This is a genomic window from Neptunomonas marina (genome assembly GCF_004005935.1).
Taxonomy (GTDB): domain Bacteria; phylum Pseudomonadota; class Gammaproteobacteria; order Pseudomonadales; family Balneatricaceae; genus Neptunomonas; species Neptunomonas marina.
Genome location: NZ_SACQ01000004.1, coordinates 115344 through 230281 on the forward strand (window position 1 = coordinate 115344; position 114938 = coordinate 230281).

Genomic DNA, 114938 nt, shown 5'->3' on the forward strand with positions numbered 1-114938 from the left:
GCACCGCTAAAATCATAGGTACCATCGGAGGCTTTCTTCGCACCGAACTCATCCAGCGCCCAATCGCGCTCCTCGGCATCCTTCATCATGGTGTAAGGAAAGTTGACCGCCCCGGGAATCGTTAACCGCTCGTGCCATCCGACGGTGCGCGTATCAACAACCATGACATCATCCGATTTATCAGCCTGCATCATATAATCAACAAACTCGCGTTCACCGAGCGTTTCCACCTTGTGGGGTGCAAAAGGATGCATCGGCTGTGGCATACCACGGAACGTGGTGGCATAGAGCTCTGAGATACGGTTATCTTTGCTCTGGTTTCGCATCACCTCAATCGGTTCGCCGTCGTGCTGGATCGTAAATGAGAAGAGCCCTGGAGCGATCATGGCTTTGCCGCCGCCCTCTGCGTAAACGCCTGTTGATGCCACCATCGCCCCTGTGACCACAAGAGCTGCAAGAGATCGTTTGAACATGATAATCCCACCTTAGAATATGCTTATTTTTATTAGATATAAGTAATGTTATACACCAGCGCCGATCTATACGCCACGTTCCGCGCTAAGACTTACGAATAAGCCGTCCTCGATCTTGATTCACAGCCTGTGCGCAGTAAACTACTGCCCTTTCTTTGAACAACCCCAGGTGCTTGATCCCATGTACAGTGTTAAAGAGATGTTTTATACCCTACAGGGAGAGGGAGCCCATGCGGGAAGACCAGCCGTTTTCTGCCGCTTTACAGGCTGCAATTTATGGTCAGGTCGTGAGCAAGATCGAGCCAAGGCGGTCTGCGATTTTTGCGATACTGACTTCGTTGGTACAGACGGTCAGAATGGTGGTAAGTTTGCCACCGCACAGGATCTTGCGCAGCGGATCGCGAGCTTCTGGCCCACCCCTGAAGGTATTCCATTTGTGGTCTTTACCGGCGGCGAGCCTGCACTGCAGCTAGATACCCCACTTATAGATGCAGTGCATAAAGTAGGGTTTGAAGTCGCCATCGAGACAAACGGCACCAAACCACTCCCCGAGGGTATTGATTGGATCTGCGTTAGCCCAAAGGGAAGCTCCGATGTGATCATCACGCAAGGGCACGAGCTTAAGCTTGTCTATCCACAGGCTGCCGCCATGCCTGATCGCTTTGCAGGCGCTGATTTCGAGCACTTTTATTTACAGCCCATTGATAGCGCCGCTGAGCCAAACAGCACTCAACAGGCGATCAAGTACTGTATGCAGCACCCGCGCTGGAAGCTAAGTTTGCAAACCCATAAAATTATCGGGATCGACTAACTGGGCGGCATCACCCATCGCGATTTTCCCGCTGGCAGGTTCCGATATAACACCAATAAGATTGCCGGAACTTGCATCAAAATCCCGTACATCAGCACCACGGTAGACATCGCTTGATCTTGCAATACCGTCCCGGTGATCACCAGTGCCAAACCGGCATTTTGTATCCCCGTCTCGATACCCAAAGTCAGCGCCTGCTCCCATGGCAGGCGAGCTATACGAGCGATCAGCGCACCTAAAGCCATAGCCCCTACTGAAAGCGTTAACACAGCAGGCACTGCGACACTCGACAGCTCCCATAACTGATCGCGATTCGCCACCAGCAAGCCAATCACAACGGTCAGCATAAACAGCAGCGAAGCCCACTTGATAACCGGCTGTAAACGCATCGCAATAGCGACTTTATAATGGCGCAGCCACATCCCCAGCGCCACTGGCAACAGCGAGATCACGATGAGCTTGGTGATGGTTTGCAGAATAGGCACGTTCACCTCCACCGAAAGACCCATAAAGTAGCCAACGGCAACGTAGGACATCAGCGGTAAGGAGAGTGGCGTTACAACGCTGGCTAAGGCTGTCAAACTAACGGAGAGAGCCGTATCTGCTCGACATAAATAGCTGATCATATTGGAGGTCGCACCACCGGGCGCAAACGTTAAGATCGCAATACCTACCGCATAGACCGGTGGCAAAGAAAACACGCAGATAACCAGAAAGCCAAACGCTGGTAGGCCAACTAATTGCAATGCGACACCTAACACAACAGGCTTTGGCTGCTGCGTTAAGCGCAAGAAGTCAGCCGGTGTCAACGAGAGACCAATCCCGAACATGATCAAAAACAGAGCCACCGGCAAGAGCAATTGGGAAAGATTTGCGCTATCCATCTCGTTTGTTCATCCAACTAATGTCGAAATCAGCATCCTAGACCCTTGTTACACCCGAGACAACCGTTTAGTAACCCGCGATACCAACACTGGCGGGGCTTGAGGGGGAATGTTAACAGTTACTGTGGATAACTTTGTTAGTAGCGTCACAGAAAAGTCTTACACCCCCCGAAAAAGCGTAACATAAGACGATTTGTTTATTTTTTATACATATGTTTTATATCATAAAAAACAGTAACTTATGTGCCTTTAAGTCAAGTTTTTAGACATTTTCCTATCACTTTCTTAGAGCCCACAAATGGTGCGGGTTTGCAGGGTGTCAACCCCTAAATTAGGCTTTTTCTATTAACAGGGAAAGGCAATATCGGCTCAAACTTGTTCTGTGATTTGCTAATATGAGTGGCAACATCAACTTGGAAGGACTTTTGGCATGAGCCAGCTATCGGATCGAAATAAGGCAGCGAAGCGGGTTACCCTGATAGGTGCAGCACTCGATGGTGTCTTGGGCCTCATGAAAATCGTTGCGGGTATCTTTGCCCACTCCGCAGCGTTGATTGCCGATGGTATTCACTCCCTCTCAGACCTCTTTACCGACTTCCTCGTTATCTTCGTGTTCCACATTGCCGATGAGGAGCCGGACGAATCCCACCCTTGGGGTCATGCACGCTTTGAAACGATGGCGACAGTCATCTTGGGCACGATTTTAATTGCCGTTGCGGGTGCGCTGGCACTGGAGAGCGCTCAACACTTTTTTAACGCAACCGATATACCAACGCCCACATGGCCAGCTTTACTGGTAGCTCTGATATCAGTCGCTGCAAAAGAGTGGATTTTCCGCTACACCTTAGCCGCCGGTAAAAAGCTTAAATCAGACCTGTTAATTGCAAATGCTTGGCATAGCCGCAGCGATGCACTCTCTTCCATTGTGGTTTTGGTTGGCGTCGCAGGCGCGATGCTGGGCTGGATATGGCTGGATCTACTTGCGGCGATTGCCGTTGCTCTCTTAGTCGGAAAAATTGGTTGGGACCTCACTTGGAACAGTATCAAGCAGCTCGTCGATACAGCGCTACCTGACGATCAAGTGGCTGCGCTGCGCGATACGGTTCTTGAGGTGGACGGCATTCAAGATGTGCATAGTTTCAAAACCCGCCGGATGGGCAGCAAAGTTCTTTTAGAGATGCATCTGCAGGTAAACCCTCGATGCAGCGCTTCTGAGGGCCACTGGCTTGGCGATATGGCCGTTTATCAACTCAAAAAGCGATTTGATGACCTCGGTGAAGTGATCTTCCATGTCGATACATTTGACGACGAACCGCAAAATGTTTGCCGAATCCTTCCGGCGCGTCAACAAATACTGGCAACTCTAAATAACGCGACGCCCGATCTCCTCCCTTGGCAACACAGTGAAATCCAGCTCTTCTATTCCCATGACCATGTCGATATCGAGCTGCAGCTAACCGAAGCACGTTTAGCGGCACTGAGCCACCAGCAGCTAACCTGTGAGGCCCTGCACCAACACTTTGAGCAGACGCTCTCACAACACGAATGGCTAGGAAAATTACGTATTTGGCGAGCTGCCTAACGCTCTTACTGGCAAAGAACACGCCTTGTCCTCGAAAAAAGAGACTCCGAAAAGAACCTCAATGCAGGAGGTTTACGCTAATTTAGACTAAGGTTGGATAAAGTGTTGCTAACTCCTGACTAAAATTTAAAGGAAAGCAATATTGTGCCGATAGCTATCTCAAATCGACCAACATTCGTTTTTAAACAAGCGTTTAAATCCAAACTAAACGAGGTTATATTGTTGGCAAAGTAGTTAATGTGTTTATCGTCAGACACATTAGGACCATCAATCTCCTGAGCCCTTTGCGATAGGTGTTTATGAAGTTCGCTGAAAACTCTAACCAGTCCGCCGAGTATCTTCGCCAAGCCATACCGCTGATGGTGAAATACAATATTCCACCTAATCCATTGAACTATGCGCTTTGGTATACCTATGTTTCAAACAAACTGCCATCGCTCAATACACAGATGGACCAGACGCTGGAGACCTACGGGACCTGCCCAACACTGCTAGGCGAACAGATGTTTCGTGAACACGTCATCAGCGATGAGGTAGCGGAATCAGAGCAAGCACAAAACCAGTTGATTGCACTGACACAGAACTTGCAAGAGCATGCCCATACTGCGGCTGAACACACCAGTAGCTTTGGCGTTGTATTGGAAGATAGTTTAGCTGAGCTATCAGAGCCGGTGAATAACGGTGCTGAGCTCGAATCTATTATTACCCGCTTAGCCGAAAACACCGCCTCTATCAGCCAAACCACTAATGAGTTTCAAGAGAAGATAGCCGCCGCACAAGCGGAGATTGCATCCTTAAAGGAGGAGCTGCAACGTACACGCCAAGATGCGCGTGTAGACGCTCTGACAGGCCTGTTCAACCGCCGTGTATTTGACGCAGAGCTAGAACAAATTGCCGGTTCTAAAAGCGATAAAGTGACCACACTGGTCATGATCGATATCGACCACTTCAAGCAGTTTAATGATAACTATGGCCATCTCATGGGCGATAAGGTTTTGCAGTACTTCGGTAAAGTACTCAAAGAGACTTGCAAGGAACCTGCTCTACCAGTTCGTTACGGCGGCGAAGAGTTCGCCGTGCTTATGATTGGTCAAAGCGCGAAGGAAGCGGCCGAGCTTGCTGAAGGGCTACGGAGCAAGATTCAAGCAATACGCATTAAGCAGAAAAAGTCTGGCAAAGTCATCAGCTCCATCACCGCATCGTTTGGTATCTCACAACGCACCGAGAATGAGTCAGCAGAGCAAACGATCGAGCGCGCTGATAAAGCCCTTTACCGTGCGAAAGAGAACGGACGAAACCGGGTCGAGATCGCAGATTAAGCAGCGAGCACCCCACCAGCAACGCCTCGAAAAAAGGCGTTGCTCTAAGACTAAAAAAGGCCTCATAAGAGGCCTTTTTTAGTGCACATCATCTTAGATTTTATTGTGTGCTTTGAACTTCGCCATCAACGCTGTTGGCTGTTTCTTTTTGTTCGAGCTGTTCAGTACGTAAACAACTGTTTGCTGCTGTGGGCCTGCACCAATCACTGTGTAGCGATATGGTGCTTCACCAACTTGGCGCATCGCTTTCATATCTTCTAGGCTGTCGAACACATACAAACGGCCATCTTCAGCACGAATCTCGCCATAGAAATCATCAGCCGCTTGCAGCGTGCCTTTGAACATCTCTACACCCGCAATGCCAGACAGTTTTTTCTTATCTTTGCCACGCAGACCGTGAACCAACGTTTCACCGTGTGGACCGCCACCGATAAACACTTTACGGTAAGAGGTCTCACCTACCGTCAGGAACTCTTGGTAAACGTCGAAGTCATCAAACACGTAGTAACGGCCTTCGTGAACCACTTCATAAAGATCGTCGTTGTTCAACTCAGGGGCTGCTGCCGCTGTTTTAGTTTGTGTCGCTTGGCAGCCATATAAGCTGAACAACGCACCAGAGATTAAGATACCCGCGAATAGTTTTTTCATTGTTTTGCCCCAACTAGCTCTATGCAAATTTGAGGCAAAATTTAAAGCAAAAACATGACACTAATATTGCAGCTTATAAACAGCAGCCAATACCCTGCTACTGCCCTGACTAAATCTCTGCAACGCGATAGAGCACCGAATCATGGTAGCCGGTTGTCACAGGGATTAGGCCAGCGAGTTCTCGATCTAGCTCAGGGTCACCACTGTCGACGATCAGAGAACGCCCTTCGAGCGCTTTTAACTTGCTCTTAGTGGCGATGACAATCAGGTTTTCTTTACCCACTTGGCGAATCAATGCAGGCGATAACTGCTGATTTCCACGCCCGAGGATATGCCCTTGCCCACCGATCAAAGTGATCACTACTTTTGCATCGACACCAGCGGTTAACTGCAGTAAGTCTGACGCGGTGCAGTCTTGCTTTACCAAAGCACCATCTTCGATAACATCCACACCTAATAGCGTATTCTCTAGGCCCAATTCATCCATCACTGCTTTGACGGTGGTGCCCGACCCCATCACATAACGCACACCAGGCTCTAAACGCTCCACAACATCCGCTGCGATATCAGCAACAACAAGCTCCTCAACCTCTTTCCCCCCCTCTTTCACATGCTGCATATAGCGGTGTTCTTGGGGTACTTGCAGCTCGCCGTAATACTTGGCGCGCACACGCCCTTCGCGGAACTGCGCCTCATCAATATCGCGCACCTCTTGATTCATTAAGGTGACAAGCTCACCACGCACAAGCATCGCAACGACTTCGCCAGCCGCTTTGGGGGTCACCGCATAAACACCAGAATGGATCTTCACGCCAGCAGGAATACCTAAAACCGGAAACTGCTCGGGCAATGCGTGGCAAATATTACGGGCAGTGCCATCTCCGCCAGCAAACAGGATCAAGTCAACACCCGCCTCAAATAGCGCGATAGCGGCTTTTTCAGTATCTTCAGCGGTGGTAGCACCGGTGGTAATCTGACCAAGCACTGTTGGATTGAATCCCGCCTCGCGCGCCACCTGCTCTCCCATCTCACCGGGATAGGTCAACACCTCCATGGGTAACGCTTTAAATACTTCGAGTGCGGTTAACGTGCGCTGCTGAGCTTTCGGCTCTGCGCCTAGCGCTAAGGCCTGCGCCGCTGTATCAGCACCGTCACTCCCTTTAAGTGCAACACTACCGCCAACACCCGCCAGTGGATTGACGATTAAGCCCAAACGAAACAGTTGTTGATTACTCATCTCTTAAATAACCCAATTCTGTAAGATACTGTTGATAGACAAATGCGCTGACTAGCAGCTGGCTATCCTCCTCCATGGACTCAAACTCAAACCCTTGCATCACCACCCCGCCCACACTTTGTTGCACCGAGCGCAACACCGCAGAGAGCAGCACAACCTGATCTAACCGATGCACCCGAAAGCGCAATGTTAGATAGAAACGATCACCCACTTGGCCTAAGCGCTCGGGCGACTCAATACTCACACCACCTAGGCCGATATCGCGGCATAAGAGGACCCGCGGCAAGCCCAGCTGGCTGCTTTTCATTTCGTCTTCATGATCCACCGACACCGCCATGCGCACCGGTATTCGGTCGTATTGGCGTAGGCGGCTGGTCTCAACCTGCGTAGGAAAGCTCAAATGCCAATGAGGAAAAGGCGCATGATGTGCTTTCACCAAACGGCTCGTAAAGCGGCAATGGTAGTTACCCGCTTGCATACTCACATTGACTTGAGCGCCCTCTAAGGCAAGCGTATTAACTTGCCCTCTGGGTGCGCTTATGATCACGCTCTTCTCTGCTTTAAAGCCGATAAAATTAAGAGAAAAGCGCTTTTTACTCTGGATAAACTGCACCGTAACGTTTTGGCCAATCTCGGGGCTTAGCTCAGATAACGCGCGGGATGAAGTAGAATCAGGAACCGATGGCAGCATGTCGACCTCTTATAAACACGCAGCCCAGCTTACGCTAAATCAACCGAAAAACCGATGGCACGCAACTGCTCTCTCAAAGCTCGGTCGCGCAAGCCAATCACACGGAGAGAAGCAAACTCGCGGCGCACCGGGTACTGTTTGCGCAAGAGATCAAAACGCACAGGCTGATCATCACACACCAGTGTTTTTCTCATCCGTCGATCATCGTGCAGTGGGTCATAAACCATATTGATTAGTGCAGAGATCGTTACATCATCGCTCACCGTTACAGCGTTTACAGCCGCCACCGGCAGAAACTCGCTGAGGTCAGGCGGTTGTGGTGCATCTAGCACCGTTGCCGCCGCCTGTCGTAGCATATGTGTACCACGCAGCTTGCCATCAAGGCTGTATCCTGCGATATGCGGCGTAGCGATATGCACACGTGCAGCAAGCGTAGCGTCTACCTGCGGCTCGTGTTCCCATACATCTAAAATGGCAGTGACATCTGTTCGCTGCTGCAAAAAGCCCAGCAGCGCTTGATTATCGATAACAGGCCCGCGCCCAGCGTTGAGCAACACCGCACCCAACTTCAATCGCTCTAATTCTGCCTCGCCCACTAGGTGATAACTTGGCCATTGCCCCGTTTTTACGAGCGGCGTATGTAAACAGATGACGTCCGCTTGAGCGAACACCTCATCTAAGGCGATAAAACCCGATTCACCCGCCGCATGTCGAGGAGGATCATTCTTGAGAACCTTCACCCCCAGAGCTTCTAAGCGCTGACATAAGCGCCCCCCCACATTACCAACACCGACCACGCCAACCGTTTTATCCAAGAGTGATTCACCACGCTCTTCAAACAGGTTAAAGAGCACCGCAAGGTCGTATTCGACAACCGCATCTGCATTACATCCCGGCGCGTTAAAGAACGGAATGCTGCGGCTGGTCAAATAGTCTTTATCCAAATGATCTGTTCCGATCGTTGCAGTACCGACCATTTTGAGGTGCTTCGCTGCGTCTAGTAATGCGGCATCCACCTGTGTAATTGAGCGTACCAAGAGGAGATCGGCATCCGCCACATCACCGGCTGACATCTGGCGACCAGCCACTTGCTTAAGCACCACATCGCCCGAAAACATTGCTGCCAATCCAGGAATGTTCTCATCTGCCACAATTTTCAGGTTATTCTTCAACAAATCCGGCTCCAGACTTTACAAACGACGCGCATTAAGGCTCAATTCGGCGCCACATAATTAAGCTGCTCATTCTACAACGATTGGTACCCACCTGTGATTGCTCACTGGCGAAAAAATCAAGACTATCTCGTCATACGGCTATACCAAGACCTTGTTGGAGACTGGGTGGTGTCCGAAAGCCGCGGCCAGTTCCAAGTGCCCACCAGAACTGAGTATTCGCGTACCATTTTGCACTCATACCAAGAAGCACGCCAAATGGTGCTAAGCCTAAGCAAGCAGCTACGCTGTGAGGGCTATAAGAAAACAATCGCCAGCGAAGAGCAGCTCGGTTTTCAGTTCGATTAACCACACGCTGCGTGCATCTTTTGTATAAGTAAATCACCGTATAAGTAGATTCCGGTTGCGCTCTCTTTTATAGTTTCAGAAAACGATACTGAAAGACTGATACCCATCAAGAGAGATGTAACATGAGCAAGTTTGACTTTGGCCAAATGCCTGATAGAGAAGGCTTCTTCGGAGAGTTCGGCGGACAGATTATTCCGCCTGAGCTCAAAAAAATCATGGACGAGATCGATCAAGCGTACGAAGAGATCCGCCAAAAGCCAGAGTTCCAAGAAGAACTTGCGTCTCTACTCACTGATTTCGTTGGCCGCCCCAGCCCAATCTATTACGCACGCCGCTTAACTGAAAAGCTTGGCGGGGCTCGCATCTTTTTGAAGCGCGAAGACCTAAACCATACTGGCGCGCACAAAATCAATCACTGTTTGGGCGAAGCACTCCTTGCGAAGTACATGGGTAAAACCAAAGTGATCGCTGAAACAGGCGCAGGCCAACACGGCGTTGCACTGGCAACAGCATGTGCCCTTGTTGGTATCCCATGCGAGATCCACATGGGTCAGGTCGACATAGAAAAAGAGCACCCTAATGTCACGAAGATGAAAATTCTGGGCTGCAAATTGGTACCAGTGACACGCGGTACAGCTACGCTCAAAGATGCCGTTGATAGCGCCTTTGAGGAGTACCTAAAAGACCCTGTTAGCTACATCTACGCCATCGGTTCAGTGGTTGGCCCACACCCGTTCCCAAAAATGGTTCGCGATTTCCAGTGCGTAATCGGCCAAGAAGCACGCCAGCAGTTCCAAGAGAAAGAGGGCAAGCTGCCTAACTACATTACGGCTTGCGTTGGCGGTGGCTCGAACGCTATGGGCCTCTTTACCGCGTTCCTGAATGACGACGACGTCAATATCGTTGGCGTAGAGCCAGCAGGCAAGGGCCTTGCAACAACTGAGCACTCTGCAACACTCACGCTCGGTAAGCCTAGCGAAATCCATGGCATGAAGTGCTACGTCCTAGAAGATGAAAATGGCGAACCAATGCCGGTTCACTCCATCGCATCAGGCCTTGATTACCCAGGCGTTGGCCCACAGCACAGCTACCTAAAAGAGCTAGGCCGCGTTAACTACGAAACGGCATCGGATGAAGAGTGTCTTGACGCTTTTATGACGCTCTCCCAAGTAGAAGGCATTATCCCTGCGCTTGAGAGTTCCCATGCGGTGGCTTGGGCGATGCGCAAAGCGGCTGAGTTACCAAGCGACCAAACCATTTTGGTTAACCTATCTGGCCGCGGTGACAAAGACGCCGATTACGTTGCAAACAAATTAGGGCTGTAAGCTCTGAAATAAAAAGGATTAGATCTTATTTATCAATCATTTACTGATTTAGGTTTGATCTAGTCCTTTCTACTCTCTTGCAAACCCTTTCTACACATTCGCACACTTTCTTGCCTTTCCCAGCCCTGCGTTAAGCCCTAAGCTTTGTCCCCTCACCCGTTACGTTAGATACCCTATCTCCCCCTCACTGATAGATCTCCACTTCTGTCTGTAAAGGCTGCTTTGCACATTGAACGACACATCCTAACCGCGCGTACAACCCTCAACACGATTGAAAGTCTTTTAAGAAAAACATCAGAATGATTCTCTTTAACAACCATAGGATTAATTGGATGATAGCTATGAATAGAAAGATTTTTACCGCTACCGCAGCTCTGATGCTCAGCTCACAGTTGGTATTCGCCGCAGAGCATACAGTACAAATGAAAAATGTCGGAGCTGATGGAACTATGGTTTTCGAGCCTGCCGTTCTAAACGTGGCTGTCGGTGATACCGTTCACTTTGAACCGACAGATATGGCGCACAACTCTGAATCCGTTACTAATCTGATCCCTGAAGGCTCAGCTGGCTGGAAAGGCGCGATGAATCAGAAAGTATCCTTTACAGTGGATAAAGAAGGCGTTTATGTCTATAAGTGCACGCCTCACACAATAATGGGAATGGTTGGCGTAGTGGTAGCTGGAAGCCCTACCAATCTGGAAGAGATTAAAACGCAGTCTGCTTCTCTAAGCGCAACTTTTGTTATGAACAAAGATCGCCTAACGAATTACCTAAACCAAGTTAAGTAACACGCAAAATTGATACAAACGTGATCCCGGCGCACTCATTCACAACCGCTCAAACGAGTGCGCCGATCACGTCACAAAGACTTGTTACGCTAGCTCGGAATTTCGAAGCAAGGATCAAGTTCTGTCTTTCAGTTAAGGCAACTATTTTTGAAACATCACTTTGCCCGTTAGTTCTGCGTCTGCGCTATTGCTGCTTTTAAAACAGCAATTTCAATTTGTTTCTATGACACCTACAGTTCCAAACAACGGTATCTAGTGCTAAGCGCAACACACCAATACTGCCCTGCACATTGACCACCAACCGAAAACAATCTTATAAAGCCTAGGCAGACCCAAAACTACGAACAGCTTTTGCAGCACTCTCAAAACTACTGACACACACCACTATGATGACCTCAAAGGTAAAAAAGACTACCAAGTGGCTTGCGCTATTCAGCACTCTCATCACACCAAGTGTGCTTGCCGAGTCGAAATCCGCAGTCTGTGCCGAGCAGATATCGGCCAGTTATAGCCAGCCAACACGGCGCTATGCCCATGGAGTACTGGGCGACACTATCGAATACGGGGGGCTGACCGTAACGACGCGTTACTCTGAAAGCCATTGCCCAGCCACCCCCAAGGTGCAGGAGGCAACATTGCCTGAATCGATGGTTTTCGAAGACCTTACCCCCCGCTTGGTAGACCTAAACAATGATCAAAAGCCAGAGATTATTACCATCGAATCCTCAGTGGCTGAGGGAGCACGGCTTGCAATCTGGGGGATCGAAAACGGCACACTAACACGGCTAACCGCCACGCCAACTATCGGCCAAGCCTATCGCTGGCTAGCACCCATCGGCGCGGCCGACTTGGACGGTGATGGCCATATGGAGATCGCCTATATCGACCGCCCTCACCTTGCTCAAACCTTGCGTATCTGGCGATACCAAGACAACAACCTTGAGCAGATTGCTAGCTTAGCTGGTTTAACAAACCACCGTATCGGCGAGGACTTTATCTCTGGCGGCATTCGACAGTGTGGACAAACCGCTGAACTGATTACAGCCGATAGCGGATGGGCCAATGTGGTTGCAATCAAGCTGAGCAACGGCGCACTCACAACGGAGAAACTAGGGCGCTTTAGGGGCCAGCAAAGCTTTGCTAAGGCACTCAAGTGTATGCCGCTTGATCAGTAAAAATAGGTTGCTAAAGCGGTTGGCGTTTATAAGCAGATATCTATGCACTAGACCGTAAAACAACCAGAAAGACAGAGTAGAACGGGGCCAAATCCGTGCAGATTACGTTTATTTGGCCCGTTTGGAGACTCGTTGCGCAACAACTTACAGACGACGCACTCGAACGCTTCGCCCTTTGATTTTGCCATTTTGCAGCTTATCCAGCGCGTCCCGCGCGATCTCGTTCGCAACGGAAACATACGCCCATGTCGAGCCAACTTTGATCTTACCAATCTGCTGTGCGCTCAGTTGCTTATCGCCGGTTAGCGCCCCTAAAATATCACCCGGACGAATCTTCTGTTTTTTACCGGCAGCAAGTTGCAGCGTGGTCATCGATGGGATCAAACGAAATCCGCTAGTAAGGTCAGATGAAGGCAGCACATCGGGGCTAGCCACAGGATCAAAGCCATCCGGCAGCTCTAGCTGAGCAATACGGTGCGCCTCTTTTTCGCTAAACAACGTGCAGGCCGCTCCGCTGCTATCAGCACGGCCGGTACGCCCGACGCGGTGGGTATGCACCTCAGGATCGAACGCCACTTGGTAGTTAATCACCAGATCAATATCGTCGATATCAAGCCCACGTGCAGCCACATCGGTAGCGATTAACACCGACAAACTGCGGCTAGCAAAACGCACCAACACCTGATCACGATCTTTCTGCTCAAGATCGCCGTGAATCGCCATTGCACTGATACGGCGCTCACTCAAATACTCACACAGCTGCTGCGTCTCTTTTTTGGTATTACAGAAGATAATGCAGCTAGTTGGTTGATGTTTAGCCAGCAGCACATGCGTGGCTGCAACCCGTGCTTGGTCATCCGCAACGCGATAAAACGACTGGGAGATGCTGCTTTGCTCATGCAAAGATTCAACCTTTACCATCGCAGGGTTATGCATCACCCGTTCGGCAATCTTTTGAATCTGCTCTGGGAATGTTGCACTAAACAGCAAATTTTGGCGCTGTGCCGGTAGCTGATCAACGATACGATCTAGGGTGTCTTGAAAGCCCATATCGAGCATTCGATCGGCCTCGTCCAACACCAAGGTGTTCAGCTCGCTCAGGTCAAGGCGGCCCTTATCTAGGTGGTCTTCGATACGCCCCGGCGTACCCACAATAATGTGAGCACCATGCTCTAACGATCCAATCTGTGGGCCCATAGGCATACCGCCACACAAGGTCAGCACCTTAATATTGTGGATACCACGCGCTAATCGGCGCACCTCCACCGCAACCTGATCCGCCAACTCACGCGTAGGACACAACACCAAGGTCTGAATACGAAAGCGCTTGTCGTTCAGGTTGTTTAACAGCCCTAAACCAAACGCAGCAGTTTTACCGGAGCCGGTTTTACCTTGGCCAATCAGGTCTTTACCAGCGAGCATCTGCGGCAAGCTTTGCGCCTGAATCGGCGTCATAGAGGCATAGCCCAGCGTGGATAAATTGCTGATTAGTTCAGCACGAAGAGGAAGCGAAGCGAAAGAAGTGTTCAAGGCAGGTCATCTCAGTTGTGTGAGCCGCGATTATAACGCGTCTACACCACAAATGCTGCGCTATATCTTGCACCCAAACAGTGGCGGCGCTGCCCTAAACAAGCAAGGAAGGGGTCTGTCTGCTAAGGCAGCACCGTACTGTAAACAGAAAACTACTGATAACCCACGTTGGTTAGAATCTGCTGGGCCGTACCAGACAGCCGCAGGGCATGGTCTAACGATGTTTTATCTTCTTTAAAGCGTCCCCATTTAGCGATCTCACGTGGTGGGTATACTTTCGGATGTACAGGGTACTCCATGCTAATTTTTGCATATTGTACTTGGGCCTCTTTGGTCGTCAGCCACTCGACAAAATCCAACGCTTGCGCCCTGTTTTTCGCGTGTGCAGTTACGCCAACGGCTGTGATGTTCATGTGCACGCCATCAGTATCTTGGTCTGCCCAAAACAGCTTTAAGGGTGTTTGCGGGTCTTCTCTTTTTAATCGGGCATAGTAGTAGGAGTTCACCATTCCGACATCACACTGGCCCTCTCGAATGGCTGCGATAATCTGATCATCATCGGCTAACGGTGGAAGCGCCAAGTTAGCAACCCATCCCTTAATCACCTCGGTTGTCCGTTGTTCACCCCACTTTGCTACCAGCGTCGAGATCAACGTACGGGTGTATTCAGCTTGACTGGTACGGAGGCATACACGGCCACGCCATTTTGCGTCAGCTAGCCCAGCATAACCGTCTAAATCAGACTCTTTGACACGGTCTGTATGATAAATCAAAGTGCGGGCTCGCTTAGAAAAAGCAAACCAAGTATCGTCTTTAGCCCGCAGATGCTCCGGGACGTTTCGCTCTAGTGTTCTCGATACCAACGGAGCGAGCAGTCGCTTAGCGGTCGTATTGGCAAAGTTTCCGACACCTGACGCTAACAATACATCAGCTTTCGTCTCGGCCCCCTCCAGTACCAAACGCGATACCAACATAGGAGCTGGTGCGATCACGTAACCAACCGCTGTACCCGTTTCACGCGAATATTGGTCCAGCATTGGCTTTAGATAACTCGCATTTTTTGAGGAGTAAACCATTAGCTCATCCGCCGCTGCCACCGAAAAGGAGGCAAACATCAGTGCGGAAAAGCACATGTTCAAGAATGTCTGTTTTTTCATAGTGTAATCCTTTAGAACCTTGGCGGGGTATTAAGACGGGCTTGCCCACTGTCGAATAAGGTTGTGGTAAACACCGCTTAAGTTAACAACCTCTGGATGGGCTGCTCCTAATTCAGAAGTTAACGCTTGGACAGAGCTATCCAACTCATAGAGCGTTTCTCGGCGACAGCTATCCCGTACTAAACTTTGAATCCAGAAAAAAGCGGCCACTCTGGCTCCCGAACGAACCGGCGTGACTTGATGCAGGCTCGTTGATGGATACAGCACCATATCGCCGGCTGCTAACTTCACAGAGTGAGCACCATATTGAGTTTGGATGGATAGCTCGCCACCCTCATATTCGTCGGGCTCAGCCAGAAATAACGTCGCTGATAGGTCTGTACGTATTGTCTGACCTGAACTAGGCAACTGCATCAATGCGCCATCGACATGCGCACCATAAGTTTCGGATTCGCTATAGCGGTTAAATTTAGGTGGGTAAATCTTGTCAGGCAGCGCCGCCGAGATAAACGTGGGATGCTGCGCTAGCACTTGCAGAATATATCGCCCAAGACCCATGGCTGGTTCTTGCGTATCATCCAATTGTTGATTTCGCTTTACGTTACGTGCCACGCTACCTGCGGTAGCGAGACCATCAAGCCATTGAGCCGCGTCAAGATGTTCGCGGAACTGGCGCACTTCATCTGCTGAAAGCACCTGAGGAATAGTAATTAACATGACGCCCTCATAACTGAGTGGAGTGTGGTTGATCGAATCGCAGTAACAGACTGGCAGCCCGTCATCGCCATACAAAGCTCAAACTCTTCGCGCAGTAGCTTCAGCATATGTGCCACGCCCAGCGCCCCCGCCACACTAAGTGCGTAAACCTGTAATCGCCCAATCAGAACAGCATCAGCACCCAGTGCAATGGCTTTAAACGCGTCGCTACCAGAGCGAATACCGCTGTCTAACAAAACTGGAAACCGATCACCAACAGCGTCACGTATCGCTGGCAGAAGATCGAGTGATGCAGGCGTACCATCAAGTGTTCGCCCGCCATGATTAGAAACAACAATACCTGCGGCACCTAAATCATGCAGTGCCGCTGCATCTTGAGGACTCAAAACACCCTTAATAATAACGGGTAAAGGACACTCCCGAATCAGTTTCTCCAGCCGAGCAAAGGTGGGAGCACTCACCATATAGTCCGAAAATATCCGGCTTTTACTCACACCCTCATGAGGCTTCTGGAACTGGCTTTCGAGATTTGCCGCTGTGATCTCGTTTGGCATCACAAACCCTGCCCTGAGCACCCTTATACTCGGGCTCTGAACCGCAGCATCGACGGTAACAACAATCGCCTGATAGTCTGACTTAACGGCCCTGATGACCAACTCAGTTGTGTTCTGTTCATCCGGCTGTAGATAGAGCTGAAACCAGCGCATAGCGCCCGAATGTTCGGCAATATCCTCCATCGTGACGCTAGACAGCGTACTGGAAACCATTGTTGTATCGGTTGCCGCAGCAGCCTGAGCAGTTGCCAACTCAGCATTCGGATGCACTAGTTTTTGATAAGCAACCGGAGCTAACAAGAAAGGATGTTCCAAAGCGTGAGAGCCTAGTGTTAGTGCCGTGGTTGCATGAGCCATATCCGCAAATGGCCGAGGGATGATGCCCCACTTTTGAAAAGCATCACGATTCAACTGCAACGTACGATCATGACCACTGCCACCTTCAATGTAGGCTAAGCGTTTTGGCTCGATAAACTGATGTGCTAACGCCTCATAATCTTGGGCACAGGCAATTTCAGAGGGAATATAACTCAATGGAGTGAGAGGAGTCTGAGGCTGTTCCATAATTTTTCTCAAGTGCCGAGGGGAGCCCCTCGGCATTAACGCATCACCTTAGAAGTTGTATTCCATCGATAAACGAACGTTACGACGGTCACCAATGTAGGTGAATGAACCAGAGCGGTAAGCAGCTAGGTAGTAGTCTTCATCGAAAACGTTACCTACGTTGAGGCGAACCTTCATATCGCGATTGACTTGATACGTCGCGAAAGCATCAAACACCGTGTACTCAGGAACACCCAGCTCTTCGTTGGCAGCGCTGTCAGGCTGACCTACAAAACGCGCACTCTCGTACGTTGCGGTACCACCAAATGCGAACTTCGATGTCGCTTGGTAACGCATATGTAAAGAGAGGGACTTGTCTGCAAAGTTTGCTAGCGTTTTGCCTTCGTTACTCGGATTTACTGATTCCAAGACTTCAGCGTTCATGAAAGCAACACCTGCTTGAACACTAAGCTTATCGGTTAAGTTACCAGCCAAGCCAAACTCAACACCATCCACACGATTTTTACCGGTATTCAGCGTACCTTCCGTGCTATAAGAGTCGCCTGTTGGCTGCTCCATCACATCTTTCTTAGTGATACGGAACACCGCTGCTGTTGCAAGGAGCTTGTCATCATTTAGACGCCATTTGGTACCCAACTCCCAGCTATCCGTACGTTCTGGATCGCCTAGATTGGGATCACTTCCATCGACACAGATACCGCCGTAACCGCAGCTCGTACCCACATCTGACTCACCGCCGTTCAAGTTAGTCGCTGTAGAGAAGCTCGCATAGACATTGCCGTTTGGCGCCACTTTATAGCTTGCACCAACATGGCCATTCCAATAGCCACCTTCATCTGTAAAGTCAGTCAACTCACGCGGCGCAGGACCACCACGACCGTCCGGATCGAAGTATGCCGTTGTTTTGTAGTCGTAGTAGTCGTAACGCAAACCACCGAAAACAGTCCAATGATCGTTTAGATCGACCGTATCCATAGCAGAAAGCGATAGCGTCTTAACATTCCAGTCTGAATCAAAATCACCACGTGTTACGTCGCGATCCAGAAGGCTGTTCACATTACCAACCACATTGCCAGCAGCATCGATGGTACAGTGCGTTGCAGAAATACCGCCGCGGCCAGAGGCGTAACAATTGGTAGCGCCTGTGGAAGATGCAGAGTAGGTTCCATTAAGAACGCTTTGATCGGTGTACTCAATACCGAATACCAACTCGTGGTTTTTACCACCAATTTCTCGATTAGCGAGGATATTTAGCTGGTTTGCAAAATACTCAACCTCTTGCCAACCTTGGTGGGTACTTAGTGTTGTCGTCGCAAAACCGTTAACGCCATTTTCGGCGTCAGCCTGAGTTGCATAACCGGTCGCACCGCGTGTACCTGTAAGCAGGTAGCCATTGTCCGTTGTGCCGTAACGCGTTAGGTTGACGATACGTGTTTGAGGGTCAATCTCATAACCGATACGCAATGTGCCGGTATCGACCTGAGACTCTAGGAAGTCCTCTTTCTGTAAATAAACAGGCACATCTTTCACAACATCACCAGTGGAGCGATCGATGTATGTTCCTAAGTCGGGCTTGTCGTTACCATCGAAGTGGTAATAGTCAGCAGTGATCTCTAGGTTATCCGTTGGCTGGTGAGTCAAAGAGATAGCAGCACCCTTACGCTCACGTTCGGCAGGAGCACGATCTGGAACATCTTCCCCAGCGTGCAAAAGGTTCACTCGAACAGCGGTGTCGTAGTTAATAACTTGGTTAGTGTCTAGCGTTACGCGGTGGTGGCTATCTGTGCCTAGACCACCGGAAACTTTGGAAAAGTCGTACTCTGTGCTAGCGCGTTTCGTCGCCGAGTTTACCGCGCCGCCAGTTGTGCCGCGGCCAGCAAAGCTTGAGCTTGGGCCTTTACTTATTTCAACCTGCTCCGTTGCAAAGCTCTCGCGAATCGTCATACCCGGATCACGTAAACCATCAACAAAAATATCACTACGTGCTTCATGACCACGGATGATGTAGCGGTCACCAAATGCGTTACCGTTCTCGCCCGTACCCAGCGTAATACCCGGCTGGCCATCTAGGATTTCGCGTAGATCACTACGGCCGCTGTCTTCAATCTGCGTCGCCGTTAATACCGTAATTGTCTGCGGCGTCTCCGCAACAGGTCGCGTACGACGAGGATCAGAAACACGCTCCGCCAGATAAGGCGCTCCTGGAACAGCATACGGGTTGGTATCAGGCGTCACAGACTCCTCAACTTTGAGTTTGTCCAGCTCGATTCCTTTGTTGTCTTCTGCATGAGCCAAACCACTCATTAGCGCACCAGAAATTGCCAGTGCTAGCGTACTAGGCACCACAGCGGCACCTCGATTCGCCCGAAGAATGTCACGCGAGGTCGCGGCCATTTTTTGTTGAGACATCGTTCTTTTCCCCTAAAAAAGTTTACGAGTTGTTTTATTGAGTGAAAATTCTATTGGTAGTGTTAAATCCAACGAGTTTTCCCCTAGCTCAGCGGGAATTCTCGGGAATGGACTAGCCCTTTGCAGCATGGCTAACGCCTCTTTATCTAGGCGCTCATCACCCGAGCTGTTGAGTAGCCTAGGCACTATGACTCTGCCGTTTTTCTGAATAGTAAAACGGACAGTCGCGGTACCCGTGACGCCATCTTTCCGTGCTGAGCGGGGATAACGTTTAGCTCTAGCAAGCTTCGCCATGACTTTGCTCAAGTACCCTTGCCTTGCCGCAGGATTACCGCCCGCCTCAACACGATCACCAACGCCTGTTGCTCGCGTCGCTGGCTGGTCAGAAACAGCATGTGCGTTCTCGCCATCGGCTTTCGACGGTGAACTAACCGCCTTCTTTTCGCTGACTAACTCGGAAGCGACTTTGGGCACCGGTGTTGGCTTTGGCTTTGGCTTTGGCTTTGGCTTTGGCTTTGGCTTTGGCTTTGGCTTTGGCTCTGGCTTTGGCTTTGGCTTTGGCTCTGGCTCTGGCTCTGGCTTTGGCTCTGGCTCTGGCTCTGGCTCTGGCTCTGGCTCTGGCTCTGGCTCTTCAGGAGTGTCGACGGGCTTTGGCGCTTCCTCGACTTGCGAATCAGATGTCTTGCGGGTTTCGATAAGCTCATCACGTAGCTGAGCAGTTTCCTCAAAGCTTCCTGCCAACCCAACACTGACCTGTAATCCATCTTCGCCAGCAGCAATAGCACCCTCACTCAGATCGCGCGCAAACACTGGAAGCAAAACCAACAAATGCAGTGCTACCGCGACAAGCAGTGCACTGACAATTTCCCATGTCGTCAAAGTTGTACGCATTAGAGGCGCTGCTCCGTCGCGATATTGAGCTGTTGAATACCCAAGTCACGAACGGTATTCAGGATAGGATCAAGCACTTCAGCGGATAGGTGTTTATCAACTTTGCAAGTCACTACCGCATCGGTTCCAGTAACGAGCGGGCCAAGCGTATCGTGTAGCTCACCACTCACCGGACTCCCGTTCACGATATATCGCCCATCGTTAAGTATCTGGATAGTTACGGCGTCGTCTTTGAGGGTCAACGAACTCTGTGACACTGGCATCTTCAACTGATCAGTTCGCGCCTCAATATGGCCCGCTATCATGAAAAAAATCAGCAATAGAAAAACGATGTTAATCGCCGGAATCATGCTTTCATCCAGCTGATTATTCGATCGATTTGACGGCGCTGGCGTGATCACTTTCATTGTTTTTTTGTCGGGCCTAGTTTGATGTTCGCAAGCCCCATACGCTGGAGCTCATCCAACAGGCTTACCAGCGCCTGCACCGACACGCCTGAACGTGCAGCAACACGTAACATATCGCCCTGCTCTGCGAGCAAAGACAGCCGGCGCAGATAAGCACCATCACCTAGTGAAAAGCGCTGCCCATCCAGCGTCACGTAATCGTCGGCAAGCAAAATGAGTGTGTGTTGTTTATCCGAAACGGCCTTCCCGCTACTAGCGCCTGCCGTGATGACTTCAAGCCGAGTTGTCTTGTTGAAAACTGACGACAACATAAAGAACAGAAGCAGAATAAATACCACATCGATCAAGGGGGTGATGCTTATCAGGCGCTTACTCGCTGGCGCTGTATCAAGCAACATTTCTGTGCTCCACAACTACCTGCGCAGACTGAGGATGTTGACGACCGGACTGTTTGGTAAACACTTGTGTAACCGTGTCATTAACCAATGCAGTCACACGCTCTACTTTACGATCTAGCCAGCTGTGAGCAGCCGCCACAGGGATCGCAACGGCTAAACCTGCTGCTGTCGTCAATAGCGCCTGCCAAATCCCGCCAGAGAGTACCGCTGGATCAACTTGACTACCGGCCGCCTCCATCTGCTGGAACGCCACAATCATGCCAAGCACTGTTCCCATAAGCCCCAACAACGGACTGAGGCTTGCGATCACCTCCAAGGGCCGAAGATAGGCACGTAACTGTTGTATCAGGCCGTTAGCTTGGCGTGATAACTCCTCCTGAATAAGTTCAGTTGGCATATCTCCCTTCGCCATTACCATGGCTTTATAAACCAAACCAGACACTGGCCTCTTCGACTTTAGGGCTTGTCGAGCATCGGCATACTTACCTTGCTCCCACAAAAGTAGAGCTCGACCGATATCTGCGGTGCTTTCTGGTCGTAAGCGTGCGAATTGCCATATTTTGAGCAAAATGATCGAGAGGGATAAAACGGACAACGCCAGTAAAATCAATACGACTGGGCCGCCAACCTGAAGTAAGTTCTGTGCCTCTGCCACCACTGCCAAGAGGTCAGTTCCAGCGACCACCCCATCCATCGCATCGTTAGCAGCATCTGCACCTTGTAATAGGGTTTGGTCGTTTGGAGCAGCCTGCTCTGCAGCTACCATTGGGCTAGCCACATCCATGCTGGATGTAGACAATCCTGCAGAGTCCACCGCACTCCCAGCCACGCTTGACGCATTAGTGGGTAGCGCCTCGACACTCTGGTCAGTAGTCATCTGACTGTTGCTTAGCGTTTCGTTTAGCGGTTGCTCAGCGATTGAAGCGCTAACATCCTGCCCCGATTCTAATGACTCAGACTTGCTGGTTTTCAATGCACTACCCTACGAAATAACGTTAATAAGATTAATAATCATTATTACTTTTAAAAAAATTTGTTTTACTTTATATTCCTCCGCGTTAAAAACCCGTTAAGAGCAAAGGTAAGGTTTGAGCATGCTGAATATCTTGCTGGTGGACGACGACCGTGACTTGGCGTCATCGCTTGTCGATAACTTAGAACTCGAGAATATGACCTGCGACTATGCTCCGAATGGGGTGAAAGGCGAGAACTTAGCCACAGATTCACCAAGCTATGACGTGCTAGTGTTAGATATAAATATGCGCGAGATGGATGGGCTTACCCTGTGCAAGAGGTTGCGACATAGAGGAAATAACACTCCTGTAATGATGCTGAGTGCCCGCGATTCACTCGCAGACAAACTAGCAGGATTCAAAGCGGGCGCCGACGACTACCTGGTAAAACCATTTGAAATAGAGGAACTGATCGCGCGCATACACGCACTTTCAAGCCGCCGCAGTGGTCAAGCAACAACGCTAACCGCTGGCCCTCTCGTTTTGGACCTTACCAACCGTTGCGTTACGGCAAACAACGAGCCGATCCCCCTCACTCCTACTGGCTTTAAACTTACCGAAACCCTGCTAAGATCCAGCCCAGAGCCAGTGTCGCACCAGGAACTGTTGCTGAAAGTATGGGGCGATGACGAGGTGAGCAGCAATAAGCTGCGCGTGCACGTTCACAATCTGCGCAAAGCCTTAGCAGCAGCGGGAGCTGGCCAAATGCTACACACCGTTTCCGGATATGGCTTCGCCATCTTTTAGTAACATGTTCCTTAGAAACAAGAGCTTAAAGCGACACTTTTTCTTACGTATAACACTGCTCGCATTTTCTATGTCATTACTGCTCTCATTCATCGCTTCGCAGTCCTTTCTGCATGGCTTTGATAGGAGCCGGCAGATCCATATGAGGTCAGCGGCAAAATATGCCGCGCTTGATAACGACCGGCGCTCAGAAGTCCTTGGCTACCACATTGCAAGCAGCTGGGAAGCCACACCACCAGCAATAAGAAACGTTTTTGCATCCCCCCCAACTGCCACAGATAGATATCTCAAACACTATGAGGATTGGTGGTACTTCGCCCCTCCCAAAAAAGCCTACTTTGTAATGCGAGTAGCCACAGACGATAGCCAAGTACGATACGTCTCATACATTAAGCCCCAGCGCCCAAACAGTAACAAATTTCGCCTTCAAGACCCGATGGTACTCATTGCGATATGCGGATCAGTTGCTTTCAGCCTGTTTGTTCTTGTGCTTTTTTACCTCTCTCGTAGTTATCGTCGCCCGCTAAAGCACTTTTTAGGATGGGCCCAAAGCCTAGAGCTGAAAAAGCTGCCAGCGCAAAGCCCCGACTTTAAGTTCCAAGAGCTCAACGGCTTAGCCAACGTAATGCTCGATTCAATGGCTAGCAACGCGAACGCTCTAAAGCGGGAGCGCGACTTTCTTGGATATGCCAGCCATGAGTTACGCAACCCCATTATGACACTAATGAGCAACGCGAGACTGCTGCGTAAGGCAGTACCAGCGAGCAACGCGAAGGAGCAACAGATCCAAGACAGAATTTCTCGGGCTAGCTCAACAATGAAGGGGATAATAGAGACGCTTTTATGGCTTAACCGGCGAGAAGATACGACACTTATTAGCAAGCCGGTTCAACTCAGCCGTTTGCTGGATGAAGTCATCGATGAGCTTGACTATATGCGGGATACAAAAGAGATTGAGTTCACTATCGACAGCGCTAATGCCACAAGAAACCTACCTGAGGGTGCATTTCGGATCTTGGTCACAAATATGGTAAGAAATGCACTTCAACATACCTCGGAAGGCCATATACACATTTCCCAAACGGACTGCTCACTCACGGTATCCAACCCCTATTCCCCTGAAGAAAGCACAGCTAGCACCGGCTTCGGCCTTGGCATGCTGCTAATACAACAAATTTCAGATAAATTTGGCTGGAGCATCGAGCAGACAAAATCGAGCCGCATGTTTACCATAACAGCCCGCTTTTAGAAGACACTCTCTGGCAAGTGCGTTCGCCTAGCTTGAGCTTGCTTCGCACGTTCAGCGAACCGTGCTAAGGCGCTCGATGCTGTGATCGCCGAAACCCTCACATAGGCCTTACAGACTAGGCTTTATCTGAACTTAGAATAGACACACTAACCCTAAAACATATCCATTAGAGTGACATCCAGCCAGTCAGCTGAATGCCCAAGACTCATCCCAAAACCGCAGCGAAAGCAACGAAAGCTGCCCTCTTCAACCAATGAGCATTAACGAGCTACAGCAGCTTCAAGACTAGCAAGATTTCTATCAAGCCAAGTGCGAAGGTCACTATTGATTGGCTTATCAAGGGCATTGACGGCCCATCTACCCGCAGCAGAACCCTCTTTTTTGGATGCCTTTAGAATGCGGATAGAAGCGTCTGCTTTGCAGCTTTCAGTGGCGGCAGTAATCGGCATATTCAATGAGGTTGCCAACGGCAGCAGTTTCTCATCTGCAACGCACAGGTTAAACCGCTCTGTGTCTAGAAGCAGCTCATCGCGCTTGAGGGTAAACAAGTTCAAAGATGCTTGTACACGCTCCTGATTCTCAACAATTTGGTTGGCGAGCTCTGGCCAGATAGTTGCGTAGTCGCGGGCCAGAATCTGGGACATCGTGATCAGGTTATTGATATCCAGCCAAAAGAATGCCTGATTAGCCTGCGCTGCTGTGGGCAACGTGATTTTTGAGCCGGTGGGTGACAGCTCATTCGCAGCATCAACAGGAATCACTCTGATATTGGTGCTTCTGATAAGCGAGTAGAAGGACAGATCCGGTCTGACAGACTCGATAGTCGCAACGGCTGTATAAAGAGCGCCTGATTTAACGGCTTGCTCTCCCTTGCGTTTGATCCAGTTACCAATACGAGATATCGGCAAACGCTTAGGTGGCAGATAAGCAGCCTCGATACCGGTGTTCTTCAATAGCTCCTCATTCAACAGATGCAGTACCGGTATGGCTGAGGCAACCCGAGCCTTGCTTTGAATAGGGTCATTGGCGCAAGCGAGCCCTCCCAACATAAGATGCGAAAGTAGCAAACAGATAAGAACGGGCTTCATGTGAGACCTACGATACGATTGAAACTAACGGAGCAGACGAAGCAAATGGCCGCTAACAAAACGATGGCAGCACCGGAGGGGATCGGTAATTCAAACCACATGGGCAGCAAAACCCCCAACAGACAGCAGGCTGTTGAAATGCCGACATTCAGCCAGAAAAAACTACGTACTTCTGTGGTGACAAGTCGGGCTGCGGTTGCCGGGATAAGTAGCATTGCACCTACCAATATCGCCCCCGCAATCTTTACCGCAGCGACCGTTATCAAAGCGATAAAAACGATAAATACGTAGTCGTATAACTTAATATTGATACCACGCACTTGAGCAAGCTCAGGATTTAGCGTGGCTATGAGCGCTTTATTACCAAAGAGCAGAGCGGCGGCCGTACACACAAGTCCAATCACTCCTAGAATCAGCAAGTCTTGATCCTGAACGGTTAAAATGGACCCAAAGAGAACATTTTCTAGAATATGGATGTTCACCATGCGCGCCACATAGAGTAAGAGCGCCGCCCCCATCGCAATAGCAACCGCGAGGAACACGCCCACCAGTGCATCATAGGGAACTGCCGTTCGGCTTTTAATCCAATGCAGCAGTAACGCAAAGATTAAGCAGAAACTAAACAGTGACGCGATAGGATGGGCGGGTGGCTCTCCTAATAGAATCCCAATTGCGATCCCTGTGAGCGCCGCATGGCCGACAGCTTCAGAAAAGAACGCCAAGCGTTTAATAACGACTAAACTCCCCATACCGCCAAGTAATGGCCCTATGATCAAAGCCGCGACCAGCGCATTGGTGAGAAAAGCATACTGGAACATTTCCGGCAGCATGCCTTGCTGCTCTAGCGCAAACACCCAACTTCTCAATGCGTCCATACGGGTGCCTCCTGACGCGTTCTACCAGAGAAAACCTCATCGGGAGTGCCTGCGCTCTTCAAGCCACCGTCGATAATCAGAATGTTATCCGCCCAGCTTTTTACAAACTCCATATCATGGTGAACCATAATGAGCGTCTTCTGCTCCTCTTTGAGGCGGGCCAAAAAGTCGGTGAAAAACTCGATGCCTTGCGTGTCCAAGCCAGTGGTCGGCTCATCCAAAAACCACAAGGGAGAGTTAAGGCTAAGTGCCTGAGCAAACATCAGTCTTTGGCGCTCTCCGCCAGACAGTTTGCCAAGTTGCAGATGTTCTTTCCCGGCAAGACCGACTGTTTCCAGCAAAGGCGCAATCATTTTGAGCTGCTGTTTGGTCGGTTTGAAAATCAGTGAGCGGTTACTCAGGCAACCGATCAGATAGTCCCGTACGGTCACTGGAAGAACGGTATCAAACCGCGGCTGTTGTGGAATATAGGCGGCAGGAACGGGTTTGCCTGGCCAAGCGCGCCCAATGTTGCCCTGGTGAGGGAAAAGCCCAAGCATCGTTTTAAGAAGAGACGTTTTTCCAGCCCCATTTGGCCCTATAAGTACGTGTAACCGCCCTGCTTCGAGGGTGCAGGTGACGTCGTCTAAGATCTGGTTTCCTGCCATATTCAAGCTGACGTTTTGCAGCTTGATCGAAGGAGCCGTCATTCTTTTGCCCCTGCAGTTGTGTCTGATTTAGCAACAGCGCTAGGGTTGCTCAAAGCCTTTACCAACGTTTCAAGGTTTAACTGCATCTCCCTGAAAACCATCTCTGCATCGTATTGACCATGCGTCATATGGGAGAAGTGGTAGAGCTTAATGCCTGTCGCTTTTTCTATCGTTGTTACATAACGGTTGCCCATGTTCAGCTCGGTGAACATGATATTGATATTGGCAGCCTTGATTCGATCAATAGTGCCCTGTAGCTGGCTGGCGCTCGGCTCAACGCCATGAGCCGGTTCGATCACGGTATCTATCCCAATACCGAACTCTTGCAGAAAATAGCCGTAGGCATTGTGAGTACTAGCAATCTTGACGCCTTTCAAATCAGTGTTTAGCAACGCTTTGGAGTACTGGTGTTTTAGCTTACGCAGTTTGCGAGCATAGATGACCGCATTCTGTTTAAAGAAAGCGGCATTGGCGTTATCTAAATCACCCAGTTTCTCGGCAATCGTATAAATTTGTCGAATAGCGGAATTAATCGAAACAAAGGTGTGAGGATTCCATGCTTGCTGGCTGTTTGCCGCAGCGAGCAGGGGGACATCTTGATTCGCATAAATAATAGTTAAAGGGTTCTTACGCCCTGTCAGCTGCGGACGCATAGATTCAACGGCTTTAACTGCAAACTCATCATGGCCTATGCCGTTTAGAACCAAAGCATCCATCGTCATGAGACGTGTTAAATCAGCCGGTTGCAGTTCGTAGCTGTGAGGATTGAATCCTGCATCGACCAGCGGAACAATATCTGCCCTATCTTTGACGATATTGGCAACATAGCTGTAATACGGGTGAAGTGTGATGCCTACCTTAAGGCGATCTGTTGCAGAGCTAATAGCAGAAGCGCATAGCAACAGTATAAAGCAGCTGAATCTAAGCACGGGGTTTATCTTTAATCCAATCTAAGTTCTGATGACAATCTGTTACTGGAGCTGTGTCGGTACTCCAATAGATATGGGGTTCACCGTCTAGCAGCAGCATAAAGTGCGGGCTTCCCTCTTGTTGGGATACGCCTAGATAGCAGTCGTGCTCAACCTTATCCCAGACGTACTGGCTGATGACCCCCGGTGTTTTCGCGAACGGAGGAAGCTCCCAACGCTGTAACTCGGTAATACTTGGGTAGTTTGTACCCTCAGCTGAAAACTGGATTTCATCGGCTGCATTACGTAGATCTGTCAGCACTCGCTTCGCCTCGATAGAGAGGCCGATATGTTGTACCTGCGCTGCAGGCGCCGCACGGTTGAGTTTGATACCTATAAAGGCCAGTATCACCATCAAGACAATAGTCAGCGTTACCCAGAGGGTTTCACGCCCGCCGTTGTCAGGCGCGATAACCTCGATGGTCAGCTGTGGTGAATTAGAGCTCACCGTAGTCAACCTCGACCGGGAATTCATGGCCAGAATCGTAATGGATGTAATATTCGCCCTCTGGCTTCTTGAAGCTAACCCGCGAAAACTTATCAGCCACCTGAACAGCAAGCACTTCGTCTTCGTAGGTGATCAGTTGCACTTTTTTCCCAATGGCTTTACTACCATCGCTAAAGCCGACTTCACAGAGGATTTGATCACCATCCAGTTCACAGGTCATGACTGGGTAATGAGCCCACACAGGCAGGCTCACTAGCATGAGTAGCAAAAAACGCATCACTCGGGCTGGACCTCAAATGTCATGTACAGCGATGCATAATTTTCATCAGCCAGTTTGGACTCAGCCGGTGCGGTGTGGTTGGCATAAAACACCCAAGGTCCAGCTTGTTCAGGTGTAAAACGGATCTTCCCTTCAGCGTCGGCCTTGAATTCCAGAACACCGCGCTCGTCGCGATATTTGGTTCCGCCTGGGGTCACTTCGACTTTAGCGCCTTCCGTCGGTTGGCCATCCATCAGCACAGTCACTTCGACTTCATCACCTTGAACAATGTCATTGGGGTGTACATTCAGTTTAATTTCTAGCCCTTTTCCTTTTGGCTCAACCTGATCATTCGTTGGCTTGTTGTTAGTGACGAAGGTCATGCTCGTCATTGAGATCAAGTACGTTTTAACGTCACGAGCATTTTTTGGCAGCTGTTGCGCTGCCGTCACCTTATCTGCTCTCATGCGCTTTACGGTGTCTCTCTTACCTGCTTTGTATTCAGTAAAGTAGTAAGGCGGACGCTTACCCTCGATACGGTAAGTACCGTCTTGGGTAAGTTGTAGGTCAAAAACACTTCTACGGTGGCCTTTGAAGTAACTGCCCACACCTTGTTTATCACCATCAGGCAGGTGGATAGATACTGTATGAAGAGGCAGGCCCTTATCGTAGTTAAAGTAAGTGTGAGACGCAGTTACATCAAAGGTGACCCACTCAGGTCTTTCACTTGATACAACAAACTCATGTGGCAGTACCCATACAGGGTGAGCGTTGGTGTAAGTACTGACACTGGCAAGCAACAATGACCCAAGCGTTAATGATTTTTTTAGCGTAGATGAAACAGACAACAAGCTAGAACGGCGCATTCTTAGTCTCCAAGACGAATGTTAATGGGGCCAATTTCCTTACCTGCTTCCAGCTCGAAAGACTGTGGCAGAGGATTTGAAAGATCAATGGGTTGCTTTAATAGCGTGCGGTTGCCGTGTTCGCGAACGGCCTCAATGTACAAGGCATACTTCCCTCCGGACTCTAGTAGCTCCTTAGGAAAGGTATATTTGTGGGTGTAGGTACCGGGTGGCTTAGTGGCGCTGGTAATAGCGTCAATATCCTCTTGGTAGCGGCCTGATTTGCGCCACCAACGGCGTAAATCCTTGAGCCACTTTTTATCCTCGTACCATACTTCAAACGTACGTATCGCCTGTTTTTGTCCGCGTTTTTCAAGCCATATGGCAACATAGGGACGCTGCTTTGGACCATCTGAAAACTCGGGCACAGAGAAGCTCACAACCACGTCGCTCGCCGGCGCTAGCGGCGCTGCCAACATCATAAGAAACGCCACCACACTGATACTTTTTTGTCTCATTGCTTTACACCAATACCGTGAAATAAAACGCTGCCATCAACGCGCAGCCGCCCCCGCTCAACATAAATAGACGGGCGCGTTTGCGGCGCTGACCAAGCACCAACCAAAAACCGCTGAGCGTAAACACCAGCAACATGAGAACTGAGAGGTCGATAAAGAGGCTCCATATCGGGCCGCTGTAGCGTCCCATATGCAGATCGTTAAGCGCGGCGACCACGCCAAACTGGCTATGCTCTAACAACACAGCACCGCTGTGCACATCAACCTCTGCGATGCTCATACCACCGGGTCTGCGAACATCAACCACCAGCCATTGCTCTTCACCATCCCAGTCATAACCCACTTGGTGGCCGTAAAACTGGTGCTCGTCGCGTAACCAGCGCCTCACATCTGCCGCGGCATCTAGCGGCTCGCTTTGCCAATTTTGTTGGACAAGCCGATCAGGCAACTGCAGTTCGCGCTGAGCAGGCTGTGTTTTACCTTCAAACCAATCGCGATGATTCAGAGTAAGCCCTGTGATGGTGAAGAAGAGCATCACAACCAGCATGAACATGGAGGTATAAAGGTGAATAACGCGGGCTAACCGCGCACTGGTTCCTTTGCGAGCAGCGGCAGCCGAACGCGAATTACGGTGTGTCATCGATACGAACTAATTATTAATAATTATTCTCATTATCAATAAAGACACGCGAGTTACTTTCGGTTTTACAACTTTTACATACGCACCCAACAGATGAGCAGCAACCAAAATAAATACAAATGATAATAAAAGTCATTTTCATATTTGTTAATATTATTTAACATAGCACTCCTGTTTTAGCCCCTCAGGAGTATTGGAAGCTATCCATGAATGCCGCTGTTATCCCCGCTATCGAATCACCCCGAATATTGGTGATTGAAGATGACCCAACCCTCAGTGCCCTGGTACGTGAACAGCTTGACCACCATGGTTTCTGCACGACGCAAGCATTTGACGGACTAAGCGGTCTGCAAGAGGCACTGAAAGAGCCCTACCACCTTATTCTGCTCGATGTGCTGCTCCCAAAAATGGACGGCTTTGAGGTCCTTAGTAAGTTGCGTCAGCACACCGATACACCCGTAGTAATGCTCAGTGCTCGTGGTGCCGAAGAGGATAGAATTTGCGGGTTTCGCAGTGGCGCTGACGACTACCTGCCCAAGCCCTTTAACGTCACAGAGCTGTTACTTCGCATCAACGCGATTATGCGCCGCAGCCATGAAGCTCAACCGCAGAAAAGGTCTAATAAGTTAACGGTAGGAGACGGTTTAGCGCTCTTTGCTCGCGAGCAAGTAGCGATGCTGCAGAGTGAACCGATGCCACTCACTGCCATGGAGTTTCGGCTGCTATGGTTGCTCGCCGAGCAACAGGGCGAAACCCTATCAAAGCCATATTTATATCAGACGCTAATGGATCGGCCCTATAGCCGTTATGACCGCAGCTTAGATATGCATATCAGTAAACTACGCCGCAAACTGCAAGATGCTGGCTTTGATAGTGCGCGTCTGGTGACGCGTCATGGTAAGGGCTATAGCCTGACATGAATCACAAACTCTTCTGGAAGCTCTGCATCTCCTTAGGGATGGGGTGCATGGCGCTGGTTTATCTGATTGCAGAATTAAGCCTACATGTTGAGCGCAAAATGAGCCTCATAGCGCCTGAATACAAGGCCGAAATACGCGCCTACCAGCAACAAGCAAAAGCGTATCTGAATGACGAAGAAGCGCTATTTAACTGGCTAACCAATCTACAAACTGAAGAGCAAACCTTTGCGACCGTCATATCGATCCAACACTCCTCCATTGGCGGGCGCATCGATAACAACGAGATCGCTATCCAAGCAGGTCGCAATCTCGATTATGCGATCCACCTCTACCACGACAACCCGACCATTCACCTGCCTCTCGATAGCAACGGAACAGTGTTCCTGTTTCGGCTTCCCGATAGAATGATGCCGGGTGAGCTTTGGCCAGCAGTGCACCTTGGTATGCATCTGGCCCTGCCGATGATCATTATGATGATCTTCAGTGTGCTGCTGTATCGCCATGTGATGGCTCCCATTCGCCAGCTAGAGCACGCCACTCAGCGTTTCTCAGCGGGAGATTATGCCACTCGCCTGACGCCAGAGATGCGCGGCCGCGATGATGAGTTAGGCCGGCTCGCCACAACGTTTGATCAGATGGCCAGCCGCGTGGGCGAGCTCATTCAAAGCCAACGCCATCTTATTCACGACCTATCGCATGAGCTACGCACGCCGCTACAGCGCCTAGAGCTATGCTTGCCAACCTTACCTGCGCAGCATGAATCACGCGTACGCCACGAAGTTGAACTGATGCGTAAACTTACCGAGGACACATTGACCCTCGCGTGGATGCAGAATGAAACGCGCAGCTCGTTGGGGGATCACCTCGACCTCTGCACTCTGATTGAAGTGATCGCAGATGACTGCTGTTTCGAGTTTCCAAACCATGAGCTCTCACTGCAGCTGCCACGCGCACTCTGCCTGCAACACACCAGTGAACGGGCTTTGAGCCAAGCGATCGAGAACATTTTACGCAACGCATTGCGCTACACCCCTGTGGGTAAACGCGTCAGCGTGACACTCCATCACCATTTAGCCCATTGTGAACTAATGATTGCCGATCAAGGCCCCGGTGTGCCGGATGACTTGCTCGGGCAGATCTTCGCCCCCTTCTTCCGAGTCGATAAAGCCCGCGGCCGCTCAGCAGGAGGTTTTGGCTTAGGGCTTGCATTGGCCAAGCGACATATCGAGTCAGTGGGCGGCACGATCACAGCATACAATGCCGCTAGTGGCGGCTTGACTGTCGGTATCGAGCTACCCATCAGCAACACAAGTTGTAAAACATGTAAATCTACTGCACCAAATCAATAGAGTTATTGATAATCGTTACCATTATTAATAACCACTAAGATTTAAGAGAACAACCATGACACTACCCACGCATCAACGCCTACTTTACTTGGCTATTGCGACTGCCGTTGCATCTACTGCTCACGCGGACAGCAATGCCGTCAATGCCGAAAAGGTAACCGTCACTGGCAGCGCAAACCCTGCTGAACAGCAGGTCGAGCAAGTGACACTAGAGCGCTATCAAGCGACTGATCTAGAAGATATTTTCCGTCAGACACCTGAAGTTTCTGTGGGCGGTGGTTTTAGCACAGGACAGAAAGTGTACGTGCGTGGCGTTGAGGACATTAACCTAAACGTCTCTGTTGATGGTGCTCAGCAAGCCGGTTATATGTTCCACCACCAAGGCCAGCTCAACATCGAGCCTGAGCTGATCAAGCGCGTTGAAGTTAATGCTGGTGCTGGCTTAGCTACAGATGGCCCCGGTGCGTTGGGCGGTGCTATTCGCTTCATTACGAAAGACCCAGAAGATCTGCTGCGTGATGGCGAAAAAGCAGGCATGTTGCTAAAAGCAGGCTACTACGACAACACTGGTGGTTACAAAGTGAGTGCCAATGCGTTTGGCCGTGTTAACGATAATATCTCTGTTCTAGCGGCACTCACCCGCCAAGACACGGATAACATTGTAGACGGACGTGGCAACGAGCTAACGAACACAAAATCAGAGATCGATAGCGGCCTATTTAAAGTTGTTGGCCACATAAGCCCTGATCAAACTGTACGTTTGAGTCATGAAATTCGTAACGACGATGGCCGCCGTAATGTGCGTCCGCACTTCATCAGCGCTGGCTGGAACCAAGACAACCAGCAACAGAACCGCCGTAAAACAACCAACGTGCAGTATGAGTTAACGCCCAACAATCCAAACGTTAACGTACGCGCCAACGTCTACCACACCGATGCGTATATCACGCAGCAACCCGATGGCGAAGCAGAGTACGGAGCGGGCGTAGAGTCCTTCGGTTATGACCTACGCAACACTATGGATCTGGGCCAGCACCGCGTAACTGTGGGTACAGATTACCGCAACGATACCGGCTACTACATCAACCCAGAGGCTGACGGCCCACAGCTTGATGAAGAACTCGATGTGATCGGTGTATACGTGCAGGATGAGTTCGCACTCAACGCCAAAACAACGCTGCATGCAGGTGTACGCTACGACCACTACGATCTGGACGATAACATCGGTCAGAACTTCTCCCACAGTGGCTTTAGCCCGAATGTTGGCGTTGACTATGCCGTTAACGACGCACTGACACTGCGTGCCGGTTATGCACAAGCGTTGCGCGGTGCTAACGTTAAAGAAGCGTTCCTGCTGAACTTCGCTACGAATGACCCGAACCGTAAAGCAGAAGAAGCTGAAAACTTTGAAGTTGGCTTTGACTACCAGATGGATGCGGTAAGCTTCGGTTCTACTGCTTACGTTATGAGCATTGATAACGCTATCTCGCGTGTTTCTCGCAGCGTAGTTGGTAATGCAGGCGACGTTAAAGTGAAAGGTATCAGCGCATACCTTGGCTACCGCTTAGATAATACTGAGTTCAACCTCGGCTACAGCCATAACCGCCCTGAACTGGATGGCGAGCCACTAGACGATGGCAACATGGGTATCGGTACATCTATTGGCGATACACTGACTGCATCTTTAACGCACGAAATGCCAGCACTGAACCTAGAACTGGGTTGGTCAACGGAGCTGGTTAAGCGCCTGACACGCCTCGATGCAGAGCGTGCTGAAAAGCCAGGCTACGGTGTGCATGATGTTTACGCTAAGTGGTTGCCAACAGGCAGCGAAGACCTATCGCTGACGCTAACGGTGAAGAACTTGTTTGATAAGCAGTACTTGAACCATGCAAGCTACGGCGTGTCGACAAGCTCGGGCGACATCATCGGTCTACCAGAGCCAGGCCGCGATATTCGCCTAACACTCGCAACTCGCTTTTAAGTAGGTCTGCAAAGAAGCCGCGCTCCCCTTCCGCGGCTTTTTTGCTTTTATATTTTCGGCTAAACCGCCTGTTGGATCACCACCTGCTGCGCTTCAAGCGTTTGTTGCTGCAACACAACTTTGGCCACACTGGCCACCTCTGAGGCGCTGAGTAACGGATGCGTAAGCGAAGAGAGTGCCAACACAATATCCACCGCGGGTAGTTCAGGTAACTCAGGGCGTTCGACAATAAACATATCAGGGCTGAGGCTTGAAACAGCCATCGCACTGACCGCTAAACCTTCGCGCAGTAGGGCTTTAATCGCCGTAGCACTCGATGACGCCGCTAACAGATGATAGGGCCGTAGCGCCTTCTCTAACCCATCAATAGCGGTGGTATGAAATTTACACTGGGCTTCATACAACGCCAGCGGCAGCACTTCTCGATCAAATAACTCAGCATGACCACCATGCACCCAAACACCGCGTTCGTGGTGCAGAAGGTACCCCTCATCATGCTCTGGAGCACGGGTAAGAATCGCCGCATGGATCTCGCCATTGTCTAGCATACGTCGCAGGTTCGTACTGTTATCACACAGGAGCTTAAACGTTTGCGTTGGATGCCGAGCAACCAATTGGGCCATCACTTTCGGCAACACAGATTCTGCGTAGTCATCGGGGCTGGCAATGATAATAGGAGGGTGCTCATGCCCCCGTTGCAGATCGCCCAGCGCATCATCGTGCATGGCCACAATACGCCGCGCATAACTGACTAACTTACGCCCATGTTCGGTCAACGCTAACTGACGCCCCTCTTTAATAAACAAAGATTTACCCGCCTCCTCTTCGAGCCGTTTCATCTGCATACTGATCGCACCTTGAGTACGATGTAGCTGCTTTGCCGCACGCGTAAAACTGCCCGTATCAACAAACGCTAGAAAGCTGCGTAACGCCTCAATATCCATCTGCGGGGGTCCTCTATCTATCAACAAAACCAATATCTGCCATCAAAACTATTCGTTAGTCACAGGCGGGAATCTCCATAAGAATAACGGAAAGTCATTTAGGAGGAACCCCAATGGATCTGTATATCGGTAACAAAAACTACTCTTCTTGGTCACTGCGCGGCTGGTTGATGCTGAAAGCATTTGACGTCCCCTTCCAAGAGCATCAATTAGCGCTCTTCAGTGAAGAGTTCTACGCCACACTGAAGGCCTTTAACTGTGCGGATAAAGTCCCGTTGCTAAAAGATGGTGACGTGATTGTTTGGGAGTCACTGGCGATCTGTGAGTATATCAACGAGCGCTATCTGGAAGGTGCAGGTTGGCCTAGCGATGTTGCAGCCCGAGCACATGCACGCGCTATCGCCAATGAGATGCATGCAGGCTTCAACGCACTGCGTAACGAGATGCCGATGAACTGCCGAGCACTGCGTAAAATCGAGGCATCTGAGCAGGCACAAAACGACGTTCGCCGTATTGAGGCATTGTGGGCATCCCTACGCAGCCAATACGCTAGCCAAGGGGACTATCTGTTCGGCGCGTTTAGTATTGTCGATGCGATGTTTGCTCCCGTGGTACTGCGCTTTCGCACTTATGGTGTCTCGCTTTCACCTGCTGCGCAGGGCTATGCAGATGCAATGATTGCACACCCTGCCATGCAAGCGTGGCTCGACGCGGCCCTACAAGAGACCGATATCGTTCCAGAAGATGAAGCAGGCGAGCCTGTTTAACCCATCAACGCCTGCTGAGAAAGCCGTTGGCAACAGAATGTTCAACGGCTTCTCCTGCTCAGAAAATCTGCTAAGATCAGGGAATTTACTTAGCTTTACAGGATTTTCTCACTATGGCCTTTACTGGTACCGAACGTTATGTTGCAACCGATGAGCTACGTATGGCAGTTAACGCTGCTGTTACGCTGGAACGCCCGCTGTTAGTTAAAGGTGAACCCGGCACCGGTAAAACCATGCTCGCCGAAGAGGTGGCTGCATCTCTTGGTAAGCGCTTACTGCGTTGGCATGTAAAGTCCACAACGAAGGCACAGCAAGGCCTATATGAGTACGATGCAGTTTCGCGTCTGCGTGACTCCCAGTTAGGTGATGAGAAAGTTTACGACATCAAAAACTACATCAAGAAGGGGATGCTCTGGGAAGCGTTTGATGCTGATGAGCAGGTCGTGCTGCTGATCGATGAGATCGATAAAGCCGATATTGAATTCCCCAATGACCTGCTAGTCGAACTCGATAAGATGGAGTTCTTTGTCTACGAAACGGGCGAGCGCATCCAAGCGAAACATCGCCCGATCATCATTATCACCAGTAACAACGAGAAAGAGCTGCCTGATGCGTTCCTGCGCCGCTGCTTCTTCCACTACATTAACTTCCCTGATCGCGACACCATGCAGCAGATCATCGATGTCCACTACCCAGATATTCGCGATGACCTTGTGCATGAAGCGCTGGAAGTGTTCTTCAAGGTGCGCGAGCTTAACAGCCTGAAGAAAAAGCCCTCCACTTCAGAGTTGATCGACTGGCTCAAGCTACTCGTAGCCGACGATATTCCAGCAGAACTGCTGCAAACCCCCAATGCCAAAGACGCTTTACCGCCGCTCTACGGTGCGTTATTGAAAAATGAGCAAGATGTTCACATGCTGCAGCGTTTAGCATTTATGGCACGCCGAGATAACCGCTGATGTTGATCGATTTTTTCAACACCTTACGCCGGGCTCAGATACCCGTCTCGCTAAACGAACTGCTGGTGCTACTCGAGGCACTCAAACAGCGCGTTGCATTCTGCAGCATTGACGATTTTTATCTGCTCGCGCGGGTATGTCTGATCAAGGACGAGAAACATTTTGATCGCTTCGATCGTGCGTTTGGCCACTATTTCAAAGGGGTCGAAGCGCTAAACCTATTCCCGGATAACGTGATCCCCGAGGACTGGTTAGCCGCTGAGTTCTTAAAACACCTCAGCGATGAAGAGAAAGCGCAGATTGAAGCACTTGGTGGCTTAGATAAGCTGCTCGAAACACTCAAAGAGCGCTTAGAGGAACAAGAGAAACGCCATGCCGGTGGCAATAAATGGATCGGCACCGGTGGAACATCGCCGTTTGGACACTCCGGCTACAACCCCGAAGGGGTGCGTATCGGCGGCCAAAGCCGCCATAAACGAGCAGCCAAGGTGTGGGAAAAGCGCGAATTTAAGAACCTCGATGATAGCGTTGAACTGGGTACGCGTAATATCAAAGTTGCGCTGCGCAAGCTACGTAAGTTTGCTCGGACAGGCTCTGCCAATGAGCTGGACCTGCCCGATACCATTAAGTCTACGGCCGACAATGCAGGCCTACTAGATATCAAGATGGTTCCTGAGCGTCACAACGCCGCAAAGGTACTGCTGTTTCTTGATATTGGCGGCTCGATGGACCCTTACATCCATCTGTGTGAGCAGTTGTTCTCTGCCGCGCGCTCTGAGTTCAAGCACCTCGAGTACTTCTACTTCCATAACATGGTGTATGAAAAGCTATGGCGTGATAACAGCCGTCGCTTTGACGACACGGTCTCGACGTTAGATGTCTTGCATACCTACGGTAAAGATTACCGCGTTATCTTTGTCGGTGATGCGGCGATGTCGCCCTACGAGCTGTTCCATCGCTACGGTAGTGTTGAGCATATGAATGAAGAGGCCGGACAAGTCTGGATGCAGCGCATTCTTGAGGTGTGGGAGCGCGCAATCTGGCTTAACCCAACCCAAGAGCGCTACTGGCAATACACCCACACCACCGGCGCAATACAGGAGATGATGGAAGGCCATATGTACCCGCTGACACTGGCAGGTTTAGAAGCCGGTATCCGCCACCTTTCCAAGTAGCTAGCGGCCGCTAGCTACATCCCTATTTGCTTAGATTCCCCCACGAAATTTACTGACTTTAAAGACAGGAAGCTCTGTGATAGCTTTGATGGCTGCATGAGCACACCTGCTCACAAGGCAACTCAATAATAATAAAGGATCACAATAATGAATCTTCTGAAGAAGTCCTTTGGTGTACTGTCATTATCATTGGCAGTCAGTCTTGCGAATGCCGCCGACACACTCAAGATCGGTATTGCTGGGCCACAAACTGGCACGGTTTCGCAATATGGAGATATGCAATTCCAAGGCACACATGCTGCCATAGAGCTCATCAATAAAGCGGGCGGCATCAACGGTATGATGCTTGAAGCGATCGAATATGATGACGCTTGCGACCCTAAACAAGCGGTAGCGGTTGCTAACAAAGTGGTGAACGATGGCGTTCAATTCGTTGTTGGTCACCTGTGCTCAAGTTCGACGCAACCTGCCACAGACGTTTATGAAGAGGAAGGTGTCCTCGCTATCACCTGCTCCACCAACCCATCAATCACCGAGCGCGGCCACGAGCTTATTTTCCGTACTATCGGTCTTGATTCAGACCAAGGTCCGACCGCTGCCAAGTACGTACTTGCGAATCTGAAGCCTAAAAACGTTGCCATCGTGCACGATAAGCAGCAGTACGGCGAAGGGATTGCGATGTCGGTTCATGACGAGCTGAAGAAAGCAGGCATCAACATCGTCATGACTGAAGGCATCACCGCAGGCGATAAAGACTTCTCTTCCTTAATCACGAAGATGAAAAAGAACAACGTCGACTTCGTCTACTACGGTGGCTACCACCCAGAGCTAGGCTTAATCCTACGCCAAAGCCACGAGACGGGCTTCAAAGCACAATTTATGGGCCCTGAAGCGGTTGGTAACAAAGAGATCTCCTCGATCGCTGGTGAAGGCGCTGAGGGCTTACTCGTGACATTGCCATCACGCTATGACCTCTTGGAGAAAAACAAGCCTATCGTTGATCTCATGAAGTCGAAAAGCCAAGACCCAACCGGTCCATTCGTATGGACGAGTGTTGCCGCTGTCCAGTCGATGGTAAAAGCGATTGAGAAGACCGGTGCACAAGATCCTGCAGAAGTCGCAGACTTCTTGCGTGCCAACACGGTCGATACTGCGATGGGGCCACTGACGTGGGATAAGAAAGGCGATTTGATCGGCTTTGAGTTTGGCATCTACCAGTGGCATGCAGATGGCACGGGTTCCCCGCTATAAATAGCGCTTTCTTGCGACAAAAAAATACCCGCACAAAGCGGGTATTTTTTCTGGCGCTACGCTTACAACGTTTATGAATCCGCTTCTACCAGTTCAAAGCTATGCGTAATCTCTACACCACCGCGCTCTAGCATCAAAGAGGCGGAGCAGTATTTCTCTGCGGAGAGCTTCACTGCGTTCGCCACATGCTTCTCTTTCAGATCGCGGCCTGTCACAACAAAGTTGATGTGAATTTTGGTAAATACTGCTGGCACTTCGTCCGAGCGCTCCGAGGTGATCTGTGCGACACAGTCAACGACATCCTGACGGGTTTTTTTAAGAATACCCACTACATCGTAGCTCGTGCACCCTCCTAGCCCCAGCAGAATCAGTTCCATAGGGCGCGGGCCCGCTTTTTGTTCACCATCAATGGTTACGTTAAATCCTGAACCAGTTGTGGACTGAAAGCGAACATCGCCGTCCCACTTAACCTCTACATTCATCGACTTGTCACCCTATCTATTATGAATCAAACAGCTCTTTCAGTTTTTGGCCTGGGTCTTCAGCACGCATAAACGCCTCCCCTACCAAGAAACTATGTACTTCGCGCGCACGCATCGCAGCAACATCTTCACGGCTCAGAATACCGCTCTCTGTTACCACAATCTTATTCGAAGGAATGTGATTGAGCAGCTCAAACGTTGTGTCGAGTGTCACATCGAAGGTGTGCAGATTGCGGTTGTTTATCCCAACTAATGGATTATCCAAACGCAGAGCCCGTTCTAGCTCATCGCCATCATGCACTTCGATTAGCACATCCATACCCAAGCGAATCGCAAGATCGTTAAGCTCTTTCATTTGGGCATCTTCAAGCGCCGAAACAATCAGCAGAATACAGTCAGCGGCGATAGCTCGCGCTTCAAACACTTGGTACGGATCAACCAGAAAGTCTTTGCGGATAACCGGTAACGAGCACGCTTCACGCGCGGCTTGCAAATATGACTCATGACCTTGGAAGAAGTCAGCATCCGTGAGCACCGACAGGCAGCTCGCTCCACCCTTGGCATAGGACTGAGCAATCTCCGCCGGATGAAAAGGATCACGCAACACGCCTTTCGAGGGGCTGGCTTTTTTGACCTCAGCAATAACCGCCGGCAGACCCGCTGCTACGGAGTGTGCCAGTACATTTGTGAAGCCGCGCGGCTGCATCTCGGAATTGCTGGACTGGGCTTTAATCTGACGCTCCAGATCAGCCAAGCTCTTAGTTGCTGAACGCTCAGCAACCTCTTCATGTTTTCGCTCTAAAATCCGTTTTAAAATCGTAGGTATATCTGACATGTTTATACTCTTCTTATAGTCCTTGACTGAAAGCCGCAACCTCCGCCATTTTCCGTGCAGCGGCACCGCTTAACATAACTTCTTTTGCTTTTTCGACGCCCTCTCGGAGGCTCTCTACTGTATCGGCCACATAAAGCGCTGCGCCAGCATTTAACGCAATGATCGCCATTGCTTTATCATTCTCTCCGGCAAAAGCACTGTTGATCAACGCTAGGCTGGCTGCGGTGCTTTCAACCTGCAACCCCTCTAACGTGCTGCTTTTTAGGCCAACGGTTTCAGGCGAGATGACATACTCAGACACCACACCATCCTTTAGCTCTGCTACATAGGTTTCACCGGACAAGCTAATCTCATCAAGACCATCTTGTGCATGTACAACCATAGCATGCTTCGCACCCAGCGTTTGCAGGGCTTGCGCTAGCGGCAGGCATAGTGCTTTATCAAACACTCCCAGCAAATAGTGTTTCACACCTGCGGGGTTCGTCAGCGGACCAAGTACGTTAAAGATCGTGCGCATCGCCATCTCTTTGCGTGGACCGATGGCATGTTTCATCGCACTATGGTGCTGTGGCGCAAACATAAAGCCTAGTCCAACTTCGTCGATTGAACGGGCAATTTGCTCCGGCGTCAGGTCTAGCTTCAAGCCTGCTGCCTCAAGTAGATCAGCAGACCCTGAACTTGAAGAGACCGAGCGATTGCCGTGCTTAGCCACCGTGCCGCCGGCAGCGGCAACAACAAACGCGCACGCGGACGAGACATTAAATAGATTGGCACCATCGCCACCCGTTCCTACGATATCCACCGCATTGCTCGCAGTGATATCGACTGGTGTCGCAAGTTCACGCATAACGCTGGCCGCAGCAGATATCTCGTCGACCGTTTCGCCCTTCATACGCAGCCCAACCAATAGACCACCAATTTGCGCATCTGTCGCTTGGCCGGTCATGATCTGACGCATCACCGCTTGCATCTGACTAGACGAAAGGTTCTGTCCACCAACAATCGCTGTCAGTGCTTCTTTAATATTCATCAAACTCTCCAATCACATTCAACGTTTTGGGTGGACGAAGTTTTCGAGCAACTCGTACCCTTGCTCCGTCATGATCGCCTCAGGGTGGAACTGCACCCCTTCAATAGGCATCTCTTTATGGCGTAACCCCATGATCTCTCTCCCACCGTCCGCTCGCTCAGCCCATGCTGTGGCTTCCAAACAGTCAGGAAGGCTATCGGGATCAACGAGCAGCGAATGATACCGAGTAACACTTAGTGGGTTATTCAAGCCTTGAAAAACGCCGGTATTTTCATGATAAATCAACGAGTTCTTACCATGCATTACTTGCTCTGCGCGCACAACCTTGGCACCAAACACTTGACCAATACTTTGATGCCCTAAACAAATGCCCAAGATCGGAACTCGGCCTGCAAAGTGTTCAATCGCCGCCATTGAGATGCCAGCTCCTGCAGGGGTACCTGGGCCGGGTGAAATCACCAGCTTCTCTGGCTGCATGGCTGAGAGCTCTTCTAAAGATTTTTCATCATTGCGCACGATCTCTATTTCGGCGCCTAACTCCCCTAAATACCGGACAATATTATGTGTAAAAGAGTCGAAATTATCGATCATCAATAGCATGTAAACGGTAACCTATAACTAATCGACGCTATCTATAGAAATGTACAGCCGCCAGACCTTCGCAAGCTGTTATCGCTAAGGGGTGAAAAGTAGTGATCTACAGCGCAGCTAACTTTACCACAGCTTTCTGTAGAACTACCAAGATTAGACACGACGGAACAGATCGCCGTATAGAGACAAGGAGAGGGGTGGAAGATTAACGCTTGAGTGCGAACGCCATCATCATAGCGATGCCGCAACCCAAGCCAACGGCAGTAGCAGTGCTTCCTGTCGCAATACCCACGCCAACACCAATCGATGTGCCGACTCCCATACCCACACCGACAGCTTCCTTATTCGAGTAGCGCTTCTCTGACTTCATCATTCCCCAGTGACTCCGTTCTCCGGTTTTATAGACTTCGAAAAAAATAAAAATATAATGATAATTATTATCAATTACATTTTCTTTAAATACATCAATGAATGAATGGAAGCAACTCATTACTGCTGGCAATCGAAATTATCCAGCTGATTTGGATCGATCCGAGCGCGGCTATCAGAAGGCAAAAGCCCGCGCCAGCCATCTGTTTCAACATTGGTTTAATAAGGATGAAGCCGTGGCTGCACTGGTGGTCAGCTACCTCAACTTGGCGGATATCTACCGCTTCAAGGACCAGCCAGCCAAGGCTGAGAAAGAGATTCAAGCACTCTATGGGTATTTAACCCAGCACTTTATGCAGACCTCCTCTCAAGCACGTAAAGCCGCTATTTATCGAGGCCTCAAACAAACTTATTCCGCTTATCTCATTCACGCTCAGAGCTACGACGTATTCGATGATCCACTCAGTTGCCCAACTAACTGGCTAGAGAGCGAGCGCGACGTATCTTGCACAACAACCCAAACAACCCAACACAATGGAGCTTCAAAGTGATCTACTCCCTGTTAAATACAATCAACCGTATCAAGCCGTTCAGCACTGCAGACGCTCACTGCGACATCCCGTGCAAAATCTATGATCCCCAAATCGCTCAGATTGCTGCATTGAGCGTGATTCGCTTCATCGACCTAATCCAAGAGCTTGAGCAGAAAGAGCAACGAACCTTGGCCGACCACGCAACACTTAGCCGCCTGGTGCGTGAAAAAGAGATTCACGCCGCCAAAGTCAAAGAGGAAGTACGCACCATTTGGGGAGATTATTTCAAGCAGCCGCAATTCGAACAGTTCCCTGACACGCATGAGCTAGTCCATCAAATCATGCTGACAGCTTCGGCTTGCAAGCAAGGTATCGGCAGAGAGAGTGGCGAGAAGCTACTTACATTAGTCAACGAGTTTGCGGCAAGTTTTTGGCAAACGAAAGGCGTTGACACTTATAAAGCTGATTGCCCATACCCGCCACAGATGCAAACTGTTTACCCTAAACTGGGCTAAACGGTTTGTTGTCTATCCACAGAGTCCGGGGCGATAGTATGTCACCGTCGTTATGCGACGGTGATTTTATTGTCTCTTTCAAAGGGCGACTACGCCGATTTAAAGTGGATGATATTGTTGTTGTGCAGCACTCGCTTTACGGCGTGATCGTTAAGCGGATCAAAGAGGTTTACCCGACGGATAGCTTTGCGCTCATAGGTGATAACCCAACCAGCACATCAACGGAGCAGATGGGCACGATCGAAAAAAACGCTATTATCGGGCGCGTGGTGTTGCATATACGCCGCCCTCATCTACCGGCGCGAAACGCACCATAACCGCGAAACGCGATCTAATTGATCTAGTGGCGAATACACTCTACTTCAAAGTGCCGCCCTTCCCGCCATAACACAAGGCACTGCTTCGCTTGCAAAGGCCCTAATAACCGCCAATTCTGCAACGTTCGTAACCAGCGTAAACGTAAAAGCGCTGCACTAACAAAGGCGATGAAGCCTAGTGTCAGCGTTACCGAGCTTTGCAGCATAAATGCCAAGAAAAACGCGTAGCTGCCGTAGAGTTTTAGCAACCAAACCAGTAAAGATGTTGAGAGCATACTCGAACCTTCGTTGCTGACTTCAACTTAGTTTAGCCGATAAAACGCAGTTCTTCTGTTGCCGCAAATTTGGGCGTGGGCCGCCAACACAACAACAGAGCTGAACACTGACGCTGACATCGCGATAAGCAAAATCGAGTGTCGCAATTTGCCACCCCTAAAACTTCACTGCCTTTGACATCAGTTAATAGGAAAATAGGCCGCATTGAATTATGCTACTGCTCTTACAAATATGCAGATTGGACGAGTGAGGGCATACTGTGGAAGAGAGTAATATCTGGGTTATCAGTGTTATCGCGTTGGCTGTTGGCGGTCTGATAGGTTACCTGATGGGGCGCTCTGGCAATGCAAATAACGCAGAGCAAGAAGCCGAGTTGGCAGCCGCTAAAAAAGAGCTGCAGAGCTATAAAGAGCAAGTTGCGCATCATTTTGAAGATACTGCCAACCTCGTTAATAAAATGACTGAATCCTACCGCGATGTGTTTCAGCATCTTTCAAGTAGCGCACAACAACTGTGCGATGAGAAAACGGCTCAGAGTATTGAGGCCACCATGGTGCCTCAACTTACAAAAGAGAAGCCGGTCAGCGCAGAAGAAGAGAGCACTGAAGCAGATGCCGAAGCACCATTGACAAACATGGAGCCTCCACGCGACTACGCGCCAAAGAAGCCAAATGAAGAGGGAACGCTGTCTGAAACCTACAGCGTAAATACAGATACTCAAGAAGCACCTGCGCCCTCAGAAGAAGCAAAAGAGAGCGCTGATAAACAAGAGGATGAGAAAGCTAAGTAGAGATTAGCTCAGCATCCGACAGGCCTCTAAATGAGGCCTTTTTTATACCGGGTTATCAATATCAACAAAGGTATGTTCAAGGTTAAACTTCTCAGCTAACAGCTCACCGAGTGCTTTAGCGCCGTAGCGTTCTGTTGCATGATGTCCTGCTGCAAAGTAATCGATACCAGCCTCACGCGAAAAGTGAACCGTAGGCTCTGATATTTCGCCAGATATGTAAGCGTCAACGCCAGCGGCAAATGCCTTTTCAATATAGCTTTGTGCCCCACCGGTACACCAAGCAACACGCTTAATTTCCCGATCTATGCCTGCTATGTGCAATGGCTCACGCCCCAAAGCAGACGCTATTTTCTGGCTAAATTCGGCCCCACTCATAGACTCAGGCAGATAACCTACCATACCGATTGCACGCCCTAGTTCACCATCCAGACCTGATTCAACAACTAAGCCTAGCTGCCGCGCCAACTGGGCATTATTGCCGACCTCCGGATGGGCATCTAGCGGCAAGTGATATGCCAATAAACTCATCTCATGCTGTAGAAGTGTATTCACACGGCGCTTTTTGATACCTGTGACGGTTTGGTCTTCGCCTTTCCAGAAATAGCCATGATGAACCAACACAAGGTCCGCCTCTAACTCTACCGCCTGATCTAGGAGTGCTTGGCAGGCCGTTACACCAGAGACAATGCGCTGAACCTCTGGTTTACCCTCTACTTGCAGACCATTGGGACAGTAGTCTTTAAACAGGTGTGTATTCAGTAAACCATCACAATAATTCACCAACTCACGCAAAGGTAGCGCCATAAAGTAGCCCTCGTATTAGCAACCAGATTGATCAAGACGTATAATTCTACGACGTTATACTCTTTTCACCAGCACTTCTGGGTTATATTGATGCGGAACATGAATTTCCTCGGCTGGCCCATCGTCACGGGTGTGCTAATAGCCGTTATCATTTTGCAGTTTTTCCCGAATATGTTTGCACCTCCCGTCACTACGGTAGAGATTCGCGAGACAACTGCCGATACGCCTCACTTAGGTAACGGCCCTACATCCTATGCCGATGCGGTGGAAACGGCCTCCCCCGCCGTTGTAAACATCTACACTCAGCATGTGGTGAAACTGACACAGCACCCGATGGTTGATGACCCGACGTTTAAGCGCTTCTTTGATTTGGGTGATATGCCACAGCGCGAGCGCATTCAATCAAGCCTTGGATCAGGAGTTATTCTTAACCAACAAGGTTACATTATTACCAATAACCACGTGATCGCCGGAGCAGATCGGATTGTTGTGGCGTTAAAAGATGGCCGCGAAGCACCAGCCAAGATTGTTGGAACAGACCCAGAAACAGATCTTGCCATCCTTAAAACTGAGCTGAAACAACTACCGAGCATCACACTATCAAGCTCTGATAGCTTACGCGTTGGTGACGTTGTGCTCGCAATCGGTAACCCATTTGGGGTCGGCCAAACGGTTACGATGGGTATTGTCAGTGCAACCGGCCGTAACGGGTTGGGCCTCAATACGTATGAAGACTTTCTGCAAACTGATGCTGCTATCAACCCCGGTAACTCGGGTGGCGCATTGGTTGATGCGATAGGTAACCTCGTTGGCATCAATACCGCGATCTTCTCTAAGTCTGGTGGATCTCAGGGTATTGGCTTTGCCATACCTTCTAGCCTCGCTAAAAAGGTGATGACGGATCTGATCGAGCACGGCCGAGTTATCCGTGGCTGGTTAGGCATTGAAATTCAAGAGCTAACACCGCGCCTTGCGGAGTCATTCGGCCTTGAGGATGTTAACGGCCTTATCATTGCCGGTATCTATAAGGATGGCCCCTCCCATCAAGCAGGGTTGCAACCGGGAGATATTATGCTGACGATTGATGGCAAACCCGTTGAAGGGCGCAAGTCGATGATTGAGATCGCTGATGTCAAACCCGGTACCAAGCTCCCTATCGAATTTATTCGCAACGGTAAACGCTATAACACCAACATTATCGTTGGCGAGCGCCCACTGACTCGCCCCGGTTAAAAGTGCCACATCTATCAATAAAAAAGGCCTCTTGTTGAGGCCTTTTTAATCGTTATTCATTTACTTCTTGATGCGGTATTCAGCTGAACGCGCATGAGCTGTTAGGCTCTCCCCGCGCGCTAACACCGACGCGACCTTCCCCATTTCGGAGGCACCATCTGCTGAGAACATAATCAGCGACGAGCGCTTTTGGAAGTCGTATACACCTAGCGGTGACGAGAAACGTGCAGTGCCAGAGGTGGGCAGTACGTGGTTTGGCCCGGCACAGTAATCACCTAACGCTTCTGCGGTGTAACGTCCCATAAAGATTGCACCGGCGTGGCGAATCTTCGGCAAAACAGCCTCTGGGTCTTCAACCGATAACTCCAAGTGCTCTGGCGCAATACGATTACTGATCGCAATCGCATCATCCATATCACGTGCAAGGATAAAAGCAGCGCGATCTTGTAATGATGTTTGAATAATATCGCGGCGCTCCATCCTCGGCAGCAGTTTAGCAATGCTAGCTGTAACGGCTTCAATGTGCTCAGCACTGTCAGTTACAAGGATCGACTGCGCCAGCTCATCGTGCTCCGCTTGCGAAAAGAGATCCATCGCCACCCAATCAGGATCTGTCTGGCCATCGCTGATCACAAGAATTTCAGACGGCCCTGCTATCATATCGATGCCAACCGTTCCGAAAACGGCTCGCTTGGCTGTCGCTACAAAAATGTTACCCGGCCCGACAATCTTATCTACCTTAGGCACCGTTTGTGTACCGTATGCCAACGCGGCTACGGCCTGAGCACCACCAATCGTAAAGACACGATCCACACCCGCTAAAGACGCAGCCGCCAATACCAGCTCATTAAGCTCGCCATGTGGCGTTGGCACCACCATGATAATCTCACCAACACCAGCTACCTTTGCCGGCATAGCGTTCATAATCACCGATGATGGGTAGGCCGCTTTACCACCTGGCACATAAAGGCCAACACGATCCATAGGCGTAACTTTCTGTCCGAGCATCGTGCCATCGGCTTCAGTATAGCTCCAAGAGTCAGTCAACTGCTTTTCGTGGTAGCTACGGACACGCGCAGCAGCCACTTCCAGCGCTTCACGCTGCTCAGCAGGAAGGTTAGCTAATGCTGCAGCGAGGCGTTGTGGGCCGATCTCTAAGTCAACCATAGACGCGGCACTAGTATGATCAAACCGGTTGGTGAACTCGACGACCGCTTCGTCTCCTCGCGCTCGAACATCAGCCAAGATATCATCAACAATCGCGTTGACCTTCGCATCAGAGACCGACTCCCACGCCAACAGATTGTCTAGCTGCTGATTAAAATCGGCCTGATCAGTGCTTAAACGCGTAATTTCTGGTGCTGACATCTCTTTACTCCTGATCGCGGCGTGCTTTTACAGCTTGTTCCATCATATCGAGAATGGGTTGAATTTGGCGATGCTTCATCTTCATTGCAGGCTGGCCGACAACGAGACGCGAGCTGATATCAGCAATATGGTCCATCGGCTCCAAGCCGTTGGCACGCAAGGTGTTACCGGTATCGACGATATCAACAATACGATCAGCCAACCCCATAATAGGCGCTAGCTCCATCGCACCATAGAGCTTCACGATATCAACCTGACGGCCCTGCTTAGCAAAGTACTGGCGCGCAACATTGACGAACTTAGTAGCGATACGCATCCGTCCTTCGACCGCTTCAGCACCTTTCATGCCGGCAACCATCAGTTTGCACTTTGAGATTTCAAGATCTAGTGGCTCATATAAACCCGCACCACCATGCTCCATCAGTACATCTTTACCCGCGATACCCATATCAGCACCGCCGTACTCTACGTAAGTTGGTACGTCGGTTGCCCGAATAACAACGAATTTAATGTTGTCATGGTTAGTATCAAAGATTAGCTTACGGCTCTTAAAGATATTCTCTGCTGGAACGATATCAGCTGCCTCAAGCAGAGGGAGTGTTTCTTCCAGAATGCGCCCTTTTGATAGTGCGATCGTCAACTGCTGCTTTTTCATAACCTGTGTCTTTAACCTGGGATACGACGGATACTTGCGCCGATCATTTCAAATTTCTCTTCTATGCACTCATAGCCACGGTCGATATGGTAAATACGATCGATGACAGTTTCGCCATCAGCCACCAAAGCCGCAATAACCAAGCTTGCAGAAGCCCGCAAGTCCGTTGCCATAACAGGTGCACTGCGCAGTTGTTCTACGCCTTCAATCGTTGCAGAGTTACCATCGATGAGAACATTGGCTCCCATCCGGATCATCTCTTGCATGTGCATAAAGCGATTTTCGAAGATCGTCTCTTTAATCCGGCCCACACCTTCTGCCACCGCATTTAGCGCAGCAAACTGTGCCTGCATATCCGTTGGGAAGGCTGGGTGTGGTGCTGTCGTGATATTCACAGCCTTAGGACGACGTCCCTCCATATCCAGCGAAATCCAGTCTTCACCGACCTCAACCTTCGCGCCCGCTTCCTGCAATTTTTGCAACACAGCTTCCATAATATCTGCACGGGTATTCTTCGTTTTGACGTAACCACGTGTCGCAGCGGCCGCTACCAGATAGGTACCCGTCTCAATTCGATCCGGCATCACCGAATAACGGCAGGATTTCAATGACTCGACACCGTTAACGATAATCGTATCGGTACCAGCGCCTTGGATATCAGCCCCCATGGCAATCAAGCAGTTGGCTAAATCAACCACTTCGGGCTCACGTGCTGCATTTTCAATGATGGACTGACCTTCGGCCAACGTAGCTGCCATCAAGATGTTTTCGGTGCCTGTTACGGTGACTACATCAAAAAAGATCTTCGCACCTTTTAAACGACCATTCGATTTTGCGCGAATGTAACCGCCTTCTACCTCAATATCTGCACCCATCGCCTCTAAACCGCGAATGTGCAGATCAACCGGACGGCTTCCAATTGCACAGCCGCCTGGCAACGACACTTGGGCCTCACCGAAGTGAGCCAGTAGCGGGCCTAATACCAAGATAGAAGCACGCATCGTTTTAACGAGTTCGTAAGGCGCATGAAACTCTTTAATTGCGCGAGTATCAATCTCGACACTGAGCTTTTCATCCACCGTCAGCTCAACACCCATACGGCGAATGAGCTCCAGCATGGTGGTAATGTCATGCAGATGCGGCAGATTACAAATTGTGACCGGCTCATCGGCTAGCAGAGTTGCAGCCAAGATAGGCAAAGCAGCGTTCTTTGCACCAGAAATACGGACTTCGCCATTCAAGCGAGCGCCGCCTTGAATCATCAGTTTATCCATTTAAAGGAAGGTCCACCGCAGTTAATTAGTTTTGCAAGTTAGCCCATTGCTCAGGCGTGTATGTTTTGATCGTTAGCGCATGAATGGTGCCGTTGGCGATGTGCTCGTTTAGGCTGGCATAAACCATCTGCTGCTTTTTAACGGGCATCAAACCTGCGAATGCATCACTAATAACGGTTACTTGGAAGTCACATCCTTCACCCGCTGTTATCACTTCAGAACCTTCAAGATGGTTTTCTATGATCTGCTTCACTTCTTGGGCGTTCATGCACTACTCCGCGTGTACTGTAAATAAAAGAGGGATGATACCGAAATCACCCAAAAAAGGCGACGCGACCTATTGCTCGGGTCAGAATAGCGCCAAACCGACAAGCTTGCTCATTGCGAGTATGTCTTCTGGTATGTGTTGGAAAGTCACAGTTTTTCCGGACACCTGTCCAAGCCGGCTACAGCAAAGGCATAGGGATAGCGCACTACTATCAACACGCTCAACGCTGGAAAGGTCGATGACGACCTCTCCCTCTGCTCCCTTTATAAAGCTTTCCGCCGTTTGGCGCCGGGCCTCTATGACATCAAACGTTAAAGGGCCAGCTAACTGCAAGGTATTGGCGTTGTCCATTATTAACCTTTAGGCACATCGATCTGGCTAGACCAGTCATCAATAACCGCTTGCACGTTTTGCTTGTGCGTCTGCATCATATTTGCAAACTGATTTTTAAACGTAATTCGCAGGTTAATGCCATTCAAGACAACATTAACAAGTTTCCACTCATCTGACTTTTTCACCATGTAGTTGACGAGTGTATAGGCTTGCCCTTGCTCGGACACAACTTCAACGGTCACAATCTGTTTATCTGGGTCTGGGCTTTGAGCCGATGGCGTTAGAATGGTGTAGTTCTTCACATCGAAACCTGCTAACGACTTTGCATAGGTTTTAATCAACGTTTGTTTGAACACCTCTGCAAACTGATCACGCTCTTGAGCTGAGGCTCGGCGATAGTATTTCCCCATCACCCAGTTAGCAATGTAGCGAAAATCGACATCACGATTAACGATAGGCTCAATGTCTTGAATAAGCGCAGTTTGCTCTTCCGCCGTTTGACCTTCATACCTTTCGATAACTGCGATCATCTCTATTAAAGAGCGCTCTGTGCTCTCTTTCGCCTCGTCCCATGAGGCACTTGCTAACATTGGAAATAACAACGCCAGCACAAAAAGCAGGGGCTTTTTCAGTGATTTCATCCGATTTTAACTCTTCTCTATTCGCTCACTTTGTTGAAAAGGAACTGGCCGATCAGATCCTCAAGCACCAATGCAGACTGCGTATCTTGGATGTAGTCTCCATTTTTAAGGACATCTTCTTCAAACCCTACACCAATACCGATGTACTGCTCCCCCAAGAGGCCCGCCGTCAAAATCTGCGCCGAACTATCCGCTGACAAGAAGTTGTACTCTGCGTAAATATTTAACGCAGCAACCGCCATCATCCGTTCGGTATCAATTGTGATAGCTCCAACCTCACCAATCTGAACACCCGACAAGGTCACTTTCGCCCGTTCGGTAAGTCCTCCGATATTTTCAAAACGCGCGTAGACCGTATAGGTGTCATCTCCTTGAGACAAATTCAAACCACTAACGTTCAACGCAAGGCCCAGCACTGCAACAGCACCAAGCATCATAAACATTCCGACCAGTACTTCGATCCAACGAGTACGCATCTTATAAATCTCCAAACATCACTGCCGTTAAGACAAAATCCAACCCTAAAACCGCCAATGACGAATACACCACAGTGCGCGTTGTCGCTTGGCTAATGCCCTCTGACGTTGGCACGCAATCGTAGCCTTGGAATACAGCCACCCAAGTTACAACAACACCAAAGACGAGCGCCTTGATCAATCCATTCAAAACATCTTCGCGAAAATCGACCGCGTTTTGCATGTTCGCCCAAAAAGAGCCTTCAAAAATCCCGAGCCACTCCACACTGACCAGTGCACCGCCCAGTATTCCGACCATTGCAAAAATGGCGGATAAAATAGGCAACGAGATAAAGCCGGCCCAAAACCGCGGCGCTATGATGCGGCGTAACGGATCGACACCTATCATCTCTAAGCTCGAAAGCTGCTCAGTAGCCTTCATCAAGCCAATCTCAGCGGTGAGCGCAGAGCCTGCGCGCCCAGCAAACAGCAGGGCTGTTACCACAGGTGCTAACTCCCGCACTAAACTCAAAGCCACCATCTGTCCTACCGCTTGTTCAGAGCCGTAGTCGACAAGAATGGTATAACCTTGCAAGCCCAAGACCATACCGATGAAGAGACCGGAGACCAAAATAATGACCAGCGAAAGCACACCCACAAAATAGAGCTGCTTGATAAGTAAGGGCAACATCACTAGCGGCTCTGGTTTAGCCAAAAGCGCGGCAAACAACATTTGTCCAAAACGCCCCAACGATGCGACACGGTCAATACCTTGACGCCCTAGTCGAGCCAAAAAGCCGATCATTGGCCACCTCGCTCAATACCCAGCTCAGTCACAAGCTCAGCCTTGTCAAAATGGAACGGTACTGGGCCATCTGGCAACCCCTTCATGAACTGCTGTACTTGCTCCGATTGGTTCGCGCGCAAGGACTCCACGTCTCCTTCAGCGACTACATAACCATCGGCGATAATAAAGATATAGTCTGCAATCCCCAACGTTTCTTGAATATCATGCGACACAATAATACTCGTATGTCCAAGGGCCTCGTTAATCGAGCGAATCAACTTAACCAACACCCCCATTGCGATCGGGTCTTGGCCAGCAAAGGGCTCGTCATACATGACGAGATCAGGATCTAAGGAAATTGCGCGAGCAAGCGCTACACGGCGCGCCATGCCACCTGACAGCTCACTCGGCATCAGCTCATGAGCGCCCCTCAGCCCTACGGCATTGAGTTTCATTAACACGATGTCACGCACCATATCATCCGGCAGACTCGTGTGGACGCGAATGGGGAAGGCGACGTTCTCGAATACGCTCATATCGGTAAACAAAGCACCGCTTTGGAATAGCATGCCCATATTCTCGCGAATTTCGAATAGTCGGGAGCGACTCACGCGATTAACGTCTTCGCGCTCAACTAAAACTGAGCCTGAATCTGGCTTAAGTTGCCCGCCGATCAGCTTCAACAGCGTCGTTTTACCCGTACCAGACGGCCCCATAATCGCCGTCACTTTGCCACGCGGTATACGCATACTGATGCCTTTAAAGATGGCTCTGCGACCCCGGCTGAAGCACAAATCCCGAATTTCGACGATGGCGTCATCATTTTGAATGACGGACATGCAAACTATCCTGTGTATAAAGCAGTGGTTGGTTGCTCGTATGAGAGAAAAAATAACGTGAAATTGTATCACTGCACTGGTTAAACAGGAACTCTGGCGGCATAAAGATACAAAATAACCCACCTCTCATGACGACTTGCCTCGTTAGGACCACAAAGCGCCGATATAAATTCCAATTTAAGTTAGAATCAATACAGAGCTTTTTCAAAAGCCCATCTATCATGTGCCATTATCAGCGTGTTCAAACTACGGGCAATACGCGACTTGCTTCGAAATTTCGATCTGATTTAATAGGCGCCTTTCATCATTGGAACTCTTCGTCACCATGCAACTATCCTCGTTTCCCCTGTTGATGCCGGCCATATCGATACTGATCGGGCTTGTGATACTCGTCTGGAGTGCCGACCGCTTTGTGGCGGGTGCAGCAGCGACGGCAAAAAACTCCGGCATGTCCCCTCTGCTAATCGGCCTCACCATTGTATCTTTTGGCACATCCGCGCCAGAGATTATTGTATCGCTGACGGCCTCAGTTAATGGCGCAGGCAGCCTAGCCATTGGTAATGCATTAGGATCAAACATTGCGAATATCGGCCTGGTGTTAGGTATTACAGCACTGATTGCGCCGTTACCTGTTAAGTCAGCAGTGCTGCGAAAAGAGATTCCACTCCTGCTAGCAATCACTTTACTAGCAGGCTATACCCTTTACGATCTGCACCTATCTCTTGTGGATGGCATTCTACTTACCATAGCGCTTGTGGTTGCTCTGTACCTATTTAACCAATTTCAAAAAGGTGGGACTGCAGAAGACCAGATCGCTGATGACTCAGAAGATATACCTGATATGAGTATGGCTAAATCATTGTTTTGGCTCTTTTTCGGCCTTGCTCTGTTGGTTATCAGCTCGCGAATGCTAGTGTGGGGTGCCGTTGAGGTCGCAACTGCTTTTGGCGTATCAGAGCTTGTTATCGGGCTAACTATTGTCGCTATTGGTACCAGCCTCCCTGAGCTTGCGGCATCCGTGGCGAGCGCTCTGAAGAACCACCATGATATTGCTTTAGGCAACGTCGTCGGCTCGAATATTTTTAACCTTGCAGCGGTAATGGCCATACCTGGTTTTATTGAACCTATTTCTATTGAAGCGATCGCATTTAATCGGGACTATATGATGATGCTTGGTATCACGATAGCCCTGCTTATCTTCTGTATTATCCAGCGCCCTCCGCGCGTTAGCCGATGGGAGGGGGGATTGCTTACCGCCGCCTATGGAGGCTATATGTATACCTTATACTCTGCGTCGTTATAGGGTTTAAAAGATGACTATGAGCACAACAAAATCGTTTTTAACATCCGCCCGGCGTACGATAGAGCTAGAGGCGGAAGCGGTCAGCAACCTTATCAACTGCCTAGATACGCACTTCGAGCAAGCGTGCGATGCTATGTTGAACTGCAAGGGCCGAATTATCGTTACGGGCATGGGCAAGTCCGGCCATATCGGTAACAAAATTGCCGCAACACTTGCCAGCACGGGCACGCCGGCCTTTTTCGTTCACCCAGGTGAAGCTAGCCACGGGGATATGGGAATGTTCACGGCTGATGATGTCGTCATCGCCCTCTCTAATTCGGGGGAGACCAGCGAGATTTTGACGCTGCTCCCGCTTTTTAAGCGGATCGCAACGCCACTTATCAGCATCACAGCAAATCCAGCGTCAACCTTATCCACGGAAGCTGACTTCAATCTGGATATTGGTGTCGATACTGAAGCCTGCCCACTAGGACTTGCTCCCACATCCAGCACGACGGCGCAGCTTGTAATAGGCGATGCACTCGCCATCGCTCTGCTCGAAGCAAAAGGCTTTAGTGCTGAAGATTTTGCATTCTCGCACCCAGGCGGAAGTCTTGGCAGAAAGCTGCTTTTGAAGGTAAAAAACGTTATGCATGGCGGCGACGAAGTCCCCAAAGTGTCCGTTGGTACGCCGGTCAACAAAGCGCTGATTGAAGTATCAGAAAAACAATTAGGTATGACGACGGTTGTCGACAGCTCCGGCGCGCTTGTCGGCATCTTCACTGACGGTGATCTGCGTCGTACGCTGGATCAAAGCGTGGATCTAAAATCTACAATGATCGAGAGCGTTATGACGCACCAATGCACCACTGTTTCTGGCGAACTACTCGCAGCTGAAGCACTGCAGATAATGCAATCGAAAAAAATTAATGCCCTTATTGTCTGCGATGAACAGCAAAAGCCCATCGGGGCTTTAAACATGCACGACATGCTGAAAGCCGGAGTAATTTAATGCAACGCGTGACTCTTCCTGCCCTGCGCCAACGCGCCGCTGGCGTAACATTAGCGGTCTTTGATGTGGACGGCATCATGACAGATGGCGGCCTACACTTTTTGCCAGATGGCAAAGAGGTCAAAATGTTCAACACGCTCGATGGCTTAGGTATCAAGATGCTACAAAAAGCAGGCATTGAGACCGCCATCATTACTGGTCGAAAGTCCACTCAAGTTGAACTACGCGCTAAGTCGCTTGGCATAACCTACCTGCATCAAGGCCGAGAAGACAAGTTAGTGGCGCTTGAAAGCCTGTGGCAAGAAACAAGCCATACTGCTGAGACAACAGCATACATTGGCGATGACTTACCCGATCTATCAGCCATTCGCGCAGCTGCGTTTGGTGTGACGGTGCCGAATGGGCATCACTTTGTTAAAGACCACGCTGACTGGTGCACAACACGTACCGGCGGCTTTGGCGCTGCGCGCGAGTTTTGTGAAGCCATCCTAGAGGCACAGGGCAAACTCGATGCACTTTACGAGGAATTCCTTTAAGTGCTCAGCTCAACGCGTAACCGAATACAGCTGATTGCAGCCGTCGTGCTACTAACTCCCCTCTTTCTCTACTGGGCATTTAGTGACTCAGACCAAAAGAGTGATCAAGCGGCGGCCGTTGTTTCTTCCGGTGTAGACTATTTTATGCGTGACACCACGGCGCGCGAATTTGGCACCGACGGACGGCTTGTTCAGCGGTTACACGCAACTTCTCTTGAGCACTACCCAAAGCAGCTGCAAGCCCAGTTGGCAAAGCCAGAGATCACGGTTTTCAAAGCGAATGCAAAGATTAGCGCCCAGAGCGAAAAAGGGACGTTATTCGATAACGAAGATAAGCTGCTGCTTGAAGAGGCCGTAACAGTAACGCATAATCCTGCGGACAACGACAGTACACAGCTAGATACCTCTCGCCTGACCTTACACCATAAGCGCGGTATCGCAGAGACCTCTGCGCCTGTCACCTTTCGCTCGGGCCAAAGCATTACTACAGCAACAGGCATGACTGTCGATTACAATACGCAGATTTCCGAGCTACATTCAAACGTAGAAGGTACATTTCATGTTGATAAAAAATAGCGTGGCACTTGTCATCATCGGTTTGCTGCTCGCCCAGCAGAGCGTCGCGCTACCAACAGACCGTGATCAACCGATTCATATTAGTGCGGATAGCGCGCAAATGAATGAGCAGAGCGGCACCACAATCTACACGGGTAATGTGGTGATGAAGCAAGGTTCTATGGAGATTCACGCTGCCCGCGTTGAGCTGTTTCGCAAAGATGGGGACGTGAGTCGCATCGTTGCCACCGGAAAACCTGCTAATTTTCGTCAGCAGCCAACACAGGATAAGCCCATCACAGATGCCTTCGGCAACAGCATGGTTTACGAGATAGCGAAGCAAACCGTTACGATCAAAGGGCAAGCACGCGTTGAACAAGCACGTGACAACTTCACCGGCGAGCGGATTGTGTATCAAATGGATAAAGCTGTCGTAAATGCCTATGGCGGCAGCGGTAAGGTTCAGATGGTGATTCAGCCCAAAGGAAAGCAGTAGCGGATGACTAAACAACTCGAAGCGCTGCATCTTGCCAAATCATATAAAAAGCGCCGTGTCGTTATCGATGTATCACTCAACGTAGCAAGCGGCGAAATCGTGGGCTTACTGGGCCCCAACGGGGCTGGTAAAACCACCTGTTTTTACATGATTGTGGGCTTAATTGGTGCCGATAACGGCGCTATTCGTATCGATAACGACGATGTCACAGCGATGCCCATGCACGAGCGCGCACGTCGTGGTGTCGGTTACCTCCCTCAAGAGGCGTCAATATTTCGCAAGCTTAGCGTTCACGACAACTTGATGGGCATTCTTGAGATGCGTCCTGAACTGTCAGCTGCGCAACGGCGTGAAAAGCTCGAGAGCCTTTTAGAAGAGTTCCATATAAGTCATCTGCGCGATAGCCTAGGGATGGCACTATCTGGTGGCGAACGTCGACGTGTCGAAATCGCCAGAGCGCTCGCTTCAGAGCCAAGTTTTATATTGCTAGACGAACCCTTCGCTGGCGTCGATCCTATCTCTGTGAACGATATCAAGCAGACAATTAAACACCTGCAATCCAGAGGCATCGGCGTACTCATTACCGATCACAATGTACGAGAAACATTGGATATCTGCGAAAAGGCCTATATTGTTAGTGAAGGAGTGATTCTTGCTCACGGTTCACCGCAAGACATTCTCGCCAACGAACAGGTAAAAGCTGCTTACCTTGGGGATACCTTTAGACTCTAAGTGACGATCTTGCTGTTTCGGAGTAGTTCTACAAAATTATGAAGCAATCTTTACAGCTTAAAATGGGGCAACATCTCACGATGACCCCCCAGTTGCAGCAAGCGATCAAACTGCTACAACTATCAACCCTGGACCTACAGCACGAAATCCAAGAAGCATTGGAGAGTAATCCGATGCTAGAAACAGGCGAAGAAAGCGACGCCTCAGCGGCAGAAACAGAATCTAAAGAGCTCACCACCCCCAGTGAAGATGCAACCACTCAAGCAACAGCGGAAGCTAGCGCCACGAGTGACGACGCCGAGCCTGCCTTTGAGGAGGAATGGAGCAACGATATTCCAGAGGAGCTGGCCACCGATTCATCGTGGGACGACACTTATCAAATAAGCAGCGGCTCCAGCAGCGCGGCTAGTCGTGACGATGATTTCATGGAGTCTAACGACACCTCCGAAGAGACGTTACAAGATCATTTGGAATGGCAGCTCAACCTGACACCCATGAGCCAAACGGATGTCGCGATTGCCGAAGTCATCATTGATGGTATCGATAGCGCTGGCTATCTGCGCGTCTCCACTGAAGATATTTTAGAGCATCTACAAAAAGCGCAACCCGAGCAATTTGCTGAAAGTGAACTCGATGAAGTTGAGGCGGTACTCAAACGCATTCAACAGTTTGATCCGCCCGGTGTTGCCGCGAGGGATTTAGGCGAGTGCCTTGCCATTCAATTGGAGCAATTACCAGAAAAGCCGCCTCTTTTGGCTCAAGCACTAACCCTATGCCGCCAGTATATACACCTACTGGGGACGCATGATTATCGACAGTTAATGCGCCGTTTGCGCTTGAAAGAGCCACAACTACAAGCGGTGGTCACGCTTATTCAGTCGCTCAACCCTCAGCCGGGGGCTTATATCTCTAATACTGCCGCTGAATACGTGATACCTGACGTTTTTGTGGAGAAAGTAAAAGGCGAATGGACGGTACGGCTCAATAACGATGCCTCGCCGACACTGAAAATCAACACCGAGTACGCAAGCCTTATCAAGCGCGCAGATAGCAGCGCCGATAACACGTATCTCAAGAATCATCTTCAGGAAGCACGTTGGTTTATTAAAAGCCTGCAAAGCCGCAATGAAACCATGCTCAAAGTCTCGCAGCAGATTGTTGAGCGGCAGCTGGACTTTTTCGAGCACGGCGAAGAGGCAATGAAGCCTATGGTTCTGCACGATATTGCCGAAGCGGTCGAGATGCACGAGTCAACCATCTCCCGAGTAACAACCCAAAAGTATATGCATACTCCACGGGGCATTTTTGAGTTGAAATACTTCTTCTCAAGCCACGTGAATACCAGTGACGGAGGTGCAGCCTCCTCTACAGCCATTCGTGCTGTCATCAAAAAGCTAATTGCAGCTGAAAACCCATCCAAACCTCTAAGCGACAACAAGATTGCCAAACTTCTGGATGAAGAAGGTATTCAAGTAGCGCGCCGAACGATCGCAAAATATAGAGAAGCGATGGGAATCGCGCCTTCTAATGAGCGAAAGCGTTTGGTTTAATGAGTTCTGTTAACAGCACATCTGCTGTTGTGTAAAGGAGATAGCTATGCAAATTAACATTACAGGTCATCACGTAGAACTTACTGAAGCACTGTCTGAGTATGTTCATACAAAGTTTGAAAAATTGGAGCGCCATTTTGATAACATCACCAACGTACAGGTGACCCTGAGTGTCGATAAGCAGAGCCAAAAGGCCGAAGCGAATATGCACGTTGCTGGCGGTGAAATTTTTGCTGCGAATGAGCACGAAGATATGTATGCTGCGCTGGATGGTTTAACGGACAAACTTGACCGTCAAATCATTAAGCACAAAGAAAAAATGAAAAGTCACAAATAACGAATAGATCTGCCTAACATGTCAATTTTATCCCTGCTGTCTTCTGATCGAGTCTTTAACAACTTAGAGGGTGGCAGCAAAAAAAGGACGCTTGAGATTATCAGCGAGCATCTCGCTCAATCGCACAGCGACCTAGCTGAAGAAGCAGTATTTTCAGGATTAATTAACAGGGAAAGGTTAGGCAGCACCGGCATCGGCGATGGGGTAGCGATACCCCACTGCCGTTTACCCGGTCTGCAAGAAGCCGTTGGTGTGTTCGTCCGCTTAGCAACTCCGGTGGACTTTGATGCGATTGACAACCGCCCAGTGGACCTGATGTTTTTTTTGTTGGTTCCCGAGGATGCATGTGATCAGCACCTTGCCACCCTTGGCGCACTCGCCGAAGCGTTCAGCAAAGAGGAGAATCGTAACAAAATGCGCAGCGCTGCAAGCGATTCGGAATTGATGCAGATTTTGGAGTCCACCTTCAACTAATTGAGCAAAGACCATGAAACTGGTAATCATCAGTGGCCGCTCAGGCTCAGGAAAAAGTACCGCATTACAGGCACTTGAAGATGTTGGTTTTTATTGCATTGACAACCTTCCAGCCAAGTTACTCCCGGAACTGATCTCTCACATCACTGATGATGATGCTCAACTCAAGCGGGTTGCCGTCTGTATCGATGCCCGTAACCTGTCGAGCAACTTAGAAAAACTGCCCGATATCTGGCATCAAGTTAAGCGTAATAACGAGATCAGTGTTGAGATGGTCTACCTTGACGCCTCTCACGAAACACTCCTACGTCGATACAGCTCAACGCGCCGCCGCCATCCGCTGGCTGACCGTGTTGATAACTTATCAGACGCAATCAATTTTGAGCACAACCTGCTCTCCCCGATAGCCGACTTGGCAGATATACGTGTTGATACAACGCGTCTATCGCTATACGAACTCAGAGACACTGTTAAGCTACGCGTCGCGCAACGTAAAGATCAGGCGCTCTCATTACAATTTGAATCCTTCGGTTTCAAGCACGGCGTCCCTATGGATGTAGACGTTGTTTATGATATGCGCATTCTGCCGAACCCTTATTGGGTGCCAGAGCTTCGCCAACACACGGGTCGCGATAAGCCAGTACAACTGTTTTTACAAGACTCCGACGACGTTAACGCTATGATTGACGATATCAAAGCTTATCTCGAAAAGTGGCTGCCTAGCTTTACCCAAAACAACCGCTCTTACGTTACTATTGGGATCGGTTGCACCGGCGGGCAGCACCGGTCTGTCTACGTTGCAGAGCAACTCTATAGCCACTTCAGTGGCATAATGGATAATGTCAGCATTCGTCACCGCGAACTCAACTAAGTGACGACAACCCAAAGAGGAACTTCGGTTGGTTGAAAAACAGATTACGATTATCAATAAACTCGGCCTTCACGCACGCGCGGCAGCCAAACTGATCAATACCACATCGCGTTTTTCTGCTGATATCCGCCTCAATAAAGACGGTAGAGAAGTCGACGGTAAAAGCATCATGGCCGTTATGATGTTAGCAGCAAGCAAAGGCACCACGTTGCTCGTCAGCGCCGAAGGCAGTGACGAGCTTCAAGCGTTAGAAGCAATCGAGACACTGATCAACAACCGCTTCGATGAAGAAGAGTAATACTCGTCTTCGCGAATACTGAAGCTTGCTTTTCAATAGGTTATACTTGCACATCTTGATGGACTGACTCGTCAACCGAGGGTGTGCGGATGCGCGAAGATACAACAGCAGCATTAGATAAACTAAACAAAGCGCTTGAAAGCGGTGCCTTTCAGCAGGTTCGCTTCACACTCAACACAACCCTGCGCCCTGTTGAAGTTGCTCATCTACTCGAAAAGTCTCCTCCAAAGGAGCGCCAAATTTTATGGAATTTGGTACATCACGAGAATGAAGCCAAAGTCCTTCAACACCTCGCCGACGATATACAAGCCGATATCCTAGCCACAATGGATACTGATCGGGTTCTCGAGATCTCTGAATCTTTGGAAACCGATGACCTCGCCGACATGCTGCAGCAGCTTCCTGAAACGGTAACCCGTGAGCTGCTAAAAATCATGGACGAGCAAAACCGTGAGCGTATCGAAGAGATTCTCGCCTACCCCGAGGATACTGCTGGCGGCTTGATGAACACCGATACCGTCACTGTCAGACCAGATATCACGGTTGAGACAGTGCTTCGCTATATCCGTCGTCACGATGAGATTCCAGATATGACCGATAGCTTATTTGTTATCAGTCGTAAAAAAGAGTCCTACATCGGTATCCTCCCGCTCACAAAACTGCTGGTTTCAGACCCTGATATCACCGTTCGTGAAATTATGAACACCGATATCGAGCCGATACCTGCCGATATGCCTGATGACGAGGTCGCTAAACTCTTTGAGCAGCAAGACCTTGTCTCCGCCCCCGTGGTCAACACCAAGGGCAAGCTCGTAGGCCGTATCACCATCGATGACGTGGTAGACGTTATTCGTGAAGATGCCGACCACTCACTCATGAGCATGGCAGGTCTTGATGAAGATGAAGACACCTTTGCACCCTTAATGAAAACAACGCGTCGCCGCGCCGTTTGGTTAGGTATCAATCTCATCACTGCTCTCCTCGCTTCAGCGGTGATTGGCATGTTCCAAGCTACTATCGACCAAGTGGTGGCCCTCGCTGTGCTTATGCCGATCGTTGCATCCATGGGCGGCATCGCCGGTAGCCAAACACTCACATTGGTGATACGTGGCCAAGCACTCGGCCATGTCGAGCGTTCAAACGCCGGATGGCTGCTAAATCGAGAGCTTTTAGTCGGTGGGTTAAATGGCATACTGTGGGCTGTTGTTGTCTCCAGCGTTGCCATCTACTGGTTTCAAGATACAACAATCGGTATGGTTATCGGCATGGCGATAGTCATCAACCTAGTCGCCGGAGCGCTCGCTGGAACCTTACTACCGCTCATACTCAAAGCATGGGGTATAGACCCTGCACTTGCCGGTAGTGTACTACTTACCACGATCACTGATGTGGTAGGATTTTTAGCTTTTCTTGGCCTCGCCACTTATTTCTACGGATAACATATGAACGATAATCTTTTTGACAATCATGACCACGACGAGGATGAGAACTGGGTCAGCCGCTCGCAGCGCAAGCGCGATGTCGAGGCACTACAGAAGCTGGGAGAGCGCATGGTAGAACTACGCCCAGACCAACTCGACAAGCTCCCCATCGATGATTCTCTGCGCGCAGCGATTGATGAGGCCAAACGCTTAACTGCCCGCAGTGCGCTGCGCCGCCAGATGCAGTACATCGGCAAGCTTATGCGCCATGAAGATGGCGAAGCAGTACAAGCGGCGATCGACCGCTTCGACGTGACGAAAAAGGAACACAACCAAGTTTTTCATAAACTTGAAAAGTGGCGCGACCGCCTGATCGCCAACGATGCCCAGATGATGGACGTGATCTTAACCGAGTATCCACATACCGATATTCAGCACCTACGCCAATTAGTGCGCAATTCACAAAGAGAAGCGAGCCAGAACAAGCCACCCGCAACAGCTAAAAAGCTGTTCAAGTACTTGCGAGAGCTAGAAGAGTCTAAATAAACGCATCGCGCCGGTGCGCCAGCACCGGCATTCGCTCTCTTACTTCGGTCAGACGTTGCGCGCTTAAACGAGCCACAACCACCTCTTCCCCTTGCTCGCTACAACACGCTAACACTTCACCCCATGGGTCCACGATCATAGAGTGGCCGCCGGTTATACGCGTCTCACTGTGTTGCCCACCTTGATTTGCGCCAATAACGAAGCACTGTGTTTCCACCGCCCTAGCGCGCAACAGTACTTCCCAGTGAGCCCGTGTTGTCACTTGAGTAAATGCCGAGGGCACCACCAGCACCTCAGCGCCTGCGCGACGCAACCGATGATAATGCTCACTAAAGCGCACGTCATAGCAGATCGAAAGGCCGATACACGCAACATCCTCTACAACAGCTAAGTCATCACCGGGCGCAATAAAATCAGACTCCCGGTATCCGGACTGTGCATCATCAATGTTGGCATCAAATAGGTGACGTTTATCATAATGCTGTAAGAGCTCTCCAGCGGCAGAGAATACCCACTGCCGTGATAAAACACGCTGAGGATCCGGTGATAATACCGGTGTACTGCCGCCCACCAGACACACGTTGTGAGTCGCCGCTTGCTCAGAGAGCCAGTCATATACTTGGTGATGAGTCGCCTCGGACTGTGCCAAGCTCAGTAGTCCTTGGCTATCGAAAAGTGCAAAGTTCTCTGGCAAAACCACCAGATCAGCACCTGCAGATGCCGCTTGAGCGATCAGCTGTTCCGCTTGAGCAAGGTTAGCTTTGACACTCGGCCCCGAAATCATCTGTATGGCAGCGGCCATCACATCACGTTTCACTGCCCGCCCCCTAATGCACTATCACTATCGCGAAGAACACGGTTCTGATCTGCAGCCAAGGCTTCAATCGCAGGATCATCCCAGCTGCCTTGCGCCCGATACTGCAGCGTCGTAACTTTCTCCAGCTTATCCCCAATAAGTTTATCGAGAATAAAAGCAGCTCCAGCAATTTGTGGAGCCCCCAACAGCACGGCAGCGATAGGGATATTGCCAGTTAATGGCAGCACCACTTGCATCTGGCTATCGATAGTCTTGTTGGCAAGGTTAATTTCACCATTCACCTCAACATCCGCCGAGGGGCCATCCAATGTGACAGGCTCAAGCGTTGTAGCGATACCATTATCAAGTCCATAGCGGGCGTAGACACGATCAAAGGCAACGCCTTTCTCTACTAAGTCGCTAAAGTTCAGCTGTAAACGACGCACCACCGTATTTAAATTCAAGATGCCAAACAGACGTAAGATGTTGCTCGTTTCACCGGTTTCCACAATACGGCCATCTTTAAGTCGCATCATGAAGCTGCCATTCAAGCGCCCCATCTCGTATTCCCATGGATAACCTTGCCAACGGAAATCATTGGTCACTTCGCTCTGCTTCGCCTCTAACACCCCGGCATACCCGAAGCGGGTTAGCAGGTCACCTAGGTCACTACCCACTAAACTCGCATTAAAATGGCTAGTAATCCTGCCGCTGTTTTCAGCCCAACCACCTTTACCGGTTAACGAAAAATCACCCACTTTTGCTGCTAACGCGCTCATCTCCAAACCATAGCGTCCAAGCGGTTTTAAGCTAAAACGCCAATGCCCTAACTGCCACTTACCCACAGAAAGCGATGCGATACTAACCTGAGTCGGCGGCAGGCTCTGAGTCTCTATTAGTGGCTGCGATTCAGCTGGCTTATCTTCCGAGACATCAGCAGCAACACTTTCCGGAAGAGATAGTCGCTCAAGCGCAACATCTAGCCCACCAGATTTGTCCTGTAATACACGACCTTTGATAGACACACTATCGATGGCTAAGGCCTTACGCTGGGCATCATAATCAAGTTGCACCCCTTTGAAACGGCTCGCCCCCACATGTAACTCGCCCACTTGTAGGCTTACCTGCCGCAGCTCAACATCCTCACCCTGCGCCTGAGTAGCGCTCTCTTGCGAGTTAATGTAGGGCTGAATTGCTGCAACATCCAAGGTATCAACACGCCCCGCAACCCAAACACCTTGGCCACGCGGCTCAATTGGCCGCTCGCCACCGAGCAAAATCTGCGTACGCTCATTATCGGGTTCGAGAATCGTGACACCACGCAATTGGTGGTTAAGGTTGTAGCGCCAACTCGTTATTGGCTGCCCAACGTTGCCGATCAATTGAAAGTACATCGGCTCAGAGGCTGTTTTTCCGATGGGGGCTGGAGCATCGATCCCCAGGCCACGCAGTTGGGACGACACCACCAGCTTATTGCAGTAAGGCGAACCTTCGCACAGATCAAGGCGCGCTGAGGCACTGGCTGCACCGGAAAGCTGATCCAGCAGCGTCAACCCTATCCACTGACGCAGCGAATTCGCTGTGACGATACCATCCAGCGTTACACGGGTTAGCTCCGGCGAGTCACCACTACGGGGCACGGTTTCAATGGAAACCGAGGTATCTTGTCCCCACATCTGCCCCTTCAATGCACTACTTTTGAGTCCAGATTGACTGCTATAGTCGATTCGGCCCGCCAGCTTCTCCAAAGCAAGATCGCCATCAGTCTGTGCAAATGTTGCATTCGCTAAACGCGCCGCCACTGTAACATCAGGTTTTCCGGTAGAGCCCAACGGCAAGCGCAACCCAACTGTCGTGCGATGCTGGCCTGATAGCGCCCAACTGTCTAAGCCATCGCCAACCTCCTCGCGTAAGGAGGTCGAGGTCAGCACTGCCTGTATATCCGCAGCCTGACCGCTGGCCGCAATGCCCACTTGAAGCTGCTCAGAACCTGCGGGTAATGACACATCAATAGAACTGGCAACGGTGTTCAACAACTGACCGCTATCGGCTTTAATTTGCAAGGCTTGATCCACCAACGAGAGCGCAAAGTCAGTGTTCTCAAGCATCGGCCAATCGGGTTGAAAGCGAACCTTAGCCTGCTCAACATCAAGATAAAGCTGTACCGTCGGAGGTTGGCGATCCGGCAACGAGCGCGTACCGGTGTGCAGCAGCAACATGCCATTGTTAACATGGCCGCCTTGCACCGCAGCCTCGATCCAAGCGTGCAGCTCTTCACCTACCTCACTGCCGGGTACATAGTCTGCTGCAAGCCGCCCATCCGCATTCTTAATCGCAATCAGCAGGGTCAACTCCGCTTGATGCTGCCGATCCAACGGCAGATACATCCCGAACCGTCCAGCTGCTGATATTTTTGGGTTTGAGAGGTTAATCAGGGTGCTTCCCACCTCAACCAGAGGACGCGAATGCCCCTCTTTGTCAGAGATTTTCCAGAAGACTTTGCCCGACGCCTTCTCATACTGCCACCCGGTTGAGAATAGCTCCGGGAAATCCAAGCCAAATTTCTCGGAACGCAGGTCAATGGCTCCATCACGGGCCGTAAACCGCAGTCGGCCATTAATGTTACTCAGCGCAGGCGCGCCATAGTAATCACCAACGCTGACACCAGACAGGTCGCCGACCCCAGTAAAATCAGCCCAATCGGCAGAGTGCCAATTCAGAGCAAGGTGCTTCAGTACACCTTGCGGCTTGAGCTTATCCAGTGCATCCGTCAAGGGTTCATCTAAATACACTTTACCTTGGAACCAACCGGTGACCTCTGCCAGATCGATAGCACTGACACCCAACGACTGTGGGATCAAGCTTCCCTCTTTCCAAGCGGCCTGCGCCACAGCAGGACCTAGCCTCATCGTACGACCTGAACCCTTGATCACAAACTGGCCAAGGGTCAGTTGATAAGCGTGATCAGATGTTTCAGCTACCGCAAAGTCAGCGACAGCATGATCAATCGCTTCAAGTCCGGGATCGTTGAAACTCAAAGTGTCGATATGCAAGCGCCCCTGCAGCCCACTTAGGCGGCCACTTTGCCAGCCTGCCCACAGCTCAGCACCGGCATCAAGCTGTGCGATAGAGAAAGGCAACTCAATCAGGTTTAGAGACAATAGTTCAGGGCCAAGATCATCAACCTTCGCGTAGAAAGTGTAGTTCGCTGCAAGCGGATTATCGCCCAGCTCAGTGCTCTCGAGTACGAGCTCAACATTTGAGTCAGCTCCCTCAAGAGGCAGAGTAAAGCGTGCCACCGCCTGATGGAGATTTGGCGCATTATTGAGTTCAAGTTCAATGGGCGCGATGCGCAAAGGCGCGTCTTGATCGCGCTTCAAGGTGAGTTCGATGGCGGGAATCGAGATACTCGCCTGATGAGACAAAACAGCTAACAGATCGTTGATACCAGAACTGCCTGTATCACGGCTGCGCTGCTGATCTCCCGGCAACCACCCGTCTGCGCTTTCAATCAGCTCAACGTCAACCTGACCCACGTTGATATAGCGAAATACCGGTGCAAGCTCGGTGAGGCTTTTTAACCAATCAAGCTCCACCTCAACGCGCTCAATCTCGATATGATGGGAGTCACCGCTGCTATCAATCGCCGTCGCATAGACTTGCGGATAAGGCCCATTCCAAGAGCCACTCACCTCTTCAATGGTGATTTGAGTGCCCAAGTGCTGGCTTAACTGCGCAGAGATCTGCTCGGTATACTGATGCAGCTGCGGCAAGGCCAACCGCACAGCCAATACGAGTAAGGCCAACGCGAAGCCGATAAAAATAAGCAGCCACGTTAGCCACTTGAACGAGCGTTTCACCATCGCCTTACATCTCTATTGTTCGCGCCTAGCGCAATACCACATCAAACTGCTCTGGGCTGTACATCGCTTCCACCTGAAAACGAATGGTCTTCTTAATAAAGGACTCTAGCTCCGCCACATGATCCGACGCATCGTCGAGCAAATAGTCAACGACAGGTGCCGCGGCAAGCACGAGATAGGTATCTGTGTCGTAGGCACGATGTTGGCGTAAGATTTCACGGAAGATTTCATAACACACGGTTTCCGGCGTTTTAATCGTGCCGCGACCCTGACATTGGCTGCAGGGTTCACAGAGAATATGCTCCAAGCTCTCACGCGTGCGCTTGCGTGTCATTTCAACAAGGCCGAGATCAGAGACCCCCGTCACTTTACACTTCGCATGGTCTTTCTCGAGCACTCGCTCTAGCGTGCGCAACACTTGACGCTGATGCTCTTCAAGCTCCATATCGATGAAGTCGATGATAATGATGCCGCCAAGGTTTCTCAGACGTAGCTGCCGACCAATCGCAGTTGCAGCCTCAAGGTTGGTTTTAAAGATCGTCTCTTCGAGGTTGCGATGCCCCACAAAAGCACCCGTATTCACATCGACCGTAGTCATCGCCTCTGTTTGGTCAAAGATCAGATAACCGCCTGACTTGAGGTCCACTTTACGGCCAAGCGCTTTTTGCATCTCATCTTCAACGTTATACAGATCAAAAATAGGGCGCTCCCCGGGATAATACTCCAGGCGATCTGCTATTTCAGGGACGAGGGCTTGTGAAAACTCTTGGGCTTTTTGAAAGGTTTCGCGGGAGTCAATTCGCACACGCTCAATACCCGCTTGAGTCATATCGCGCAGCGCACGCATGTTGAGCGGTAGATCTTCGTATACCGCCGAGGGCACCTTCGCTTTCTTGGTCTTCTCCTGCACCGCCTGCCACAGGCGTTTGAGGAACTTAACATCCGCGATCAGTTCGTTCTCAGAGGCGCCTTCAGCAACTGTGCGCAAGATAAAACCTGCAGGCTCCTGCCCTTCCTCCTCGCTAGCAATACTTGCTTGAAGGATTGAACGCAAACGGTCACGCTCTTCTGGGTCTTCAATACGTTGCGATACGCCAACATGACTGCTGCCCGGCATGTAAACCAGATAACGGGAGGGTATAGAAAGGTGTGTAGTGAGACGCGCGCCTTTCGTGCCGATAGGGTCTTTCGTGACCTGAACCACCAGCGACTGCCCCTCTTTCAAGACATGTGAGATCGATAAGCTACTTTTGTCTTCTGGCAACTCACCTTGAGCAACAACATCTTCCACATGAATGAAGGCAGCGCGCTCTAGGCCAATTTCAACAAAGGCTGCTTGCATTCCGGGTAACACCCGCACCACCTTACCTTTGTAGATATTGCCCACGATACCGCGTCGCGCCGTTCGCTCGACATAGATCTCCTGCGGCATCCCATTTTCGATGACAGCAACGCGGGTTTCCATCGGAGTAAAATTGATTAAGATCTCTTCGCCAATACTTGCTGCCACAACTCTGTCCTATGTAGAAAAAGCTTCTATTTCTGCCAAACTTGGAGTCCGGCCCGCGTTAAGAGTTCAGCCGTCTCACACAGCGGTAAGCCGACAACTCCAGTATAACTGCCTTGGATATTAGTTACGAAAACAGCACCTAGCCCCTGTATGCCATATCCACCGGCCTTATCGCATGGTTCCTCGGTATCCCAGTAGCGCTCGCACTCTTCCATTGAAAGCACACGAAATGTCACCTGTGTTGTCACCACACGAGCATAAACACCGTTAACCGTGGCTAGCGCAATTGCCGTCATCACTTGGTGCGTTCGCCCCGAGAGACGCTGCAGCATGGAAGTTGCATCCGCACGATCAAGTGGCTTGCCAAGAATCTGCCCATCCACCGTCACCGTTGTATCCGAGCCTAACACGGGCAGGCCTTCCGTACACTGAAAGCCCGCTAGCGCTTTCTCTTGCGCCAGACGAAGTACGTAATCGCGCGCAGATTCATCAGCCAATGGCGTTTCATCAATATCCACTGGCGCCACACTAAACGTCACACCAATCTGAGCAAGTAACTCACGTCGGCGCGGCGACGCTGATGCCAAAACAAGTGTCAAGATGACCTCCTAACAATCAGGATACATGCAAAGCGCGCCGAATTCCGCGCAAGACAACAAAGACCCACGGCCAGATCAGCGCACTCATTACCGCAGGTAGGAGAATCACCAACCCTTGCCCCGACTCGCCTGAGAACGACTGAATCCAGCGAAATACCAACTGGTTGATCCCCACCAAGACAAGCACCATCATAGCTTGTTGCCAAATCGGAAACATGCGCAGGCGCTTGTGTAAAATCAATGTGATAAACGCCACTATCGTCAGCGCTAGCGCATTCATACCGAGTAAGCTCCCTTTGAGAACATCAAGAGCAAGGCCTGCCAGCCATGCCATGCCAATCCCAAAGCGATGAGGTAAAGCCATTACCCAGTAGATAACAATCATAGCCACCCACTCAGGGCGCCACCAAGCAAGAGAATCAGGTAACGGGAACTGACTGAGCAAGAACCCAACAATCAGGGTGCCCACGACGATTAAAATACCGGAGCGGCGCTCACTCATTGTGCAGCTGCCTCAGATGGCGTCGGGATATTGGGTTCAGCTGGTTCAACCATCAGCAGGTAACGGCTCTTATCCAAACGCGCAGTTGGGGTTGCCTTCACAACCGAAAAGGGTTTACCAGGGTCACGTACCACACTCGCTACCCGAGCCACTGGATAGCCATGCGGGAAGCGCCCGCCAAGGCCAGAGGTCACAAGCAGATCCCCCTCTTGGATATCTGCAGTATCCGGCACATGTTCAAGCTCAAGTTCGCCCAGCTTACCTTTGCCAATGGCGATGGTACGAAGACCGTTGCGGTTTACCTCAACAGGCAGGGCATGGCGCGCATCGGTAATTAGCATCACTCGCGATGTATAGGGTGCGACATCAATCACCTGCCCTAATACACCACCCGCATCCAGTACGGGTTGACCGAGAAAAGCGCCCTCTTCCTCACCCTTCCCGAGAATAATTTGGTGCTGGAATGGATCGGGATTTACACCAATCAACTCAGCTAGGTGCACTTCATTTTCAACGCGATTCTTCGCATTCAATAGCGCACGCAAGCGTTTGTTCTCTGATATCAACGCATCCATCTGCTGCACTCGCTCATCGAGCACAACCACATCGGAGCGCAGCATCGCATTCTCTTTCACCAGAGCACGCTTGCTGACCAGTACATCTGATAAGTCATCTGCCACGCGTGTCGGTAGATCCACTAGCCACTGCACTGGCGTTAATACCAGCGCCAAGACATTGCGCACATCGCGTGTTTTTGACTGATTGAGGTCGCCTAGGATAAAAACAAAAGCAAGAACGACAAGAAAAAGGAAGAAAAGGCGGGGAATCCCGCCTTTAAAAATTGGACTCATTCAGAAGCCTCCTTCTGAATGTTTAGTATCGTTGTCCGCATGCACACCTCACCGAATTACTCAGACGTGAGCAACTCGAAAGCATGCTTGTCTAACAACTCCAGCGCACGGCCACCGCCTCGTGCCACGCAAGTCAGCGGATCTTCAGCCAGAATCACAGGTAAGCCTGTCTCTTCGCTGATGAGACGATCAATGTCACGCAGCATTGAACCACCACCTGTCAATACGATACCGCGCTCAGCAATATCAGACGCCAGCTCTGGTGGGCACTGTTCCAGCGCGCTTTTTACCGCCTGCACGATCGCTGAGAGCGGCTCTTGCAAAGCTTCCAAAATTTCGTTGCTGTTGAGCGTAAAGCTACGTGGAATGCCTTCGGCTAAATTACGTCCACGCACATCGATCTCTAACACTTCGCTGCTTGGGTAAGCTGCGCCAATCTCTTGTTTGATGCGCTCTGCCGTTGCTTCACCAATCAAGCTGCCATAGTTACGGCGCACGTAGGTCACAATCGCTTCATCAAAGCGGTCACCACCGATACGAACAGATTCAGCATAGACAATGCCATTTAGAGAGATAACCGCGATTTCAGTTGTACCACCGCCGATATCGACCACCATCGAACCACTGGCCTCTTCAACCGGCAGTCCAGCACCAATAGCTGCGGCCATGGGCTCTTCAATGAGATAAACCTCACGGGCACCTGCACCTAGCGCAGACTCTTTAATCGCGCGGCGTTCAACCTGTGTCGATTTACAAGGAACGCATACCAATACACGCGGGCTAGGTGATAGGAAGCTGTTATCGTGCACTTTGCTGATAAAGTACTGCAGCATCTTTTCCGTAACGTGGAAGTCGGCGATAACGCCGTCTTTCATAGGACGAATAGCCGTAATATTGCCCGGTGTTCTACCCAGCATGCGTTTCGCATCTGCACCAACGGCCGCAACCGACTTTTGATTACCTGTTTGGCGAATCGCGACAACCGATGGCTCATCTAACACAATGTCTTTGTCGCGAACAAAAATCAGCGTATTTGCTGTACCCAGATCGATAGAAAGGTCGCTGGAAAAAAGACCTCTGATTTTCTTAAACATGCTGAATGGAAACCTTAAAGAGTTACAGGTATAGCTGATATATTTTAAAAACACGTAACTCTAACAATGGCAGGGTTTTAGGGCAAGAAACAAATATGGTAACTTACGCCTTTACGCGCAACTTACTCAGATATAAGTCAATGGAACACCTATGGCTCTAAATAGAACCGATGTAGAAAAAATCGCCCATCTTGCAAGATTGCAGATTGAGGAGAGCGACGTTCAAGCCTATGCGGACAACCTGTCGAACATCCTTGATCTGGTTGATCAGATGCAGTCGGTGGACACAACGGATGTTTCACCGCTAGCCCATCCTCTTGATGCAGTGCAGCGCTTGCGCGCTGATGTCGTGACCGAAGAGAACCAACGCGAGGCATTGCAAAGCGCAGCACCTGCGGTAGAGAACGGTCTCTTCCTTGTCCCGAAAGTTATCGAATAATTGTTACTGCCTGCCGATTTAGGATACCAACATCATGCACAATAAAACTCTGGCCGAACTGGCTCAAGGGCTCGAGCAGGGCGACTTCAGCAGTGTAGAGCTGACCCAAGCCTATCTGGATCGTATCGAGAGCCAAGATAGCAAATACAATAGTTACATCACCGTCACACCTGAACTTGCTTTGGAGCAAGCAGCGGCGGCGGATACTGCGCGCCAATCAGGAAATGCAGGCCCGATGACCGGCATCCCTGTTGCTCACAAAGATATCTTCTGTACCCAAGGCGTGCGCACCAGTGCCGGCTCAAAAATGCTGGACAACTTTATCTCGCCATACGATGCGACGGTGATTCAAAAGTTTAACGCCGCAGGCTGCGTCTCGTTGGGTAAAACCAATATGGATGAGTTCGCGATGGGCTCCTCAAATGAGTCGAGCTTTTATGGCGCCGCTCGCAACCCTTGGCATACCGACCACGTACCCGGTGGCTCGTCTGGCGGCTCGGCCGCGGCCGTTGCAGCAGACCTAGCACCCGCGGCAACAGGCACAGACACTGGTGGCTCTATCCGTCAACCATCAGCGTTTTGTAACCTCACCGGTTTGAAACCTACCTACGGCCGCGTCTCACGCTTTGGCATGATCGCATACGCCTCCTCGCTCGACCAAGGCGGGCCGATGGCAAAAACGGCGCAAGATGCAGCGATGATGTTAAATGTGATGGCAGGCGTTGATCCGATGGACTCAACCAGCGCAGACCACCCTGTCGCTGATTACACGGCCAACCTCGAGCAGCCGCTAAGCGGCTTGAAGATCGGCCTACCAAAAGAGTTCTTCAGCGATAGCCTAAACCCAGAGATCGCAGCACTGATCCAAGGCGCGGTTAAAGAGTATGAAGCGCTTGGAGCAACCGTCAAAGAGATCAGCCTGCCAAATACAGCGCTCTCTGTGCCAGCGTACTACATCATTGCGCCAGCAGAAGCGTCGTCTAACCTATCGCGCTTTGATGGCGTGCGTTACGGCCATCGTTGTGATGAGCCGAAAGACCTTGAAGATATGTACAAGCGCACCCGTGGTGAGGGCTTCGGAACCGAAGTCAAACGCCGCATTATGGTGGGCACTTATGCACTCTCTGAAGGTTTTTACGATGCGTATTACAAAAAGGCACAGCAGATTCGCCGTCTTATCCAGCAAGATTTCGTACGCGCCCTCTCGGAGGTTGATGTGATCATGGGGCCAACTACGCCGTCCCCGGCCTTCCGACTCGGTGAAAAAACATCCGACCCTGTCGAGATGTATATGGAAGATATCTTCACGCTTTCACTGAACCTTGCTGGCTTGCCAGGTATGTCTATCCCATGCGGTTTCAGTAACGGTTTACCCGTTGGTCTACAGATCATTGGTAACTACTTCGCTGAAGAGAAACTACTGAACGTAGCCCATAAGTACCAGCAGGCAACTGACTGGCATACACGCAAGCCAGAAGGCATTTGAGAGGAGCGATAAAATGGAATGGGAAGCTGTTATCGGGCTTGAGATCCACGCTCAGCTCGCAACCAACACTAAAATATTCTCCGGCGCTAGCACAGCGTTTGGCGCTGAGCCAAACACGCAAGCATGTGCCGTTGACCTTGCATTACCGGGTACACTGCCGGTCTTCAACGAAAGCGCGCTGCGCATGGCCGTCATGTTTGGTACGGCCATCGATGCACACATCGGCAAAGTATCGGTTTTTGACCGCAAAAACTATTTCTATCCTGACCTGCCCAAGGGATACCAAACGAGCCAGCTGTTCTACCCGATCGTTGGCGAAGGTCACGTTGACATTGAGCTTAGCGACGGCTCAACTAAGCGCATTGGTGTAACACGTGCTCACCTAGAAGAGGATGCGGGTAAATCTTTACACGAAGACTTTGCCAACATGACCGGCATTGATCTTAACCGTGCAGGAACGCCGCTTTTAGAGATCGTATCTGAACCTGATATGCGCTCTGCCGAAGAGGCGGTTGCGTATGTGAAGAAGATCCACTCGATCGTAACCAACTTGGGTATCTGCGATGGCAATATGGCAGAGGGTTCCTTCCGCTGTGACTGTAACGTATCCGTGCGCTACAAAGGTGAAGAGGCGTTCGGTAACCGCACCGAAACCAAGAACATCAACTCTTTCCGCTTCATCGAGAAAGCCATTAAAGGCGAGATCGAGCGCCAAATCGATCTATTAGAAGATGGCGGCACAATCACTCAAGAAACACGCCTGTACGACGCAGACAAAGACGAGACGCGCTCCATGCGCAGCAAAGAGGAAGCTAACGACTACCGCTACTTCCCTTGCCCAGATCTGCTGCCAATCGTTATTGACGATGATTACATTGGTGCAGTTCGCGATAGCCTGCCTGAGATGCCAGATGCGCGCCGCGCTCGATTTGTCGAAACCTATAGCTTGTCTGAGTACGACGCGGGTGTGCTATCGAACTATAAGTCGCTATCAGACTACTTTGAGACTGTCGTTGAGCAATCTGGCGACGCTAAGCTGTCGGCGAACTGGGTGATGGGTGAGCTTTCTAAACACCTCAACCAAAACGATACCGATATCACCGCAAGTCCCGTTTCCGCTGCAAACTTAGGCGGTCTGCTAAAACGCATCAAAGACAACACAATCTCTGGCAACATCGCCAAGAAGGTGTTCGAAATCATGTGGGCAGACGGCGGCACTGCGGATGAAGTGATCGAGGCAAAAGGCCTCAAACAAGTGACCGACACGGGCGCAATCGAGAAGATGGTCGAAGAGGTCATCGCGGCGAATACCGCTCAAGTGGAGCAGTATAAGGCCGCACCGGTTGAGAAACGCGGCAAAATGGTCGGCTTCTTTATGGGGCAAGTGATGAAGGTTTCTGGCGGTAAAGCCAACCCTGGCCAAGTACAAGGCCTGCTGAAACAGAAACTCGATGCACTCTGTGATTAACAGAACACGCTAGTACGAAGCCGGCAACTCGCCGGCTTTTTTGTCCATCCGTAAAAAAGGTAATTAAAAACCGACAAAAACCAACTATATTGTGAGTAACATCAGCCAGTTAACTGTAGGTTTAACTCCTAGCGTCGATAATAAGTTAAATACAAGACAACACCGAAGGTGTCTCGCTAGAGAGCGCAGCGTAGTTTTATCGCTCCCATAGCGGTTAGGAATATATGGTATGAAAAACTACAAAGTACTTTTTGTTGGCTCTCCAGGCTCAGGTAAAACGACCGCGATCCGCTCACTTAGCGAGATAGATGTGGTTGATACTGATGCTAACGTCTCCGACGCAGTCATTCAGCGCAAGCGCACCACAACCGTTGGCATGGACTATGGCCGGCTCCAGCTAAACGATAACGCAACATTACAGATGTACGGCACACCGGGGCAAGAGCGCTTTAAGTTCATGTGGGACTTAATGATGACCGACCTCGCTGCCGATGCTAACGCACTCATTTTGCTGGTCGACAATACCCGGAACTACCCGTTTAAGGATATCGACTTTTATCTCAGCGAGTTTTGGGACTACATTGTTCAGCGCCATTTCGTGATCGCGGTAACGCGCTCCGACCTTGATGACTCACCATCAGAAGCCGACTACCTCAATCGCATGAAAGAAAAGGGGATCTTTGCCCCAGTCACCTTTATCGATGCACGAAAATCCATGCATGTACTTGATCTCGTCGCCTCTGCCATCCGCCACGATGCCAATGACGTGGACTGGAGTGACGTCTCTTATAAAGTCGCTATGCAAGAGTTCGAGCGGCGTAACCCAGAGCCCGGATCAGCTCAGTTTGAGTGGCTGCTGCGCACCAAAGATGTTCCTAAAATTTCCTCAACAGATGCAGCCATGAATGTGCATGGGGTATTGGGCGCTAGCCAGTTCGACAGTGCAGGCAAAATGATCGGTACCACCATCGGCAACCCCGATTACCACCAGCTGTTTGATCGGCTGCAAACCACAGCTCAACAGATTGAGGCTAATGACACCGAACTGGTGGTCAAAAGCTTATCATTGCACGGCAGCAATCAAGACTCGGTATCCTTGTTTCGGGAACATGATCAAGGGCTTGGATTAGTTTCTAAGCCCAACTTATCGGTCACCCAAGTCCGCAATCAAGCAGACGACATCATGCAATGGAGTGAACATGTCTCAGTTACTTAAGAAGCTCGAGCGGATGTCTGGTGCCAAAATGAGCGCCATTGTTATGTCTGGACGCCCCGTTGTTTCGACCTTTAATGCGGAACAACAGCGATTATTAGAGCTAAGTAAAACAACCTGCGAGCAGTTACTCACCGACAGTGAGCAGCTGCACATTGTCACCGTTGAGGACGAAGAGACCGCCAGCTTTGATGAAGTCCATATGCAGGTCAATAGCGACTATGTTTTTGGCCTTCGGCTCAATCAGCGCGCCCTTTTTATCAGCATTGCCGATTCACGTAGTGACCTGCTCAAAACGCAAAAGACACTGCGCTCGGCACGTCGTGTGCTCAATAAGTTTGTCGATTCTGTTATAGCTCAGCGTAAAAGCTCGTGAATAAAGTGGTAGTGAGTACGGACTGGGCAGAGAGCTTCCCTTATGTCGCCAAGCACGACGCAAAGGTACTGGTACTAGGTTCAATTCCCGGCCAAGCCTCACTCAAACAAGTGCAATACTATGCGCACCCGCGTAACGCTTTTTGGCCGATTATGCAGGCATTATTAGGGCTGCCCAGCGAACTCGACTACACCGACCGGCTCACAGCTCTCAAAGAGCAAAAGGTTGCCTTGTGGGATGTGGCGCATCAGTGTCATCGCCCCGGCAGCCTAGACAGCCGCATCGACCAGCAAACGGTTGTACCCAATGCGATTGAGGCGTTTCTAGCGAATCACCCAGACGTTGAGCTGATTGCTTTTAACGGCCAAGCAGCGAGCAAGCTGTTCAAGCGCCACTTCCCAGCACTGGTGAAGAGCGATCTAATTCAACAGGTCACACTGCCCTCCACCAGCCCAGCACATGCATCATTATCCTTTGCAGAGAAGCTAGAAGCATGGCAAGTTATAGCGAAATATCTTTAAGTGCAGGAGTCACACTATGCATAAAGTCGCTACCTTCGCCGCAGGTTGCTTTTGGGGGATAGAAGCAAAATTCTCAGCGCTTGATGGTGTCATCGAAACCGAGGTTGGCTACATGGGCGGCCAACAAGACAACCCTGACTACAAAGCCGTTTGCACCGACCAAACCGGCCATGCCGAGGTTGTTCAAGTGCAATATGATGAGCAGAAGATCAGCTACGAGCAACTTCTCGCAGCGTTTTGGGCCATGCACGACCCAACAACGCTAAACCGACAAGGACCTGATGTAGGCTCCCAATACCGCTCGGCTATCTTTTATCACGATGAGACGCAACAACAAGAAGCAACTCAAAGTAAAAGCTACATGGATCAATCAGGCGCTTTCAGCGCTCCGATCGTGACTCAGGTGGTGCCTGCAGCCACCTTCTGGCGCGCCGAAGAGTATCACCAACAATATTTGGCAAAACGAGGCTTAGGCAGCTGCAGTATTTAGCCCTGTAATGAGGAGCGGCCAAGCCCTGTTTTTGGTTGCTCACTCCCCTCTCTTTTGCGCTCTTCGCGCGGCGTTACACCATAGTGATTACGATAAGCCGTACTAAAATAGGAAGCGCTCGAAAAACCACAGGCTAAGCCGATCTGTAGAACTGTTTTATCGCTTTGGCGCAATAGCTGCCTAGCATGCTCCAAGCGCAGATCAAGATAGTATTTAGAAGGTACGGTCTGCAGATGCTTCTTGAAAAGACGCTCTAAATGCCGCCGCGACACACCAACATGGTGGGCAAGATCATCCGTTGATAGTGGCTCCTCGATGTTAGCTTCCATCAAGGTTACCGCTTCGATCAGCTTCGGCTGGTTCGCGCCGATACGCGCTTTTAAGGGTATCCGCTGTTGCTCTTGCGAGCTGCGCATCCGCTCGTAGACAAACTGCTCAGACACCGACGCGGCCAACTCTAAGCCATGTTCTTGCCCGATAAGAAACAGCATCATATCCATCGCGGCCGTGCCACCGCTACAGGTGTAACGATCACCGTCGATCTCAAACAAGTTATTGGTGACTTGAGTGCTTGGAAACTCTTCTCGTAAGCTCGCTAAATCCCACCAGTGGATGGTGGCGCGGAAATTATTCAGTAACCCCGCACACGCTAGCAAATATGAACCTGTTCCGATACCACCAAACGCCATACGCGCGTTACCTTGGCGGCGCAGCCAGCCGATGATCGCTTCGTTTCCGGTGCGCGCAATGGGGCTCGCACCGCAGACAAAGATCGCATCGAGTTCAGGTAGATCGCCCAAGCTATGATCCACCAACGTTTTGATCCCAAAGCTGCTCGATACAGCATCGCCGTCATGGCTGATCAACGTCGTCTCGTAGAACTCCTCACCGGTAATCCAGTTTGCCATCCGCAGTGACTCTACCGCGGAGGAGAACGCTATCAGCGAAAAGTTGGGTAGCAGCAAAAAACCGAACCTTTTGGGTGCTGGTTTTCTGGCCTGCGTGGCATGTTTTCCCGTTGCCAACTCAAAAGCCTCACATTGTTTCATTTAGGTGCACATTTAGTGCGTAAGGATACTCAGCTGTACCGCCTAATACCTTAGTCACAGAGATAAATGTCAGCTTAGCGCAACTTCGTGTCGCGCTACAGAAATTATTGCTCTGTTTTCAAGGGCCTTTTTTACTGATACTGGTTATATAGCGATGGCAAGCCCTAAATAGTTTTGAAATTGCGGCATTGCTTAAAAAATAATCGGACATAACGCCAACGATCCGATCGATACAATAAGAGGAGTTACCCATGTCACAACCTACTGTTGACCGCGCACTGTTTGATCAGGTGATGGTACCTAACTACAACCCGCAACAGATGGTTCCTGTGCGCGGCCGCGGTTCGCGTGTTTGGGATCAAGCGGGTAACGAATATATCGACTTCGCCGGCGGCATTGCTGTAAACGCGCTAGGCCACTGCCATCCTGAACTGGTCGCAGCACTTAAAGATCAAGCAGACGAGTTATGGCACCTCAGTAATACGTTCACCAATGAGCCGGCTTTGCGTCTTGCAAAGCAGCTCACAGACAACACCTTTGCCGACAAAATCTTCTTCTGTAACTCCGGCGCAGAAGCGAACGAAGCAGCTTTTAAACTGGCGCGTAAGTTTGCCTATGACAACTTCGGCCCAGAAAAGAATGAAATCATCTCCTTCAAGCAAGGCTTCCATGGCCGTACGCTGTTCACAGTCTCTGTTGGCGGCCAACCTAAGTACCGTGAAGGCTTTGAGCCAGCACCCGGTGGCATCACCCACGTTCCATTCAACGATATTGAAGCGCTCAAGGCAGCAATCTCAGACAAAACCTGCGCCGTTGTTATGGAGCCAATTCAAGGTGAAGGTGGCGTTATCCCAGCGGATCCAGACTTTGCTAAGGCGGTGCGCGAGCTATGTGATGCCAATAACGCCCTGCTGGTTTTCGACGAAATCCAAACAGGTGTCGGCCGTACAGGTGAGCTTTACGCCTACATGGGTCTTGGCGTAACACCCGATATCCTGACCTCAGCAAAAGCTCTGGGTGGTGGCTTCCCGATTGGTGCCATGCTGGCAACAGACCGCGTTGCGCCAAGCTTGGGCTTTGGTACGCACGGTAGCACCTATGGCGGCAATCCACTGGCATGTACGGTGGCTGATAAGGCCCTTAGCTTGATCAACTCAAAAGAGGTTCTAGGCGCTGTTGCAGAGAAAAATGCGCTGTTTATCGAAGAGCTGAATAAGATCAACGCTAAGCACAATATTTTTTCCGAAGTGCGCAGCGGCGGTTTGCTAATTGGTGCAGAGCTTGTGGAAGCGTGGCATGGCAAAGCAGCTCAGTTCCTAGCTGCTGCACGTGAAGAAGGCTTGATGATTCTGGTTGCGGGACCAAAAGTGATCCGCATGACACCTTCATTGATTATTCCAGATGAAGATATCCGCGAAGGTATGGAAAAGCTAGAGCGCGCCATTGCACGCGTACTGGCAGCCTAACCCCTGAAAAATGCGGTAGCCCAGACGGGTTACCGCAGCGCTTTTGCCGCAAATTCTGCTATTCTTTCCTTATTAATCAACCACTCATAGCGGATAGCAGGGATGAACAACGCGATCAAGGTAGCCATCATCGCACTTTTAGCCATTGGAGCCTTACAGTGGTTCCGCGTTAGCGCCCCTCTTAATACGGCTCAAACGGCTAACCCTCCCACGTCCGTACCGCCAACAAAGGTCTACTACCTCTCAGAGCGCGATGCGAAGGGACTATCGATTATTGCCAACGCCATGGCTCTGGCTGCACCACTTAAAGCCGCAGCAACGGCATACCTAGCCAGTCACGACGAGCTTGCTACGTCTAATGCGCAGGTGGGCTTCCCCAAGCCCGAAAGCTACACAAACCGCTTTATCCGCAGTGCTGGCATCACTGCAAGCGGTGATATTCTCGTGATACTGAATAAAAGCTCAGGATTTGAAGGTGCTTCAATCACCCTGCGTCCAGAAGAGAATCAGCACGCAATGCTAATCGAGTGGAGTTGCTTCTCAACCAATATAAAAGGGCTAGAGTCGGTCATGCAGTGCCCGTACCGCCCAGCAGACTAGCTCACCACCCAATGTTGCTGAGCCCATGCTTGGCGCTCACCACTCTCCAAAAAGCTCCATGCCACAAAGCGGCTAATCTTATTACCCTGCGCCATTGGGACGGTTCTCACCTCTGCCGCACCGGCCTTTTTAAGCGCCTGATACAGCCCATTAAGATGCTCCTTTTTCGCCACCAGCGTGCTAAACCACAAGCATTGCTCGGCAAAGTCTCTGCTCTCAAACGCCATACGCTGAACAAAAAGCGCCTCGCCACCAGTGCACCACAACTCATGATTCTGGCCACCAAAGTTAAGTGCTGTGCTTGGCTGCTCTTTCGGCAGCGGGGAGCGTTTGCGGTTACGTTTAAGATTACGAGCTTTGCGCTGAGTACCAGCATTGGCCTCCTCTGCAGAGCTATGAAAAGGCGGGTTGCATAGCGTGACGTCCACCCGCTCGTGCGGTTTAATCACCCCGTTGAAGTAAGCACTTGGGTCCGTTTGTAAACGGCAATCAACAAGCGGTTTTAAGCGCCGGTTAGACGCCACAATCACCTTTGCCACCTGCAGAGCATCGTTTGCAATATCACTTGCGATAAATTTCCACCCATACTCAGCACTGCCTAAAATGGGGTAGATGCAGTTAGCGCCTGTGCCGATATCCAGAACCGATACCCGCTTGCCCACCGGCGTACGCCCACCATTATCTTTGGCTAACAGGTCTGCCAGATAGTGAAGATAATCGACTCGGCCCGGTACCGGAGGGCATAAGAACCCTTCTGGTAAGTCCCACATAGGCGTATCGTAATAAGCCGCCAGCAGAGCTTTATTCAACAACTTAACCGCACTGGGGTCGCCAAAGTTCAGGGTTAATCCGCCGCGCGGGCTTGGCAATAACTTATCTCGAAGCTCAGGTACCACTCTCACTAATGTATCAAAGTCATACTCGGCGCGATGAATATTACGTGGATGCAACTGCACCTTCTCGGTGTGGGGGGACTTGGTGGACATGAAAACGAGTCTCGGCATTGAGCAAACAGATCGCTCTATCATACCATGTCGTAACGATATACGGCGCGTTGCGGCGAAACCAAACGGAACTCACGCCACAATAGCACCTCATATAAGCGCCGCATCAACGCCACGGAAGATAGTTACCTAATGAAGCTAAATGTGATTAAACACTCTCTTTTTTTGCTTGCTAGCATCGTTATCATGGCAGGCTCAGTTCATGCACACGCCGACAACGCACTTGAGCGCTACCTAGCGGAGGTCTCCCGCAGCAGCAAAAACGCAGTCTTTGCTGAGGGCACTCGTTATCGCGATCCCATCGCAATTCGCGAAGATACCGCCTTGGTGCCCGCCTCGACTCTCAAGGTGCTAACCGCATACCTTGCGATTAAACGCTGGGGGTTACGGCACCGCTTCACGACTGAGTTCTATCTGGCGGACAACACGCTGTGGATAAAAGGCCTCGGAGATCCCTATCTCACCTCAGAAGAGCTAGACATTATTGCCACCCAGCTTCGCAAGCGCCACCCGCTCGCGATTAAGGCGATCGCCGCCGATAACACCTACTTCCCAGATATCCAATTGGATGGTCAAGGCGATAGCGACAACCCCTACGATGCCATAAACGCAGCGCTTTCTTTAAATTTCAATAGCTTAAAGTTCAAGCGCAACAACGGGAAGATCGTTTCGGCGGAACCGCAAACCCCCACCACCACAACGACACGCACGGTGGGTAGCAACTACCGGTTAACCAATGGAAAATCGGTACGTATCTCGCTTCCCGGTGATCGCGATAGTGCAGCACGCTACTTCGCAGAAGTCTTAGCGCAAAAACTCACCAACCAGCCGGTGCCTGTCAAAGTGGCCTCGGTGCCACCGGGAGCGCGGCTGATCTATCGTCACCGCAACAGCCATACACTCGAAGAGGTATTGGTTGGTATGCTCAAGTATTCCAACAACTTTATCGCCAACCAACTCTTCCTGATGATGGGCCACAACGGTCGCACCCGCCAAGTCTCTTTAGAAGCCGCTCAACAGTATGTGCAAACCCAAAGCGAGATTACGTTTGGCTGGCCATCACTGGCCATCTTCGAGGGCGCAGGTTTATCACGCCAAAACCGCCTAAGCGCTCAGCAATTGATCGACATTCTCGAGGTATTTAGACCATGGCGGCATCTACTGCCTGCGCATAATGGCAAAGTGCGCGCCAAAACCGGAACGCTCAGCGGCGTGCGCACCTATGCAGGCTACTATCAAGATCAAGATGCACAGTGGCGCTCATTTGCGCTGCTGCTGAACAAACCCATCACTTATCGCTTTCGCTACCGCTTTGCCGAATCGCTGGCACATTGAGCCGATGAAACCGGTTACCGAACCCACGGTCTAAACGATGGACACAAGGAGGATACGATGCTGACCACCATTGCACATTACGATTATCCCCATGAAGCCCATATTGCCCGAGCCAAGCTAGAATCAGAGGGGATACCCGCGGTACTGGCCGATGAGCAAACCATCACCATGCAGTGGCTTTATGCCCAAGCCTTGGGTGGTGTAAAACTGCAAGTTCCCGCTTCAGCCGCCGAGACAGCACTGGCCCTGCTGGCAGAGGATCGCTCCCATGCCGTGGACCAAGAGCAAGGCATCACCAGTGATGACCTCTGCCCGGCCTGCCAAAGCCGCCACCTATCGACCCATACCAAGGGAAAGCGTGTCGCTTTTCTCGTATTCCTTGGTTTGGACTTTCCCTTATTCCCCGTAAGTCACTATCGCCAATGTGATGACTGCGGGCATATCATCCCCTCATCCACGGAAAACACAGCACAGTAAAGCACGGTTGACAGCACGCAACGCACTTTACTTATTACGACACTCGCACCACCTGCAAGGTCGCATTAGCTAAAATTTCATAAAATCGCCGCGCTTAGACCCGCTTTTTAGGTCCGAATTCTTAAAACAAGGTCGCATGGACGACAGCAGTCACCCTTTTTCTCACCAATAATGTTGGTATGAGAGAAAAGGATAGGACGATGAACGCAGACTTTGCACCTTGGTTAGACTGGATCGACAGCCAACAAGATACGATGTTGGCTCGCACAATCGCACTTGCTGAGATCAACTCAGGCAGCTTGAACTACGCAGGCGTCAACGCCGTGGGTAAACAGTTGATCGAATATGCAGCCAAACTAGAGGGGCATGTCGAAGTTTTGCCGGTGGCGCCCTATGAGTTTGTTAACGCCAGTGGCGATGTCGAGCAGACACCGCTAGGTGATGCCGTGCGGATCACGAAACGTCCTGAAGCACCGTTGCAGATATTTTTCTGCGGCCACATGGATACTGTTTTCCCGATCGACCACCCTTTCCAAACAATGACATGGCTCGATGACAACACCCTCAACGGACCGGGCGTAGCCGACCTAAAGGGTGGTTTAATGATCATGGTGACGGCGCTTGAAGCGTTAGAACGCTCGCCATGGGCTGATCAGATTGGCTGGGAAATTTTGTTTAACCCAGATGAAGAGATCGGCTCCCCCGGATCTGCTCAACTGATTGCCGACGCAGCAACCCGCGTCGATCTGGGTATGATCTACGAACCCTGTATGCCGGATGGCACGCTTGCCGGTGCGCGCAAAGGCAGCGGTAACTTTAGCCTTGTGGTGCGTGGTAAAGCCGCTCATGCTGGACGCGAGCACCATCTCGGCCGCAACGCGATTCGCGCCATGGCAGACTTTATCGCGGCGCTGGATGATCTCAATGGTCAGCGTGAAGGCGTCACCATCAATCCCGGCTTTATCGAAGGCGGCGGCGCGGTCAATATTGTGCCGGATCTTTGTTTATCACGTTTCAACATCCGCCTAGAGCGCCCTGAAGATGAGCAGTGGTGCCTAGATAACATTGCGAGCATTCTCAACGAGATCAACGGCCGCGATGGCATCAGCGCGGAACTACATGGCGGTTTTGGCCGCAAACCCAAAGTGCTCACACCCGCTAACCAAAAGCTATTTGAGCTTGCCAAATCCTGTGGCGCAGAGTTGGGTATGACGATTGAATGGAAGCCAACTGGCGGCTGTTGCGATGGCAATAACCTAGCTGCGGCAGGCATTCCCAATATCGATACGCTGGGCGTGCAAGGTGGCAAAATTCACTCCAGTGATGAGTACATGCTGGTTGATAGCCTCTCCCAAAGAGCGCGCTTGAGCGCACTGATGCTGATGCGTCTGGCGACCGACACCGATCTTAGCTGGCTGAAGGAGCGCTAAATGCTCATTATTCGCCCCCTCGCTTATCCCGACCTGCCCGCCCTTGAGCGGCTAGCCATCGTTTCAGGTGGCAGCATGACCACGCTGCCCGCTAACCGAGATCACCTGAATGAACTGATCATGCGCACGCAAAACTCAATGCGCAAAGCGGTAGAGCAGCACCATGACGAAAGCTATCACTTTGTGATGGAAGATACGGAGCATGGCGAGATAGTTGGTGTTTGCGGTATTGATGCCAGCGTCGGTCTCAATGGCCCATTTTATAGCTATCGCATGGAGGAGGTTGTCCACGCCTCCAGCGAACTGCAAATTCATAACAGAGTGCCAGCGCTGCATTTGTGCCAAGACTACACGGGCTCAGCACGCCTTTGTACGCTGTTTTTAGATGGCGAACACCGCAACGAAACCAACTTGCAGCTGCTCTCGCGCTCACGCTTGCTCTTTATTGCCCAGCACCGCCAACGTTTCGCAAACCGTTTGATCGCCGAACTACAGGGTGTCGCCGATGAGCAGAACCGATCACCCTTCTGGGAATCGCTGGGAAGCCACTTCTTCAGCATGGACTTCACCAAGGCCAACTACCTAACGGGGATCAATTCTAAGGGGTTCATCGCCGACCTGATGCCCCACTACCCCGTCTATGTGCCGCTCCTAAGCCAAGAAGCACAGCACGCGCTGGGACAACCGCGCCCGGATATGGCCCCCGTGAAAGCCTTGCTTGAGCGTGAAGGCTTTGTCTATCGAAACTATGTCGATATTTTCGATGCAGGCCCAACACTCGAGAGCCGTGTGGATGCGCTACATAGCATCACGACAAGCCAACTGTGTACGCCAGCGATCACCACTCAGCGCGACGCCACTGCGCTACAACAGGTGCTCGTAGCGAATACCGAGACCGCAGCGTTTCGCTGCATTCTCACCGAACTCGATCCAGCACAGCCGACGTTGCTACAAGCTGAAGCCGACGCGCTTCAACTAACGCCCGGTGCGGCGGTGCGTTTAGTCGCCGTATAGCGATTCAAAAAACGATAAACAGGCCCAAGTTGGGCTGCATCGACATAACAATAGGAGAACATTGCAACGATGATGGTTGTTCGTCCCATTCAAGCTGAAGATCACGCTGCCCTGCGGGAACTCGCACGTAACACAGGCACCGGCTTCACATCTTTGCAGGATAACGATGAGCAGGTTGCAGCGAAACTCGAAGCAGGCTTAGCCGCTTTTGATGCCGCAACTCCGCTAGAGGAAGCCCTATACCTGTTTGTCATGGAAGATACGGATACCGGTGATGTGGTTGGTATCTGCGGTATTGAATCTGCAGTTGGCCTCTCTGACCCTTGGTATAACTACCGTGTGGGGACGCTTGTCCACGCATCACGGGAGCTAAGCGTCTATAACCAGATCAGCACGCTAACGATCACCAATGACCACACCGGCTACTCTGAGTTGTGCACCCTGTTTTTGCTGCCCGAAGCACGGCACAGCAAGCACGGCTCGTTGCTGTCTAAATCGCGCTTTATGTTTATGGCGGAGTTCCCGCAGCGTTTCAGCGAGCACGTTATCGCCGAAATGCGCGGTTACTCGAAAGACAGTGTTTCGCCATTTTGGGAGGGTTTGGGCCGCCACTTTTTCTCGATCGATTTTGCCCAAGCCGATCAGCTCTCCTCCATGGATAAGATCTTTATTGCGGAGCTGATGCCAAAGAACACCATCTACACAAACTTGCTGCCTAAAGAGGCGCAAGAGGCGATTGGCAAAACGCACGAAAACACTACACCCGCACGACGTTTGCTGGAAAACGAAGGGATGCGCTACACCGGCTATATCGATATTTTCGATGGTGGCCCAACGCTGGAGGCGCGGGTCAACGATATTCGTGCCGTTCAAGAGAGCCAGTACGTCAAAGTTCATATCGATAGCGCTGAACCCGAGGGTGAGCTGTACCTCGTGAGTACCACGGATTTTGCTAGCTTCCGCTGCACCATGGCTCCTCTGACGCGCGTCAGCAACAACCTTATCAGCGTCACACCTGCTGTCGCTAGCGCCCTAAATGTAACCGAAGGCACCACCGTACGTATTGTACCGCTGTCCTCTGGAAGGAGATTCTAATCATGACATCATCACTTTTTATCAACGGCCAATGGGAACAAGGTGCCGGCGCCGCATTTAGCTCAATCAACCCAGCCACGGGCGAGGCAGTATGGCAAGGTCATGCAGCCAGCCCCGCTCAGGTTGACCAAGCCATTCAAGCCGCGCGTGACGCGTTCACCGCATGGGCAGACCTAAGCTTTGCCGAACGCTGCGAGCAAGTACAACGCTATGCGGACGAGCTAAAAGCCAACAAAGAGCTGATCGCAAAAACGATTGCCGCTGAAACCGGTAAGCCATATTGGGAAACATTGACTGAAGCGGCGGCCATGGCGGGCAAAATCGATATCTCGATTAAAGCCGCAACCGAGCGTACCGGCGAGCGTGAAAGCGATATGCCCGGCGCGAAAGCAGTGCTACGCCACAAACCCCACGGTGTGGTTGCCGTGTTTGGCCCATATAACTTCCCGGGTCATCTACCTAATGGCCATATCGTTCCAGCGCTGCTCGCAGGCAATACCGTGGTGTTAAAGCCCAGTGAACTAACGCCTCATGTGGCTCAGTTGATGGTGCAATTGTGGGAGAAATCGGGCCTACCGGCAGGCGTGCTGAACCTCGTTCAGGGCGAGAAAGAGACCGGTATCGCGCTGGCGCAACATGCGGGTATTGATGGCTTATTCTTTACCGGTAGCTCCCGTACGGGCCACATCCTGCACGAGCAGTTCGCAGGTCACCCCGGTAAGATTCTGGCGCTTGAGATGGGCGGCAACAACCCACTGATCATCGACGAAGTCGCAGACGTAAAAGCAGCTGTACACGAGACGATTCAATCAGCTTACATCACCTCAGGCCAACGCTGCACATGTGCACGCCGCCTCTTTGTTCCAGCAACGGAATGGGGAGACCGCTTCCTTGAGCAACTCACAAGCGCCGTGAGCCAGATCGAGGTGGGGGATGCATTCGCAGAGCCGGCACCCTTTATGGGGAGTTTAATCTCTGAAGCAGCCGCTGATGGTATGGTTGCAGCACAAGAAACGCTTCGCGAACTGGGTGCTCAATCGCTTGTTGAACTGACCAAGCTTAAAGCGGGTACAGGCTTAGTATCGCCGGGCTTAATTGATGTTACCGCTATCGCAGAACTGCCGGATGAGGAGTACTTCGGTCCATTGCTTCAGGTGATTCGCTACCGCGATTTCGATACCGCTATCGCTCAAGCAAACGCCACCTCCTATGGCCTATCCGCCGGTATCTTCAGCGACGATGAAGCCACCTATCAGCGTTTCTATCGCCGTATCCGTGCCGGTATTGTGAACTGGAACAAGCAACTGACCGGAGCCAGCAGCGCAGCGCCCTTTGGCGGCATTGGCGCCAGCGGGAACCACCGCGCGAGCGCTTACTATGCAGCCGACTACTGTGCTTACCCTGTAGCCGGTATCGAAGCTGATGCGCTCGCTCTGCCAGCGACGTTATCACCAGGACTTAAAATAGACTGAGGTGCGCCATGACACATGCAGTAGAAGCAAACTTTGATGGCTTAGTTGGCCCGACGCACAACTACGCGGGCCTGTCGTTTGGCAACGTTGCCTCAACACAGAATAGCGCCCAACTGTCTAGCCCTAAACAAGCGGCCCTGCAGGGCTTGGCGAAGATGAAAGCACTCCACGATATGGGGATGTTGCAAGGCGTGTTGGCACCTCAAGAGCGCCCTGATATTCATACTCTGCGCCGCTTAGGGTTCTCAGGTAGCGATGCGGATGTGCTGGCACAAGCCGCACGTCAAGCACCGCGTGTGCTGGCAGCCTGTTGCTCAGCTTCGAGCATGTGGACGGCCAACGCGGCCACCGTATCGCCCAGTGCAGATACCGTAGATGGCCGGGTGCACTTTACGCCCGCCAACTTGACGAACAAGTTCCACCGCTCGATTGAGCACAAGGTAACGGGCAATATCTTGCGCGCAACCTTTGCCGACAGCCAATACTTCGCGCACCATGATGCGCTGCCAGGTGTTGAGCACTTTGGAGATGAGGGTGCAGCAAACCACACCCGCTTCTGCCATGAATACGGCAATCAAGGGGTCGAGTTCTTCGTCTTTGGCCGTTATGCATTCGATGGCAGCAAACCGGCCCCAACCGTGTTTCCTGCACGCCATACCTACGAGGCATCAGAGGCGGTGGCGCGTTTACACGGGCTGGATCCAGACCATGTGGTGTATGCGCAGCAAAATCCGGCGGTCATTGATCAAGGCGTTTTCCACAACGACGTTATCGCGGTGGGCAATCGCCAAGTCCTGTTTTGCCATGAGCAGGCGTTTCTAAATCAGGCGGAAGTGATCAATCAATTGTCACGCAAAATGGATGATCAGTTCCAAGTGATTCAAGTCCCGACGAGCGATGTTTCGGTTGACGATGCCGTGCGCAGTTACCTGTTTAACAGCCAACTGCTCTCGGTCGGTGGTGAGACCCACCTCGTCATTCCTGAGGAGTGTCGTAACAACGCCGCAGTATGGCGCTATTTACAGCAACTAGAGAGCGGCCCTGCGCCCATCAGCAAACTGCATGTGTTTGATCTAAAACAGAGCATGAGCAACGGTGGAGGCCCGGCATGCTTGCGTCTGCGGGTGGTCTTGAACAGTGCAGAACAGCAAGCCTGCAATCAGAACACCCTGATGAGCGAGGCGCTCTACAGCCGTTTAACCACGTGGGTGAAACAGCACTATCGTGACCAGTTGAGCGAGGCGGACCTTGCTGATCCGCAACTGCTGAACGAATCCCGCACCGCATTGGATGAGTTAACACAGATCCTGAAGCTAGGCTCAGTTTATCCTTTCCAGCAGGTTTAATCTGCTATCCGCACTGCCCCTATATATCGGGGCGGTGCGCATCCTCTTTTTCAAACCATACCTGATTACGCCCACTCGCTTTCGCTTGGTATAAGCCTTTATCAGCCCGCTTAAGTGCTGATGTCACCGGTTCCGAAGGGCGCAACCGGCACAGCCCTGCACTAAAGGTAAAGCGCAGTTCCTCCGTATCGATCATCACGGACAGCCCTTCAACCATCGTCCTCAAACGCTCAGCTGCGCTGTAAGCACGGTCTAAATCAAGCCCACCAAAAACGATCGCAAACTCCTCTCCGCCCATCCGGCCAAAGAGGTCATCTTCACGCAGCTCACGCTGGATAGAGGTGGTAAATTGGCGTAACACCTCATCGCCTGCAGCATGGCCGTAGTTATCATTGAGCGCTTTAAAATGATCGAGGTCGATCATCAAAATACAGGAGATACGAAACGGGTGTGCCGTCTGCTGTTTAGCTGCCAGTGCCAGCCAAGCGCGCCGATTCAAAATACCCGTGAGCGCGTCGGTGTTCGCCTCTTGATAAAGCTGCTTTTCGAGGGCTTTGTATTCGCTAAAGTCACTGATGGTTGAAAAAATAACGCGCTCATCCTGCAGATCAACGTAGGTGGCGGATACCAGCGCCCAGAAACGCTGCTGTTGCCGGGTTCGCAAACGGCATTCAAAGTTGCTCACCGATCCATGCTGCTCTAACTGCGCCAAAAAGCGCTGGCGATCTTCAGGACTATCGTAAAACTGCACCATAGATTGGCCCGTCAACTGATCTGGAGGTACTTCAAGCCGCTCGTTGAGGAGAGCATTGCTGCTGATGCACTCGCCACTGAGGGTTGTGAGTGCGTAGGGCATCGGCAAAGCATCAAGAATGGCCAACAGGTAATGGCTCTTGCGCTCTAGCTCTTGCGTGCGCTGGGCAACCGTATGTTCTAACTGGTCATTCTGCTGCTGCAACTGCTCATACAGGCGGATGTTTTCAAAGCTGATTGCGTACTGAGCAGCAAATAGCTCCAACACTTCTAGGCGCCGACTGGAGAACAGGTTAGGCGTTTCACGATGCTCCAGCACCATTACGGATATTGACGGCTCTGTATTTACCAAAGGTAGGCAACAAAGTGAGCGCGGCTGCACATGTGATATAGGCATCATCAACGATATGGTGTTCGTGCTGAGCATCCTTTAGGGTGATGGTTTGCCCTTTATGGCGCGCAAGGTTTAGGTAGCCTTGCGGCACGAACTTAGCGCTCTGCAACGGTTGCTCCGAGCCATCTGGCAGGCGTTGCGCCACACAGATCCACTGCCCCTCTAAGTAGGTATAGATAGCACAATACTGAGAACCACTGACACTCGCCGACCAATGCAACAAGCGCCGATTCAACTCGGCGAAGCTAATGGTTTGCGCAATGTCTTGGCATGCTGTTGCGGTGTAACGCCAGCCATCCTGAGGACGACTTTGCAGGCCGCTATCATTTTGTAATGGCAACGAGGCGCGCTGCAGCTGTTCGCAGTCTTGCGCTTTGCCCACCGCACCCCAAGCGCGGTAAACATCGGCGGCTTGCTCTAAATAGACGCACCCAAGCTTAACCTGCCCTCGGCGTAGCCGCTGCTTGCCTGCACGCTCCTGCGTAATACCTTGCCAGAGCGCACTCTGGCTGGTTTCAGCCGCATTCATGGCCTTTTCGAGATAACAAACCGCGTTATTATCGTCTCCGTTTACGCTGGCGTACTCTGCTTGGATGAGCCAGTACCCGGGAGCAAAGGTATCAGGATTGAGATGAAACCACGTATCAACTCGCGGTAAGTTATCCACAAACCATTGTCGCTGGTGCGGCGCTAATGGCGCATCATGGTCTAGCTGAATAGCCAGCAGCGTCAGCAGATTGAACTGGACGTAAACCGCCTCATGAAAGATCCCTTCATCCAGTTCAGTCGGGTCTTGGTTTTCTGGCAGGCTGATCGCGAGCGCATCGCGATAGCTACCAAAAAGATAACCTTGAAGCAGCCGCCCTAGCTGACGATCATATTTACCACACATGTACCCCGTTGCTTGGTAATGCGCTAACGCTTCACTCTCAAAACCATCGTGGTGCTCAAGACTGTGTAAGTTATCGAGCTCACCACTGAGTATGCTCAGTAGATTTGTCTGCAGTTGGGTAAGGTAAACCTGATCGGGCTGATCGATCTTCACACACGTTTTATTAACGCTGCGAGTACGCGTCAGCAATGTTGAGAGTTTACTGACACTGAAAAGATCAGCATAAAAGCCAAAGATATAAGCGTGCACACCCCAATAGTAGTCACCGTGCTCAAAACACTGCTGGAATGCAGCATCACGTACTTGAGCGCCATAAGCCAGCGGTGCCTGCCAAGGCAAAATAAAGTTACTCAACATCATTCTTAAGCGCCCCTCAACAATGGGGCTAACAACATAACGCGACTGCACTTGCTGCGAGAACTGTGCAGCACTGAAAGCCGTTTCGTAGTCTTTTAATACCTTGGTGCCCATCAATCCATACATCATGAAGACATAAGCGCTGTAGTGGCTGTTCCCATGCCGCACGGTCAGATGCAAGAGTTCAAGAATGGTTAACGGGAAGAGTAGTGAGCCGGAGTTGTAACAACATGGCTGCATCGCCATCAGTATATCCATGATGTGCAGCACATGAGGGTCGTCTATATCAGGGCGTTCAACTAGCACTTCGAATGGATATTCGGCCAGCTCGATCTGTGCTCGCTCAATGGATGCACCAATGTTCTCCATTGTGCCCTCTCGAAGCGGATGCTCCAATGCGTTAAGCGCAGCCATCGCTTGCTCGATCGCTTGCTGCAATAAGCCATAGCGGGTGTACTGCGTGATCAAAATAACATTAAACGTAACAACGTGATTCTCTGTCACACAACTTCGCAGCACACTTTCTTTGAGTGCTTCCGCACGTTCATATGCACCACTAAGGTAAAGACACTCAAGACGATCAAGAGCTGCCTCGCAGTACTGTTGCGCAGCGAAATTATCGCCAACCAACGAGAATAGCTGATCAAGATACGCCGCAGCAGGATTGTAAGCTGTCGCCTTTTTAGCTCGCTTAGCGGCCAACCTGTTAGTAGCGATGAGCTGCTGCCGCTCGGCCGGTGTGAGCAATGCTTGTGCATTATTCCAATGCCGCGCGAGTTCGAAGCAGTCGTCCTCAGGCACATACTCAACATCCGCGGCTAGCAACTGGCCGATACGATAATGCAGCGCCTGCCGCTCACCTGGGGCAATCAAAGAGTAAGCGGCTTGCTGAACTCGATCGTGCAAAAAGCGATAACGTTGGCTACTTTCATCAACCATAACGAGCAAACCCGCACGGACAGAGGGCGCTAGCAAGGCTTGCACGCTTAGTCCTGCGTCCTCCCCTTCGAGAGCACCGATAATACGTATAGGAAAGCTAGCCCCAATACAGGCCCCATAGCTCATCGCTCTCGCAGTCCCAGCGGGTAAGCGATCAATCTTACGCACCATTAAATCGACAACATTATCCGTGATACTTTGTGCTTCGATGGCCTCTGAGTCCCATGCCCAAGCGCATTGTTCAGCATCAAAGTAGAGCAGGCTATTGTGATATAGCTCTTGGATAAACTGCCTTAAAAAAAACGGATTTCCGCCCGTTTTTTTGAATAATAACCGACCTAGCGGTACAACTTGATCAACGGTTTGACTCAACGTATCACTCAGCAAAGCATTGATATGCTCAACGCCTAACGGCTGCAGCTCGATTCGGCGGACAGGCTTCGTTTGGTCTTCCACTTCAGCCAACATGCTAATAAAGGGGTGCCGGTGGTCTACCTCGTTGTCTCGATACGCACCCAGCAGCAAGCAGTATTGGCCTGCTTCATCGCTCAGTAACAAGCGCAACAGGTTGATGCTGGCTGCATCAGCCCATTGGAGGTCATCAATGAAGATGGCAACCGGTTTGTGCTCAGTGCAGATGGCTCTGATAAAACTTACAAACACTTGGTTAAATCGATTCTGCTGCTCGTCCCCGCCAAGCTCTGGTACATCTGGGAGGTCATCGAGCAGCAACCCGAGTTCGGGAATGAGATCAACAATGATCTGGCCATTCGGATGCAGTGCTGCTGATAAACGCACCCGCCACTGATCAACCCTTTCAGTAGGCAAGCTCAGCAGACTACGCACGAACTGCGTCAACGCCTGAGAGATAGCGCTATAGGGCGTATTTTGGTACTGATCAAACTTCCCTGTAACAAACAGGCCATTCGATTTAAGCACCGGCTTTTGAATCTCATACACCAAGGCAGACTTACCCACACCAGAATAACCCGCAACCAATAGCGCCTGAGATGTGCCTTTTGCCGCTGCATCAAATGCGGCCATCAGTATGTCCAACTCTTGCGCTCGGCCATACAGTTTGCGCGGTAAAAGCAGTCGATTTGCCAACCCCCGCCCAACCAACACTGAAGAAGTGCCCTCTTGATTCAAGCTGTTTAAGTCATGCATTAGACCTGCACAACTTTGGTAACGCTGGATGGGATCTTTAGCAAGGAGCTTATGGGCAATATCAACTAACCCCGCCAAGCTATCATCTTGTCGAGACCAAGCCAGTTCACGCGCTAAGTGCGCGTAGCTAACCTCATGATCCGCTTCCAGATCTTGATAGGGTTTTTCACCATTAAGCAGCCAAAAGAGAATGCAACCTAAACTGTAAAGATCGGTCCGCTGATCCAAGTAATGATCGTATTGGTAGCCTTGCTCTGGTGCGAGGAAATGGGGATCACAGAAGCGCGGACGAAAGCCACTTAAACCCAGAGACTTACGCGGATAGTGACGAGCATAACTCAGATCAACTAACTCCGCTTGGTCATACGCAGGCGAGATTAAAAACACGCTGGGACGTAAACTTAAATGCAACACATCCTGATCATGAATCTGACTCACTGCAGTAACGAGCGCTTTAAATAACCTAATCTTTTCAACGCCAGATAACGCCTCGGGCTCTAATTGAGCTAACGAGTCGGCACAATGCCCAGCGATAACGAGTGTTCCCTCAGCGGCATGAGGCGTGTCTAACGTAACTGCACCTCGGCCTGCCAAATAGCGCAGCATCTCCCGCTCATTTACTAATGCAGCTTGGCGCTCAAAGCTCGTCATTTGAGCACAAAAAGAGCGCTCATAGAGATACCGGCCCCCTGTTTCAGCGACTCTCTTTAAACACAGTGAAATGTGATCCTGCATCAGTGCGGGCTTTGCTTGCATGAAACCTACCAAAAGTGTTGTTGGAACGATAACGTCCTATGCATGATTGTTTTAAATTTAGCACACTCCAGGTGCCTGCACGCTAATAAGGGTAGCTGTGCAAGCCTATTTGACGAGATGAAGAAAAGCATCGACACCGTTTGATCTAGGCTCTACTCCTCCAGCAACTCGTTCAGTGGAAAGCCACGAAAGGGTTTACCTTGCTCCAATACAACGTGGCTACTCATATTGACCTTTCCTGGAATGAGATCGAATAAACGATCAACAATTTGGTTGTAACGCACCATATCGGGCGCGACGATACGCAAAAAGAAGTCAAACACCCCGCTAACCGTGTCGCACTCCACCACCTCGGGAATCTCTTTAAGTGCAGCTTCAAACATGCGGAACGATTCACTGCTCGGATCTTTCAAACTAACCGTTGCGATCACCGTGACACTGCGGCAGAGCTTAGGGAGATCAAGCACCGCTAAGTAGGGCCCAATCACACCAGCGCTTTCTAACTTTTTGACACGGTTCAAGCATGAACTAGGTGATAGATCGACACGTGCCGCCAACGCCTGATTGGTTATCCGCGCTTCTCTCTGAAGCACCGAAAGAATCTTTCGATCAATCCGATCTAGTTGCATATCACACCTCCCACTCTCGTACACATTCCGCTTTAAAACCCGTATTGATTGGCTTAGCCATCCAGATCAAATTTAAAACAATACCGAATTTTATTTTGAGAACTGCCAATATGATACCGATTTATGCAGTTTTTAGAGACTTTTTGATCACTCATTCGGAGCCGACAGCGATAAAATTTGCCCATAAACCGACAATAAAAGAGCTTGCGCTATGCTGATTATTCGCCCATGTAACGAGAACGATCTTGACGATCTAATGCACCTGTCCCACACCGTTGGCAAAGGCATGACCTCTATGCCCGCCGACGAGAAAGCGTGGCATGAGAAGATCGCAGCATCAGCAAAGGCATTTGATTACCGCCAAGCGCCAGCCCCTGTAAGCACCTATTTCATGGTGCTCGAAGATACCGACTCGGGCCATGTGATCGGCACGACCGCCATCTACACAGGCGTCGGACTCACACAGCCATTCTACTCGTACAAAGTCTCCACCTTGGTGAGTAGCAGCTTAGACCTTTCAACCCTGCGCTCAACACGTGTCTTGAGTATGGTAAATGACTATACCGGTGCCACCGAGATCGGCTCGCTCTACCTATTACCAGAGTTTCGCCGCCCAGGCGTAGGCCAATTTTTGTCGCGCTCACGTTTTCTAACCTTCGCAGACTTCCCTGAGCGCTTTGGTCAACAGGTCATCGCCGAATTGAGAGGCTGGCAAGACGAGAAAGGGCATTCGCCACTCTGGGAACACTTAGGCAAGAAATTTTTCGGCATTGAGTTCCAAGAAGCCGTGACCATTGCGGCGCTGCGTGGCTCTCAATTCATATCCGATATGATGCCGAAGTACCCGATCTACATTGATCTGCTGCCAGAAGATGCGCAAGCGGTGATCGGTAAACCCCATGACTCCTCAGCACCCGCACTACATATGCTGAAAAAGGAGGGGTTCCAGTTTAACGGCTACGTTGACCTATTTGATGGGGGCCCATCTGTCCAAGCTGAAACCAGCGCAATTCGCAGTGTTGCAGATAGCCAGCAAGCGGCTTTTCGAATCGTTGCGAACGTACCATCAGATGCTCAGCAGTTTATTGTTAGCAACCAAGATTTAGCCAACTACCGCTGCGGCTTAGTCGCAGGCTATATCGATGAGCACGGCACTCTGTGCTTAAGCGCCGACAGTGCTCAGCACTTAGCACTACACCTGCACACACCGGTACGTTTCATCACGATGAACGGCAGCGCTGCAGCGGTTAAACACGCCGCGTAAGTCTCTGACGACTAAAAAGCCGAATCCATTGCTTGGATTCGGCTTTTTTATTTTGCGGCATACCACTTATTGTGCCGCGATAACACTCAATTCAACGAGCACATTAGGGCGTGCCATATGCGCTTCGACACAGGCGCGGGCTGGCTTAGGTTTGTCGGCAACCCACGCATCCCATACGGCATTCATCGCAGCGAAGTCCTTCATATCACGTAGATAGATTGTGACGGATAGCAGGTTATCCGTATTGGAACCTGCCTCTTCCAGCAACGCTTCCACCTGCGCTAGGCAACGGCGCGTTTGCTCAGCGGTGTCCCACTCATCAGCGCTGGCAGTCTGTCCACATAGGTAGATAGTGTTGTTGTGCTTCACGATTTTACTCATTCGGTCATTAGAACCCATGCGCTCAATAGTCATGCTTTTTGTCTCTTTGATATTAGTTAATGCAAGGAAAGGCCTCTGAGCCGCCTTAGCTGCGGCTCAGATAGCGAATTGATTGAAAGGCTACAGCACTTTGCGCTCGTAACGATTGACGCGCAAAGGCTCCAGATCAAAGCGCGTCTCGCCGGTGGTCACTAGATCTGCCAGCACCTCTCCCACAACAGGGCCAAGCTGGAAGCCGTGCGCCGAGAACGCAAACGCGTGATACGCTTTCTCGGCTCGCGCGCTCTTACCCAGTACTGGGAGGTTGTCTGGCATGTAACCCTCAAGGCCTGACCACATCCGATTGACTGAAGCGGTGCGCATAATGGGGAAGAAATCGATCGCGTTTTTCGCACCATTGGCGATCAGCTTATAGTCCAACCGCGTTCGGTTGGCGGTCCGGTCTGCGAAGCCTTTTGCACCTCCGCCAATTAATACCGTGCCGTTCTCAAATTGTTTGAAAGATAGCGGTCGGCTCACCGCACCCACAACAGGCGTGGCGAAATGGGGCATACGCGTGGTGATCATCAGCATGGGAGCACTGTATGACATGGGCACGTTGTCGCCCATCATGACAGACACAAGATCTCCCCATGCACCGGCACAGTTGATCAAGTGCTCCGCCTGAAAACGCTCGGTCGCTGTGGTCACTAACCAGCTATCACCAACACGGCGGATCTGCTCGACCTGCTGACCCTCATAGAATTGCGCACCTAGGCGCTTAGCTGCATGGCAGAAAGCTTGGGTGGCATGAAAAGGGATCGCATAGCCATCAGACTCTGAGACTACCCCACCAACACAGTGTGGTGCGACAAACGGCAACCGCTCCCGCAGCTCCGGCTGATCGAGCCGAACTTCATGAAAGTAGCCAAGCTGATGCATCTGCACTTCACGCTGCGCCAGCGTCTCAAGGTCCTTCTCATCAGCGGCAATATTGATGAGCGAGCGCGCCCGAAAGCCGGTATCAGCATCCAGCTCATCATCAAGCTGATGCCAACGACGCATCGATTCCAGACTGAGCTCAACCTCAGCAACATGGCGGCCCAATAACCGCACCCCGCCGGCGTTCACACCCGAGGCATGTCGCGACACGGTGTCTTTTTCAACAACCGCAACACAAACGCCCCGCTGCGCCAGATGATAAGCCGCGGAGGCCCCCTGAATACCACCACCGATAATCAGTACATCACTTGTCTTTAGTTGACTCACGACTGCACCTCCGGCTTGGCATTAGCATGGCTTGGCGCGAGTTCACTAAAAGCGCCAAGCTCCTCCAAGGCCAATAAACGCATGGGCGAGCGCAACCGGTAGTAACCAATTTCACTCACCGGCTGTTCGTTCCACTGCCCTAATAGCTCGCTGACCGTATGGCCACACATCCGCCCTTGGCATGGCCCCATACCACAGCGCGTCTGACTCTTGAGCTGATCGGGGAGTTTCCCGCCCAGTGCAAAGCCCGCTTTTAAATCAGCGACGCTGCGCTCTTCACAACGGCAAACCACCGTTGCATCCTGTTGCGGAATACGATGGGCATCCATCGGGCGATAAAGTGCATCGATAAATGCACGAAAACGCTGCATAGAAGCAAGCTGCGCAAAGCCTGCTCGTGCTTGTTCATTACGTTGGTCTTTATCGATAAAGCCTAACGATTCGAGCTGCATCAACGCGGCGATGCGGCCCATAATATGTGCACCATCGGCACCCACGATACCACTGGCATCACCCACGACCGCCACATGCGCAAGGCTACTGCGTCCCCACACATTAAGGTTTGGTTTCCAACACAGCTGTTGCTCACACCAATGGTGTTCGAGGCCCAATGCACGGGTGATATTTAAGTTCGGAATCACACCTTGATGCAAAAATACCCGGCTTGCTTCGATCTCATGGTGCTGTCCACCTGCGCTAAATCGAATACCCGTCGCTTGTTCGTCGCCCAGCACCTCAAGTGCTTCTGCGCAACGATAAAACGGTACGCCCGCTCGGCGAATCTCACGCAGTAAACCCAGCCCTTTAAGCAGCATTTTTGGCATACGCGCTACACCTAAGCCGACCTTTGCCGCGTTCAGGTAGTTCTCTTTTGGGGTGGTATCGACCACCGCCTTAACGGGCACACCTAAGCGAATATATTGCGCCACAATGAGGTACAGCAGCGGCCCGGTGCCCACAAACACGGCATCATCGATGACAAGACCATCAGACTTGAGCATCACCTGCGCACTACCTGCCGACATAACACCGGGCAAGTGCCATCCAGGAATAGGGAAGGGCCGCTCCATCGCACCATTGGCGATAATAAGCTGCGTGGCCGTCAAGCGGCGTGTTTTACCCTGCTCCGAGAGCAGTACTTCGCCGTTATCGCCCACATGCCAAACATTGACACCACGCAGGTGTTCAGCACCCGACTGTGCAAACGCCTTCGTCAATGCTTGGCCTTTGATATAGTCTTCACCCAGCGTATCGGGTGTTTCCAGTGGGCTGTGATCCACGCCACGATAGATCTGGCCACCCGCATGGGGCTTATCATCCAGAACCACCACCGAGGCACCTGCTGCACATGCGGTTACCGCTGCGGACATACCGGCAGGGCCAGCACCGATGATGGCGATATCATAACTGTCTTGTTTCAGAGGCTCGGTACTCATCAAGATGCCTCCTCGGGTAGTGCAGCGGTTTGCTCTGTAATTGTTTGGTGCGAAACCACCATGCCCTCTTCCACGGGCGTCAAACACGCCTGTCGGTTTGGCATACCATTGACCTCGACCAAACACTCAAAGCAGACGCCCATCGCGCAGTAGGCGGAGCGCGGTTGTTCAGTAACTGGCGACTTCCGCGTTTCGGTTTGTCCCGCTAGTGTCATAGCTGTCCAAACAGAACACCCTGCAGGTACAGTGTGAGGGGCGCCATTAATTGTGAGCGTCACCATCGGTTCAACGGGACGCGAAAGAAGACGAAACATAACAAGCCCAGTGATAAATTGAAGAAAAAAACCCAACCAGCCGCCCTAAAACACAGACGCAGATAATTGCATTGGAGAGATCTGTGGAACTGGCTGGGCCAAACTTACCGAGTGCCCAAAGGGCTAACACAACACTCCACTGAATGTGGAACAAAGGCTCCGGCGCAAGCCCTGAGCCTTTGTAGAAGCGCGATCAACAACGATTACTTGTTGATCTCATCAAGGATCTTCTGGCCCCAATCTGCACCCACATCCTTAAGGATTTGTGGCCACACTTCAGCACGCACTTTTGCAGCGGTTGCCGCCAATTGCTCATCGCTTAGCTCAACAATCGTAGCGCCGTATTCCGCGAGTTTTTGCTCGTTTGCTGTTTGGTCTGATTCAGCCTTCGCCCAACGACGCACTTCAAAGTCAGCTGCTGCCTTGCGCAGAGCCGCTTGGTCTTCAGCGTCCAGATCCGCCATCGAGCCGTTATTGATGATCATGTACCACACCTCAAAGTGTGTATTGACCGGTACATAGGTTTTAGTCACATCACGGAAAGACGCGTAGTAGCCCTCAGCACCTGAGCCGATAACGCCATCAACAACGCCTGTTTGTACCGCAGTGAACGCTTCAGAGAACGGGATCGGCGAGCTGATATAACCCAGCGCATCAGCCGTTAACTGGAAGCTTTTGATACCCGGCACACGAACTTTAATGCCCTTATCAACATTTGGGTCACCCGGTGAAACAGCGTCTGTGTTCAGCGCAACGCCACCAAAGTAAACCGGGTATGCTGCGAGCATTTCGATATCTTGCTTAGCATACAGAGACTTCATCGCCTTATTGATCGCACCACCTGGGCCGTAGATCGCTTTAGCTTGCGCCCAGTTCTCAGCGATATATGGGAAAGAGGAGATCTGCATACGGCGCGAAGCCGCAGTTGCCGCAGGCTGCACGGCCATATCGATAGCGCCTACTGAGATCCGCTCCTGCACGGTGGTGTAATCACCCAAAGCACTGGCAGCGAAGATCTTCAGCGTCACATCACCACCTGTTGCCTGATCGATCTCAGTCGCAAGCTCTTTCAGCTCGTTGTCGATCGTTGCGCCTTGCGGGCGAATGTGGCTGATCTTCAGCTCCGTTGCATCTGCTACCGTGGTCAGTGTCATGGCAGCGGTTAGCAGCGCTGGGGTTAGGAATGATTTTTTCATTACAACATCCTCTCTTTTTAGATTTTTTATCTGCAGGTTTTGCATGTTTTTTTAGTAGCCGAAGAAGGTCGGCAGGAACATCGATAGATCCGTCCAGAATGAAGTCAGAATCACCACAGGGAGATAACCCGTTACGATCAACAACATTGCAGGTTTAATTACCTTGGTGACCGGCACTTTACCGATACGCGCACCCAGGTAGAGAATTGACGCATATGGCGGTGTAACACCACCCATCGCCGTGTTTACGCCCATGATGGCAGCGAACTGAATCGGGCTGATGCCCAGCGCTTCCATCAGCGGTAGCAACAAAGGTGCAATCAAGATGATCGCGGTGACATCGTTCACAACCATGCCCACCAAGAACAGCAGCACGTTGATCAGAATAAGTAAGACAACCTTGTCGTCTGTGATCGAGAAGATCGCTTCCACCAGCGCTTGTGGTACCGACTCCACAACAAATATCTGCGATAGAATCATACTGAACAGAATCATCAGCATGATGGCACCCACCGCCGTTGATGCTTCTTTACCCGCAAACAGGAAGGTCTTCAGATCAAGGCCTTTGTAGATCAAGAAGCCCACAGGAATCGCGTAGATAACAGCCAAAGCTGCCGCTTCTGTTGGCGTCATGATACCGCCGTAGATCCCCCCCAAAATAATGACAGGCATCAGCAGAGCTGGCGTCGCTTTAAAGCCGCGGTTCGCTACCTCAGCAACAAACTCTTCACCTTTAGGACGCTCTTCCAGCTTCAGCGGGAACTTACGTGCTAGCCAGACGTTAACCACTGAGAAGTTGGTCATAATCAGTAGACCTGGGCCTAACGTTGCTAAGAAACACGCCAAAATTGAGGTATCGGTAACCCAGCCATAGACGATCATCGTGACGCTTGGCGGAATCAACAGCCCTAGTAAGGATGAGTTAGCGATCAAAGCCGTGGCGTATTCACGCGGATAGCCTTGCTTCTCCATCTCGGGAATGAGCAACGGTCCGATGGCAGCAACACCGGTCAGGCCTGAGCCAGAGATGGCGCCGATCAAAGCACAGCTAATGGTTGCGACCACACCCAAACCACCACGCAGATGGCCGACAAAAATATTGACGAAATTGAGCAAACTGGCGGCGATGCCACTGGCACTCATAATGGTCCCAGCCAATACAAACAGGGGGATCGCCAGTAGTACAGGGTTCCCTAGCTGCTGAAAGCCCCACAACATATTGCCTTTCATGACCACGTCACCGAGGTAATACATCACCATCAAACCGCCGCCAAAGCAGTACGGAAGTGGCAAACCCAAGGTCAATAAAATGACCAATACAGCCACTGCAATCAGTGCAACTTCAACCATCTTATTGCTCCTCGTCAGTCGCTAGGTCACGGATGTGGCTGACCAGATGCATAGCGGTGTAGATCATCATCAACACCATGCCGGTTATCAGCGCAACGTCCACATAGAATGTTGGTAGGTACAGGGTTGGACTCTCTTTCCAAACCCGTAGGGAGTATTTCGTAAAGTCCCACGCCCAGTAGGTTAGCCAGCCACCAATAATTAGGCTGAGCACCTCACCAACAATGGCAAGGCCAACAATTTGGCGTTTCGTTTTCAGGAAAATTTCCAGCACATTGGCACGGATGTGGGTGTTCTCTCTTGAGGCGTTAACCGCGCCTAACATGTAGAGCCACATCGTGGGATAGAGCAACGTCTCCTCAAGCCCCATCACGGGAATCTCAAGGACATAGCGCGTTATCACCTGGACAAACTGTCCACCCGCAACCAGACAAATCAGCCCGGTGAGCAGATAGCTCGCAAACTTGTTCATTCGGGTTTCCTTTCAGACTGCTTTATTGAGCCAACACGGGGATGACTCGTTTGTTATTAGCCAGTGCTTCATCCGAACCTAATCGTTACAGCGGAGCATCCTTTCTTCTCGTACACCGGTGGTTGAATATTTGCGCTAGCGGGGTATAAAATCAATTTGAAAATATCGATACCTCCATAATAAAAATCTATACATAGCTTTTAATCCTTTATTTAACAAAGCATTAAAAGCCCATAGAAAAACAAAGTGAAAATTTATGAACATCACAATTCGTCAGCTCCAGTGCTTCCGCGAAGTGATGCGGACCGGTTCAATCTCGGAAGCCGCCCGCACCTTGCAACGCACCCAACCAGCCGTTAGCAATATGATATCCACTTTAGAGGAGGAGCTAGGAGTCACTCTGTTTGAACGCCAGCGCAGCCGCTTAATCAGAAAGCCCGAGGCGGATTACTTTCTTGAAGAGGCAGAGCAGGTACTCGAGCGGCTCAATAAAACCGCCCGCACGATGAAGGAGATTGCAGGATTAGAGCTTGGGCGCTTAAAAATCGCCTGTATGCCTGCAGCGGCCGGTTACCTGATGCCGCGTTTGGTGGCTGAATATGTGAAAGACAAACCCAAAGTGAATGTGTCGATGATGATGCGCGACTCATCCGTGATTGAGGAGTGGATAACCTCTCAGCAGTATGACTTGGGCCTTGCCGAAACACCGCCGCCCAACCGTGCGCTTGATGCGGAGAACTTTGAGCTGCAATGTGTCTGCGCACTTCCCAAGAACGACCCGTTAGCGAAAAAGACCGTTATCACTCCTGCCGACCTCAACGGTAAACCTCTGGCCACGCTTCAAGAGGGGCACCAGAACTACCTCTCTTGCCAACGCGCTTTTCGCAGCCACAGCGCCAAAATGAACCAACGTTTCGAGCTGCTCACTTTTCAACCAGCGCTGAAACTCGTGGAGGAGGGTTTGTGCTATAGCATCTGCGATCCCATGACAGCCGACGGCTATTTGCAGCGCTTTGACGACCGCGCCCAGTTAGTGTTCAAGCCGTTTGCCCCGCAGATTACGCTATCGGTTGCGGTGCTCACGCCCGCACACCGGCCCAGCTCAATGCTTGCTAGCCACTTTAAAGCGCACCTAGTGGATGAACTCACCCGCATGAACGAGCGGTTCACGTAAGTGCTGCTCACCACATGACACTTCATAAACAGAAGTTATACACAAAAGCAGATCTTTTAATCGTTCACCATTTTTTCTTATAGCCGTCACATAAGCTCCACATTACTTCCCTACTCTAGTCGCAACTTAATGTGTTGGCAGCGAACGCCAACCGCGTCACGGATAGGATGTATATGGCAAATAAAGTCATTTTGGTTGTGCTTGATGGGCTGAACTATCAAACCGCAAACGAGTGCTTGGGCTTCGTACAAGCACTACGCAAAGAGGGGCAGGCAACCCAGTACCGCATGCAGTGCGAGCTACCGTCCATGTCTCGCCCACTGTACGAGACCATACTGACTGGCACACGCCCGGCGGTGAACGGTATCGTGAACAACCAGATCACACGCCTTTCCAACCAAACCAGTATTTTTAGCTTGGCGAAGCAGGCTGGGTTAACAACGGCTGCGGCGGCCTATCATTGGGTCAGCGAGCTCTATAACCGTACACCCTACGACCCCCGACGCGACCGATTCACCCACGACCCCAGCCTGACCATCCCATATGGCTGTTTTTATCATGCTGATCACTACCCAGATAGCCACCTGCTGATTGATGCCGAGATGCTGCGTCGCCGTCATGATCCAGACTTCTTGCTGGTGCACCCAATGAATATTGACGATACCGGTCACCGCCATGGTGTTGATAGCAGCAACTACCGCAACAGCGCGCGACACCTCGATGGGGAGCTATCGCATTACTTACCCACTTGGATCGCTGCGGGCTACCAGATCATCATCACTGCCGACCACGGTATGAATGCAGATCGCAGCCATGGCGGTATCTTGCCAGAAGAGACAGAGGTTCCCTTTATCACCATCGGTGAGCGTTTCTCCCATGACAGCGCCCTCACCCCAGCACAGACCGACATCTGCGGCACCATCTGCGAGCTGCTAGAGATTGCGCAGCACAGCAAGCCTGTCACCCAAGGTTTATTGACACTCCCAGAGGTGCGCCATGCCGTTAGCTATCTTTGATCTAGATGAAACACTGCTTTGCGGCGATACCGCATCGCTCTTTTGCCGCCGCTTGGTAAAGCTAGGGTTAGCAACACCGGACTTCCTCGCAGAAGAAGCGCGGCTCATGGAAGCTTATGCTGCACGCACACTGGATATGGCTGACTATGTGCGCTTTCTTATGCGCCCCCTTAACCAGCTATCCACAGCACAAGTCGCCGCACTGTTACCGGCATTCATTGCAGAGGATATCGCCCCGCGCATCTATCCACAGGCGCATCAACTACTGCACACACTGGCGGAGCAGAACACACGCATCTTGATTATCTCAGCCACCCCCACCTTTTTAGTGCGTGCGGTTGCGGAACATCTAGGGGTTGCTGATGTGTTAGCGATCGATCTGGCAGTGACTGACAACCACTACAACGGCGAGATTGCAGGCATCGCAAGCTACCAAGCGGGCAAAATTACCCGGCTAGAGGCATGGCTGCGCGATCACCCATTCCCGCGCGCTGAAATGACGTTTTATAGCGATTCGCCCAACGACCTCCCACTGCTTGAGTACGTGCCGCACCCTGTGGCCACCAACCCAAGTCCGGCGCTTGAAGCGATCGCACACGAGAACCAATGGGACATTCTTCACTGGCAAGCCCCTTCGGCTTGCTTGGCAACACAACCGTAATAACGACAACGACCTTTAATGACTAGGAACTGAGAGTTATGTCTAAACGACTTATTGCCAGCGCAGCGGTGCTGATGGCGACTAACGCTATTGCCGCTTGTCCAACGATCACTGCGGACAAAGCCAATGGAGCCTATCCGAACCTGTTTGAGAAAGCCGAGTTCGAACGTCTTCACCAGTGCAACCTGAGCTTCGCTGAAAACCCAGCGATTCAAGCGCTCAACAAGCGCATCGCCGGTAACCCAGCGATCCCTGCGGTAGCTGAACGCCTGCCACAAGAACCGCTTGTTATTGCACCATACCAGCAAATTGGCCAGTACGGCGGTGTGCTGGATGGCATATCAAAGGCAACCGAATCTGGCACATCAGACCTTCTGGCGGTGCGTCACGTTAACCTGACTCGTTTTAGTGACGACTTGGCAACCGTTGTCCCCAATGTGGCTAAGTCTTGGCAGTGGAATGATGACTTCACTGTGCTGACCATGTCGCTGCGTAAAGGACACAAGTGGTCCGATGGCAACGACTTTACCGCCGAAGATGTGGTGTTCTGGTACCACAACATGCTGATGGATACGTCGATCATCAAGTCGCCTAAAGAGCGTTTCCTATCGGATGGTAAGCCGATGCAAGTGGAAGCGGTGGATGAAACCACGGTGCGCTTCACATTGAATGCACCCATGCCTTCACTGCCAGCGATGTTCGCCCAAGACTACGCGCAGCCGTTCCAACCAAAACACCTGCTAGAGCAGTTCCATCCAGCGCTCAACAAAGACGCTGATAAGCGCGCTCAAGAGCTAGGTTTTGAAAATGGCTATGCCGTGATCAACTTCTACTACGGCCAATCTGATTGGAAAGATGTGCCAACCCCCTTGCTAAAAGACAAGGCTGCAGCCGAGCGCTTAGTCAAAGCAGGCTACACCGCTGTAGCGCCAACGCTAGAATCGCACATTGTTGTTGAAGATACGTTGGAAGGCCGCCGCCTAGTGGCGAACCCCTACTTCTTCCAAGTGGATACAGCGGGTAACCAACTCCCTTATATCAATGAGATCAACGAAGTCTTTATTGGCGATGAGGATATCCAAGTCGCGAAGATGATCGCTGGCGAGATCGACTACAAAACTCAAGCCGTTAACCTACCTTCCGCGCCGGTGCTGTTAGAGAACAAAGCTCAAGGCAACTATAGCGTCACGCTGCGCCCAAATATCTCTCTGTCTACGTACGCGTTCAACATGACCGACAAAGACCTTGAGAAGCGCGCCGTTTTCAACGACATCAACTTCCGCCGTGCTATGTCGGTGGCGATTGATCGCAACAAGATCAACGAAGTCGCCTACTTCAACCTTGGTAAGCCAGCTCAGTATACGGCTTTCGATTCTGCAACAGCGCCATTTGTCTCCGAGAAGATGCTCAACCAGTGGATTCAATTTGATCAGACCTTGGCGAAGCAGCTACTCGATAAAGCAGGAGTTGTAGATAAAGATGGCGATGGCAAACGTGACCTGCCATCCGGCAAAAAGTTTGAGCTGCCGATCCTCTTCTCTACCCAAGAAACAGCGACAGAAGTGGTTGAGATCATCGCCAACAACTGGAATCAGGTTGGCATCGAAACCTCTATCAAGGAAGTAACTTCCGATGAGTACCGCAACTCCCAGTCAGCGAATGACCTGACAGTGATGTTCTGGAAGATGGGCCGCCCGCTCGCCACACTGGCATCGAACACCACGGATCTACTGCCACCTTATGGCAGCTTCTTTGACATCCGTACCGGCATGCTGTGGGAGCAGTTCCGTAACACCAACGGTGCTGAAGGTGTGAAACCACCAGCCACTGTCGACAAGATGTCTGAGCTGGCCGCGAAGTTTGTCACCCTAAAAATGGGCTCTGATGCTTCCAATAAAGTCGGTGCTGAAATTGCTCAACGCGTGGCTGATGACATGTTTGTTGTCGGCACGGTGAAAGCCGTAGCGCCTATCTATCGCAGCAACAAGCTGGGTAACTTCCAAGTCCAAAAGACACACTCTTACGACTACTACTGGAGCTATCCATACATGCCAACGCAGTGGTTCCTAGCCGAGTAATCGCCTAGGTAGCCCGAGCAGCCTGTGCCTTTGTCGCAGGCTGCTGATTTTGGATAAACTAACTGCTGTATCAGATTATGACTCAATTCCTCGCACAAACCTGGCTGCTGTGGATCTTATTGATCGCCGCTGGAACCCTCACCCTCCTTGGCCGCACTAGCCAGTACTTCCACTATGTCCGAAACCGCTTTTTGATGGCTCTGGTGGGGTTATTAACGGTTAGCCTCATCGTGTTTTCGCTGATGGAAGTGCTACCGGGTGACTGTGCGGAAAAGTATATCGCTTATAAAAGCACCCAAGGCGAAACCATTACGCAAGCCGATATCGATGCAGAGCGCGCACGTATGGGGCTGGATCAACCTTTCGCCGTGCGTTGGGGCAGCTGGGTTGCCAATCTCACTCTCAATGGTGACTTGGGCTTTAGCTGTGCAAAACGACAACCGGTTAACCTTGCCTTGGGCGATCGTTTTTGGCTCAGTTTCATGTTCTGTATTGCTGGGCTTATGTTGTCTTACCTGATCGCCGTGCCGTTTGGCATCTTGTCGGCGTATGTCTTGAACAAGCCATGGGCAGACCGTAATCCACAGCACACAACAGCGCGTCGTTTACTGAATACGTTAGGTTTAGGTTTAGCGAAAGCGCTAGACGTTGTGTTGCGCATCATCAGCTATTTGGGACTTGCTCTGCCCAACTTCCTGCTCGCACTGAGTATTATTCTGCTGTACGTATTTGCCGGTGAAAGCGCCCCAACCGGGTTATTCTCCGATGCTTGGCGCAACGAGCCTTGGTTTGCCGAACAGGGTTTTCAATGGGGCAAACTCAACGATTTTCTGGGCCATATTTGGTTACCCATTTTTGTGATCGGCTGGTCAGCCACCGCCCTGCAACTACAAACCGTACGCGCGCTTGTGGTGGATGAGTCCAACAAACTCTACGTCGATGCGGCACGTGCGCGTGGCGTGCGCGGGTTAAGCCTGTGGGCCCGCTATCCGGTGCGTCACTCCATCAGCCCACTGTTTAACAGTGTCGGCTTTGACTTCCAACGTGTCTTTAACGACCTCCCCATCGTGGCCGTTGTGATCGGCTTAACCGATGCCGCCGCTCTGCTGATCGAAGCACTCGCCATGACCAATGATCAGGAGCTGGCAGCGGGGATTCTCTTTCTGGTGGCGTTGGTCGTGATCTCAATGAACTTCATTACCGATATTGTGCTGGCCGCGGTTGACCCGCGGGTTCGTAAAAGCGTGCTAGGACACTAAGGAGATGACGATGATCGCAGCTATTTTTGGCAAACGCCGCGCAGCACAGCAAACGTCTCAAGATGCTGATTACTACACCGCCGGCCAATTTGCGCTGATCAAAGCGCGTTTTATGAAAAAGACGGTCGGCTTGATTGCAGGTTCGGTGCTTATGGGGCTCGTGCTACTTGGCTTGTTCGCCCCCTTTTTCTCCCCTGTTGACCCAACCATTAATGGCGCCGATAGCGACTATCGCCGCGGCGCGCCGCAACCCGTTCTATTTTGGGATGATAACGGCTTCTCATGGCGTCCATTCACCTATACCTACGCAAAGGAGCAACCGAAAATTGACTTCGGCGCTCTGCTGCAAAGTGGCAATCTAGACGCGCTTGATCAGCTCACATCCAGCGGCGCCCTCGACGCGTCCACCCAGAATAAATTTACCGTGGATAAAGAGGCACGCCGCTACCTCCAGTTTTTTGTAAAAGACTGGGAGTACACAATCTTGAAGATCGATACATTCGGTATCGATTGGCGCTGGGATCGACACCTCTTCGGTGTAGCAACGGGAAAAATTCACATTCTTGGTACAGATGAAGATGGTAAGGATGTGTTTAGCCGCACCCTACATGCCCTGTGGATCACCATCAGCATCGCGATCGTTGCGTTGATTGTGAAGCTGTTTATGTCATTGCTGGTCGGCGGCGTGAGCGGCTACTTTGGCGGTAAAGTCGACACCATCCTGATGGCGATCACTGAAGCGGTGCGCGTCATACCGCCAATTCCGATCTATCTTGCCTGTGCTGTGGCGCTTGCGCAGATCGATCTCACCCCAGTACAGCGCTACTTTGCCATCGCTGTGGTGATTGGTGCACTCGACTTCGCCGCACTTGGGCGGCGTTTACGCACCCATATTCTAGTTGAGCGCAACCAAGACTATGTGTTGGCGGCCCAACTGGCAGGGGCGAGCCATATGCGCGTGATTTGGCGCCACCTCGTTCCAAGTTTTGGTAGCTATATCATCGTCGATACGCTGATCAACTTCCCCTATGTGATCTTGGCTGAGACCAGCTTGAGCTTTTTAGGATTGGGCCTAACCGAGCCGGTCAACAGCCTCGGAGTGCTATTGCAAAAAGCCCAAGACCCAGACATTCAACAAAACATGATCTGGCAGTTCTTTCCTGTAGCGGTATTCGTGCTGCTCATTATGGCCTTTGTGTTCGTGGGCGATGCCCTGCGTGATGCAGCAGACCCCTACTCAGAGAGGAATAAATAACATGACCGCTTCAGTGACAAACCGTAATAAGCTTCTTGATATTAACAACTTAACCATCGACTTCCGCACCGATGAGGGGCTGGTTCGTGCCGTGGATGATGTCAGCTTATCTGTCCGCGAAGGCGAAGTGATGGGGCTAGTGGGCGAGAGCGGCTCCGGAAAGTCCGCAACAGCAAAAGCGATCATGCGTCTCCATCCGGGCAACACCATTTTCCAAAAGCCCAGCCAGATAAATTTCTATCATAATGATCAGGCCCATTCGATTCTCACGCTACGCGAGCGCAAGCTCAATCTTGTGCGTGGAGGGCAGGTTTCAATGATTTTTCAGGAGCCGATGGCAAGCTTCGCACCCGCCATTACCCTTGGCGAGCAGATGATTGAAACGATGCAGATACACCGCCGTATTGATCGCGCCACAGCACGTAAAGAGGGTATCGCCCTGTTTGATCGTGTCGGCATTCCCATGCCCGACAAGCGTTTCGACCAATATGTCTTCGAGCTGTCTGGAGGCATGCGCCAACGAGCGATGATCGCGATGGCACTCTCTACGCAACCTAAATTGCTGATCGCCGACGAGCCCACCACTGCACTGGATGTCACCATCCAAGCGCAGGTGCTGGAGCTGATGCTTGAGCTACGTGAGCAGATGGGGATGGCGATGATCTTTATCACCCATGATCTCGGCGTCATTGGCAAGGTGGCGGATAATGTCACCGTGATGCAGCGCGGCCGCGTTGTTGAGGCAGGCGCCATGGAGCAGGTGATCTACCACCCTCAGCACGAGTATACCCAGCGTTTGCTCAACTCCCTCCCCCACTTGAGTACACTCTCGGATGTCAAAACCGACACCTTAGAGCCATTCCTAACCGTCAGTCATGCACAGATTCAATACCCCGCCGCAGGCGCTAAACGCAACGGCGAAGCGTTTACCGCAGTAAAAGATATCTCGCTAACGCTGCCCAAAGGCAAGATTATCGGCCTAGTGGGCGAGAGTGGCTCAGGCAAAACATCGCTAGGTAAGGCGATGTTAGGGGCTGTACCTCTGAGTCACGGTGAGATCATCTTTCATGGCGAGCACCCTCTCAAACTTCAAGCCAAGGGTAAAATTCCGCGCCGCGAGATCGCTGCGCGTGGCCAGATGGTTTTCCAAGACCCTTACAGCTCCCTCAACCCTCGCATGACGGTGCGAGACATTATCGCGGAGCCGCTAGAAGCGATGGGGCTCACTAAAAGTAAGGCTGAAACTGACGCACGCGTTATCGAGATCGCCAAGCTTTGCAAGCTCAACATCGATCACCTACGCCGCTTCCCACATGCGTTTTCTGGCGGACAACGCCAGCGGATCAGCATTGCGCGGGCGTTGGTGTGCAACCCGCAGTTTCTGGTCGCTGATGAATCGGTTGCTGCGCTGGATGTATCCATTCAAGCGGAGATTCTCAATCTTCTGAAATCACTGCGTGATGAGCTTAACCTCACCATCCTGTTTATCTCCCATGACCTCAGTGTGATCGCTAACCTCTGTGATTGGGTCTGTGTGATGAAACAGGGTGAGCTGATCGAGGAGGGCAGCGTGCGTAAGATCTTCTTGGATCCTCAAGCGCCCTATACCCAACGCCTCATTGGCGCGATTCCATTGCTCGATCAAAAGAAGTTAGACGCAGCCTGTGAACCGCTCAACACCCTATCAACAGCAACCCCTGCACAGCCTCAGGGCTGCCTGCAATCACGTTACCGTGTCATCAACGGGTAACACTGGCGCGCTTTAATTGCCGGTTTTGATAAGTGAGGAGCGCAAGATGGATCTTTCGATGTCAGAGATCAAGGCGTTCAACGCAACCGTCAAGTGCGGCAATTATACGCGCGCGGCCGCTGACTTGGGCGTAAGCCAACCGGCCATCACCGTGCAGATTCGCAAACTTGAGGCACGTTTCGATAGCGCGCTATTCGAGCGGGTTAACAACGGCGTACGCCTAACAGCAACCGGCCAAGCGCTCTATAAAATCACTCGCCAGTATCCTGATTTAGAACTATCCATCAAGGCACTGGCGCAGCCGGGTGCTGCATCGCAACCGGTTGTGCGCGTGGCCACCGCCTCACCGCTCATCTTTATGCCGCTGTTCGCTGCGTTTTATCAGCACTACCCCGACGCAACGCTCAATATTACCTCTGGTACCACGA

The 114938-nt window shown here is 51.0% G+C and carries 119 protein-coding genes (2 of these 119 cut by a window edge); 59 read left to right on the forward strand and 60 right to left on the reverse strand.

Features of this window, described 5'->3' with window-relative positions; all coding sequences use genetic code 11:
* Positions 1-473, reverse strand: partial view of a rhodanese-like domain-containing protein gene (locus EOE65_RS09845; RefSeq protein WP_127694147.1) — the 5' portion only. 169 nt of this gene lie to the left of the window's left edge; 473 of the gene's 642 nt are visible here — the first part of the coding sequence; the start codon lies at positions 471-473; the stop codon falls past the left edge of the window.
* Between the two features lie 181 nt (positions 474-654).
* Between EOE65_RS09845 and queE the strand changes: the two genes are divergently transcribed.
* Complete coding sequence (queE, locus tag EOE65_RS09850; protein ID WP_127694148.1) at positions 655-1284, forward strand: 7-carboxy-7-deazaguanine synthase; 630 nt, start codon at positions 655-657, stop codon at positions 1282-1284.
* On the opposite strand, the gene EOE65_RS09855 is transcribed toward queE, so the two are convergent.
* Complete coding sequence (locus EOE65_RS09855; protein WP_127694149.1) at positions 1281-2168, reverse strand: bile acid:sodium symporter family protein; 888 nt, start codon at positions 2166-2168, stop codon at positions 1281-1283. The genes queE and EOE65_RS09855 overlap by 4 nt on opposite strands.
* 430 nt (positions 2169-2598) lie before the next feature.
* On the opposite strand from EOE65_RS09855, the gene EOE65_RS09860 reads away from it, so the two are divergent.
* Entirely contained in the window at positions 2599-3750 is a 1152-nt protein-coding gene (locus EOE65_RS09860; protein WP_127694150.1) for a cation diffusion facilitator family transporter, read from the forward strand.
* A 299-nt stretch (positions 3751-4049) separates the two neighbouring features.
* Entirely contained in the window at positions 4050-5069 is a 1020-nt protein-coding gene (locus tag EOE65_RS09865; protein ID WP_127694151.1) for a GGDEF domain-containing protein, read from the forward strand.
* Between the two features lie 93 nt (positions 5070-5162).
* On the opposite strand, the gene EOE65_RS09870 is transcribed toward EOE65_RS09865, so the two are convergent.
* From EOE65_RS09870 to EOE65_RS09885, 4 genes are all read right to left on the reverse strand, one after another.
* Positions 5163-5717, reverse strand: a complete 555-nt coding sequence (locus EOE65_RS09870) for a hypothetical protein (protein ID WP_127694152.1) — start codon at positions 5715-5717, stop codon at positions 5163-5165.
* 109 nt (positions 5718-5826) lie between these two features.
* Positions 5827-6954, reverse strand: a complete 1128-nt coding sequence (locus EOE65_RS09875) for an ATP-NAD kinase family protein (RefSeq protein WP_127694153.1) — start codon at positions 6952-6954, stop codon at positions 5827-5829.
* Positions 6947-7645 carry a flagellar brake protein gene (locus EOE65_RS09880; protein ID WP_127694154.1) on the reverse strand — a complete coding sequence of 233 codons (699 nt, stop codon included), beginning with the start codon at positions 7643-7645 and terminating at the stop codon, positions 6947-6949. The genes EOE65_RS09875 and EOE65_RS09880 overlap by 8 nt, the downstream gene beginning before the upstream one ends.
* Positions 7646-7674: 29 nt before the next feature.
* Positions 7675-8820 carry a 4-phosphoerythronate dehydrogenase gene (locus tag EOE65_RS09885; RefSeq protein ID WP_240656965.1) on the reverse strand — a complete coding sequence of 382 codons (1146 nt, stop codon included), beginning with the start codon at positions 8818-8820 and terminating at the stop codon, positions 7675-7677.
* Between the two features lie 168 nt (positions 8821-8988).
* Here EOE65_RS09885 and EOE65_RS18030 point away from each other — a divergent pair, with 168 nt between their 5' ends.
* The 4 genes from EOE65_RS18030 (at position 8989) to EOE65_RS09900 (ending at position 12453) form a co-directional block, all read left to right on the forward strand.
* Entirely contained in the window at positions 8989-9165 is a 177-nt protein-coding gene (locus tag EOE65_RS18030; RefSeq protein WP_164847071.1) for a hypothetical protein, read from the forward strand.
* Positions 9166-9287: 122 nt separating this feature from the next.
* Entirely contained in the window at positions 9288-10490 is a 1203-nt protein-coding gene (gene trpB, locus EOE65_RS09890) for a tryptophan synthase subunit beta (protein WP_127694155.1), read from the forward strand.
* Positions 10491-10831: 341 nt separating this feature from the next.
* Positions 10832-11278 carry a pseudoazurin gene (locus tag EOE65_RS09895; protein WP_127694156.1) on the forward strand — a complete coding sequence of 149 codons (447 nt, stop codon included), beginning with the start codon at positions 10832-10834 and terminating at the stop codon, positions 11276-11278.
* Positions 11279-11664: 386 nt separating this feature from the next.
* A complete protein-coding gene (locus EOE65_RS09900; RefSeq protein ID WP_127694157.1) occupies positions 11665-12453 on the forward strand; it encodes an FG-GAP repeat domain-containing protein in 789 nt (262 codons plus the stop codon).
* A 144-nt stretch (positions 12454-12597) separates the two neighbouring features.
* Here EOE65_RS09900 and dbpA read toward each other — a convergent pair whose 3' ends face one another.
* The 9 genes from dbpA to EOE65_RS09950 form a co-directional block, all read right to left on the reverse strand.
* Entirely contained in the window at positions 12598-13983 is a 1386-nt protein-coding gene (dbpA, locus tag EOE65_RS09905; protein ID WP_127694158.1) for an ATP-dependent RNA helicase DbpA, read from the reverse strand.
* A 152-nt stretch (positions 13984-14135) separates the two neighbouring features.
* A complete protein-coding gene (locus EOE65_RS09910) occupies positions 14136-15140 on the reverse strand; it encodes an extracellular solute-binding protein (protein WP_127694159.1) in 1005 nt (334 codons plus the stop codon).
* A gap of 30 nt (positions 15141-15170) precedes the next feature.
* The gene (locus tag EOE65_RS09915; protein WP_127694160.1) at positions 15171-15857 is read right to left on the reverse strand and encodes a Fe2+-dependent dioxygenase; all 687 of its coding nucleotides are present in this window, start codon (positions 15855-15857) and stop codon (positions 15171-15173) included.
* Positions 15851-16975: an alpha-hydroxy acid oxidase gene (locus tag EOE65_RS09920; protein WP_127694161.1), complete on the reverse strand. Its 1125-nt coding sequence runs from the start codon at positions 16973-16975 to the stop codon at positions 15851-15853. The genes EOE65_RS09915 and EOE65_RS09920 overlap by 7 nt, the downstream gene beginning before the upstream one ends.
* 48 nt (positions 16976-17023) lie before the next feature.
* Positions 17024-19384 (reverse strand): TonB-dependent receptor, encoded by a 2361-nt coding sequence (locus EOE65_RS09925; RefSeq protein ID WP_206052654.1) that lies wholly within the window; start codon positions 19382-19384, stop codon positions 17024-17026.
* A gap of 12 nt (positions 19385-19396) precedes the next feature.
* Positions 19397-20275 (reverse strand): energy transducer TonB family protein, encoded by an 879-nt coding sequence (locus EOE65_RS18035; protein ID WP_164847072.1) that lies wholly within the window; start codon positions 20273-20275, stop codon positions 19397-19399.
* The gene (locus EOE65_RS09940; protein ID WP_164847073.1) at positions 20275-20625 is read right to left on the reverse strand and encodes an ExbD/TolR family protein; all 351 of its coding nucleotides are present in this window, start codon (positions 20623-20625) and stop codon (positions 20275-20277) included. The genes EOE65_RS18035 and EOE65_RS09940 overlap by 1 nt, the downstream gene beginning before the upstream one ends.
* Before the next feature lie 53 nt (positions 20626-20678).
* Positions 20679-21080, reverse strand: coding sequence for an ExbD/TolR family protein (locus EOE65_RS09945; RefSeq protein ID WP_127694165.1), 402 nt, complete (start codon positions 21078-21080; stop codon positions 20679-20681).
* Positions 21070-22053 (reverse strand): MotA/TolQ/ExbB proton channel family protein, encoded by a 984-nt coding sequence (locus EOE65_RS09950; RefSeq protein ID WP_240656966.1) that lies wholly within the window; start codon positions 22051-22053, stop codon positions 21070-21072. Before EOE65_RS09950 ends, EOE65_RS09945 begins: the two co-directional genes overlap by 11 nt.
* A 121-nt stretch (positions 22054-22174) precedes the next feature.
* Between EOE65_RS09950 and EOE65_RS09955 the strand changes: the two genes are divergently transcribed.
* Entirely contained in the window at positions 22175-22840 is a 666-nt protein-coding gene (locus EOE65_RS09955; protein ID WP_127694166.1) for a response regulator transcription factor, read from the forward strand.
* Positions 22841-23183: 343 nt separating this feature from the next.
* Positions 23184-24089, forward strand: coding sequence for a sensor histidine kinase (locus EOE65_RS09960; RefSeq protein ID WP_206052655.1), 906 nt, complete (start codon positions 23184-23186; stop codon positions 24087-24089).
* 260 nt (positions 24090-24349) lie between these two features.
* Here the strand turns inward: EOE65_RS09960 and EOE65_RS09965 are convergent, their stop codons facing one another.
* From EOE65_RS09965 to EOE65_RS10005, 9 genes are read right to left on the reverse strand one after another with little or no spacing between them, the layout of a single operon-like run.
* Entirely contained in the window at positions 24350-25177 is an 828-nt protein-coding gene (locus EOE65_RS09965; RefSeq protein WP_127694168.1) for a hypothetical protein, read from the reverse strand.
* The gene (locus tag EOE65_RS09970; protein ID WP_127694169.1) at positions 25174-26052 is read right to left on the reverse strand and encodes a metal ABC transporter permease; all 879 of its coding nucleotides are present in this window, start codon (positions 26050-26052) and stop codon (positions 25174-25176) included. Before EOE65_RS09970 ends, EOE65_RS09965 begins: the two co-directional genes overlap by 4 nt.
* Positions 26040-26741: a metal ABC transporter ATP-binding protein gene (locus tag EOE65_RS09975; RefSeq protein ID WP_127694170.1), complete on the reverse strand. Its 702-nt coding sequence runs from the start codon at positions 26739-26741 to the stop codon at positions 26040-26042. The genes EOE65_RS09970 and EOE65_RS09975 overlap by 13 nt, the downstream gene beginning before the upstream one ends.
* Complete coding sequence (locus tag EOE65_RS09980; RefSeq protein WP_127694171.1) at positions 26738-27670, reverse strand: metal ABC transporter solute-binding protein, Zn/Mn family; 933 nt, start codon at positions 27668-27670, stop codon at positions 26738-26740. Before EOE65_RS09980 ends, EOE65_RS09975 begins: the two co-directional genes overlap by 4 nt.
* Complete coding sequence (locus tag EOE65_RS09985) at positions 27663-28157, reverse strand: DUF6162 family protein (RefSeq protein ID WP_127694172.1); 495 nt, start codon at positions 28155-28157, stop codon at positions 27663-27665. Before EOE65_RS09985 ends, EOE65_RS09980 begins: the two co-directional genes overlap by 8 nt.
* Positions 28147-28434 carry a hypothetical protein gene (locus EOE65_RS09990; protein WP_127694365.1) on the reverse strand — a complete coding sequence of 96 codons (288 nt, stop codon included), beginning with the start codon at positions 28432-28434 and terminating at the stop codon, positions 28147-28149. Before EOE65_RS09990 ends, EOE65_RS09985 begins: the two co-directional genes overlap by 11 nt.
* On the reverse strand, positions 28434-29282 hold the full coding sequence (locus EOE65_RS09995) for a DUF4198 domain-containing protein (RefSeq protein WP_127694173.1): 849 nt from the start codon (positions 29280-29282) through the stop codon (positions 28434-28436). Before EOE65_RS09995 ends, EOE65_RS09990 begins: the two co-directional genes overlap by 1 nt.
* A gap of 2 nt (positions 29283-29284) precedes the next feature.
* Positions 29285-29779: a DUF2271 domain-containing protein gene (locus EOE65_RS10000; protein WP_127694174.1), complete on the reverse strand. Its 495-nt coding sequence runs from the start codon at positions 29777-29779 to the stop codon at positions 29285-29287.
* A gap of 4 nt (positions 29780-29783) precedes the next feature.
* Positions 29784-30419, reverse strand: coding sequence for a PepSY-associated TM helix domain-containing protein (locus tag EOE65_RS10005; RefSeq protein ID WP_127694175.1), 636 nt, complete (start codon positions 30417-30419; stop codon positions 29784-29786).
* Between the two features lie 206 nt (positions 30420-30625).
* Between EOE65_RS10005 and EOE65_RS10010 the strand changes: the two genes are divergently transcribed.
* The 3 genes from EOE65_RS10010 to EOE65_RS10020 are packed head-to-tail and all read left to right on the forward strand — an operon-like array spanning position 30626 to position 34672.
* A complete protein-coding gene (locus EOE65_RS10010) occupies positions 30626-31339 on the forward strand; it encodes a response regulator transcription factor (RefSeq protein WP_127694176.1) in 714 nt (237 codons plus the stop codon).
* The gene (locus EOE65_RS10015) at positions 31336-32688 is read left to right on the forward strand and encodes an ATP-binding protein (protein ID WP_127694177.1); all 1353 of its coding nucleotides are present in this window, start codon (positions 31336-31338) and stop codon (positions 32686-32688) included. Before EOE65_RS10010 ends, EOE65_RS10015 begins: the two co-directional genes overlap by 4 nt.
* Positions 32689-32743: 55 nt before the next feature.
* Positions 32744-34672: a TonB-dependent receptor domain-containing protein gene (locus EOE65_RS10020; protein WP_127694178.1), complete on the forward strand. Its 1929-nt coding sequence runs from the start codon at positions 32744-32746 to the stop codon at positions 34670-34672.
* 59 nt (positions 34673-34731) lie between these two features.
* Here EOE65_RS10020 and EOE65_RS10025 read toward each other — a convergent pair whose 3' ends face one another.
* On the reverse strand, positions 34732-35616 hold the full coding sequence (locus EOE65_RS10025; protein WP_127694179.1) for a LysR family transcriptional regulator: 885 nt from the start codon (positions 35614-35616) through the stop codon (positions 34732-34734).
* A gap of 113 nt (positions 35617-35729) precedes the next feature.
* Here EOE65_RS10025 and EOE65_RS10030 point away from each other — a divergent pair, with 113 nt between their 5' ends.
* The 4 genes from EOE65_RS10030 (at position 35730) to EOE65_RS10045 (ending at position 39768) form a co-directional block, all read left to right on the forward strand.
* Positions 35730-36383, forward strand: coding sequence for a glutathione S-transferase family protein (locus EOE65_RS10030; protein WP_127694180.1), 654 nt, complete (start codon positions 35730-35732; stop codon positions 36381-36383).
* A gap of 113 nt (positions 36384-36496) precedes the next feature.
* The gene (locus EOE65_RS10035; protein WP_127694181.1) at positions 36497-37342 is read left to right on the forward strand and encodes an AAA family ATPase; all 846 of its coding nucleotides are present in this window, start codon (positions 36497-36499) and stop codon (positions 37340-37342) included.
* Positions 37342-38517 (forward strand): vWA domain-containing protein, encoded by a 1176-nt coding sequence (locus EOE65_RS10040; protein ID WP_127694182.1) that lies wholly within the window; start codon positions 37342-37344, stop codon positions 38515-38517. Before EOE65_RS10035 ends, EOE65_RS10040 begins: the two co-directional genes overlap by 1 nt.
* Before the next feature lie 147 nt (positions 38518-38664).
* Entirely contained in the window at positions 38665-39768 is a 1104-nt protein-coding gene (locus EOE65_RS10045; RefSeq protein WP_127694183.1) for a branched-chain amino acid ABC transporter substrate-binding protein, read from the forward strand.
* Positions 39769-39839: 71 nt separating this feature from the next.
* On the opposite strand, the gene EOE65_RS10050 is transcribed toward EOE65_RS10045, so the two are convergent.
* From EOE65_RS10050 to EOE65_RS18040, 5 genes are all read right to left on the reverse strand, one after another.
* Positions 39840-40250: an OsmC family protein gene (locus tag EOE65_RS10050; protein WP_127694184.1), complete on the reverse strand. Its 411-nt coding sequence runs from the start codon at positions 40248-40250 to the stop codon at positions 39840-39842.
* A gap of 19 nt (positions 40251-40269) precedes the next feature.
* A complete protein-coding gene (trpC, locus tag EOE65_RS10055; RefSeq protein ID WP_127694185.1) occupies positions 40270-41085 on the reverse strand; it encodes an indole-3-glycerol phosphate synthase TrpC in 816 nt (271 codons plus the stop codon).
* A 13-nt stretch (positions 41086-41098) separates the two neighbouring features.
* On the reverse strand, positions 41099-42115 hold the full coding sequence (gene trpD, locus EOE65_RS10060; RefSeq protein WP_127694186.1) for an anthranilate phosphoribosyltransferase: 1017 nt from the start codon (positions 42113-42115) through the stop codon (positions 41099-41101).
* 18 nt (positions 42116-42133) lie between these two features.
* A complete protein-coding gene (locus EOE65_RS10065) occupies positions 42134-42715 on the reverse strand; it encodes an anthranilate synthase component II (RefSeq protein ID WP_127694187.1) in 582 nt (193 codons plus the stop codon).
* 196 nt (positions 42716-42911) lie between these two features.
* Complete coding sequence (locus tag EOE65_RS18040; RefSeq protein ID WP_164847075.1) at positions 42912-43079, reverse strand: hypothetical protein; 168 nt, start codon at positions 43077-43079, stop codon at positions 42912-42914.
* Positions 43080-43173: 94 nt separating this feature from the next.
* Here EOE65_RS18040 and EOE65_RS10070 point away from each other — a divergent pair, with 94 nt between their 5' ends.
* From EOE65_RS10070 to EOE65_RS10080, 3 genes are read left to right on the forward strand one after another with little or no spacing between them, the layout of a single operon-like run.
* Positions 43174-43626, forward strand: coding sequence for a hypothetical protein (locus tag EOE65_RS10070; protein ID WP_127694188.1), 453 nt, complete (start codon positions 43174-43176; stop codon positions 43624-43626).
* Positions 43623-44123: a superoxide dismutase, Ni gene (gene sodN / locus EOE65_RS10075; RefSeq protein WP_127694189.1), complete on the forward strand. Its 501-nt coding sequence runs from the start codon at positions 43623-43625 to the stop codon at positions 44121-44123. Before EOE65_RS10070 ends, sodN begins: the two co-directional genes overlap by 4 nt.
* Before the next feature lie 8 nt (positions 44124-44131).
* The gene (locus EOE65_RS10080; RefSeq protein ID WP_276317512.1) at positions 44132-44440 is read left to right on the forward strand and encodes a S24/S26 family peptidase; all 309 of its coding nucleotides are present in this window, start codon (positions 44132-44134) and stop codon (positions 44438-44440) included.
* Between the two features lie 23 nt (positions 44441-44463).
* On the opposite strand, the gene EOE65_RS10085 is transcribed toward EOE65_RS10080, so the two are convergent.
* Positions 44464-44715 carry a hypothetical protein gene (locus EOE65_RS10085; protein WP_127694191.1) on the reverse strand — a complete coding sequence of 84 codons (252 nt, stop codon included), beginning with the start codon at positions 44713-44715 and terminating at the stop codon, positions 44464-44466.
* Positions 44716-44975: 260 nt separating this feature from the next.
* Here EOE65_RS10085 and EOE65_RS10090 point away from each other — a divergent pair, with 260 nt between their 5' ends.
* Complete coding sequence (locus EOE65_RS10090) at positions 44976-45506, forward strand: Z-ring associated ZapG family protein (protein WP_127694192.1); 531 nt, start codon at positions 44976-44978, stop codon at positions 45504-45506.
* A gap of 42 nt (positions 45507-45548) precedes the next feature.
* Here EOE65_RS10090 and EOE65_RS10095 read toward each other — a convergent pair whose 3' ends face one another.
* Positions 45549-46310 carry a Nif3-like dinuclear metal center hexameric protein gene (locus tag EOE65_RS10095; protein WP_127694193.1) on the reverse strand — a complete coding sequence of 254 codons (762 nt, stop codon included), beginning with the start codon at positions 46308-46310 and terminating at the stop codon, positions 45549-45551.
* Between the two features lie 90 nt (positions 46311-46400).
* On the opposite strand from EOE65_RS10095, the gene EOE65_RS10100 reads away from it, so the two are divergent.
* Positions 46401-47543, forward strand: coding sequence for a trypsin-like peptidase domain-containing protein (locus EOE65_RS10100; protein WP_276317513.1), 1143 nt, complete (start codon positions 46401-46403; stop codon positions 47541-47543).
* Between the two features lie 60 nt (positions 47544-47603).
* Here the strand turns inward: EOE65_RS10100 and hisD are convergent, their stop codons facing one another.
* The 9 genes from hisD to EOE65_RS10145 all read right to left on the reverse strand — a co-directional run bounded on the left by hisD (position 47604) and on the right by EOE65_RS10145 (position 54163).
* Positions 47604-48911: a histidinol dehydrogenase gene (gene hisD, locus EOE65_RS10105; protein WP_127694195.1), complete on the reverse strand. Its 1308-nt coding sequence runs from the start codon at positions 48909-48911 to the stop codon at positions 47604-47606.
* Positions 48912-48915: 4 nt separating this feature from the next.
* On the reverse strand, positions 48916-49566 hold the full coding sequence (gene hisG, locus EOE65_RS10110; protein WP_127694196.1) for an ATP phosphoribosyltransferase: 651 nt from the start codon (positions 49564-49566) through the stop codon (positions 48916-48918).
* An 11-nt stretch (positions 49567-49577) separates the two neighbouring features.
* Positions 49578-50840 (reverse strand): UDP-N-acetylglucosamine 1-carboxyvinyltransferase, encoded by a 1263-nt coding sequence (gene murA, locus EOE65_RS10115; protein ID WP_127694197.1) that lies wholly within the window; start codon positions 50838-50840, stop codon positions 49578-49580.
* Positions 50841-50865: 25 nt separating this feature from the next.
* The gene (locus EOE65_RS10120) at positions 50866-51108 is read right to left on the reverse strand and encodes a BolA family protein (protein ID WP_127694198.1); all 243 of its coding nucleotides are present in this window, start codon (positions 51106-51108) and stop codon (positions 50866-50868) included.
* A gap of 81 nt (positions 51109-51189) precedes the next feature.
* Complete coding sequence (locus EOE65_RS10125) at positions 51190-51459, reverse strand: STAS domain-containing protein (RefSeq protein ID WP_127694199.1); 270 nt, start codon at positions 51457-51459, stop codon at positions 51190-51192.
* Between the two features lie 2 nt (positions 51460-51461).
* Complete coding sequence (locus EOE65_RS10130; protein WP_127694200.1) at positions 51462-52082, reverse strand: MlaC/ttg2D family ABC transporter substrate-binding protein; 621 nt, start codon at positions 52080-52082, stop codon at positions 51462-51464.
* A 17-nt stretch (positions 52083-52099) separates the two neighbouring features.
* Positions 52100-52558: an outer membrane lipid asymmetry maintenance protein MlaD gene (mlaD, locus tag EOE65_RS10135; RefSeq protein ID WP_127694201.1), complete on the reverse strand. Its 459-nt coding sequence runs from the start codon at positions 52556-52558 to the stop codon at positions 52100-52102.
* 1 nt (position 52559) lies between these two features.
* Positions 52560-53342, reverse strand: coding sequence for a lipid asymmetry maintenance ABC transporter permease subunit MlaE (mlaE, locus tag EOE65_RS10140; RefSeq protein ID WP_127694202.1), 783 nt, complete (start codon positions 53340-53342; stop codon positions 52560-52562).
* Positions 53339-54163, reverse strand: coding sequence for an ATP-binding cassette domain-containing protein (locus tag EOE65_RS10145; protein WP_127694203.1), 825 nt, complete (start codon positions 54161-54163; stop codon positions 53339-53341). Before EOE65_RS10145 ends, mlaE begins: the two co-directional genes overlap by 4 nt.
* A 325-nt stretch (positions 54164-54488) precedes the next feature.
* On the opposite strand from EOE65_RS10145, the gene EOE65_RS10150 reads away from it, so the two are divergent.
* From EOE65_RS10150 to yjgA, 13 genes are all read left to right on the forward strand, one after another.
* A complete protein-coding gene (locus EOE65_RS10150) occupies positions 54489-55466 on the forward strand; it encodes a calcium/sodium antiporter (RefSeq protein WP_240656967.1) in 978 nt (325 codons plus the stop codon).
* A 16-nt stretch (positions 55467-55482) separates the two neighbouring features.
* Positions 55483-56457 carry a KpsF/GutQ family sugar-phosphate isomerase gene (locus EOE65_RS10155; RefSeq protein WP_127694204.1) on the forward strand — a complete coding sequence of 325 codons (975 nt, stop codon included), beginning with the start codon at positions 55483-55485 and terminating at the stop codon, positions 56455-56457.
* Entirely contained in the window at positions 56457-56993 is a 537-nt protein-coding gene (locus EOE65_RS10160) for a KdsC family phosphatase (RefSeq protein WP_127694205.1), read from the forward strand. Before EOE65_RS10155 ends, EOE65_RS10160 begins: the two co-directional genes overlap by 1 nt.
* Entirely contained in the window at positions 56994-57569 is a 576-nt protein-coding gene (gene lptC, locus EOE65_RS10165; protein ID WP_127694206.1) for an LPS export ABC transporter periplasmic protein LptC, read from the forward strand. It abuts the gene before it with no gap.
* Entirely contained in the window at positions 57553-58044 is a 492-nt protein-coding gene (gene lptA / locus EOE65_RS10170) for a lipopolysaccharide transport periplasmic protein LptA (RefSeq protein WP_127694207.1), read from the forward strand. The genes lptC and lptA overlap by 17 nt, the downstream gene beginning before the upstream one ends.
* Positions 58045-58047: 3 nt before the next feature.
* Positions 58048-58776 (forward strand): LPS export ABC transporter ATP-binding protein, encoded by a 729-nt coding sequence (gene lptB / locus EOE65_RS10175; RefSeq protein WP_127694208.1) that lies wholly within the window; start codon positions 58048-58050, stop codon positions 58774-58776.
* A gap of 38 nt (positions 58777-58814) precedes the next feature.
* Positions 58815-60326: an RNA polymerase factor sigma-54 gene (locus EOE65_RS10180; protein ID WP_127694209.1), complete on the forward strand. Its 1512-nt coding sequence runs from the start codon at positions 58815-58817 to the stop codon at positions 60324-60326.
* Between the two features lie 46 nt (positions 60327-60372).
* Positions 60373-60663 carry a ribosome hibernation promoting factor gene (gene hpf / locus EOE65_RS10185; protein ID WP_127694210.1) on the forward strand — a complete coding sequence of 97 codons (291 nt, stop codon included), beginning with the start codon at positions 60373-60375 and terminating at the stop codon, positions 60661-60663.
* 18 nt (positions 60664-60681) lie between these two features.
* Positions 60682-61137 (forward strand): PTS IIA-like nitrogen regulatory protein PtsN, encoded by a 456-nt coding sequence (gene ptsN, locus EOE65_RS10190; protein WP_127694211.1) that lies wholly within the window; start codon positions 60682-60684, stop codon positions 61135-61137.
* A 13-nt stretch (positions 61138-61150) separates the two neighbouring features.
* On the forward strand, positions 61151-62008 hold the full coding sequence (gene rapZ, locus EOE65_RS10195) for an RNase adapter RapZ (RefSeq protein WP_127694212.1): 858 nt from the start codon (positions 61151-61153) through the stop codon (positions 62006-62008).
* A gap of 28 nt (positions 62009-62036) precedes the next feature.
* The gene (locus tag EOE65_RS10200; RefSeq protein WP_127694213.1) at positions 62037-62306 is read left to right on the forward strand and encodes an HPr family phosphocarrier protein; all 270 of its coding nucleotides are present in this window, start codon (positions 62037-62039) and stop codon (positions 62304-62306) included.
* Positions 62307-62395: 89 nt separating this feature from the next.
* Positions 62396-63745, forward strand: coding sequence for a magnesium transporter (gene mgtE / locus EOE65_RS10205; RefSeq protein WP_127694214.1), 1350 nt, complete (start codon positions 62396-62398; stop codon positions 63743-63745).
* 3 nt (positions 63746-63748) lie between these two features.
* On the forward strand, positions 63749-64273 hold the full coding sequence (yjgA, locus tag EOE65_RS10210) for a ribosome biogenesis factor YjgA (protein WP_127694215.1): 525 nt from the start codon (positions 63749-63751) through the stop codon (positions 64271-64273).
* Here the strand turns inward: yjgA and EOE65_RS10215 are convergent.
* From EOE65_RS10215 to EOE65_RS10245, 7 genes are read right to left on the reverse strand one after another with little or no spacing between them, the layout of a single operon-like run.
* Positions 64266-65090, reverse strand: a complete 825-nt coding sequence (locus tag EOE65_RS10215; RefSeq protein WP_240656968.1) for a carbon-nitrogen hydrolase family protein — start codon at positions 65088-65090, stop codon at positions 64266-64268. The genes yjgA and EOE65_RS10215 overlap by 8 nt on opposite strands.
* Positions 65087-68932, reverse strand: coding sequence for a YhdP family protein (locus tag EOE65_RS10220; protein WP_127694216.1), 3846 nt, complete (start codon positions 68930-68932; stop codon positions 65087-65089). Before EOE65_RS10220 ends, EOE65_RS10215 begins: the two co-directional genes overlap by 4 nt.
* 25 nt (positions 68933-68957) lie before the next feature.
* On the reverse strand, positions 68958-70430 hold the full coding sequence (rng, locus tag EOE65_RS10225) for a ribonuclease G (protein WP_127694368.1): 1473 nt from the start codon (positions 70428-70430) through the stop codon (positions 68958-68960).
* A gap of 38 nt (positions 70431-70468) precedes the next feature.
* A complete protein-coding gene (locus EOE65_RS10230) occupies positions 70469-71041 on the reverse strand; it encodes a Maf family protein (RefSeq protein WP_276317514.1) in 573 nt (190 codons plus the stop codon).
* 16 nt (positions 71042-71057) lie between these two features.
* On the reverse strand, positions 71058-71543 hold the full coding sequence (gene mreD / locus EOE65_RS10235) for a rod shape-determining protein MreD (RefSeq protein WP_127694218.1): 486 nt from the start codon (positions 71541-71543) through the stop codon (positions 71058-71060).
* Positions 71540-72394, reverse strand: coding sequence for a rod shape-determining protein MreC (gene mreC, locus EOE65_RS10240; protein WP_127694219.1), 855 nt, complete (start codon positions 72392-72394; stop codon positions 71540-71542). Before mreC ends, mreD begins: the two co-directional genes overlap by 4 nt.
* Before the next feature lie 56 nt (positions 72395-72450).
* On the reverse strand, positions 72451-73488 hold the full coding sequence (locus EOE65_RS10245) for a rod shape-determining protein (protein ID WP_127694220.1): 1038 nt from the start codon (positions 73486-73488) through the stop codon (positions 72451-72453).
* 151 nt (positions 73489-73639) lie between these two features.
* Here EOE65_RS10245 and gatC point away from each other — a divergent pair, with 151 nt between their 5' ends.
* The 7 genes from gatC (at position 73640) to msrA (ending at position 79481) form a co-directional block, all read left to right on the forward strand.
* Entirely contained in the window at positions 73640-73927 is a 288-nt protein-coding gene (gene gatC / locus EOE65_RS10250; RefSeq protein WP_127694221.1) for an Asp-tRNA(Asn)/Glu-tRNA(Gln) amidotransferase subunit GatC, read from the forward strand.
* Between the two features lie 34 nt (positions 73928-73961).
* Positions 73962-75413 carry an Asp-tRNA(Asn)/Glu-tRNA(Gln) amidotransferase subunit GatA gene (gene gatA / locus EOE65_RS10255; RefSeq protein WP_127694222.1) on the forward strand — a complete coding sequence of 484 codons (1452 nt, stop codon included), beginning with the start codon at positions 73962-73964 and terminating at the stop codon, positions 75411-75413.
* Positions 75388-76881, forward strand: coding sequence for an Asp-tRNA(Asn)/Glu-tRNA(Gln) amidotransferase subunit GatB (gatB, locus tag EOE65_RS10260; protein ID WP_276317516.1), 1494 nt, complete (start codon positions 75388-75390; stop codon positions 76879-76881). Before gatA ends, gatB begins: the two co-directional genes overlap by 26 nt.
* A 229-nt stretch (positions 76882-77110) precedes the next feature.
* A complete protein-coding gene (locus tag EOE65_RS10265; RefSeq protein WP_127694224.1) occupies positions 77111-78097 on the forward strand; it encodes a GTP-binding protein in 987 nt (328 codons plus the stop codon).
* Positions 78081-78470, forward strand: coding sequence for a hypothetical protein (locus EOE65_RS10270; RefSeq protein ID WP_127694225.1), 390 nt, complete (start codon positions 78081-78083; stop codon positions 78468-78470). Before EOE65_RS10265 ends, EOE65_RS10270 begins: the two co-directional genes overlap by 17 nt.
* Positions 78467-78991: a DNA-deoxyinosine glycosylase gene (locus EOE65_RS10275; protein ID WP_127694226.1), complete on the forward strand. Its 525-nt coding sequence runs from the start codon at positions 78467-78469 to the stop codon at positions 78989-78991. Before EOE65_RS10270 ends, EOE65_RS10275 begins: the two co-directional genes overlap by 4 nt.
* 16 nt (positions 78992-79007) lie before the next feature.
* The gene (gene msrA / locus EOE65_RS10280) at positions 79008-79481 is read left to right on the forward strand and encodes a peptide-methionine (S)-S-oxide reductase MsrA (protein WP_127694227.1); all 474 of its coding nucleotides are present in this window, start codon (positions 79008-79010) and stop codon (positions 79479-79481) included.
* Here the strand turns inward: msrA and EOE65_RS10285 are convergent.
* Positions 79478-80389, reverse strand: coding sequence for a GlxA family transcriptional regulator (locus EOE65_RS10285; protein WP_240656969.1), 912 nt, complete (start codon positions 80387-80389; stop codon positions 79478-79480). The two genes, msrA and EOE65_RS10285, sit on opposite strands and share 4 nt — an antisense overlap.
* A gap of 392 nt (positions 80390-80781) precedes the next feature.
* On the opposite strand from EOE65_RS10285, the gene EOE65_RS10290 reads away from it, so the two are divergent.
* Together EOE65_RS10290 and EOE65_RS10295 are read left to right on the forward strand one after the other, a co-directional pair.
* Positions 80782-81996, forward strand: coding sequence for an aspartate aminotransferase family protein (locus EOE65_RS10290; protein ID WP_127694229.1), 1215 nt, complete (start codon positions 80782-80784; stop codon positions 81994-81996).
* Positions 81997-82098: 102 nt separating this feature from the next.
* Entirely contained in the window at positions 82099-82596 is a 498-nt protein-coding gene (locus tag EOE65_RS10295; protein ID WP_127694230.1) for a pilin, read from the forward strand.
* Here EOE65_RS10295 and rlmF read toward each other — a convergent pair.
* The gene (gene rlmF / locus EOE65_RS10300) at positions 82593-83582 is read right to left on the reverse strand and encodes a 23S rRNA (adenine(1618)-N(6))-methyltransferase RlmF (RefSeq protein ID WP_127694231.1); all 990 of its coding nucleotides are present in this window, start codon (positions 83580-83582) and stop codon (positions 82593-82595) included. The two genes, EOE65_RS10295 and rlmF, sit on opposite strands and share 4 nt — an antisense overlap.
* A gap of 204 nt (positions 83583-83786) precedes the next feature.
* Here rlmF and EOE65_RS10305 point away from each other — a divergent pair, with 204 nt between their 5' ends.
* The 7 genes from EOE65_RS10305 to astB all read left to right on the forward strand — a co-directional run bounded on the left by EOE65_RS10305 (position 83787) and on the right by astB (position 91769).
* Positions 83787-84935: a D-alanyl-D-alanine carboxypeptidase/D-alanyl-D-alanine-endopeptidase gene (locus tag EOE65_RS10305; RefSeq protein ID WP_206052656.1), complete on the forward strand. Its 1149-nt coding sequence runs from the start codon at positions 83787-83789 to the stop codon at positions 84933-84935.
* 57 nt (positions 84936-84992) lie between these two features.
* Positions 84993-85412 carry a putative signal transducing protein gene (locus tag EOE65_RS10310; RefSeq protein WP_206052657.1) on the forward strand — a complete coding sequence of 140 codons (420 nt, stop codon included), beginning with the start codon at positions 84993-84995 and terminating at the stop codon, positions 85410-85412.
* Between the two features lie 200 nt (positions 85413-85612).
* Positions 85613-86842: a hydrolase gene (locus tag EOE65_RS10315; RefSeq protein ID WP_127694233.1), complete on the forward strand. Its 1230-nt coding sequence runs from the start codon at positions 85613-85615 to the stop codon at positions 86840-86842.
* A complete protein-coding gene (gene astA / locus EOE65_RS10320) occupies positions 86843-87856 on the forward strand; it encodes an arginine N-succinyltransferase (RefSeq protein ID WP_127694234.1) in 1014 nt (337 codons plus the stop codon).
* Positions 87857-87925: 69 nt separating this feature from the next.
* Complete coding sequence (astA, locus tag EOE65_RS10325) at positions 87926-88951, forward strand: arginine N-succinyltransferase (protein ID WP_127694235.1); 1026 nt, start codon at positions 87926-87928, stop codon at positions 88949-88951.
* A gap of 2 nt (positions 88952-88953) precedes the next feature.
* A complete protein-coding gene (astD, locus tag EOE65_RS10330; protein WP_127694236.1) occupies positions 88954-90423 on the forward strand; it encodes a succinylglutamate-semialdehyde dehydrogenase in 1470 nt (489 codons plus the stop codon).
* An 8-nt stretch (positions 90424-90431) separates the two neighbouring features.
* Positions 90432-91769, forward strand: coding sequence for an N-succinylarginine dihydrolase (gene astB / locus EOE65_RS10335; protein WP_127694237.1), 1338 nt, complete (start codon positions 90432-90434; stop codon positions 91767-91769).
* A 19-nt stretch (positions 91770-91788) separates the two neighbouring features.
* Here astB and EOE65_RS10340 read toward each other — a convergent pair whose 3' ends face one another.
* From EOE65_RS10340 to EOE65_RS10350, 3 genes are all read right to left on the reverse strand, one after another.
* Positions 91789-92844, reverse strand: a complete 1056-nt coding sequence (locus EOE65_RS10340) for a sensor domain-containing diguanylate cyclase (RefSeq protein ID WP_164847077.1) — start codon at positions 92842-92844, stop codon at positions 91789-91791.
* The gene (locus EOE65_RS10345) at positions 92825-97027 is read right to left on the reverse strand and encodes an ATP-binding protein (RefSeq protein WP_127694239.1); all 4203 of its coding nucleotides are present in this window, start codon (positions 97025-97027) and stop codon (positions 92825-92827) included. The genes EOE65_RS10340 and EOE65_RS10345 overlap by 20 nt, the downstream gene beginning before the upstream one ends.
* 152 nt (positions 97028-97179) lie before the next feature.
* Positions 97180-97656, reverse strand: a complete 477-nt coding sequence (locus EOE65_RS10350; RefSeq protein WP_127694240.1) for an Lrp/AsnC family transcriptional regulator — start codon at positions 97654-97656, stop codon at positions 97180-97182.
* A gap of 211 nt (positions 97657-97867) precedes the next feature.
* Here EOE65_RS10350 and EOE65_RS10355 point away from each other — a divergent pair, with 211 nt between their 5' ends.
* Positions 97868-98920, forward strand: a complete 1053-nt coding sequence (locus EOE65_RS10355; RefSeq protein WP_127694241.1) for an arginine N-succinyltransferase — start codon at positions 97868-97870, stop codon at positions 98918-98920.
* 66 nt (positions 98921-98986) lie between these two features.
* Here EOE65_RS10355 and EOE65_RS10360 read toward each other — a convergent pair whose 3' ends face one another.
* The 7 genes from EOE65_RS10360 to EOE65_RS10390 all read right to left on the reverse strand — a co-directional run bounded on the left by EOE65_RS10360 (position 98987) and on the right by EOE65_RS10390 (position 105317).
* The gene (locus tag EOE65_RS10360) at positions 98987-99334 is read right to left on the reverse strand and encodes a RidA family protein (protein ID WP_127694242.1); all 348 of its coding nucleotides are present in this window, start codon (positions 99332-99334) and stop codon (positions 98987-98989) included.
* 87 nt (positions 99335-99421) lie between these two features.
* Positions 99422-100549, reverse strand: coding sequence for an NAD(P)/FAD-dependent oxidoreductase (locus EOE65_RS10365; RefSeq protein ID WP_127694243.1), 1128 nt, complete (start codon positions 100547-100549; stop codon positions 99422-99424).
* Positions 100546-101985, reverse strand: a complete 1440-nt coding sequence (locus EOE65_RS10370) for an FAD/NAD(P)-dependent oxidoreductase (protein WP_127694244.1) — start codon at positions 101983-101985, stop codon at positions 100546-100548. Before EOE65_RS10370 ends, EOE65_RS10365 begins: the two co-directional genes overlap by 4 nt.
* Positions 101985-102299 carry a (2Fe-2S)-binding protein gene (locus tag EOE65_RS10375; RefSeq protein ID WP_127694245.1) on the reverse strand — a complete coding sequence of 105 codons (315 nt, stop codon included), beginning with the start codon at positions 102297-102299 and terminating at the stop codon, positions 101985-101987. Before EOE65_RS10375 ends, EOE65_RS10370 begins: the two co-directional genes overlap by 1 nt.
* 203 nt (positions 102300-102502) lie before the next feature.
* Positions 102503-103495, reverse strand: a complete 993-nt coding sequence (gene dctP, locus EOE65_RS10380; RefSeq protein WP_127694246.1) for a TRAP transporter substrate-binding protein DctP — start codon at positions 103493-103495, stop codon at positions 102503-102505.
* 51 nt (positions 103496-103546) lie between these two features.
* Positions 103547-104845 (reverse strand): TRAP transporter large permease, encoded by a 1299-nt coding sequence (locus EOE65_RS10385; RefSeq protein ID WP_127694247.1) that lies wholly within the window; start codon positions 104843-104845, stop codon positions 103547-103549.
* Position 104846: 1 nt separating this feature from the next.
* On the reverse strand, positions 104847-105317 hold the full coding sequence (locus tag EOE65_RS10390; RefSeq protein WP_127694248.1) for a TRAP transporter small permease: 471 nt from the start codon (positions 105315-105317) through the stop codon (positions 104847-104849).
* 256 nt (positions 105318-105573) lie between these two features.
* Between EOE65_RS10390 and EOE65_RS10395 the strand changes: the two genes are divergently transcribed.
* From EOE65_RS10395 to EOE65_RS10430, 8 genes are all read left to right on the forward strand, one after another.
* On the forward strand, positions 105574-106491 hold the full coding sequence (locus EOE65_RS10395) for a LysR substrate-binding domain-containing protein (RefSeq protein ID WP_127694249.1): 918 nt from the start codon (positions 105574-105576) through the stop codon (positions 106489-106491).
* 173 nt (positions 106492-106664) lie between these two features.
* The gene (locus tag EOE65_RS10400) at positions 106665-107507 is read left to right on the forward strand and encodes an alkaline phosphatase family protein (protein ID WP_127694250.1); all 843 of its coding nucleotides are present in this window, start codon (positions 106665-106667) and stop codon (positions 107505-107507) included.
* Complete coding sequence (locus EOE65_RS10405; protein ID WP_127694251.1) at positions 107488-108168, forward strand: HAD family hydrolase; 681 nt, start codon at positions 107488-107490, stop codon at positions 108166-108168. Before EOE65_RS10400 ends, EOE65_RS10405 begins: the two co-directional genes overlap by 20 nt.
* A gap of 38 nt (positions 108169-108206) precedes the next feature.
* Positions 108207-110246, forward strand: coding sequence for an ABC transporter substrate-binding protein (locus EOE65_RS10410; RefSeq protein WP_127694252.1), 2040 nt, complete (start codon positions 108207-108209; stop codon positions 110244-110246).
* Between the two features lie 77 nt (positions 110247-110323).
* Positions 110324-111505: an ABC transporter permease gene (locus tag EOE65_RS10415; protein ID WP_127694253.1), complete on the forward strand. Its 1182-nt coding sequence runs from the start codon at positions 110324-110326 to the stop codon at positions 111503-111505.
* Between the two features lie 10 nt (positions 111506-111515).
* Entirely contained in the window at positions 111516-112760 is a 1245-nt protein-coding gene (locus EOE65_RS10420) for an ABC transporter permease (protein ID WP_127694254.1), read from the forward strand.
* A 1-nt stretch (position 112761) separates the two neighbouring features.
* Positions 112762-114510, forward strand: a complete 1749-nt coding sequence (locus EOE65_RS10425; protein ID WP_164847078.1) for a dipeptide ABC transporter ATP-binding protein — start codon at positions 112762-112764, stop codon at positions 114508-114510.
* Positions 114511-114556: 46 nt separating this feature from the next.
* Positions 114557-114938, forward strand: partial view of a LysR substrate-binding domain-containing protein gene (locus EOE65_RS10430; protein WP_127694256.1) — the 5' portion only. 503 nt of this gene lie beyond the right edge of the window; only the first 382 of its 885 coding nucleotides appear in the window; it begins with the start codon at positions 114557-114559; its stop codon lies beyond the right edge, outside the window.

Excerpts from the sequence above, each read along its gene's own strand:
- rlmF (WP_127694231.1), bottom strand. The coding sequence starts at position 83,582 with ATGTCCACCAAGTCCCCCCACACCGAGAAGGTGCAGTTGCATCCACGT.
- EOE65_RS10000 (WP_127694174.1), bottom strand. The coding sequence starts at position 29,779 with ATGAGACAAAAAAGTATCAGTGTGGTGGCGTTTCTTATGATGTTGGCA.
- rapZ (WP_127694212.1), top strand. The coding sequence starts at position 61,151 with ATGAAACTGGTAATCATCAGTGGCCGCTCAGGCTCAGGAAAAAGTACC.
- astA (WP_127694234.1), top strand. The coding sequence starts at position 86,843 with ATGCTCATTATTCGCCCCCTCGCTTATCCCGACCTGCCCGCCCTTGAG.
- EOE65_RS09880 (WP_127694154.1), bottom strand. The coding sequence starts at position 7,645 with ATGCTGCCATCGGTTCCTGATTCTACTTCATCCCGCGCGTTATCTGAG.
- EOE65_RS09970 (WP_127694169.1), bottom strand. The coding sequence starts at position 26,052 with ATGGACGCATTGAGAAGTTGGGTGTTTGCGCTAGAGCAGCAAGGCATG.
- EOE65_RS10425 (WP_164847078.1), top strand. The coding sequence starts at position 112,762 with ATGACCGCTTCAGTGACAAACCGTAATAAGCTTCTTGATATTAACAAC.
- EOE65_RS09925 (WP_206052654.1), bottom strand. The coding sequence starts at position 19,384 with ATGTCTCAACAAAAAATGGCCGCGACCTCGCGTGACATTCTTCGGGCG.
- EOE65_RS09910 (WP_127694159.1), bottom strand. The coding sequence starts at position 15,140 with ATGAAAAAACAGACATTCTTGAACATGTGCTTTTCCGCACTGATGTTT.
- lptB (WP_127694208.1), top strand. The coding sequence starts at position 58,048 with ATGACTAAACAACTCGAAGCGCTGCATCTTGCCAAATCATATAAAAAG.
- EOE65_RS10400 (WP_127694250.1), top strand. The coding sequence starts at position 106,665 with ATGGCAAATAAAGTCATTTTGGTTGTGCTTGATGGGCTGAACTATCAA.
- EOE65_RS10420 (WP_127694254.1), top strand. The coding sequence starts at position 111,516 with ATGATCGCAGCTATTTTTGGCAAACGCCGCGCAGCACAGCAAACGTCT.
- EOE65_RS10030 (WP_127694180.1), top strand. The coding sequence starts at position 35,730 with ATGGATCTGTATATCGGTAACAAAAACTACTCTTCTTGGTCACTGCGC.
- EOE65_RS10355 (WP_127694241.1), top strand. The coding sequence starts at position 97,868 with ATGCTGATTATTCGCCCATGTAACGAGAACGATCTTGACGATCTAATG.
- EOE65_RS09915 (WP_127694160.1), bottom strand. The coding sequence starts at position 15,857 with ATGTTAATTACTATTCCTCAGGTGCTTTCAGCAGATGAAGTGCGCCAG.
- trpD (WP_127694186.1), bottom strand. The coding sequence starts at position 42,115 with ATGAATATTAAAGAAGCACTGACAGCGATTGTTGGTGGACAGAACCTT.
- EOE65_RS10350 (WP_127694240.1), bottom strand. The coding sequence starts at position 97,656 with ATGCAACTAGATCGGATTGATCGAAAGATTCTTTCGGTGCTTCAGAGA.
- EOE65_RS10220 (WP_127694216.1), bottom strand. The coding sequence starts at position 68,932 with ATGGTGAAACGCTCGTTCAAGTGGCTAACGTGGCTGCTTATTTTTATC.
- EOE65_RS10070 (WP_127694188.1), top strand. The coding sequence starts at position 43,174 with ATGAATGAATGGAAGCAACTCATTACTGCTGGCAATCGAAATTATCCA.
- EOE65_RS10040 (WP_127694182.1), top strand. The coding sequence starts at position 37,342 with ATGTTGATCGATTTTTTCAACACCTTACGCCGGGCTCAGATACCCGTC.
- EOE65_RS10265 (WP_127694224.1), top strand. The coding sequence starts at position 77,111 with ATGAAAAACTACAAAGTACTTTTTGTTGGCTCTCCAGGCTCAGGTAAA.
- EOE65_RS10025 (WP_127694179.1), bottom strand. The coding sequence starts at position 35,616 with ATGGATATTGAGGCGTTACGCAGCTTTCTAGCGTTTGTTGATACGGGC.
- mreC (WP_127694219.1), bottom strand. The coding sequence starts at position 72,394 with ATGAGTCCAATTTTTAAAGGCGGGATTCCCCGCCTTTTCTTCCTTTTT.
- trpC (WP_127694185.1), bottom strand. The coding sequence starts at position 41,085 with ATGTCAGATATACCTACGATTTTAAAACGGATTTTAGAGCGAAAACAT.
- EOE65_RS09860 (WP_127694150.1), top strand. The coding sequence starts at position 2,599 with ATGAGCCAGCTATCGGATCGAAATAAGGCAGCGAAGCGGGTTACCCTG.
- EOE65_RS09940 (WP_164847073.1), bottom strand. The coding sequence starts at position 20,625 with ATGATTCCGGCGATTAACATCGTTTTTCTATTGCTGATTTTTTTCATG.
- trpB (WP_127694155.1), top strand. The coding sequence starts at position 9,288 with ATGAGCAAGTTTGACTTTGGCCAAATGCCTGATAGAGAAGGCTTCTTC.
- EOE65_RS09990 (WP_127694365.1), bottom strand. The coding sequence starts at position 28,434 with ATGCGTTTTTTGCTACTCATGCTAGTGAGCCTGCCTGTGTGGGCTCAT.
- EOE65_RS10035 (WP_127694181.1), top strand. The coding sequence starts at position 36,497 with ATGGCCTTTACTGGTACCGAACGTTATGTTGCAACCGATGAGCTACGT.
- EOE65_RS10285 (WP_240656969.1), bottom strand. The coding sequence starts at position 80,389 with ATGGCAAACTGGATTACCGGTGAGGAGTTCTACGAGACGACGTTGATC.
- EOE65_RS10310 (WP_206052657.1), top strand. The coding sequence starts at position 84,993 with ATGCTGACCACCATTGCACATTACGATTATCCCCATGAAGCCCATATT.
- astB (WP_127694237.1), top strand. The coding sequence starts at position 90,432 with ATGACACATGCAGTAGAAGCAAACTTTGATGGCTTAGTTGGCCCGACG.
- EOE65_RS09895 (WP_127694156.1), top strand. The coding sequence starts at position 10,832 with ATGAATAGAAAGATTTTTACCGCTACCGCAGCTCTGATGCTCAGCTCA.
- EOE65_RS10370 (WP_127694244.1), bottom strand. The coding sequence starts at position 101,985 with ATGAGTACCGAGCCTCTGAAACAAGACAGTTATGATATCGCCATCATC.
- EOE65_RS10050 (WP_127694184.1), bottom strand. The coding sequence starts at position 40,250 with ATGAATGTAGAGGTTAAGTGGGACGGCGATGTTCGCTTTCAGTCCACA.
- EOE65_RS10290 (WP_127694229.1), top strand. The coding sequence starts at position 80,782 with ATGTCACAACCTACTGTTGACCGCGCACTGTTTGATCAGGTGATGGTA.
- lptA (WP_127694207.1), top strand. The coding sequence starts at position 57,553 with ATGTTGATAAAAAATAGCGTGGCACTTGTCATCATCGGTTTGCTGCTC.
- queE (WP_127694148.1), top strand. The coding sequence starts at position 655 with ATGTACAGTGTTAAAGAGATGTTTTATACCCTACAGGGAGAGGGAGCC.
- astA (WP_127694235.1), top strand. The coding sequence starts at position 87,926 with ATGATGGTTGTTCGTCCCATTCAAGCTGAAGATCACGCTGCCCTGCGG.
- EOE65_RS09945 (WP_127694165.1), bottom strand. The coding sequence starts at position 21,080 with ATGTTGCTTGATACAGCGCCAGCGAGTAAGCGCCTGATAAGCATCACC.
- msrA (WP_127694227.1), top strand. The coding sequence starts at position 79,008 with ATGCATAAAGTCGCTACCTTCGCCGCAGGTTGCTTTTGGGGGATAGAA.
- hisD (WP_127694195.1), bottom strand. The coding sequence starts at position 48,911 with ATGTCAGCACCAGAAATTACGCGTTTAAGCACTGATCAGGCCGATTTT.
- EOE65_RS09965 (WP_127694168.1), bottom strand. The coding sequence starts at position 25,177 with ATGAAGCCCGTTCTTATCTGTTTGCTACTTTCGCATCTTATGTTGGGA.
- EOE65_RS10405 (WP_127694251.1), top strand. The coding sequence starts at position 107,488 with ATGCCGTTAGCTATCTTTGATCTAGATGAAACACTGCTTTGCGGCGAT.
- EOE65_RS09865 (WP_127694151.1), top strand. The coding sequence starts at position 4,050 with ATGAAGTTCGCTGAAAACTCTAACCAGTCCGCCGAGTATCTTCGCCAA.
- EOE65_RS10345 (WP_127694239.1), bottom strand. The coding sequence starts at position 97,027 with ATGCAAGCAAAGCCCGCACTGATGCAGGATCACATTTCACTGTGTTTA.
- EOE65_RS10085 (WP_127694191.1), bottom strand. The coding sequence starts at position 44,715 with ATGCTCTCAACATCTTTACTGGTTTGGTTGCTAAAACTCTACGGCAGC.
- EOE65_RS10340 (WP_164847077.1), bottom strand. The coding sequence starts at position 92,844 with ATGGTGCTGGAGCATCGTGAAACGCCTAACCTGTTCTCCAGTCGGCGC.
- EOE65_RS09900 (WP_127694157.1), top strand. The coding sequence starts at position 11,665 with ATGATGACCTCAAAGGTAAAAAAGACTACCAAGTGGCTTGCGCTATTC.
- EOE65_RS10360 (WP_127694242.1), bottom strand. The coding sequence starts at position 99,334 with ATGACTATTGAGCGCATGGGTTCTAATGACCGAATGAGTAAAATCGTG.
- EOE65_RS10120 (WP_127694198.1), bottom strand. The coding sequence starts at position 51,108 with ATGAACGCCCAAGAAGTGAAGCAGATCATAGAAAACCATCTTGAAGGT.
- EOE65_RS10015 (WP_127694177.1), top strand. The coding sequence starts at position 31,336 with ATGAATCACAAACTCTTCTGGAAGCTCTGCATCTCCTTAGGGATGGGG.
- EOE65_RS10065 (WP_127694187.1), bottom strand. The coding sequence starts at position 42,715 with ATGCTATTGATGATCGATAATTTCGACTCTTTTACACATAATATTGTC.
- EOE65_RS18035 (WP_164847072.1), bottom strand. The coding sequence starts at position 20,275 with ATGCGTACAACTTTGACGACATGGGAAATTGTCAGTGCACTGCTTGTC.
- mreD (WP_127694218.1), bottom strand. The coding sequence starts at position 71,543 with ATGAGTGAGCGCCGCTCCGGTATTTTAATCGTCGTGGGCACCCTGATT.
- EOE65_RS10145 (WP_127694203.1), bottom strand. The coding sequence starts at position 54,163 with ATGTCCGTCATTCAAAATGATGACGCCATCGTCGAAATTCGGGATTTG.
- EOE65_RS10410 (WP_127694252.1), top strand. The coding sequence starts at position 108,207 with ATGTCTAAACGACTTATTGCCAGCGCAGCGGTGCTGATGGCGACTAAC.
- EOE65_RS09875 (WP_127694153.1), bottom strand. The coding sequence starts at position 6,954 with ATGAGTAATCAACAACTGTTTCGTTTGGGCTTAATCGTCAATCCACTG.
- EOE65_RS10390 (WP_127694248.1), bottom strand. The coding sequence starts at position 105,317 with ATGAACAAGTTTGCGAGCTATCTGCTCACCGGGCTGATTTGTCTGGTT.
- EOE65_RS09855 (WP_127694149.1), bottom strand. The coding sequence starts at position 2,168 with ATGGATAGCGCAAATCTTTCCCAATTGCTCTTGCCGGTGGCTCTGTTT.
- yjgA (WP_127694215.1), top strand. The coding sequence starts at position 63,749 with ATGAACGATAATCTTTTTGACAATCATGACCACGACGAGGATGAGAAC.
- EOE65_RS18040 (WP_164847075.1), bottom strand. The coding sequence starts at position 43,079 with ATGATGAAGTCAGAGAAGCGCTACTCGAATAAGGAAGCTGTCGGTGTG.
- EOE65_RS10395 (WP_127694249.1), top strand. The coding sequence starts at position 105,574 with ATGAACATCACAATTCGTCAGCTCCAGTGCTTCCGCGAAGTGATGCGG.
- murA (WP_127694197.1), bottom strand. The coding sequence starts at position 50,840 with ATGGATAAACTGATGATTCAAGGCGGCGCTCGCTTGAATGGCGAAGTC.
- dctP (WP_127694246.1), bottom strand. The coding sequence starts at position 103,495 with ATGAAAAAATCATTCCTAACCCCAGCGCTGCTAACCGCTGCCATGACA.
- mlaD (WP_127694201.1), bottom strand. The coding sequence starts at position 52,558 with ATGCGTACTCGTTGGATCGAAGTACTGGTCGGAATGTTTATGATGCTT.
- EOE65_RS09955 (WP_127694166.1), top strand. The coding sequence starts at position 22,175 with ATGCTGAATATCTTGCTGGTGGACGACGACCGTGACTTGGCGTCATCG.
- EOE65_RS10305 (WP_206052656.1), top strand. The coding sequence starts at position 83,787 with ATGGCAGGCTCAGTTCATGCACACGCCGACAACGCACTTGAGCGCTAC.
- gatC (WP_127694221.1), top strand. The coding sequence starts at position 73,640 with ATGGCTCTAAATAGAACCGATGTAGAAAAAATCGCCCATCTTGCAAGA.
- mlaE (WP_127694202.1), bottom strand. The coding sequence starts at position 53,342 with ATGATCGGCTTTTTGGCTCGACTAGGGCGTCAAGGTATTGACCGTGTC.
- EOE65_RS10150 (WP_240656967.1), top strand. The coding sequence starts at position 54,489 with ATGCAACTATCCTCGTTTCCCCTGTTGATGCCGGCCATATCGATACTG.
- EOE65_RS10095 (WP_127694193.1), bottom strand. The coding sequence starts at position 46,310 with ATGGCGCTACCTTTGCGTGAGTTGGTGAATTATTGTGATGGTTTACTG.
- EOE65_RS10125 (WP_127694199.1), bottom strand. The coding sequence starts at position 51,459 with ATGGACAACGCCAATACCTTGCAGTTAGCTGGCCCTTTAACGTTTGAT.
- hisG (WP_127694196.1), bottom strand. The coding sequence starts at position 49,566 with ATGAAAAAGCAGCAGTTGACGATCGCACTATCAAAAGGGCGCATTCTG.
- EOE65_RS10130 (WP_127694200.1), bottom strand. The coding sequence starts at position 52,082 with ATGAAATCACTGAAAAAGCCCCTGCTTTTTGTGCTGGCGTTGTTATTT.
- ptsN (WP_127694211.1), top strand. The coding sequence starts at position 60,682 with ATGTCAATTTTATCCCTGCTGTCTTCTGATCGAGTCTTTAACAACTTA.
- EOE65_RS10020 (WP_127694178.1), top strand. The coding sequence starts at position 32,744 with ATGACACTACCCACGCATCAACGCCTACTTTACTTGGCTATTGCGACT.
- EOE65_RS10375 (WP_127694245.1), bottom strand. The coding sequence starts at position 102,299 with ATGTTTCGTCTTCTTTCGCGTCCCGTTGAACCGATGGTGACGCTCACA.
- EOE65_RS09870 (WP_127694152.1), bottom strand. The coding sequence starts at position 5,717 with ATGAAAAAACTATTCGCGGGTATCTTAATCTCTGGTGCGTTGTTCAGC.
- hpf (WP_127694210.1), top strand. The coding sequence starts at position 60,373 with ATGCAAATTAACATTACAGGTCATCACGTAGAACTTACTGAAGCACTG.
- EOE65_RS10005 (WP_127694175.1), bottom strand. The coding sequence starts at position 30,419 with ATGACACACCGTAATTCGCGTTCGGCTGCCGCTGCTCGCAAAGGAACC.
- EOE65_RS10180 (WP_127694209.1), top strand. The coding sequence starts at position 58,815 with ATGAAGCAATCTTTACAGCTTAAAATGGGGCAACATCTCACGATGACC.
- mgtE (WP_127694214.1), top strand. The coding sequence starts at position 62,396 with ATGCGCGAAGATACAACAGCAGCATTAGATAAACTAAACAAAGCGCTT.
- EOE65_RS09995 (WP_127694173.1), bottom strand. The coding sequence starts at position 29,282 with ATGCGCCGTTCTAGCTTGTTGTCTGTTTCATCTACGCTAAAAAAATCA.
- EOE65_RS09960 (WP_206052655.1), top strand. The coding sequence starts at position 23,184 with ATGCGAGTAGCCACAGACGATAGCCAAGTACGATACGTCTCATACATT.
- EOE65_RS10315 (WP_127694233.1), top strand. The coding sequence starts at position 85,613 with ATGAACGCAGACTTTGCACCTTGGTTAGACTGGATCGACAGCCAACAA.
- EOE65_RS10155 (WP_127694204.1), top strand. The coding sequence starts at position 55,483 with ATGAGCACAACAAAATCGTTTTTAACATCCGCCCGGCGTACGATAGAG.
- EOE65_RS10270 (WP_127694225.1), top strand. The coding sequence starts at position 78,081 with ATGTCTCAGTTACTTAAGAAGCTCGAGCGGATGTCTGGTGCCAAAATG.
- EOE65_RS10385 (WP_127694247.1), bottom strand. The coding sequence starts at position 104,845 with ATGGTTGAAGTTGCACTGATTGCAGTGGCTGTATTGGTCATTTTATTG.
- EOE65_RS09920 (WP_127694161.1), bottom strand. The coding sequence starts at position 16,975 with ATGGAACAGCCTCAGACTCCTCTCACTCCATTGAGTTATATTCCCTCT.
- astD (WP_127694236.1), top strand. The coding sequence starts at position 88,954 with ATGACATCATCACTTTTTATCAACGGCCAATGGGAACAAGGTGCCGGC.
- EOE65_RS10010 (WP_127694176.1), top strand. The coding sequence starts at position 30,626 with ATGAATGCCGCTGTTATCCCCGCTATCGAATCACCCCGAATATTGGTG.
- EOE65_RS10245 (WP_127694220.1), bottom strand. The coding sequence starts at position 73,488 with ATGTTTAAGAAAATCAGAGGTCTTTTTTCCAGCGACCTTTCTATCGAT.
- EOE65_RS10295 (WP_127694230.1), top strand. The coding sequence starts at position 82,099 with ATGAACAACGCGATCAAGGTAGCCATCATCGCACTTTTAGCCATTGGA.
- EOE65_RS09975 (WP_127694170.1), bottom strand. The coding sequence starts at position 26,741 with ATGACGGCTCCTTCGATCAAGCTGCAAAACGTCAGCTTGAATATGGCA.
- EOE65_RS10160 (WP_127694205.1), top strand. The coding sequence starts at position 56,457 with ATGCAACGCGTGACTCTTCCTGCCCTGCGCCAACGCGCCGCTGGCGTA.
- EOE65_RS10045 (WP_127694183.1), top strand. The coding sequence starts at position 38,665 with ATGAATCTTCTGAAGAAGTCCTTTGGTGTACTGTCATTATCATTGGCA.
- EOE65_RS10100 (WP_276317513.1), top strand. The coding sequence starts at position 46,401 with ATGCGGAACATGAATTTCCTCGGCTGGCCCATCGTCACGGGTGTGCTA.
- EOE65_RS10415 (WP_127694253.1), top strand. The coding sequence starts at position 110,324 with ATGACTCAATTCCTCGCACAAACCTGGCTGCTGTGGATCTTATTGATC.
- gatA (WP_127694222.1), top strand. The coding sequence starts at position 73,962 with ATGCACAATAAAACTCTGGCCGAACTGGCTCAAGGGCTCGAGCAGGGC.